Source organism: Actinocatenispora sera (assembly GCF_018324685.1).
Lineage (GTDB): Bacteria > Actinomycetota > Actinomycetes > Mycobacteriales > Micromonosporaceae > Actinocatenispora > Actinocatenispora sera.
Window position 1 is genome coordinate 744,028 of record NZ_AP023354.1, and the last position, 115,343, is coordinate 859,370.

A 115,343-nucleotide genomic window follows, 5' to 3' on the forward strand; every position below is an offset into this window, starting at 1 on the left:
GCCACCGGCGCGCTGGCCCGCGGCGCGTGCCAGGCCAGGTCGACCAGCCGGGCGAGCGCCACCGCGGCACCGGCGGCGCCCAGCAGCGGGACCACCGCGGACGGCCCTTTGTCGAGCCGCGCCAGCATCACCACCGCCGGCACCGCGACCGTGCACGTGACCGCGAACATGGTCGACGCCAGCGAGTCGGTGATCCGGTTCCGGCCGGCGCCGCGGGCCAGCTGGCCGGCGGCCGCGGCGAGCAGCCCGCCGGCCAGCACGTATCCGAACGGCGCGAGCGAGACCGCCGCGCCGTACTGCGCGAACCAGTCGGCGACGAAGCCGGCGCCGAGCGCGACCACCGCCACCACCGCCGGGCCCGGCCGGCGGGTGCCGAACACCCAGGTCGACACCAGGACGACCTGGATCAGGGCACACGCCGCGAGACCGACCGGCGAACCCACCCGGCCGGCCGCGATCAGCGCCCCGAACAGCACGACCGCCAGCACGGCGTTGATCGCCGCGGCCGCCCGGTCCGGCGGTACCGGCTCCAGCGACACCGGCGCGGCGGCGTCGGCACCCGCCGGTCCGGTCGCGGGCGGCGCCGCCGGCCAGCCGTCCGCCGGCGCCTGCGCGTCGTACCGGCCGGCTGGCTCCGGCTGCCCGCGGTACGGGTCGCCCGCCCCGCGGTACGGATCGTCGACCGGAGCCCCGCCGGCCGCCCGCCCGCCGTACGTGTCGTCGGCCGGGTCCTCGGCTGCCGGTGGGCGGCCGTACGGATCGGCAACCTGGTAGGGGTCGGGCCGCGGGTCGTGACGGTCGGGCCGCGGGTCGTGACGCTCGCCGGGCGCGTCGTACCGGTCGGCCGAGTACGGCCCGGCCCCGTACTGGTCGGCGGACTGTGGCCCGGCGCCGTACGACTCCGACGAGCCCGGCTCGTGCGGCCCTGCGTCGTACCGGCCGGCGGACTGTGGCCCGGCGCCGTACGGCTCCGGCGAGCCCGGCTCGTAGGGCGCGGCGTCGTACCGGTCGCGCGGCGCCTGGTACCTGTCCGGCTCGGCGCTCCACCGGTCCGGGCTGTCGGCGTAGCGGTCCGGTCCGGCGGTGTAGCCGTCCGGCGTACCCGCATACCTGTCGGGCCGGCCGGCACCGTGATCCGCACCGTCGGGGTACCGGTCCGGACTGCCGGCGAAGCGGGATGTCGCGGCACCGGCTGGATCCGGCTCGTCGCGGTAGCGGGGCTGAGCCGCGGTGCCCGGATCGGGCTCCTCGCGGTAACGAGGCTGGGACGCGGTGCCTGGGCCGGGCTCGTCGCGGTAGCGGGGTTGGGACGCGGTAGCCGGGCCGTCGCCGGTCGACGGTGGGGCGAACCAGTCGTCGTCGGCCGTCGGCCAGTCCTCCCGGCCGGACGCTGGCGACTCAGGGTTACCGTCACGACCCACAGAGTTAGCGTACTGGCCGGCGCGGCCGGCGCCGGGCGGTTCGGGGGCGTACCGGTCGGGCGCCCGCAGGTCGGCGAACGGGTCCGGCTCCGCACCGCGCGGCGGGTTCGGCCGGTCCGGCGGGGCGGCGCCGAAGTACGGCACGTCCGCCCCCGATGCGCCGCCCAGAAAACGCCCGGCACCGGGCTCGTCCGGCCCGGGTGCGCCGCCCGGGAAACGGCCAGCGCCGGGCTCGTCCGGCCCGGGTGCGCCGCCCGGGAACCGGCCGGCGCGAGGCTCGGCTGGGCCGGGCGCGGCGCCGAACCAGTCGACCGTCGAGGTCCCGTCCGGCATCGACGGTGATGGATCCGCCGGCCGGTACCGCGGATCGTCCTCGACGACCCCGTCGGGCGCGGGATCGGCGGGCGAGCCGAACCAGTCCGGGTCGTACTGGTATCGACCGGTTCCGTCGCCGGCTGGGCGGGGTGGCGGGTTCGCGGACACGCAGCGATGGTGCCAGAGCACCGCAGCCGGAGGCGAACCTGTGACCGATCACAACCTGCGCCGGCCCCGGCCTCCGGTAGCCTTTGTCGACAGAACAGCCCGTCAGCGCCGTCGGGAGACCCGAGCAGCTCGGCCCACGGGCCGCCGTCCCGGCCAGCGCGCCAGGACGGACGAGCGGGAGGTGCCCATCCCGTGGAGATCCTCGTCCTCACCGACTCCGCCGACTCCGCCGACCCGGCCGGCGCGGCACCGGACCGCGGCGACGGCAATCCGGTGCTACCCGCCCTCGACCTGCTGCCGCACCAGGTCCGCGCGGCCGAACTCGGCATCTCCGCGCTGCTGTCCGGCCCGACGCCGGACGCGGTGCTGGTCGACGCCCGGTCCGACCTGGCCGGTGCCCGCGCCACCTGCCGGCTGCTCGCCGCGGCCGGGCAGGGCGTACCGCTGATCGCCGTCGTCACCGGCGCCGGGCTGATCGCCGTCGCCGCCGACTGGGGCATCGACGACGTGGTACTGGCCGGCGCCGAGCCGGCCGAGGTGGAGGCGCGGCTGCGGCTCGCGGCCGGCCGGGCCGCACTCGCCGCGGACGGTGACGCGGAGCTGGTGCGCTCCGGCGACCTGGTGATCGACCCGGCGACGTACTCGGTGCGGCTGCGCGGCACGCCGCTGGACCTCACGTACAAGGAGTTCGAGCTGCTGAAGTTCCTCGCCCAGCATCCGGGCCGGGTGTTCACCCGCGACCAGCTGCTGCGCGAGGTGTGGGGGTACGACTACTTCGGTGGCACCCGCACCGTCGACGTGCACGTACGGCGGCTGCGGGCCAAGCTCGGCAGCGAGTACGAGTCGATGATCGGCACGGTGCGGCAGGTAGGCTACAAGTTCATCGCCGCGCAGCCGCCCCGGCAACTCCCCGACACCGACCCCGCACCCGCTCCGTCGATCAAGACCCCCGCAGTCGATCAAGGCCCCCGGTAGTCGATCAAGGGCCCAGGTAGTTGATCAAGGCCCGCGGTAGTCGATCAAGGGCCCAGGTAGTTGATCAAGGGATCGGTTCACGTACTCCGCGAACGATGTGTCGCAACCCCTTGATCAACGGCACCGCCCCTTGATCAGCGGCGCGCTCTATCGACGGCACGGTCCCTTGATCAACGGGGCGCGCGCTCGATCAACGGGCCGGGGGTGCAGCGATTACGGTGGGGCCATGAGTATCGGGGCCGCTGACATCGCGGTGACCACGGTCGGGCAGGTGTCCGTCGACGCGCGGGACGAGGTGGCGGAGCTGGCCGAGGTCGCCGGGATCGCCGATGGCGTCGCGCCACTCGGCGAGTCGTTCCGGCTGCGCCTGGCGCACGGCGGTACCGACGTGCTGCACCTGCTGGCGCGCGCCGGCACCGTGCTCGTCGGGTACGCGCAGCTCGACGTCGCCGCCGGCGAGGCGGAGCTGGTGGTGCACCCGGCGTACCGGCGGCGCGGGGTGGGACGAACCCTGCTGCGCGCGCTGGTCGAGGCGGCCGGTGCGGACGCGCCGCTGTCCATGTGGGCGCACGGCGACCATCCGTCGGCCACCGCGCTCGGCTGGCCGGCCGGCTTCCGACGGTACCGGGTGCTCTGGCAGCTGCGCCGGGACCTGACCGGGCCGATGCCGGAGGTGGCGGTACCGGAGGGGATCCGGATCCGCGCGTTCGAGCCCGGCGTGGACGAGGACGCCTGGCTGCACGTCAACGGGCGGGCCTTCGCGGACCATCCGGACCAGGGCCGGTGGACCCGGGAGGACCTGCTGCTGCGGGAGGCGGAGCCGTGGTTCGACCCGGCCGGCTTCCTGCTCGCCGAGGACGCCGCCGGCCGGCTGGTCGGCTTCCACTGGACGAAGGTGCACGACGAGGGCGACCATCAGGTCGGCGAGGTGTACGTGCTGGGCATCGACCCGGACGCGCAGGGCGGCGGCCTCGGTGCGGCGCTGACCGCGGCCGGGCTGCGCTACCTGCGGGACGCCCGCGGCCTGGCCACCGTGCTGCTCTACGTCGACGAGGACAACCCGCGCGCGGTGGCGCTGTACCGCAAGGCCGGCTTCACCCAGTGGGTCACCGACGTCGCCCTGCACCGCAACGCCGGCGACTGACTCCACCGCCGCTGCCGCCCGCACCGCCTGCGGCAGCCGCCAGGCCGGACCGGCGCGACCCGGACCGCTCGGCATCGCCCCGGGGCCAGCCCGGACCGGCGCGACCCGGACCGCTCGGCATCGCCCCGGGGCCAGCCCGGACCGGCGCGACCCGGACCGCTCGGCATCGCCCAGGGCCAGCCCGGACCGGCGGGCCTCGGGAGCGTCCGGCGTGCGGTGCCGATCCGGGGCGAAACCGGCCGTACTCCTGGCGGCTCGCCGCGGTGCGCCGGCGCCGCCGCCGGTGCGCCGGCGCCGCCGCTGCCGCGGTACTCGCCGTCGCCCTCCTCGGCACCGGCCGCTCACCGGGACGCGCGAGCACGACCACCCGGCGCCCGGCACGTACGCGTCCGTAGAGCCGTCCGCGCATCGGTCCACCGGCGGCAGCGCGGCGGATTCGCTGCCGCTGGCCGCGACGCAGCTACCGCGCACCATCGACACCGACCCGGCGCACGCCGAACCTCTGTCCACCCGTCCGGTCCGGCACGCGCTCGGGCTGTTCGCGGCATACCCGGCCGGCTGGCCGCAGGTGCCGCCCCGGACCTCGGTCGTGCTGGTACTGGGTGACGACGCCCGGATGCGCCGGATCGCCACGGTGGCCGTGCTCGGCAGCGCCGGGACGGGTACGAGCCGGCGCCGCTCGCGTCCGGCGCGCTGAACGCGGCGGGCACCCGGGCCGCGTTCCCGCAGCCCGACGGCACGGTCCTCACCGTCGACCTGACCGGTACCGGGCACCGCTCGTACCGGATGGGCACCGGCACCGTGCAGGCGATGTGGTGGGTGGGCGACGACGACCTCGTCGTCGGTACCACCGAGCTGACCCGGGTGCTGGACCTGCACTCGGGTACCAACCGGCTGCTGCCCGGCTGACCGGAGACGCCCAGGTGGCGCTGCGGCCCGGCGTCTACTGAGCCGCCGCCGTCGGCTCGATCTCAGCGCCGATGTCGGCCCGGCGGGCGCGGCGGCGATCGGGGCAGGACATTTGTCCTGGCGGAGTGGGGACACGTACGCCTGCCGGCGGGGTCGGCGGATTCGTAGCGTCGTAGCCATGCAGAACACGGATGCGGTGCGGTTTCGCGGAGTGTCCTTCCGCTACGGCCAGGTACGGGCGGTGTCCGACCTGGACCTGACCATCGGTCGTGGCCAGACGGTGGCCCTGCTCGGCCCGAACGGCGCGGGCAAGTCGACCTCGATCGCGATGATGCTCGGCCTGCTCGCCCCGGACACCGGCCGGGTCGAGCTGTTCGGTACCAGCCCGAACGCGGCCAGCACGGCCGGCAAGGTCGGCGCCATGCTGCAGGAGACGGAGCTGCTGCCCCGGGTCACCGTGGCCGAGCTGCTCGGCTTCGTCCGCGGGCTCTACCCGAACCCGATGCCGTTCGACGAGCTGGTCCGGCTGGCCGACCTGGACGGCCTGACCGGCCGGCGGCTGGAGAAGCTGTCCGGCGGCCAGTCGCAGCGGGTGAAGTTCGCCGCCGCCATCGCCGGCCGGCCGGAGCTGCTGGTGCTGGACGAGCCGACCGCGGCGATGGATGTCGAGTCCCGGCACGGTTTCTGGCGCGCGATGCGCCGGTACGCCCGGGCCGGGCACACGGTGCTGTTCTCCACCCACTACGTGGAGGAGGCGGACGAGAGCGCCGACCGGGTCGTGGTGATCGCCGGCGGTCGGCTGATCGCCGACGGCACCCCGGCCGCGATCCGCCGCTCGGTTGCCACCCACAACGTCGGCATCGCCGTACCCGCGAACGGCACCGCCGGGCTGGACCGGCTGCCGGCCGTCACCGCGGTGGAGATCCGCGGCGACCGCGCCTACCTGGCCACCGACGACGCGGACGCCACCGTACTGGCCCTCGCCGAGTCCGGCCTGCTGCGCGAGCTGGAGGTCCGCGGCGCCCGGCTGGAGGACGCCTACCTCGCCCTGACCGCCGAGCACGGCACCGAAGCGATCCTCGAAGGAGCACAGCGATGACCGGCTACCTGAAGCTCGAGATCCGCCGGCTGCTGCGCAGCCCCAGCTACCTGATGTCCAGCCTGGCCATGCCGCTGGTGATGTACCTGGTGATCTCCAACCTGTACGGCGGGTCCGGCGCGGAACGCCAGCAGGTCGCGGTCTATCTGATGGTCAGCATGGCCGGGTTCGGTGCCGTGGGCGCCGCGCTGACCAACGGCATGTCGGTGGTCGCCGACCGTTCGAACGGCTGGCTGCGGCAGCTGCGGATCACCCCGCTGGACGCGCGCCGGGTCGTGGTGGCCCGCGGGCTGACCGGGATGCTCGCCGGGCTGCCCGGCATCCTCGTGGTCTGCGTGGTCGGTGGCGTGCTCAACGGCGTGCACCTGCCGATGATCCAGTGGGTCGGGGTGATCGCGCTGCTCTGGCTGGGGTTGGCCCCGTTCGCGCTGCTCGGCCTCGGCGTCGGCTACCTGGTGTCGGTACCCGCGGCGGGCCCGGTCACGATGCTGCTGAACTTCGCCATGTCGATCCTCGGCGGGCTGTGGATGCCGGCCACGCTGTTCCCGCACGCCCTGCGCATGGTCAGCCAGTTCGTCCCCACCTTCGGATATGCGAACATCTCCCGGCAGATCGCGTTCCACCACGCGCCGCACCTGACCGACATCGCGGTACTGGTCGGCTGGCTGGGGGCGTTCACGGCGCTGGCGCTGGTCGCGTACCGGCGGGCCGGTCGACGCGCCGCCTGAGAGACTGGTGGGGAACTCGTGATCGGCGGCCACGGCACCGGGAGCGGCATGAACTGGCTGGCACGGCTGGCGCGGCGGGTCGACGCGGTCGAGGCGCGCTCGCTGGCCCGCTCGCGGGACAAGCTACGCAACGGCACCGACCGGGGGCCGGACGGCAAGATCGGCCGCGCCGGCATCGTCGTCTGGCTGGCACTGCTGGTGTTCCCGCTGATCGTGGCGGTGCTCGACGGCCAGTGGCTGGCCGCGGTCGGGGTCATCGCGATGGGCGCGACGATGACCGTCGCGATGCGCCTGCCGCCGACCGGCCTGGCCCAGCTCACCCGGTACCTGCTGCTGCTCCCGCTGCTGGCACTGGCGCTGGCGCTCGGGCGGACGATCCCCGGCTCGGGCGGCCTGCTCGTGGTGTTGCCGGCGCAGGCCGCGGCGATGATCCTGCCGATGGTGGTACCGGCGTTCCTCGGCGTGCTGGCGGTCTCGTCGCTGGTGATCGTGGTACTCGGCGGGCATGGCGGACTCGACTACGTCACCATCGCGCTGGCCGCCTGGATGTCCGGCCTGGTCATGTTCATCATGCGGCGGTTCTTCACCACGATCGGGCTGCTGCGGGAGGCGCGTGAGGAGCTGGCGCGCAGCGCCGTCGCCGACGAGCGGGTCCGGTTCGCCCGTGACCTGCACGACCTGCTCGGCCACACCCTCTCGGTGATCGTGGTCAAGGCGCAGGTGGTGCGGCGGCTGGCGTACCGGGACGCCGCGAAGGCCGCCGCGGCGGCCGCCGACATCGAGACGATCGGCCGGCAGGCGCTGGTGGAGGTGCGCGAGGCGGTCACCGGGTACCGGCAGCGCGGCCTCGCCGCGGAGCTCGACGGCGCCCGGGCCGCCCTCGCCGACGCCGGCATCACCGCCACCGTGCGCCGCGCCGCCGGCGACCCGGACGAGGCGGCGGACGCCCTGCTCGGCTGGGCGGTACGGGAGGCGACCACCAACGTGATCCGGCACTCGGCGGCGACGCACTGCACGATCAGCCTGCGCTACGCCGACGACCGGGCGATCCTGCAGGTCGCCGACGACGGTACCGGCGCGGGCTCGCCCGGCCCGGACGGCGCGTCCGGGCCGCCGACGGCTGCCGCCCGGTTCGAGCCGCTCGGCGGGATGGGTGGGGGGAACGGGCTGCGCGGGCTGGCGGAGCGGTTCGGTGCCGCCGGCGGCACGGTACACACCGCCGCCGGCCGGCACGGGTTCACGCTGACCGCGACCGTCCCGGTGACGGTTGGCAGGATGGACGAGTGATCCGGGTACTGCTGGCCGAAGACCAGGGCATGATGCGTGGCGCGCTGGCCACCCTGCTGGAGCTGGAAGACGACATCGACGTGGTCGGGCTGCTCGCCCGCGGCGACGAGGTCGTGGACGCCTGCGTACGGCTGACGCCCGACGTCGCGGTGCTCGACATCGAGATGCCCGGCCGCAGCGGCCTGGACGCGGCGGCCGAGCTGGCCACCGCCGTACCGTCCTGCCGGGTGCTGATCGTCACCACGTTCGGCCGCCCCGGCTACCTGCGCCGGGCGATGGACGCCGGCGCCCGCGGTTTCCTGATCAAGGACAGCCCGGTCGAGCAGCTCGCCGACGCGATCCGCCGGGTGGTCGCCGGCGAGACGGTGGTCGATCCGACGCTCGCGGCGGCGGCCCTGCGGGCCGGCCCGAACCCGCTGTCGGCCCGGGAACGCGACGTGCTCGCCGCCTCCGCCGACGGCGCCACGATCGCCGACATCGCCCGCGCTCTGCACCTGTCCGAGAGCACGGTGCGCAACTACCTGTCCGCCGCCATCGGCAAGACCAGCACCCGCAACCGGATCGAGGCCCTCAACGCCGCCCGCACCAACGGCTGGCTCTGACCCGCCCGTGCCCGCGGCGCCTTCTGCACGGACCACAGCAGGCATCGCCGTGCCCCGGCAGACGGCACCGGTCGGACCGGGTACCGGCGAGGTCAGCGGCCGGGTTCGTGGCGGCGGAGGGCGAGTCGGGTGGCGATCAGCAGCACGATGGTCTGGCCGACCAGCACGCCGGCGGCGATGAGCCACCGGCCGGAGTCGTGGTCCCACAGCGTGTCGTCCGGTGGGTCGGGCATGACCTTCTTGAGGTCGACGGTGGCCGCGGCCGCCGCGTAGGCCCACCGGGCCGGGGCGAGCCAGGACAGCTGGCTGACGACCGCCCGGCCGGCGACCGCGAACAGCCCACCGCTGAGTACCAGCTGCGCCATGACCAGCCCGACCAGGACCGGCATGGTCTGCTCCGTGGTCGACACGTACGCGCTGATCAGCAGGCCGAGCACGGTCGAGGCGAGGGTGACCAGCGCGACCGCGGCGACCAGCTCGACGGTCGGTGAGCCGAGCACCAGCGCCGCGGCCGGCCGCTTCGCGCCCCACAGCGCGACCAGCACGAACACCGTCGCCTGCGCGGCGTTCAGCACCGCGAACACCACCAGCTTGGCACCCAGGTACGCCCCGGGGGACAGGCCGACCGCACGTTCTCGCCGGTAGATGGCGCGCTCGGCGACGAGCTCGCGGATGCCGCCGGCGAGCCCCATGAACACGCCGCCGATCACCAGGATGGTCAGCAGCTGGCCCGCCTCGGCGGAGCGGTGCAGCGCGTTGGCCGGCTTCGCCAGGCCGTCGTCGCCGGGCACCAGGTGGGCCAGCAGCGCCAGCCCGAGCGGCAGGCCGACCAGCAGCGACGCGTACAGCCGGTCGGCGAGGGTGACCGCGATGGTGCGGCGGGCGACGATCGCCAGCTGCCGCCAGAACCCCTGCCGGGAGCTCGCGGCGCCTGGCGCGTCCGGGTCGCCCGCCGGGGGCGGCGGCGCGATCCGGGCGGTCGGCTCGACCGGCGTGCGCGGCGTCGCGTGCTGCTGGAACCGGTCGGCCCATGCCTCCGGCTCGGTGGCGACCCGCTCGAACACCTCCGCGTACTCCTGGGCGCCGAAGAACGCGAGCAGCCCGTCCGGCGGGCCGAAGTAGCAGACCCGACCGCCCCGGCCGAGTACCAGGATCCGGTCGCACAGGTTCAGGTGCAGCACGCTGTGGGTGACCACGCAGACGGTGCGGCCACCGTCGGCGAGGTCGCGCAGCGCCAGCATCACGTCCCGGTCCAGCGCCGGGTCCAGCCCGGACGTCGGCTCGTCCAGGAACAGCAGGGACGGCTCGGTGAGCAGCTCCAGCGCCACCGAGGTGCGCTTGCGCTGACCGCCGGAGAGGGTGCTGATCCGCTGGTCGGCGCGTTCGGTCAGGCCGAGCTTGGCGAGCACCTCGTCGATGCGCTGGTCGCGTTCGCGCGCCGAGACGTCGGCGCCGAACCGCAACGCCGCCGCGTACCGCAGGGCGCGGCGCACGGTGAGCTGCCGGTGCAGGATGTCGTCCTGCGGCACCAGGCCGATCCGGTGCCGCAGGTCGTCGTACTCCGCGTACAGGTCGCGTTCCTGGTAGCGGACGGTGCCGCGGGTCGCGGGCCGGATGCCGGTGAGCGCGCCGAGCAGGGTGGACTTGCCCGCGCCGCTCGGCCCGACCACCGCGAGCAGGCTCGACTCGGGCAGCTCGAACCCGACCTCGGCCAGCAGCGTGTGCGGCCCGGCGGTGACGGTGAGCGACTCGGCGCGCAGCGACACCCGCCCGGTGTCCACGTACTCGTACAGCATGGTGCCGTCGAAGACGAGTTGATGGTGCCCGGCGCCGACCACGTCGCCGGGCCGCAGCAGCGAGAAGGACACCCGCTGGCCGTTGACGAACGTGCCGTTGCGGGTGCCGAGGTCGACCACCTCGTACCCCCGGTCGACCCGGCGGAGTTCGGCGTGCCGCCGGGACACCAGCAGGTCGGTGAGCACGATGTCGTTCGCCGCGTCGCGGCCGATCCGCACCACCTCGCCCGCCCGGTACGACCCGGACGGGGTGCGGCCGACGACCGACGGCGGCACCACCGCCACCTGCGGCGCCGGCCCGGCCGGTGCCGGGGAGGCCGGCGGCGCGTTCGGGGTACGGGCGGCGGGCGGCGGCATGCCGAGCACGGGGCGCGGCACGGTCGCCGGGGCGCCGTCGGGCCGGCCCGGTACGACGGTCTCCGGGACGCCACCGGGCCGGCCCGGTACGACGGTCGGCGACACCACGGAGGCCGGCCGGAGCTGGATCGGCACGCCGGTACTGGCATTGCCGAGCAGCAACGCCACCGACTGCTCCACCGGGACGCGCTGCACGCGGCGACCGTTCAGGAACGTACCGTTGCTGCTGCCCAGGTCGCGGACCCACCAGCGGCCGTCGGCCCACTCCAGCGCCAGGTGCTGCCGGGACACCAGCGGGTCGTCGATCACCACCTGGCAGAGCGGGTCCCGGCCCACGATCGCGGCCGGGCCCCCGGCGTCGAACCGGTGCTCCGCCCCGCCGACGCCGACGAGCAGCTCGGTCACTTCTCCTCCGGCAGGTACTTGGCCATCGCGGTGGCGAGCTGCTCCGCCTGCACCTGGGCTCCCCCGGACTTGGCGGTGAGGGTGAGCTCGAACACCACCTGCCCCGACCGGACCAGCACCAGCGTGGTCGGGCCGTACTCGCCGTCGTCGAGATGGCGCGTGTAGCCGACCGACTGCTGGCCGATCTTGCCGATCTCGAACGTGTTCCAGCCGCACCTTTGCAACGACTGCTTCGCCGCCGTGTAGAACTTGCTCGACGCGGTGCCGTAGAAGCCGACCACCGAGGACGACGCGTACGCGGTCTCGTCGTCGGTGTAGTACGAGAAGCCGTTGCTGGTCTGCGACCCGATCGCGGCACCGTCGACGGTGCCCTCCGCGCACGGCTTGAACTGATCCAGCCCGCCGAGCAGCCGGTCCTTGCTCTCGCTGGCCTCGATCCCGTAGGACTCCGCGCCGGTGGCCTGCTCGATCTGCCCGACCGACACCTGGATCCGCTTGAGCCGGGCGGCGGTCGGCGGCGGGTGCTTGTGGTCGACCGAGGCGCTCGCGTCCGGGTTGTGGCCGCCGCTACCCGAATCGCGCTGGCCCTCGCGGTAGCCGAGGATGCCCAGCCCGACGCAGCTGGCAACCACGACCAGGCCGACCGAACCGGCCACGATCGCGGCGATCTTGCCGCCGGACAGCTTCCGCTTCTTCGCCGGCTGCCACGGCTGCGCCGTGCCCGGGAACGGCGCCACCGGTGGCGGTGGCGCGCCGCGCGGCGGCGCCGGCCGGTACCCGGGGGGTGGCATCCGGGACGCCGCCGGGGCACCGAGCGAGGTGGGTACGCCGGTCACCGACGGTGGCACCGGGCCGGGGACCGACGGCGGTACCGGTGCGGCGGACGGGTTCGGCGGCGCCGACCGTGGCGGCGACGAGGTCGCACCGCCGAACACCGTCTCGGCGGTGATCCGCGGCGGCGCGGGCGTCGGCGGCGGGACGGGCGGCGCCGGGGCACCGAGGGTGGTCTCGGCGACCGGCGTACGCAGCGCGTGCAGCCACTGCTGCGCGGACGCCGGCCGGTGCGTGGGGCTGACCGCCATCATCGACAGGATGCCCTGCACCATCCGGTCCTGGCCGGCGCCGAGCGCGGCGGCGAGCCGCTGCTGCATGGCGTCGGTGTCGCCGGGGACGGGCAGCTCCCGGGTGAGCATGTAGTAAAGGCTCGCGCCCAGCGAGTAGCGGTCGCTGGCCGGGCCGTACTCGCCGCGGTGCAGCGACTCCGGTGCCATGAAGGGCACCGTCCCGGACACCTTCGACATGGTGGCCGCGCCGGCGAACCGGACCAGCCCGAAGTCGACCAGGTAGACCCGGCCGTCGTCGGCGCGCAGGATGTTGGCCGGCTTGATGTCGCGGTGCAGCACCGGCTGGCCGTCGGTGTCGCGCCCGCTGTGCAGGTAGTCGATCGCCTCCGCGACCGGCGCCAGCGGGTCCAGCGCGGCCGGGCCGCGCAGCTCGCCCGCCTCCAGCAGTTCCTGCAGGCTGCGGCCCTCGATCCACTTCATCACCAGGTACAGCCGGGACCCCGCGGCCGCGTCGGGCGCGCCGTGCGGGTGCGGCGGCGCGCCCACGAAGACCTCGCGCACCTTCACCAGGGACGGGTGCTCCAGCTGGGTGAGCAGCGCGGACTGCAGCCGCAGGTTCTCCAGCCAGCGGCCGGAGTCGTCCTGGTGGTCGGCGTGGATGATCTTCACGGCGTACCGGAAGGAGAAGTTGGCGTGCTGCTCGACCGCACTCCAGATCTCCCCCTCGCCGCCGCTGGAGCGCCGTTCGCGCAGCAGGTAGCGATCCGGAGCGTCCGGTGGTCCGCAGAAGTGATCCGAGAGCTGCTCGGGCATGCGGATATCGTGCCAGACGACCGCATCCCGCCAGCCCCGGCGCGTGGCCCGGCCCGCGACGGTACGACTCCGGCCGCGCCGCGCCCGCGAATTCGGCGGCGCCGGCGGTAGCGTGGCGCAGATGAGCGAGGGTGCGATGGCGGAGCCGCCGGCGGCGAAGCGGGTGGCCAGCGAGCGGACGCAGCACGGCGACACGGTGGTGGACGAGTACGCCTGGTTGGCCGAGAAGGACAATCCGGACACGATCGCGTACCTGACCGCGGAGAACGCCTGGACCGAGCGGGCGACCGCGGGCGAGGCGAGCCTGCGGGACGAGATCTTCACCGAGATCAAGAGCCGGGTGCAGGAAACCGACCTGTCGGTGCCGGCCCGGCGGCACGGCTGGTGGTACTACACCCGCACGGTCGAGGGTCAGCAGTACCCGATCCGGTGCCGGGTGGCGGCCGGCGACGATCCGACGCCGCCCGTGATCCAGCCCGGCGTTCCGGTGCCCGGCGAGCAGGTCCTGCTGGACGAGAACGAGCTCGCCGACGGTCACGACTTCTTCGCCCTCGGTACCTTCACCGTCACCGCCGACGGCCGCTACCTGGCCTACGCGGACGACTACGCCGGCGACGAGCGCTTCACGCTGCGGGTCAAGGACCTGCCCAGCGGCGAGCTGCTCGACGACGAGGTGCCGAACACGTCGTACGGCGCGGCCTGGTCGGCCGACTCGACGCACCTGTTCTACCTGACCGTCGACGACGCGTGGCGGCCGGACAAGGTGTGGCGGCACCGGATCGGTACCAAGGCGGCCGAGGACGTGGTGGTCTACCAGGAGCCGGACGAGCGGTTCTGGGTCGGCGTCGGCCTGACCCGCTCGGAGCGGTACCTGCTGATCGAGTCGCACAGCAAGGTCACCAGCGAGGTCCGCTACCTCGCCGCGGACGACCCGACCGGCACGCCGACACTGGTGCGGGCCCGTAAGCAGGACGTCGAGTACGAGGTCGACCACCAGATCATCCACAATGGACAAGACCGGTTCCTGGTGCTGCACAACGACTCCGAGGTGGGCGGCGGGGAGAACTTCGCGCTCGCCGCGGCGCCGGTGGACGCGCCGGGCGACTGGACGCCGATCATCGAGCACGCGGCGGACACCCGGCTGCTGGACTTCGACGTGTTCGCCGACCACCTCGTCGTGCACCGCCGGCACAACGTGCTCACCGGCCTGCGGGTGTACCCGCTCGGCGCCGACGGCGCGCTCGGCACGCCACACGATATCGCCTTCACCGAGCCGATCTACACGGTCGAGCCGGACGCCAACCTGGAGTACGACACCGGCACGTTCCGGCTCACCTACGCCTCGCTCGTGACGCCGCGCTCGGTGTACGACTACGACCTCGCGCAGCGGCACCTGGTGCTGCGCAAGCGCCAGCCGGTGCTCGGCGGCTACGACCCGGACCAGTACGAGCAGTTCCGCGAGTGGGCGACCGCGCCGGACGGCACCAAGGTGCCGATCTCGGTGGTGGCACGCAAGGACCTGGTGCGCGACGGCAGCGCGCCGTGCCTGCTCTACGGCTACGGCTCGTACGAGATCTCCATCGACCCCGGCTTCCAGATCGACCGGCTGTCCCTCTTGGACAGAGGCTTCGTGTACGCCATCGCGCACATCCGCGGCGGCGGCGAGCTGGGCCGCCGGTGGTACGAGGACGGCAAGATGCTGCACAAGAAGAACACCTTCGCCGACTTCGTCGCGTGCGCCCGCCGGATGGTCGAGGCCGGCTGGACCTCGACGCCGCGGCTCGCCGCGCTGGGCGGCTCGGCCGGCGGGCTGCTGATGGGCGCGGTGGTCAACGAGGCGCCCGACGCGTTCGGCGCGATCTACGCGGCGGTGCCGTTCGTCGACGCGCTCAACTCGATCCTCGACCCGTCGCTGCCGTTGACGGTCATCGAGTGGGACGAGTGGGGCGACCCGCTGCACGACGCCGAGGTCTACCGCTACATGAAGTCGTACTCGCCGTACGAGAACGTCGCCGCGGACGCGTCGAACTACCCGCCGATCTACGTCGAGACGAGCCTCAACGACACCCGGGTGCTCTACCACGAGCCGGCCAAGTGGGTGTCGAGGCTGCGCGCGAACGGCGCGTCGAACGTGCTGCTGTGGACGGAGATGGAGGCGGGTCACGGCGGGCGGTCCGGCCGCTACCAGGCCTGGCACGACAGGGCCCGCTGCTACGCCTGGATCATCGACACCGTGGCCCGCTGAACCGGACAGCCTGAACCGCGCCGGCGCGATGGGTGGCCAGCGCGCCGGCGCGCTAGGGTCTGCGTCACGATGAAGTGGCGCGGCAGGCGAGTACGTCGGCCAGCGGGCCGTCGGCGAAGACGGCGTGCAGCGTGGCCACCGCGGCCGGCACGTCGTGCCCGGCCAGCCGCTCGGCCCCCCACTCGAGCAACTCCCGTTGCGCCGCCAGGATTTCGGGCACCAACTTCCGGCCGGACGCGGTCAGGCTCAGCTCGACCCGGCGCCGGTCGGCGGGGGTGCGCCGGTCGACGTGGCCGGCCGCGACGAGCCGGTCGACGAGCCGGCTGGGGTGGCCGGACTCGGCGATGATCAGCGCGCCGAGCTCCCGGAGCGCGAGCGGCTCCCGCGCTCCGATGATCAGGATCGCCTCGGCCTGCGCGTTGGTCACGCCCAGCGGCCGGTAGGCGTCGTTGGCGCGCCGGTCGATCTCCCGGTACGCGGCCTTGACCGCCTGGGCCAGCTCCAGAACTTCCACCATGACCGCGATCCTACTTGTGATCGGTGACTGGTCATGCTTTACTCATGACTAGTCATCAGTTCACATATCATCAATTGGACGAGGCATGAGTGTCGAACCTGCCGGCCACCTGGCCACTCCGTCCGGCCGTGGCCCCTGGCCCGGCGTCGTCGTCATCCACGAGGCGTACGGGCTGAACGACGACATCCGGGCCCATTGCGAGCGGCTGGCCCGCACCGGTTACCTGGCCTTCGCCCCCGACCTGCACCGCGGCCCGCGGCTGCGCTGCCTGGTCCGCTCCTTCCGCGACCTGTCCGCCCAGAGCGGCCAGACCTTCACCGACGTCGAGCAGTCGCGACAGTGGTTGCTCGACCGGCCGGACTGCACCGGCCGGATCGGCATCATCGGCTTCTGCCTGGGCGGTGGGTTCGCGTTGCTGGCCGCCGCCCAGTCGGACTACGCGGTCGCCGCGGTCAACTACGGGCAGGTGCCGAAGGACGCCACCGAGGTGCTCGCCGGCGCGTGCCCGATCGTCGGCTCGTACGGCGGCCTGGACCGCACGCTGCGCGGCGCGGCCGACACGCTGAGCACCACCCTGACCGAGATCGGCGTGGAACACGACGTCCGGGAGTACCCCGAGGCGGGTCACGGCTTCCTCAACCGCACCAAGCCGGTGCTGCCGGCCCGGGTCGTCGCCCGCGCGGGGTTCCGCGGACCGGAGGCCGCCGACGCGTGGCAGCGCATCGAGTCGTTCTTCGCCGCGCACCTCCCGCCGGTCCGGGCCGGCGTCGACTGAACCGGCCGAGCTGCCCGCGCGATCCGGGAACTCCGAGAAACCCCTGGAGCCGCCGTGGGTCGCGTCCGGCGAGCCGGAACCGGGCGCGCTCCACGGCTCCCACCCCTGCCAACAGAGGAGATCGACATGCGCATGGTGACCCAACGGGTGTTCGGCGGCCCGGAGGTGCTGGAGCTCGCCGAGGCCGAGCCGCCCGTACCGTTGCCGACCGAGGTGCTCGTGCAGGTGCGGGCCGCCGGGGTGAACCCGGTCGACGCGAACATCCGGGCCGGGCGCTTCCCGCAGTACGGGCAGCCGCCCTTCACGCTGGGCTGGGACGTGTCCGGCGTGGTCACGGCGAGGGCGCACGGGGTGACCCGGTTCGCCGTCGGCGACGAGGTGTTCGGGTTGCCGCTGTTTCCCCGTCGGGTCGACGCCTACGCCGAGTACGTGGCGGTGCCGGCGCGGCAGCTCGTCCGCAAGCCGGCCGTCCTCGACCACGTTTCGGCCGCCGCCTTGCCGCTGGCGGGACTGACCGCGTGGCAGAGCCTGGTGGACACCGCTCACCTGACCGCCGGCGAGCGGGTACTCGTCCACGCCGGCGGCGGCGGGGTCGGGCACCTGGCGGTACAGATCGCGAAAGCGCGCGGGGGCTACGTGATCGCGACGGCCAGCGGCGCCAAGCGCGACTTCGTCGCCTCGCTCGGCGCGGACGAGGTGATCGACTACCGCGCGGTGGACTTCGACACCGCGGTCAAGGACGTCGACGTGGTGCTGGACACCGTCGGGGGCGCCACCGCGGAGCGGTCGATCGACGTGCTCCGGCCGGGAGGGTTGCTGCTGACCATCGTCGGCCACCACGACGCCGCACTGGCGGAGCGTACCGAGCAAGCCGGCCGGCGGTTCGCCGGAATCGGCGTGGAGCCCGACCCTGCCGGGCTCGACCACCTGGTCGAGCTGGTCGAGGAGGGCCGGCTGCGGGTGTACGGGGAACACGTCTTCCCGTTCGCGCGTGCCGCCGACGCGCACCGGTTGATCGAGACCGGCAGTACGAGGGGAAAGATCGTGCTGACGCCGTGAGTCAGCCGCCGACGACGGCGGCCAGCTGGCCGGGGACGTGAGCTGGACGCCAACCGGCCGCTTGCCGTCAGGGGGCGACCAGGGTGGCCAGTTGGGCCGGGTCGAGGTTGCCGCCGGAGACGACGGCGACGGTGCGGCCGGACGGCAGCTCGTCGGCGTGGTGCAGGTAGGCGGCGAGGGTGGTCGCACCGGACGGTTCGGCGACCAGGTTCGCCTGGCGGGCGAGCACCCCCACCGCGTCCCGGATCTCGTCCTCGGCGACGGTGACGATGCCGTCCAGGTGCGCGGTCAGGTGCGCCAGGGTCAGCTCGGACAGCCCGGTGCGCATCCCGTCCGCGATCGTCGCGTACCGCTGCTCGTCCGGGTAGGGCACCAGTCGGCCGGCGGCGAGCGAGTCCCGGGCGTCCGGCGCGACCGCCGGCTCCACCCCGTACACCGCGGTCTGCGGCGAGAGCGCCTTGATCGCGGTACTCACGCCGGAGGCGAGACCGCCGCCACCGACCTGCACGAGTACCACGTCGGCGTCCGCGGCGTCGGCGAGGATCTCCAGCCCGACGGTGCCCTGGCCGGCGATCACGTCCCGATGGTCGAACGGCGGGATCACCGCCATCCCCCGCTCGGCGGCGATCCGCTCGGTGGCGTCGGCGCGCTCGCTGCCGGGCACCAGGACGACCTCGGCGCCGAGCTCGCGGACCGCCTCGATCTTGATCGGCGGCGCAACGTCCGGGATCACCACGACGGAGGGCACCCCGAACAGCGCCGCGGCGTAGGCGACCGCACGGCCGTGGTTGCCGGACGAGTGGGTGACGACACCGGCCTTGCGCGCCTCGTCGGGCAGCACCGCGATGGCGTGGTACGCGCCGCGCAGCTTGAACGCGCCGACCGGCTGCAGGTTCTCGGGCTTGAGCCAGAGCTGCCGGCCGGGCTGCGACCACGGCTGGGGCAGCAGCGGGGTGCGGACCACGACGCCGGTGAGAACCTCCGCGGCGGCGCGGATGTCGTCGATGGTCACCAGTTTCATGGCGCAGCCCCCTCTTCGTACGTTCCGCCTGTGATCCTGCCGCCTGGATCGTGCGACCGGGCCGGTCCGCGGCAGATCTCACAGCAGCCCCGCCCGCCGCGCCGAGCTGCACCACCCGGTTGATCAAGGGCCCAGGCAGTTGATCAAGGGATCCGGTCACGTCGACCGAGAAGAACGCGTCGCGATCCCTTGATCAACTCACTGGGGCCTTGATCAACGCACTGGGGCCTTGATCAACTCACCGGGGGCCTGGCCGACACCGGGGCGGGGCGCGGTCAGCGGCGGAGGTCGGTGAGGGCGGCCCAGATGCCGTCGGCGAGCAGGCGTACCTCGTCGTCGGACATCACGAAGGCCGGGGACACCTGGATGCCACCGGCGCCGACCGCGCGGGTGGTCACCGCCTGCTTGCGCAGCGCCTTGACCAGCTGCGGCGCCAGCGCCGGCTCGGTGAGCTGGACCGCGGCGACCGCGCCGACACCGGCGCGTACCTCGGCGACGAGGTTGTGCTCGGTGAGCCGGCCGAGCTGCTTGGCCAGGCTGGACTCCAGCCGCTTCGACTCGGCGAGCAGCTGCTCGCGCTCCAGCAGGTCCAGGTTGCGCAGCGCCACCGCGCACGCCGCCGGGTGCCCCGAGTACGTGTAGCCGTGCCGCCACCACACCCCGGCGCCGGGACGGAAGAACGGCTCGGCCACGTGCTCGGCGGCGATCACCGCGCCGAGCGGCAGGTACCCGGAGGTGATGCCCTTGGCGCAGGTGATCAGGTCGGGTTCGAGGTGGAACCGGGTACTGGCGAACCAGTCGCCGCCGATCCGGCCGAACCCGGTGACCACCTCGTCGGCGACGAACAGCACGCCGTACTCCCGGCACACCTGGCGGGCGGCGGTCAGGTAGCCCTCGGCCGGCGGGTACACGCCGCCGGCGCCGATCACCGGCTCGCAGAAGAACGCGGCGACCCGGCCGGGGCCGATCCGTTCGATCGTGGCGCGCAGCTCGTCCACCGAGTCCCGGTCGACCACCGCGGTGTCGGCCATCAGCTCGCCGTAGTCGGCCCGGTTGCCCGGGATCCCGGCGAGGGCGGTGCCGGCCACGTGCATCCCGTGGTACGCGTTGGTCCGGGAGATGAGCACCGTGCGCTCGGGCGCGCCGAGCTCGTGCCAGTACCGGCGGACGAGCTTCGCCGCGCTGTCCACCGAGTCGGAGCCGCCGGAGGTGAAGAAGACCTTCGCGTTCGGCATCGGGGCGAGCGACGCGACCCGTTCGGCCGCGTCGATCGTGGTGCGCACCGCCATGTCACCGAACGAGGAGTAGGCGGCCAGGGTGCGCAGCTGGTCGGCGGCGGCCTCGGCCAGCTCGCGCCGGCCGTGCCCGACGTTCGCGAACCACAGCCCGGCGGTCGCGTCCAGGTAGCGGCGGTCGTTCTCGTCGAACACCCAGACGCCCTCGCCGCGGGAGAGCACGAACTCCCCCGCCGACTCGACGTCGCCCATGTCCGCGAACGGATGCCAGAACGCGCCCATCCTCAACCCCCTCGTACCGCCGTTGCGGCGACCGTACCGCGCGGCCGGCGGCGTGGTCGGAGACGGGGCGGGGCTGGAGTGCCGGCGTCGCGGGCGGCGGCTCAGGACGGCTCGGCGAGCAGATCACCGCGCGACCGGTCCGTCGTGACCCGGTATGTCCCGTCGGCGGCCGCCGACGGTAGCGGCGCCGGTTCGGCCAGGCTCGGCCCCGGCGAGGTCGGCGCGGCGGCGGGCGGTGGGTCGACCGGGACCGGTGGGCGGGTCGGCCCGGTTCCGGCACCGGAGCGTTCGATCGCCTCGGCGATCTCGTCGAGGTCGTCGCCGTCCAGCGGCTCGGTGGCGGCCGGCAGCCAGTCGCGTACCTGGTCGGGCCGGCGGGCGCCGACGATCGCGCCGGTCACCCCGGGCCACGCCAGCGTCCAGGCGACCGCGACGGCGGCGAGGGTACGGCCGCGGCGGTGTGCCACGTCGCCCATCCGCCGGGCCAGGTCGAGGTTGCGGTCCAGCGCGGCGCCGACGAACTCGCCGTCGCCGCGGCGCCAGTCGTCGGCCGGCAGCGCGGCCACCCGGTCCCGGGTGAACGCGCCGGTCAGCAGGCCGCACTGCATCGGGCTGGCGGCGAGCACGCCGACCTCGTTCGCCGCGCACCAGCCGAGCAGCCCCTCGGCCGCCTCCCGGTCGACCGCGGAGAACGGCGGTTGCGCGGCGTCCGGCCGGCCCGGCGTCGCGGCGGCCGCGAACCCGGCGATGTTCTGGCTGCACAGCCCGACCGCCCGAACCTTGCCCTCCTGGCGCAGGTCGAGCAGCGTCTGCCAGGTCTCCGCGCGCGGTACGCCGGCAGCCCGCGGCCAGTGCAGCTGGTACAGGTCGATGCGCTCGACGCCGAGCCGGCGCAGCGAGCCCTCCAGGCCCCGGCGCAGCTGTTTCGGTGCGCCGGCCGCGCGCGGTGGCCGGCTGCGCTCGGTCTCGTCCCAGGTCAGGCCGCACTTGGTGAACAGGTACGGCCGGTCCGGCTCGGCGTACGGGGCGAGCGCCGCGCCCACGATCTCCTCGGAGTGGCCCAGCCCGTACACCGGTGCGGTGTCGATCCAGTTGACCCCGTGCTCCACCGCGTACCGGATCGCCGCCGCCGAGTCGCCGTCGTCCTGCCGTCCCCAGCCGTACGCGTAGCCCGCGCCGCCGATCGCCCAGGCGCCGAAGCCGACCCGGGTGATGTGCAGGTCGGTACGACCCAGGCGGCGGGTCGGCAGATCGCTAGCGGGCATCGACGCCACCCCCTCGCCGGTACGCCGGCGCGTGCCCAGCGCCGCCGTCACCTCTCCACTCTCGTGCACCGGAGCTGGTCGCGTACCGGGATTCTGTGGATCGGCAAACGGTTGGTGGCGCGTCGATCGCGGAGCGCAGCATCGCCCGGAGTGCTGTGGCCATTCCCACATGACGGACCGCGGGGCGCTCCGACTCTGCGGCGATTTACCTGGTGGTGCCGTTCTTCCGGGTACCTTCTCGGCCGGCCACTCGTAACGGCACGATAACGGGTTCGTTACCCCAGGTGTCCGCACACGAGAGCGCGGTGACCGCTGACCAGCCGGCAAAGCCAAACAGATCACGCAGGGTTGAACGGCACTCGGCGGTATCCGTACTCTTGGGCGGTCCGGTCGGGAGTCTGCCATCAAACCGGTGGCGCCGAACGGGCACCGCCGAGTCGTCGCTCGGCGAGCCGGGGATCCAACGGATGCCGTCCGCGGCGTCCATCCGGGGTGAATCCGCCAGCTCTCCCGGAGAGCCGGTGGTAGGGCGAACTCACTTCTTCCCGCCCGAACCCGTCAGCTAACCCGGTAGGCGGTTGCGGGAGAAGGAGTGAGCTACTGGTGTCAGTAGCGGGGACCATTGCGCGCCCAACCCGGCGCGCGCTTGCTTTGCTCGCTGCCGCCGTCTGCGCCACCGTCGGTGTCGGCCTGGTCGGGCCGACCGCCGCGCACGCGGATCCGTCCGCCTCGCAGCTGGAACACGGCATGGACTCGACCTGGTCCAAGATGGAGACCAACGGCGAGAAGCTGAAGCAGAACGAGGACGCGCTCGCGAAGAACGAGCGGAAGTCCAAGCAGCTGGGCAAGCAGATCGCGCCGCTGGAGAAGAAGGTCGACGCGATGTACAAGGAGGTCGGCACGTACGCGGCCGCCGCCTACCGGGGCGGCAACCTGTCCGCCCTCAACTCGATGCTGAAGTACGGCTCGCCGACCACCATGCTCGACCAGATGGCGACACTGGACCGGATGGCCGCCGATCAGCACGCCAAGGTCGCCAAGTACGAGAAGGCGAAGAAGAGGCTCGACGCCTCGAAGGCCAAGTACGACAAGCTCATCGCCAGCAACAAGGCGGAGGCCAAGAAGCTCTCGGCGCAGAAGAAGAAGCTTCAGTCCGACATGGCCACCATGCAGAAGCAGTGGATGAAGACGGCGGCCGCCCGGAAGAACACCGGCACCGCGCTGCCGCAGATGCCCTACATCCCCGGGCCGGGCGGCGTCGCGGTGCGCTACGCGATCGCCCACCTCGGCGACCCGTACGTGTGGGCGACCGCAGGGCCGAACACCTTCGACTGCTCCGGGCTGACCTCGGCCTCCTGGGCCGCCGCCGGCGTGCACATGCGCGCCTACACCTACAGCCAGTACGCGGCGTTCCCGCACGTCACCCGGGCCGACCTGCAGCCGGGTGACCTGGTGTTCTACAACGGCGGCGAGCACGTCGCCATCTACATCGGCAGGTACGACGGCACGAGCTACGTGATCCACGCGCCGCAGCCCGGTGAGTACGTCAAGGTGTCCACGCTCGACTACCCCGGTTCCTGGTACGGGGCGGTTCGACCCTGACACCGCGACACACGACTCGGTAGCCACCGAGGAGGGCCGGCCCCGCCACCACGTGGAGGCCGGCCCTCACCCTGTCCGGGGCGACCGCACGGCCGGGACCACCGGGTCGACGCCTCGGCCGGGCAGCGGGTGCCCGGTGAGCCGGCGCCGTCCTGAACTCGGGCCGTGCCGTCAGTGGTGGTTGTTGCGTTCGGCGATGAGCCGGGCGGTGATCGCGTCCGGTGCGCTGGGCCGGGCGAAGTGCCAGCCCTGGCCGACGTCGCAGCCGAACTCGCGGAGCCGGCTGGCCTGCCCGACCGTCTCCACCCCCTCGGCGATGACGGTCAGGTCGAGCGCGTGCGCCAGCTCCACCAGCGTCTCGACGATGCGCTCGTCCACCGGGTCCGGACCGCCGACACCGTTGTCGGTCGCGTCGGCCATCCCGGACACGAAGGAGCCGGCGATCTTGAGCGCGTGCACCGGCAGCCGGCGCAGGTAGGCGAGGTTCGAGTAGCCGGTGCCGAAGTCGTCGATGGCCAGCCGGACACCCATGTCGGTGAGCGCGTGCAGGGCCCGCAGCGGCTCGGCGGCCGGGCCCATGATCGCGCTCTCGGTCAGCTCCAGCACGAGCCGGTCGGCCGGCAGGCCGGTACTCGACAGCACCTCGGAGACCTCGTCGGTGAGGTGCTTCTCGTGCGCCTGCCGGACGGCCAGGTTGACGCTGACGAAGAAGTCGTCGGCGGCGATGTCCTGCCAGCGTTGGGCCTGCTCGCACGCGGACCGCAGCACCCAGCGGCCGAGCGGGACGATCGCGCCGGTCTCCTCGGCGAGGTTGATGAACCGGTCCGGCGGCAGCCAGCCGAGCTCCGGGTGCCGCCAGCGCACCAGCGCCTCCACCCCGCGCAGCCGGTTGTCCGCGAGCCCGACGAGCGGCTGGTACTCGACCACGAACTCGCCGTGCTCGACGGCGGCGGGCATGGCCGCGGCGAGCGAGTAGCGGGCGACCTCGCGGGCGTGCCGGTCCGGGTCGAACACCGCCAGCCGGCCGGCGCCCTCCGACTTCGCCCAGTACAGCGTGGTGTCGGCGGCCTGCATCAGCTCGGCGGCGGTGAACCGGTCGACCACCCGGTCGACCACACCCACGCACGCCGACACCGACAGCTCGTGCCCGCCGACCCGCAGCGGGTCGCGCAGCGCGGCCAGCGCCCGCTCGCCGCACCGCACCGGCTCGCCGTCCGCGTCGTCGATCAGGATCACGAACTCGTCCCCGCCGGTACGGGCTACCAGGCAGCCGGTGCGCCGCAGCGCCAGATCGAGCCGCTGCGCGACCGCGACGAGCACCCCGTCGCCGGTCTCGTGCCCGTACGAGTCGTTGACCGACTTGAAGCCGTCCAGGTCGAGGTAGCAGAGGCCGATGCCCCCGGCCGAGCCGGCAGCACCGGTACCGCCGGCCGAGCCGTTGCCGTTGTTGCCGCCGGTGCCGTGGGGGCTGCCGTTCGTGCCGGTGAGCGTCTCGTTCAGCCGCCTGAGCAGCAGCTCCCGGTTCGCCAGCCCGGTCAGCGGGTCGTGCCAGGCTTGGTATTCCAGCCGCGCCTCGAGCAGCCGGCGCTCGGTGGAATCCTCGATCATGGCCACCGCGTACTGGTGGCCGGCGGGCGCCTCGATCGTGGTCAGCGTCATCCGGCCCCAGACCAGCGCGCCGTCCCGGCCGGCGAACCGCCGCTCCAGCTGCACCGGGGTCGGCGTGCCGCTGAACAGCCCGGCCACCGCCGACCGGACCGCCCCGGCGTCCTGCGGGTGCGCGTACTCGTCGAGGCCGTGGCCGGCGAGCCCGTCCGGGTGGCGGCCGAGCAGGTCGCCGAGCGCCTGGTTGGCGTCCGCGATGCGCTGCTGGTCGTCGATCAGCGCGATGCCGATCGCCGCCTCGCTGAACACCGCCTGGAACCGGGCCTGGCTGACCGACAGCGCCTGCTCGGCCTGCCGGCGCGCGTCGACCAGGGCGAGCCGGATCGACTCCTGCTCGGCGAGGGTCCGTTCGCGCAGCGCGGCGGCGAACCCGTCGGCGAGCGCGGCGCGGATCTCCCGCCGCCGCTTCGCGGTACCGGCGGTCGCGGTGAGCGGGTCGTCGGTGAGCAGCGTGAGGGTCAGGCCGAGCGCGCCGGAATCGGTGACGTCCGCGGCGACCAGCGCGGCACCGACCTCGCGGGCCTGGTCCGGGTCGAACGTCGCGGCAGTGTGCAGCGCGACGATCCGATCGGACAGGTCGCTGAGGTAGCCGACCAGTTCATCGGACGACATCGGGACAAACGCGCGGTCGGCGATGCCCCGGGCCCAACGCTTGGTGAACCGGGTTCGCCGCGCGTCGACCTCCCTCGTCACGCCGAGCACCCCCCTCGACCCGGCTCGGTGCGGGTCGCGTGTGAATGAGAATACGACCGGAAACGAACCATGGAATGTCACAAGGGTTTACCGATCGATCCGCTGGCCGAGCGGGCGTCACGCGCAGAAGCGGTACGCGCGCACACCGGTACGACGCTCACCGTGCGCGGGTTTTCGGCCCCGGACGGCACGCCCGGTCGGCGAGGGGGCATCGGCCGTACGGTGGGGCGCCCGGGGCCAGCTTGGTAACGCTCCGGATACGAACAGGGGAAATATTCTCCTCGGACGGTGATTCGCTTGAAGGTTCCGTACCTGCGGCGCAGACTTGATGAGACCGGGGATGGCTCCCATCCCACCACTACCGCAATGGAGGAGCTATGTGCCTCCATACGCCGGAATGCCCCTCGGCGCTGGCCCTCGACCGGGAGGCGGCGCACGTCGTCTCGGCTCATCCGGAGCAGGGCTGGAGCCTGCTGTGCAACGGCGTCATCCTGTTCGAGGACGACGGGGAGATCCTCCCCGACGGCCACACCCTCGCACCGCCGGATACACGCTCCGTGATCGCTGGCGCCGGCGCGAAGCACTGACCCACCGTCGGCCGACACCGGCCACGGCAGCATGATCCGCATCGAATGTCCCGGGGCTTTGCCCCGGGATTCGTCGTTTCGGCGAAAAACCGGCCACCGCGCTTTGGGTAGCCTTCAATGCCATGGGTGACCACGCGGTACACGCGACGTTTCTGCCGGGCGACCCGGCGCGACGTGGCACCTTCGCATTCTGGCGGTCGGACGGTCGGATATCCGACACCGATTCGCAGTTCGTTGTCGCTCAATCGGCGTACGGACGGATTCGCCGGCACCGCATGCCCGCCCACATCCTGCCGATCGAGGCCGCCGTACGCCGGTTGCTCGACGGCGACGACGACACCGACTCGGCCCGGGCCTGGCGTGCCGTCGTGCTGTCCGGGCTCGGCCAGCTCGCCGCCGGCCGGCTCGCCCCCGGCCGCAGCGCCACCGGCACCGCCGCCTGGCGGGTACTCCCGGATCCGGCCGCGGCCGACTGGCTGCACCGGTGCGCGGCGGCGATGCCGCCGGAGGCGTACGCGGCGCCGACAGCGGGCACCGGCCGGGCGCTGCTGCGTACCCCGGAATCGCTGATCAGCGCCTGCTGGGACGCCCTCGCGGACACCCTCGCCCGCACCGCCGACGGCGGGGCGCACCTCGGTACCGCGGTGGACTCCGACGCGGCGCGCCTCGATGCCGTCGCCGGGTACGCCGCGGACGAGCCGCTGCCGGCGGAGCCGTACCGGCGGTTGCTGACCGCGATCGACACCGAGCTGGCCGGCTCGGTCCGGCTGGTGCTGCGGCTGTGCCTACCCACGCCGGTCGCGGCGGGCGACCCGGTCGCGGCGACGGTGCCGGCAGCGCCGGTCGCGGCGACGATGCCGGCAGCACCGGTCGCGGCGGGGGAAACCCCGGCAAGCGACGGGTTCTCGGTGGCGCTGGCGATGCGCAGTGCCGGGGATCCGAGCCTGGTGGTCGAGCTGGCCCGGCTGTGGTCGGCGCCGAGCGAGGTGCTGGACCGGTTCGGTGCGGACGCGGAAACCGACGTACTGCTGGCGTTGCGGCGCGCGGCCCGGGTGTGGCCCCCGCTGTCGGCCGCACTGGCCGAACACGCGCCGAGCGCGCTGCCGCTGGCGGACGAGGACGTGGACGGGCTGTTCGAGGCGGCAGCGGCGCTCGGTACGGCCGGCGCCGACGTGTTGTGGCCGGCCGAGCTGATCGACCACTCGCCCCGGCTCGCCGCCACCACGAAGCGGCCCGCGGCGACCGGCCCGGCCGCGTTCGGACTCGACGAGCTGCTCGACTTCCAGTGGCAGGCCACCCTGGACGGCACCGAGCTGACCGAGGACGAGCTGACCGCGCTGGCCGAGGCGAAGCGGCCGCTGATCCGGCTGCGCGGCCGGTGGGTGCGGGTGGACCGGTCGCTGGTCGCCCGGCTCCGGCGGCGCCGGCAGCGGGTCGGCGGTGGCCAGGCCCTGGCTGCCGCGCTCACCGGCACCCTGTCCACGACCGACGGCGAGGTGCCGTTCACGCCGGACCGGCCGCTGGCCGAGCTGGTCGAGCGGCTGGCCGGGGCGGGTGCGGACGTGCCGCCGCCGGACGGGCTGGACGCCACACTGCGGCCGTACCAGCGCCGCGGTCTCGGCTGGCTGGCGGCCATGACCGGCACCGGGTTGGGCGGCTGCCTCGCCGACGACATGGGGCTGGGCAAGACGCTGCAGATCATCGCGCTGCACCTGCATCGCCGTACCCTCCACTGTGGACCTACCCTGGTCTGCTGCCCGGCCTCGCTGCTGGGCAACTGGGAGCGCGAGGTGCACCGGTTCGCGCCGGGCATCGCGGTGCGCCGGTTCCACGGCAGCAACCGGGATCTCGGCGAGCTGGCCGGCGACGAGATCGTGCTGGCGAGCTACGGCGTACTGCGCGCCGACACCGCCACGCTCGCCGGCGCGCGGTGGGGGCTGGTGGTCGCGGACGAGGCGCAGGCGGCGAAGAACCCGCTGTCGCGCACCGCGAAGGCGCTGCGCGCCGTGCCGGCGGTGGCCCGGATCGCGCTGACCGGTACCCCGGTGGAGAACCGGCTCACCGACCTGTGGTCCATAGTGGACTGGACCACGCCGGGGCTGTTGGGCCCGCTGGCGGACTTCCGGCGCCGGATCGCGATCCCGGTCGAGCGGTACGGCGACGCCGACGCCACCCGCCGCCTCGCCACCCTGACCCGGCCGTTCCTGTTGCGGCGGCGCAAGAGCGACCCCGGCATCGCACCGGAGCTGCCACCGAAGACCGAGACCGACGAGCTGGTCCCGCTGACACCCGAACAGACCACGCTGTACGAGGCGGTGGTGCGCGACACGATGGCCGAGATCGAGGCGGCCGAGGGCGTCGCCCGGCGCGGCCTGGTGCTGAAGCTGCTCACCGCGCTGAAGCAGATCTGCAACCATCCCGCGCAGTACCTCGGCGAGCCGGGGCCGCTGGCCGGCCGGTCCGGCAAGCTGGCCGCGCTGGACGAGCTGCTCGACGTGATCCTCGCCGAGGGCGAATCGGTGCTGGTGTTCAGCCAGTACGTGCAGATGTGCCGGCTGCTGGAGCGGCACCTGGCCGACCGCGGTGTGGACACGCTGCTGGTGCACGGCGGGCTCGGGGTGCACCAACGCGAGGAGCGGGTACGCCGGTTCGACGAGGGCGGCGCGCCGGTGTTCCTGCTGTCGCTCAAGGCCGCCGGCGTCGGGCTCAACCTGACCAGGGCCAGCCACGTCATCCACGTCGACCGGTGGTGGAACCCGGCGGTCGAGGACCAGGCGACCGACCGGGCGTACCGGATCGGCCAGGACCGGCCGGTGCAGGTACACCGGCTGGTCACCGAACACACCGTGGAGGACAGGGTGGCGAAGCTGATCGCGGACAAGCGGGCGCTCGCCGACGCGGTCGTCGGTACCGGCGAGACCTGGCTGACCGAGCTGTCCGACACCGAACTCGCCGACCTGGTGGCGCTGGCATGACCGAGCGGGGGCGCCGGGTCGCGACGTCACCGGCCCGACACGGCGCGGCGCCGGACCGGGAGATCGTGATCGGGGACGTGGCGCCGGCGGCGCGGCGCCGGTTCGGCGCGACCTGGTGGTCCCGGGCGTGGCTGGATGCGTTGCAGCAGCAGGCACTGATCGACCCGAACCGGCTGCCGCGGGGCCGCACGTACGCCCGGTCCGGCGCGGTGCGCGATGCGGTGGTGACCGCCGGCGCCGCGGCGGCGCGCGTGCGCGGCAGCCGACCCACGCCGTACGAGGTCGAGGTCCGGGTGGCGACGTTCGACGGTGCCGAGTGGGGCCGGGTCCTGGACGTGATCGGCGGCCGGCTCGCGCACGCCGCCGCGCTGCTCGACGGCGAGCTGCCACCGTCCATCGTGGACGATGTGGCGGCGGCCGGGCTGCCGCTGCTGCCCGGCCCGCGCGAGCTGACCGTCTCCTGCAACTGCCCGGACCGGGCGGTGCCGTGCAAGCACGCCGCGGCGCTGTGCTACGTGCTCGCCGACCTGCTCGACACCGATCCGTTCGCGCTGCTGCTGTTGCGCGGCCGGCCCCGTACCGCGGTGCTCGGTGCCCTGCGCGACCGCCGCGGCAGCACCACACCGGCCCCGGCACCGTCCCTTGTGGACACCGTTGCCGCGGCGGAGGCGTACGCGCGGGTGCCCGCACCGCTGCCCGCGCCACTGCGGCCGCCGGCCGAGCCCGGCACCCCCGTACCGCTGCCGGCGATCGACGGCGTCGACCTGGACGCGCTGGCCGCGCTCGCGGCGCGGGCCGCCCGCCGCGCCCACGACCTGCTGTCCTGACCGGCACCGCCGCCGCACCGCCACCGGCGTCGGCGTGGTCGGCGGCCTGGCGGCGGCCACACCATGCCGGACCGTCACATGCCCGGCATGGTGTGGCCGGCCGGCATCGCGAGTTGCATCGCGACCAACAGGTACGCCATCGTCAGCGCCATCGCGGCGAGCGACACCCGTACGGCCACCGGGTGCGCCGCGCCGCCGGACCCGGTCACCGCGCCGCCCCCGGTCCCGGCTACCGTGCCGTCCCCGGCCGGCAGCTGGCCCGTCGCCCAGCCCAACGCGGTCAACCCGCAGCAGAGCACCAGCACCCAGACGATCAGTTCGAAGCCGGGCCGCGGCAGCGCGAACATGCAGGCCATGCCCGCGTGCCCGACCGCGGCGGCGAACCAGGGCAGGCTCGGCCGGTACCGCCGGAGCCGAGCCGCGCCGAGCACCGCCGAGCCGACCGCGCAGACCCCGAACGCCACCTCGCCGGCGACCGCGGGTACCGCCAGCGCGCCGGACGGCACCAGCATGGCGACCATGCCGATCGCCATGACCAGGTGACCGGTGTGCCAGACCCGCTCCGCGCGGGCGGCACGGCGCACGTGCCGCAGATGCACCACGGTGATCCCGGCAAGCGCCAGGATCGCGACCAGCCGCAGCCACAGCGGCAGCAACGGTTCCGACACGGTGGCCTCCTCCGGTCCGGACGACGGGGTCCTACCGGGGCAGACGACGCGGCAGCACGAATGTCATCGCCGACCCTGTGGGGATGCGCCAACGGCGACGCCGGGTGCCCACGGGTACGCCGGCGTCACGGCGATGCGGGCCAGCGCCACGCGACGCCGCGGGATGGTGTGGTGCGACCCGGGCAGCCGGGCGACGGCGCGGGTCAGCCGGTGTGCGAGTCGGTGGCGGGGTCGTCGGCGCGGGCGGCGAGCAGGTCGGCGCGGGCCCGGGCCACCCGGGACCGGATGGTGCCGACCGGGCAGCCGCACACGGTCGCCGCCTCGGCATAGTCCAGGCCGAGGATCTGCGTCAACACCAGCGACTCCCGCCGGTCCGGGTCGAGCCCGGCGAGCAGTTGCACCGTCTCCACCAGCTCGACGAACCCGGCGCCGCCCTGGTAGGCGCGCAGCTGCCGGTGCTCGGCCGCCCGGATCCAGTCGGCGTCGACCGTGCGTGGCCGCCGGTACCGGGTACGGATGTGGTCGGTGACCACGTGCCGCGCGATCGACAGCAGCCAGGTACGGGCGGTGGACCGGCCGGCGAAGCGGCCCAGGGCGCCGAAGGCACGCAGGTACGTCTCCTGGGCGAGGTCGTCGGCCCGCTGCGGGTCGGTGAGGTGCGCGACGAGCTGCCAGACGTCGCGCTGGGTGGCCCGGATGAACGCCTCCGCGGCGTTCCGGTCACCGGCACCCGCGGCGAGCGCCCACGCGGTGAGCTGCGCATCGTCACGCGCCGGGTGTCCCACGCCGCTCCCTTCGCGACCGGTCCGGGCCGGACCGTCGGCGCCGTCCCGTTTGCCCCGGGACAGCAGTTCGACGAAACGTAGAACAGGGTACGGGCCGCTCCCCGGCCGACCGCAGCCGGGCGCCGGGAACTCGACGGCCACCGCCGACGACTGTCACAGGCATGGAGTGTGAGCAGTGTCGTACGGCGCTGTCGGCGCAGCTGGACGGCGAGACCGAGCCGGTACCGGCCGAGTCGACCGATCAGCACCTGGCCGGGTGTGCGGCGTGCCATTCCTGGCAGCGGCAGGCGACCGCACTGACCCGGCGGTTGCGGGTCCGGCCGGCGGTGGCCGAGCCGGACCTGACCGACCGGGTACTGGCGACGGCCTGGCCGACGCGCGCCGGCGCCGGTCGCCGCTGGCGGATCGCGCTCACCGTGGTCGCCGCGGCGCAGCTGGCGCTCGGGCTGGCGCAACTGCTCGGCTGGCACGCGGGGATGCCGGCGTCCAGCGGGCACGACATGGGCGCGCACCTGTTCGACGAGAGCACGGCGTGGAACGTGGCGCTGGGCGTGGGCATGGCGTGGGTGGCCTGGCGGTCCCGCGCCGCGGCCGGGCTGATTCCGGTGGTCGGCGGCTTCCTGGTGCTGCTGACCGCGTTCTGCATCCGTGATCTGGCCGCCGGCACGGTGACCGCGATGCGGGTCTCCGAGCACGGCTTGCTGTTGATCGGCTTCACCCTGATGCTGATGGTCCGCCGGGCCGCCACCGACGGTACCCGCGGTCCGGTCGCGCGCTCGGACGAGACGGCGGACGGCGTGCCGCACCGGCCGACCACGGGCGACGCGCCGACCCCGCTGGTACCGCCGGAGCACCCGGGCCGCCGGCTCCGCCCGGTCAACCGCCGGCGCGCCGCTTGACCGGCCCGGGAACGACGCCACAAACGGAGCAGACTCCCGCAGTTGCGGACGACTGAGACACTCTGCTGCGTTGTCGTCGCCTCGATTCCCGGAGCCCGCCGCATGGACGATCCGATCCCCGCCGCACGATCGCGCCGGGTCCGGTGGTGGCTCGGCGGGGCGGCCGCCGTCCTGGCCGTCGCGGCGGCCGTCGGCGCGGTCCGGTGGAGCGCCGCCGGGCGGTACGACCCGGTGCGCCGGCCGTGCGACCTGGTCGACGTGTCGCCGCTGCGGACCGCCGACCCGTTCGCGACCGACCGGTCCCGCTCGGTGCCGACGCACGACGACGGGACCGGTGGGGAGACCGGGCTCCGGGTCGACTACTGCACCGGCGGATACGACCTGCACGCGGCTGCCGGCGGCGCCAACAGCCTGGTCCGAGTCGCGTTCGCGGTCTATCCGTCCCGGCACCAGGCCGCCCGGGCGTACGTGCACAGCAGAGGCGGCGACCTCCGTGGCGCCACCGGCGACGTCTCACTGCCGACACCGCAGCGGGTCGTCCCGAGCCCGGGCCCGTTCACCGACGCGACCGGCCTCGGCGTGCCCACCGCGTTCTGTACCGCGAAGGCCACCGGCGCCGATGCGTACGCGGTCGGCGGCGGCTACCTGATCGCCGTGCGCGAGGAGAACCTGCTGCTGGAGGTGTACGTCGAGCTGACCGGTGAGCGGATGACCCAGGACCGGCACCGGTGGGCGGCCGCCGCGATCACCCGCGCCACCGTCGCCAGGCTGCGCTCGCACGCCGGGACCCGCTCGTGAGTACCTCGTCCGACCCCACGCCGACCGGCCCCGAAGCCCACCCCGACCCAGTCGAGCCGGCCGACCCGGTCGAACCCGAACGTTGCCCGGCTGGGCCGACCGAGCCCGATGCACCCGACCCCGACCCAGTCGAGCCGGCCGAACCCGAAGCTGGCGGCCCCGGGCCGGACGTCGATGGGCCGGCCGTCGAGCCCGGGGGTGCGCCGGTGTCCGCGGTCGCCGACGCGCCGGTGGCCGACGCGGCGCGGCCGGGGCGGCGGCGCCGGGCGGCACTGGCCGGGCTGGCCGGTGTCGTGCTGCTGGCGGTCGTGGCGGGGTTGGTGGTCGGCGTGCACCGGTGGAACGATCCGACGATCGCGCCCACCGCGACGCGGCAGGCTCTCGGCTCGCTGCCCGCGCCCGGGCGGATCTGCGAGGTACAGGTGGCCGATCAGGGCTGGTCGGTGGCCCGGGAGGAGGGCAGGATCCGGTACGCCGCGGTGCTCCGCAACCCGTGCCCGGACGGCGCCTACGCGATCTCCGTACGGGTGCGGCTGCGGCCGGCGCCCGGCCGGTCGGCCGGCGTCTTCGGCGACGGCACCGACGTCACGCAGGTTCAGGCGCTCGCGCCGGGCGCCGAGACCGCGATCACCGGCCAGTTCTTCAGCCAGGAACACGCCGACGACGGCTGGCTCGGCTCGGTCACCGGCATCAGCGTGCAGGTCGTCGGCGCCGGGTGGATCCCGGTGGACCGGATCGCCGCCGCGGGCAAGGCGTACGCCGGCCTCGACGCACCGCTGCACCAGAGCGACCATCGGGCACCTGCGTGTCTTCGGCACGACGACTGACACCCGCGGCTACCAGGCGACCGCCCGGATCGGGTTCGAGCTCCATCTCGACCACCGGTCCCGGCAGTACGTGCAGTACGTCGTCGTGGTGCTCCGGGATCGGCACGGCCGCATCCTGGCCGGCGATCTCGACCCTCTGGTCGTGGTGGACGAGCCGATGTGCGACCGGTCCGACGAGGCGTCCACGGCCGCGTTGTCCGCCGGCAGGTGCCAGGAGAGCGACACGGTGCGGCTGCCCGCCGGCACCGACCTGTCCCGGCTGGAGCTGTACTGGCAGCCCCGGATGGACCGGGCCGCCGGCTGACGCGTACCCGGTTGCCCGCGGCGGGTTCGACGCGGGGCCGTCGCCCCGGCGGGCCCGGTCTCGGCGGCCAGCTCGACCACCGGCGTGGCGAGGACCGGGTCTGGACGGTCGCCTCGGGGTCAGGCGAGCAGGTGCGGGTTGTCGGTGGTGACGGCGGCGACGCCGAACGCGCGGGCCCGGTCCAGGGTCTCCGGATCCGGTACCGGCCAGGCGTCGATCGCGATGCCGGCGTCGTGCACCGAGGCGACCAGGTCGGCGGTGAGGTTGCGGATGCCCAGCGCGAGCCAGGACGCGTCGACGGCCCGGGCCTGCTCGACCGCGTCCGCCGGCGAGGACGGCAGGATCAGCGCTCGCGCCACCTCCGGTACCGCCTCGCGCACCGCGGCGAGGATCTCGGCGTGGTGCGACGCGGCGTACACCCGGTCGGCGAGGCCCCGATCGCGCACCAGCGCGGCGAACCCCGGTACCGCCTCGATCGCCTTGATCTCGGTCTGTACCGGGATGTCGATGGCGTCGAGCACCTCCGCGTAGGTGGGGATGTGCTCGCCGCCGCCGGCGTCCAGCGCCTGCAGCTGGGCCAGGGTGAGCTCGGCGACGGCACCGGTGCCGTCGGTGGTGCGGTCCACCGTGGCGTCGTGCACGACGACGAGGTGGCCGTCCGCCGAGCGGCGGATGTCGAGCTCGACCTCGTCGGCGCCGACCGCCTGAGCCCGGCGGAACGAGCGGAGCGTGTTCTCCGGCTCCAGTCCGACCGCGCCGCGGTGCCCGATGATGCGGATTCGGTCAGACATGTTTCTCCACGGCCTTCCGTACCTTGTCCGCGCCCTTGCGCAGCTGGCTGGCGACGTCGGCGAAGACCGTACCGGCGGGCTGGTTGTCCGTCCAGATCTTCTGCAGCCCGGTGTAGATCATGACATCGGCGTTCGGCACCCACAGCGTGACGTCGTCGGCCTTGCGCGCGATCGCGAGTTGCTTGGTGGCGGTGGAGAAGCTCGGGTCGGCGGCGAGCCGCTTCGCCAGGTCCGGCTCCTTCGTCGCGGCGGGAACCACGGGCAGGTAGCCGGTCTGCAGCGCCCAGTATGCGGCGCTGGCCGGTTTGGCGCAGTACTCGATGAACGCCCACGCGGCCTGCTTGCGTTCCTTGCCCGCGTAGGCCATGATGCCGAACCCACCGCCGCCGGTCGGCACGGCCTGCTTGTCCTTCTTGGGTACGAACGCGGTGCCGAGTTCCCAGCCGGCCTTCTGCGCCGCCTCGGTCGTCCCCTGCAGGCCGCCGGTCGAGGTGACCAGCGTGGCGATCAGCTGGTTCTGCAGGTCGACCGGCGGGCTGTCGGACATGTAGGCCACCTTGTCGTCGAAGATGAGCTTGCGCTGCCACTCGCCGGCCGCGACCGCGGGGTCCTGGTCGATCCGGATGTCCAGCCCGTCGGAGTACGCGCCGCCCCACTGCCATACCGAGCCCTGGAACTGCCAGTGCCCGTCGATCTTCTGGTACGCCTCCATCTTGACCTGCTTGCCCTTGACCTTCAGGCCCTTGAGCTGCTTGGCCCACCCGCGCCACTCGTCCCAGGTGGCCGGGCCGCGGTCGGGCAGCCCCGCCTTGGCGAAGAGCGTCTTGTTGTAGTAGAAGATCGGCGTCGACCGGGCGAACGGCACCCACCAGACCTTGTCCTTCAGCACACCCTCGGACAGCAGCTCCGGGTGGTAGGCGGTGCGCTGGAGTCCGGCGCCGAAGTAGCCGTCCAGCGGCTCCAGCAGGTCGTTGAGGTAGAACGTGTGCCAGGCCGGCGCGGACAGGGTGACCAGATCGGGGATCTTCCGGGCCTGAACCGCGGCGGTGACCTTCTGCGTCACGTCGTCGTAGCTGCCCTGGAACTGGGTCTCGACGTACACGTCGGACTGGGACTCGTTGAACCGCTTGGCCAACTCGTTCAGCGCGGCCCCGGGTTTCGCCGCGTACGCGTGCCAGACCACCACCCGGGTGCGCTTGGCGTACCGCTGCGGGACCTTGTTGCCGGTCGCCTGCGCAAAACCGTTGTCTCCGGCGGCTTTCCCGCCGCCGCATCCGGTCAGTGCGAGTGCCGCGCCGCCGGATGCCACGAGCAGCGACCGGCGGGAGAGTCGAGCGGGGATCGTCATGGTCGGTGCTCCGTTCTGGCGGGGCCGGAGGTGGCGCGGCGGTCGGGGGGTGGACCGCCGCGCCACCTCCACGGTGGAGCGTCAGACGTGCTTCTCGATGTTCTTGCGCACCTTGTCGGTGGCCTTCTTCAGCTGCCCGGCCACGTCGGTGAACACCTGCTTGGCCGGCGTGTTGTTGGCCCAGATCTTCTGCAGCCCGGTGTAGATGAGGATGTTGGCGTTCGGCACCATCAGCCGCACCTCATCCTCCTTGCGGACGATGTCGAGCTGCTTGACCGCGGTGGAGAAGTTCGGGTCGTTGGCGAGCCGCTTCTTCAGGTCGGGCTCGTCCACCGCCGCGTTGATCACCGGCAGGTAGCCGGTGGTCAGGGTCCAGTAGGCGGAGTTCTCCGCCTTGCCGCAGAACTCGATGAACTTCCACGCGGCCTGCTTGCGGTCCTTCGGCGAGTACGCCAGCATACCGAAGCCGCCGCCGCCGGTCGGTACGACCTGCTGCTCCTTCTTCGGCACGAACGCCGTGCCGACCTCCCACTTGCCCTTCTCGGCGGCCTCCGTCATCCCCTGCAGCCCGCCGGTGGAGGTGACCAGGGTGGCGATCAGCTGGTTCTGGAAGTCGACGCTGGGGCTGTCGGCCATGTAGGACATCTTGTCCTTGAAGATGAGCTCGCGCTGCCACTCGCCGGCGGCCACCGCCGGCTCCTGGTCGATCGCGACGTTCAGACCGTTGGAGTACGCGCCGCCCCACTGCCAGACGGAGCCCTGGAACTGCCAGTCGCCGTCGATCTTCTGGTACGCCTCCATCTTGACCTGCTTGCCCTTGACCTTCAGGCCCTTGAGCTGCTTGGCCCACCCGCGCCACTCGTCCCAGGTGGCCGGGCCGCGGTCGGGCAGCCCCGCCTTGTGGAACAGCGTCTTGTTGTAGTAGAAGATCGGCGTCGAACGGGCCAGCGGCAGCCACCAGAGCTTGTCCTTGAGCACGCCCTCGGACAGCAGCTTCTGGTTGTAGGCCGAACGCTTCAACCCCGAGCCGAAGTAGCCGTCCAGCGGCTCCAGCAGGTCGTTGAGGTAGAAGTTGTGCCAGTTGACCTCGGAGAAGGTGACCAGATCCGGGATCTTCTTGGCCTGCACCGCGGCCGTGACCTTCTGCGCCGTCTCGTCGTAGCTGCCCTGGAACTGGGCCTCCACGTACACGTCGGTCTGCGACTCGTTGAACCGCTTCGCCAGCTCGGTGATCGCCACGCCGGGATTCCCGAGTACGCGTGCCAGACCACGACGCGGGTGCGCTTGGCGTACTTGTCCGGGACCTTGTCGCCGGACGCCTGGGCGAAGCCGTTGCCGCCGCCGCTACCACCGCCGCACCCGGCGGCGGTGAGGGCGAGTGCCGCACCGCCGGACGCGGCCAGCAGCGAGCGTCGGCTCAGCCGGGCAGGAGCAACCATGCTGTTCTCCGTTTCCGTTCCCGCGTCGAGTACGCGGTGGTGTCCAATGTGGAGGATGGGGCGGGCTCAGGGCTCAGCCCTTGGTGGCGCCTTGAGTGAGGCCGGCGACGATCTGTCGTTGGGCGAAGAAGAAGACGATCAGCACGGGCACGATGACCAGCACGGTAGCGGCCATGATCGCTCCCCAGTTGTTGTAGCCCTCCTGGGTCTTGAGGAACAGCAACCCGATGGGAACGGTGCGCATGTTGGTCGAGTTGGTGACGATCAGCGGCCAGATGAAGTCGTTCCACTTGGCCACCAGGGTGATCACGCCGGCGGTGATCAGCATCGGCCGGGACAGCGGCAGTACCACCTGGATCATGGTGCGAAGGTGGCCGGCGCCGTCCACCTTCGCCGCGTCCAGCACCTCGCCCGGCAGCGTCAGCATGTGCTGCCGCAGCAGGAAGGTGGCGAACACCGATCCGAGGCCCGGGAAGATCAGCCCCTGGTACGTGTTGATCCAGCCGAGGTCGGAGATGGTGAGGTAGTTTGGCAGCAGCGTGACGTGACCGGGCACCATCATCGCGCCCAGCAGCACCCCGAACAGCACCTTCTTGAACGGGAACCGCAGGAACGCGAAGGCGTACGCGCAGAGCGTGGCGCACAGCATCTCGCCCACGGTGCCGATCGCGGTGACGATCAGCGAGTTGAGGAAGAACCGGCCGAACGGTGCGGCATGCCAGGCGTCCGCGAAGTTCGCCCACCGCAGGTGCAGCGGGTTCGGCAGCCAGGTCGGCGGGTAGGTGTAGATGTCCGCGGTCGGCTTGAGCGCCGAGGTGACGAGCCAGTAGATCGGGCCCAGCACCACGCACGCCACCACCACGAGCAGCACGTACCGCAGCACTCGGCCGCCGCGGCTGGACCGCCGGGCCGGACTGTCCACAGTGGAGGTCGTCACCGGTAGTGCACCTTCCGCTCGAGGAACCGGGCCTGCAGCGCCGTGATGATGACCAGGACGACGAACATCAGCATCGCGGCGGCGGCCGCGTGGCCGGCGTCGAACGCCTTGAACGCCTGCCGGTAGATGAACCAGCTGAGGATCGTGGTCGAGTTGCCCGGTCCGCCACCGGTCATCAGCGCGATGATGTCGAACGCCTGGAAGGTCCCGATCGTCGTCGTGATCACGAGGAAGAACGTGACCGGCGACAGCATCGGGAAGGTGATCTTCCGGAACGTGTGCCACGGCCCGGATCCGTCGATCGCCGCCGCCTCGTACAGGTCGCGCGGCACGTTCTGCAGGCCGGCGAGGTAGACGGTGGCGATGAACCCCATGTTCTTCCACAGGTAGACGATGATCAGCCCGGGCAGCGCCCACTTCGAGCTGGTCATCCAGTTCGGCGAGGCGAGCCCGACGGCGCCGAAGATCGGCCGCAGCAGGCCGTAGTTCGGGTCGAAGATGAACAGCCAGATGGTGCCGATCGCGGCGCCGGACAGGATGTGCGGCGCGAACGCCATCGTCCGGACGAACCCGCGGCCGATCAGCTTCTCGTTCAGCAGTACCGCGATCGCCAGGCCCAGCACCATGCTGCCGAGCACGATGCCGAGCACGAAGATCACGGTGATCCGCAGCGTGTCCAGGAAGTCGCTGTCGGTCAGCAGGTCGGTGTAGTTGGCCAGGCCGACGAACTCCTTCACCGGCGCCAGCATGTTCCAGCTGGTCAGGCTCAGGTACGCGTTGTAGATGACCGGCCAGTACGCGAACACGATGACGAAGAAGAAGTTCGGCACGATGAACGCGAGGAACAGCAGGTACTCGCGCAGGTGCCGGGGCCGCCGCCGGCGTGGTGGCGGACGGTCACCGGTACCTACCGTGTCGGCCGAACGGGCACCGGCCCGGGCGTCGACCGCTGACATGCGAGCCCTCCGTCGTTTCAGGTCCGGCCGCCAGAGCCGAGACGACCGGCCGCGGGGTCCGGCAGTGGACCTGCCGAAGCCCCGGTGACCAGCGTGCTTGAGACTTCTAACACGAGAATCCGTTTGGATCACGCAAAGTTAACATCGCCGAATCCCCCGAGCAAGACCCCTTCGAGCGGCACTTCGATGAACCCTTCCCGGCCCCGGATGGACCGGCCCCGGCGAGAGCATCAGGAAAGACAACAGCGCCGTACCTGCTTCGATCCGAAGCGGGCACGGCGCTGGTGGCGGCAACACGCCGCCCGGCTCAGCCGACGATGAGTTCCAACGGCGGCGAGACCGGCTCGACACTGCCCCGCAGCCGGGCCCGCTCCGCCGCGAACACGGTCAGATGGCTGGTCAGTGAGTCGCGCGGCCCGGAGAAGATCCGGGACGCATCGCCCGTCTCCAGCGCCGACACGAACCCGTCCATCAGTCCGGCGTCGCCGCCGCCGTGCCCGCCGGCTGCGCTGGCGTCACCGACGGTGGTGGTGTCGATGATGTGGTGCGTGTCGGTCAGGAAGTCGAACACGTCGAGCTTCTCGCCGTCGCCGGTCAGCTCGCCCCGGGTCCCGAACAGCTTCGTCTCCCGGTGCCCCTGCCGGCTGAACCCGGTCATGGTGAACACCGCGGTCGTACCCGACGGGTACTCCATGTTCACCACCTGGTGGTCCACCACGTCGTTGTCGCTGTCGTACACGCACCGCCCGTACGGGCCGTGCCGCAGCGCGTCGCCCAGCGCCTCGGCCGTGAACTCGTCGACGAGGACGTCGAGCGGCCAGCCGCGGTCGCCCTGGACCAGCCGGTCGAAGTAGAACCGCTTCGCCGAGAACGGGCAGTCCGGCTCCACCGAGCAATCCAGGCACCGGTCGGCGGCGCCGGCCGGCTTGTGCGCGCGGGTGAAGTGCGACAGCCGGCCGAAACTGGACACCCGCGTCGGGGCCTCACCCAGCACGTACTGCAGCCAGTCGATGTCATGGCACGACTTCGCCAGCAGCATGAACGTCGACTCGTCGGCGCGCCGCCAGTTGCCCCGGACGTACGAGTGGGCCTGGTGCCAGTAGCCGACCGGCTCCAGGTGCTGCACGCTCATGATGTCGCCCAGCAGCCCGTCGTCGACGACCTGCTTGACCGCCTGGGTGTACGGCGTGTAGCGCATCACGTGACCGACGGCGAACAGCACGCCGGCGGCCTCGGCGGCGCCCACCATCTGCCGGCACTCGGTCTCGGTCGGCGCCAGCGGCTTCTCCACCAGCACGTGCAGGCGGTGCTTCAGGAACTCGAGTACCGGCTCGGTGTGCATCCGGTCCTGGGTGCAGACGAGCACGGCGTCGACCAGCGGCGGGCCGGCGGCGAGCCGCTGGGCGAGGGACTGCCAGTCGGGGTACGCATGCTCGGCCGGGATCTGATGCTGCGCGGCGAACCGCTCCCGGCGCACGTCGCGGGGCTCGGCCACGGCGACGACGCGAGCCCGGTCAGGGTGCTCCAGCGCCCAGCGGGCGTACGCGTTGCCGCGGCTTCCGGCGCCGACGACGGCGAGGGTGACAGGTGAGGACACCCGGCCGACGCTACTGGCGGCCCGCCCGGCCAGGGAAGGGCCCCGCGCCACGTTCACGCTCCGTGCCCCGGTGATCTCCACGACTGCCGTCTCGGGGGCACCCGAGCGGGCCGGGCCGTCGGTACCCCGACGTAGGCTCGGCGGGTGATCCGAGAGACGAAGGCCGCCGCGACCGCGGAGGCGGAGAGCCCGCTGTCGCTCAAGCGGCGAGCCCGGCGAATGGGACGCATCCTCGCCGAGACGCACCCGGATGCGCACTGCGAGCTCGACTTCACCAACCCGCTGCAGCTCGCCGTGGCCACCATCCTGTCCGCACAGTCGACCGACAAGAAGATCAACGAGGTCACGCCGAAGCTGTTCGCGCGGTACCCGACCGCGGCCGCGTACGCCGGCGCCGACCGGGCCGAGCTGGAGGAGCTGATCCGGCCGACCGGCTTCTACCGGAACAAGGCGACCTCGCTGATCAAGCTCGGCGCCGCGCTGGTGGAGAGGCACGACGGCGAGGTGCCGGGCCGGATGACCGACCTGGTGGCGCTGCCCGGGATGGGTCGCAAGACGGCGAACGTGATCCTCGGCAACGCCTTCGACGTCCCGGGCATCACCGTCGACACGCACTTCGGCCGCCTGGTCGGCCGCTGGCGGTGGACCGCGGAGACCGACCCGGTCAAGATCGAGTTCGCGGTCGGCGACCTGTTCGAGAAGCGCGACTGGACGATGCTGTCGCACCGGGTGATCTTCCACGGCCGGCGGGTCTGCCACGCCCGCAAGCCCGCCTGCGGCGCCTGCACCCTCGCCAAGCTCTGCCCGTCGTACGGCACCGGCCCGACCGACCCGGTGGCGGCCGGGAAACTGTTGAAGGGCCCGCGGGTCGCCGAGCTCGCGGCCGCCGCGGGCGTCCCGGCCCCATGACCCCTGCCCGACCCGCCGGCCGCCGCCGGCGGACGCATCGGCCGGCCGGCCCGGCAGGTGGCGGTCTCGCGCGCCGGCTGCTGCTGCCGGGGGTGATGTTCGTACTGCTCGCGGTGGCGGCGGGCTGCGGCGACGGCGGCGGATCGGCCCGGCATGGCGACGGCGGATCGGCCCGGCACCCGGCGACACCGTCCGCCGGTGCGAGCGGTGCGGCGGCTGCCTGGTTCGCCGCCTGCCCGGCCCCGCGTGGTCCGGCCACCGGCACGCCGAAGCCGCCGGCGGTCACGCTGAGCTGCGCGCACGACGGTCGCTCGGTGCCGATCGCCCGGGCGTACGGGAAGCCTACGGTGATCAACCTGTGGGCGTCCTGGTGCGGCCCGTGCCGCCAGGAACTGCCGCAGATCCAGGCGTACGCGAGGACGCACCCGGACGTCGTCGTGCTCACGGTGGACACCCGCGACACCGAGGCCGCCGGGCTGTCGTTCGCGCGGGCTGCGGGCGTGCGGCTGCCCACGCTGTACGACCCGAAGCAGCAACTGCTCGCCGGCGTGCACCGCGCCGCGCTACCCACCACGCTGCTGCTGCGGGCCGACGGCAGCCTCGCCTACACGTACAACTCGACCGCGCTGACCGCCGACTCGCTGGCGGCGCTGGTGCAGAAGGAGCTGGGATGACCTGCCCGGACCGCCGGTCCGACCCGACCGGCCGGGGGCGGCGGTGAGCGCGATCGCGGGTGATCCCGCCACTGAGCTGCCCGCCTGGTGGCAGCCGCTGCTGACCCGGGTCGGCGCGCTGCGGCCGGAGACGTTCGGCTCGCCGACACCCTCCGCCCGGCGCAGCGCGGTGCTGATCCTGCTCGCCGACGGGCCGACCGGGCCGGACGTGGTGATCCTGCAGCGGGCCAGCACCCTGCGCGACCATCCGGGCCAGTGCGCGTTCCCGGGCGGCGGGGTCGAACCCACCGACGGCGGCCCCGCCGGTACCGCGCTGCGCGAGGCCGGCGAGGAGGTCGGCATCCGGGCCGACACCGTGCAGGTCGTCGGCACCCTGCCGGAGCTGTACCTGAACGTCTCGGACTTCCGGGTCACCCCGGTCCTGGCCTGGTGGCGGTCTCCGCACCCGTTCGGCGACCTGGATCCGGGCGAGGTGGCGCAGGTGGCGCGGCTGCCGCTCGCCGACCTGGCCGACCCGGCCAACCGGCTGCGGGTGCGCCATCCGAGCGGGTACGTGGGTGCCGCGTTCCGGCTGGACGGGATGCTGGTGTGGGGGTTCACCGGCGGCATCCTGTCCCGGCTGCTCGACCTCGGCGGCTGGTCCCGGACCTGGGACACCACCCGGGTCGAGCCGCTCCCGCCCGGCTTCTGACCCGCGCCGGCCCGTCGCCGCCCGGCGTCCGACCCGCGGCGGGGCGCCGCTGCCCGGCTTCTAGGCTGAGGTCATGCGAAAGATGGCACGGTTGGCCGCTCCGGCCCCGGCTGCCGCACAGCGCCGGGCCGGTCAGCGGACGCGGTCGGCAGGGTTGACGGCTCGGACCCTGGCGCCAGCACAGCACCGAGGCGGCCGGCGGGCACGGATCGTCATCCCGACGGCACTGCTCGGCGTGGCGCTCACCGCCGGCGGATGCGGCTTCGCGGGCGCGCACGGCAGCGGCGTCCACGGCGGCTCGTCGGCCGGCAACCGGGTCGGTACGGCGACCACCGGTGCGAACGGCGTCCAGCACATCACGGTCAAGGGTGACGAGAACATGCGGTTCACCCCGAACGTGATCAAGGCGCATCCCGGGAAGTTGGAGATCACGCTGGTCACGACCGGTGCGACCCCGCACGACCTGCAGGTCACGAAACTGCACGCGAACACCGGAATGGTAAAAAAGGGCAAGCCGGGCGAGGTCGAGGTGGATCTTTCGTCGGCCGGACGGTATGACTTCGTGTGCACCTATCACGTGAGACAGCACATGACCGGGGTCATCGAGGTCTCCTAGCGAACCTCGCCCGGCCGGCACCTGGTCGGCCTGGCACCCCACGACCGGGACGCCGAGGCGAGGGGGACGCAGGGTGTACGGCAGCGTCGTCGACATCGTGGTCGTGGTGTTGGCGATCCTGTTCGCCATCAACGGCTACCGGCAGGGCTTCGTGGTGGGCATCCTGTCGTTCGTCGGCTTCATCGGCGGGGCGCTGATCGGCCTGCAGCTGACGCCGATCACCGCCAACCACTTCCACACCCCGGCGACGCGGGTGATCGTCTCGCTCGCCACCGTGCTGATCCTGGCCGTGCTGCTGCAGGCACTCGCCGCGATGCTCGGCACCCGGATCCGCCGCTCCATCCTCAGCCGCGGGGTACAGGTGGTCGACGACCTCGGCGGCGCCGCGGTGTCGATCGTCGCGGTCCTGGTCGTCTCCTGGATGATCGCGGTACCGCTCGGCTCGTCGTCGGTGCCGTGGCTGGCGAAGAGCGTGCGTACCTCGGCGGTGCTGCACGGCGTCGACTCGGCGATGCCGTCCGGCGCCCGGGTGCTGTACAACCGGCTCCGGGACGCGGTCAACACCAGCGACTTCCCTGACGTCTTCAGCGGCCTGACGCCGACCCAGGTGCGCTCGGTGCCGCCGCCGGACTCCTCGCTCGCGTCGTCCGCGGTGGTGCGGCGGCTGCACAAGTCCGTGGTGAAGGTGATCGGCGACGCGCCGAGCTGTTCGCGCCGGATCGAAGGCTCCGGCTTCGTCTACTCGTCCCGGCACGTGCTGACCAACGCGCACGTGGTGGCCGGTACCAAGACTCTGGTGGTGGAGAACGAGAACGGTGACCGCCTCGGCGCCACGGTCGTCGCGTACGACTCGCAGCGCGACCTCGCCGTGCTGTACGTGCCGGACCTGACCGCGCCGCCGCTGTCGTTCGCGGGCTCCCCGGCCAACGAGGGCAAGGACGCGATCGTGCTCGGCTACCCGCTGGACGGGCCGTACACCGCGGAGCCGGCCCGGGTGCGCGACCGCCGCGACATCCGCGGCCCCAACATCTACGACTCCGGCACGGTGGTACGCGAGGTGTACACGATCCGGTCCGAGGTGCGCAGCGGCAACTCCGGCGGGCCGCTCGTCACCCCCGCCGGCACCGTGTACGGGGTGATCTTCGCGGCGGCCGCCGACGACCCGCAGACCGGGTTCGCGCTCACCGCGGCCGAGGCCGCGCCGGTGGCCAGCGAGGGCCGTACCGCCACCGGCAGCGTCGACACCGGCTCCTGTACCTGACCGCATCAGCTGGGGAGGTTCCAGCGTTGGTTGTCGGCGCCGGTGCAGTCCCAGATCTGCAGCCGGGTGCCGTCGGCGGCGCTGGGGCCGGTGGCGTCCAGGCAGCGGCCCGACTTGGTGTTCACGAGCTGGCCGCCGGCGCCGACCTGCCACTGCTGCGCCGGCGTGCCGTTGCAGCCGTACAGCTGGATCGGGGTGCCGTTGCCGGTCGCCCCGCCGGTGACGTCCATGCACTTGCCGAACGCCCGCACCGTGCCGTCGGTACCGACGGTCCACTGCTGCGCCTGGGTGCCGTTGCAGCTGTGCAGCTGGATCGCGGTCCCGTCGTCGGTGGCACCGCCGGCCACGTCCACGCAGGCCCCGCCGTACCCGTCGATCTCGCCGGTGACCGCGACGGGCGCGGTTGGGCTCGGGCTGCTCGTCGGGCTTTCCCGCTCGCTCGGCGCCGGCGAGGCGGGCGTCGGGCGGTGGCTGTGCGCCGCACCTGGCGGCGGCGTCGACCGGTCCGGCCGGAACCACGAGGTCGCGAACCCGACCCCGACGACGAGCGCGACGAGCAGCACCGCCGCGGCCGCCACGAGCACGACGGTACGGGTGCGCCCGGAGCCACGCTCCGGCCGCGGTGCCGGGAGCACCGGCCGGCGGTCGATCCGGGTCGGCGCCGGCGGGATCGGCGCCGATCCGCGCCTGGGCTGCGTCCCGGCGAGCTCCGGCACCGCCACGGTCGCGCCCGCGCCAGCGGGTCCCGCCCCACTGGCCGGCCCGGCGCCGCCTCCCGACCACGCACCACTGTTCGGGCCCGCGCCACTGGTCGGACCCGCGCCGCTGACCGGACCCGCGTCGCTGGTGGGACCGGCGGCGCTGGTGGCGCCGGCACCGCTGACCAGCCCGGCGCCGCTGACCGGACCGGCGCCGCCGGTCGGGGGTGGGGCCGGGGAGCCGGGCGGGACGAAGGCGGCCTGGCTGGCGAGGTGGGACAGCTCAGCCTGCTCCGCGTCGATTAGCCGGTGCACCTCGGTCGGCCAGGGCCGCGCGGTGTGCGGCTGCGCGCCGATCGCGGTCAGCAGTTGCTGCGCGGTGGGCCGCGCGGCCGGGTCCTTGGCCAGGCAGTGCGCGGCGATCGACCGGACCGGCTCGGGCAGCGGACCGAGGTCGGGCTCCGCGTACACGACGTTGTACAGGGTCTGTGGCGCCGACGGGCCGTCGAAGGGGGTACCGCCGGTGGCGGCGGCGACGAGCACGACGCCGAGGCTGAACACGTCGCTCGCCGCGGTGACCGGCTGGCCCAGCGCCTGTTCCGGGGACATGAACCCGGGCGAGCCGACCAGCCAGCCGGCCCGGGTGAGTTCGGCGCCGGCGGGGTGGTCCACGGCGCGGGCCACACCGAAGTCGATCACCCGTGGCCCGTCCGCGGCGAGCAGCACGTTGGACGGCTTCAGGTCGCGATGCACCAGCCCGGCCTGGTGGATCTCCACCAGCGCGGCGGCGAGCCCGGACGCCAGCCGTACCGTCGAGTCGACCGGCAGCGGGCCGCCGTCGGCGAGCACGTCGGAAAGCGGCGGCCCGCAGACGAACACCGAGGCGAGCCACGGTGTCGGCGCGTCCGGGTCGGCGTCCACGACCGCGGCGGTCCGCACCCCGGGCACCCGGCGGGACGCGTCGACCTCGCGCCGGAAACGGTCCCGGAAACCGTCGTCGGCCGCCAGGTCCGGGCGGATCAGCTTGACCGCGACCAGCCGCCCGTCCGGCGCGCTGCCCAGCAGGACCTGCCCCATGCCGCCGCGACCCAGCTCGGCGAACAGCGGGTACGGGCCGAGCCGGCGCGGGTCGGTCGGCGTCAGCGGCCGCATGCCGGGCCCGGTACCGAGCGCCGGGCGTCACTCTCGGCAGCCGCGCCGACACCAAACCGGGACGAAGTGCTCATGCGGTCAGTCTAGAAGTGACGCGCCCGACTGCTCACGGCGCGGCGAGGCACCACCCACGAGTCGCGAGTCGCAGCAGCCCCGGAACCGCAAGAGGTCCGCATCCACACCTGGGCCGACCGCACGACTCGTCACGCACCGAGCAGAGCGAGGGGCACAACGGCAACGCCATCCGGTCGCCGGTAAGCACGGCTGCCCGTCGTGATGGCGATGAGGTCGACCGTCTCAGCCGGAAGTTGGGATCGCAACCAGTGCAGGTGACGAACGTCGGAATCGGTGACGCATGGCACGAACGCTACTTCTAGCAGTGCCTGAACGCTACCTTCAGCAGGCCCGGCGCGCAGTCGGGTGGAATCGGCCGCCGGTCGGCCGATGTCAGGTGTTGTCGCGGCGGGTTCGGGCCAGGGCGAGGGCGAGGAAGCCGGCCACCGCCACCATCAGCACCGCGCCGATGCCCACCAGTACCGCGGTCTGCGTGTTGCCGGCGGGTTCGGCCCGCGGGGATCGGGACACGCTCGGCGACGCGGTCGGGGCCCCGCCGGCACCGCCGGCCGACGACGCGCTCGGCGCCTCGGTGTCCAGCGGGTTGACGGCGACCTCGCCCACCGAGGCGGTCAGCGCGGCCTCCGGGTCGACCATGCCGTACCCGTACCGGTCGTCCCGGCCGCGCGGGCCCTTGTCGTCGGCGGTGGCGATCAGCCGGTTCACCACGTTCGCCGCGGACATGGTGGGCCACCTCGACCGGATCAGCGCCGCGGTCGCGGACACCAGCGGCGCGGCGAAGCTGGTGCCCTGCACGTGCCAGTACCCGCCGGGCCGGGCGCCGATCAGCCCGTCGGCCGGCGCGGAAAGCGCCACCTGCGGGCCGGCGACCGAACCGGACCAGAACGTCTCGTCCGGGTTCAGCCCGGACACCGCGACCACGCCGGACGCCCGCGCCGGGTACCAGACGCCCTTGCCGGCCTTGTCCGCCGTGTTGCCGGCGCAGGCTACGACCACCACGTCGTGATCCAGCGCGTACCGGAGGGCCGCGTGCAGCGCGTCCGACGACGCGGCGCCACCCAGCGACATGTTGATCACCCGGGCGCCGTGGTCGACCGCCCACCGCACGCCGGACGCGACGGTCGCGGCGTCGCCGTACCGGTTCTGCGCGTCGAGCACCCGCACCGGAAGGATCTTCGCGTCGTACGCGAGGCCGACCACGCCGGGACCGTCCCGGCGGCCGGCGATCAGGTCGGCCACCGACGTGCCGTGGCCGACGAAGTCCTTGCGCCCGTCGGTACTGCCGTCGACCAGGTCGATGCCGCGCTCGACCCGGCCGGCCAGGTCCGGATGGTCCGCGTCGATGCCGGAGTCGAGGACCGCGACGGTCACGCCGGAGCCGGTGGACAGCTGCCAGGCGTCGGCGGCGTGCAGTTGCGGCAGTTGCCACTCGTCCGCCCGGACGTCCGGGTCGGCATGCGCCGCGGCACCGGGCGCCGCGCCGACCAGCGCCGCGAGCAGCACCACCGCCAGTACGACCAGCGCCCGGCGAGCACCGCCGGACAGCGCCGCCAAGCGGGCACCGCCGGGCGGCGGCACGACGCCGGCAGCGCCGGGCGGCGGCACGACGCCGGCAGCGTCAGACAACGGCGTGGCGTGGGGAGCGCCGGGCGGCGGTGTGTGGCCGTCCTGGCCGGACCGCGCGCGGCGCGCGGAACCGGCCGGCCGGCGTCGGGTGGCCGGATGCCGGCGGGTGCTGCAACGGCGGGCGGATGGCACGTCAGCGCTCCGGGGCGGGATCCGGGAGGTCCAGCTCGACCAGTACCGGTACATGGTCCGACGGCCAGCTCTCGCCGTCGTGGAAATCGCCGATCCGCGCGCCGCGGACGCCGAGGCCGCGGGTGAGAATCCAGTCGATCCGGTCGGAATCCGGACCCGGCGCGCGCCAACCCCCGTACGTGCCTTGCGGCGGCGCGCCGACCGCCTCCCAGGCGTCGACCAGCCCGGCGTCGGTCAGGATCCGGTGCGGCTTCTCGTCCGAGGTGCAGTTGAAGTCGCCGGAGACCACCAGCGGGACGGCCGGGTCGAGCGCGCCGAGCCGCTCAGCGATCAGCGCCGCGCCGCGCTCCCGGGCGATCGCCGACTTGTGGTCGAGGTGGGTGTCCAGCCAGTACAGCTCGCCGCCGTCGGACCGGCGGAAGCGCACCAGACCGGCCATCCGGATCACCGTGTTTCCCCAGCTCGGAGTGCGGGAACCGATCCGCTCCGGGGTGTCGGACAACCAGAAGTGCTGCGCGTCGACGGGCGTCAGGACCGCCGGGTCGTACAGCACCCCGGCCCACTCGCCGCGGCCGCCGCCTTCCCGGCCGGCGCCGATCAGCTCGTACCGGCCGGAGTCGGCGGCGATCTCCCGCAGTTGCTGGTGATGGCCCTCCTGCGTCCCGATGACGTCGGCGCCGGCGCGCCGCAGTTGCTCGGCCAGCAGCGGCCGACGCGCCGGCCAGGCCCGCGCGTCGGTGTCCACCGGGTTCTTCAGGTTGTAGGTCATGCCCGTCAGGCGCATGAGCCGGAGGCTACCGCGTCCACTCCGTATCGTTTGGCGAGCATTCGCGCGGTCTCGGCGAACCGGTCCCGCAGCGCGGCCGGCGCGAGCACCTCCACCTCGGCGCCCAGCCGCAGCAGGTCGCGGTGCGCGATGTCCACGCTCTCGATCGGCAGCCGGGCGGTGAGCGTGCCGTCGGGGTCGGATTCGGCGGTGGCCAGCGCCTCGGCGGCGGCCAGCGCGCCGACCGCGTGCCGCAGCCCGCGGGCGCCCGCCGGGGTCAGCCGGATCACCGCGGTCTCGGCGAGCATCTGCCGCTCGAACTCGGCGGACCGCTGCGCCCAGCTGGCGGCCAGGTCGAACTCCGGGTCGCGGACGAACCCCGCACCGGTCTCGGCCACCTCCTCGAACCGGTCGACCCGGTAGATCCGCAGCGCGCCGTCGACCCGGGCCGCCAGGTACCACACGGACTGCTTGAGCACCAAGCCGTACGGCTCCAGCACCCGGCGCACCGTCTTGTCCCGGCGCCGGTAGCGCACCGCGAGCAGCCGGTCGGCCCACACCGCGTCGGCCACCGCCGACAGTTCCGGCGTCGCGCGCACCGGCTGGAACCAGCCCGGCGCGTCCACGAAGAACCGGGCGCCGACCCGGCTCGACACGTCGGACAGCTCGGCCGGCAGCGCCGCCAGCACCTTCAGCCGGGCCGCGGACAGCGCGTCGGACAGCCCGAGCGCCTGGGCCGGGGCCGGCGCGCCGGACAGGAACAGCGCCTCGGCCTCCTCCCGGGTCAGTCCGGTCAGCCGGGTGCGGTAGCCGTCGACCAGCGAATAGCCACCGCGGCCGCCCTGCTCCGCGTAGATCGGCACGCCCGACTCCGACAGCGCCCGCACGTCGCGGTAGACGGTGCGCTCGGAGACGCCCAGCTCGGCCGCGAGTCGCGGTGCCGTCATCCGGCCGCGGGACTGCACCAGCAGCAACAACGAGATCAGCCTGGCCGCACGCACCGCAACACGGTAGCCACTCGGACCGACACTTTCCCGCCGTCGCTCGCCCCGGCCCGACCGCCGCCCGCGTCGAGCGGGGGGCCGGCACCCGTCGTACCTGGCAGCCCGGGACGGATCCCGACGATCGTCGGGGCGGCTGCGCGGGCGGGATGCCGGTGGGGCCGGTGCGGCATGCTTGGTTGCCAAGATCCCCGTCTCCGGGAGGTACGCGTGCTCATCGCCCATCTGTCCGACCCGCACATCACCACCGGCCCGCTGGCCGCCGAACCCGCGACCGGGCTGTACCGGGCACTCGGCCGGGTGCTCACCCTGGAACCGGCGCCCGACTGCGTGGTGATCACCGGCGACCTGACCGACCACGGCCGGCCGGAGGAGTACGCGGCGCTGCGCGAGGTGCTCGGCCGGTTCCGGCTGCCGGTACACCTGGTGGCCGGCAACCACGACCTGACCGCGAACCTGGTCGCCGAGTTCGGGCCGGACGCGGCTGCGGCGTCGGACGGTCGCGGTGGGCGGGTCGGCGGCGGGCCGGACCGGGCGAGCTACTCCGTCGACTACCCCGAGGCGACCATCGTGGTGCTCGACTCGCAGGTGGACGGCACCGCCGCCGGTACCCTGGGCGCGGCCCAGCTGTCCTTTTTGGACAGTGAGTTGGCCCGGCGGCCGGAGTTGCCGGCGTTCGTCTGCCTGCACCACCCGCCGATCGAGGTCGGCATCCCGTTCATGGACGGCATCCGGCTCACCGACGGGCCCGACTTCGCCGAGGTGATCGCCCGGCACCGCAACGTGGTCCGGGTCCTCGCCGGCCACCTGCACCGTACGGTGAGCGCCAACTTCGCCGGTTCCACCCTCTCGGTGGCCCCCAGCACGTACCGGCAGATCGACCTGTGCACCCGCTCCGAGGCCCCGTTCGGATACGTGCACGAGCCCACCGGGTTCCTGCTGCACGACCTGACCGGGGACACCTGCGTCACCCACCTGGTCCAGGTCAGCCACGCCGCCGCACCGGTACAGGGCTACTGAGATGGGATCCCGGCGGTTCGTACTCCGGGTGCCGGACGCGGAGCTCGACGAGCTGCGCCGACGGGTTCGCGGTACCCGGTGGGCGACGCCGGTGCCCGGTGCCGGCTGGACGGCGGGTACCGATCCGGCCGAGCTGCGGCGCCTCGCCGATCGCTGGGCCGACGGGTACGACTGGCGGGCGCGGGAGGCGGCGATCAACGAGCTGCCCGGATTCGTCACCGACATCGCCGGCGCCGACGTGCACTACCTGCGCTTCGACGCCGAACGCCCGGACGCGTTGCCGCTGATGCTGACGCACGGCTGGCCGAGCACCGTGCTGGAGCTGGTCGAGCTGGCCCGCCGGCTGTCGGCGCCGAGCGAGCACGGTGGCAGCGCGGCGGACGCGTACACGGTGATCGTGCCGGCGCTGCCCGGCTTCCCGTTCTCGGCGCCGCGCCCGACGTTCCCGTCCGACCTGCCGACGCACGAGCTGTGGCACCGGCTGATGCACGACGAGCTCGGCTTCGGCCGGTACGGCGCGCACGGTGGCGACCTCGGCGCCGGGGTCACGTCCCGGCTCGGCGAGGCGTACCCGGAGTCGGTTGTCGGGATCCACCTGCTCGCGGTGTCGCCGCCGACCGGGGTGGCCGACGACGACCTCGATCCAGACGAGCGCGAGTACCTGGCGTCGGTCGCGCGGTGGACCGCGACGGAAGGCGGCTACCAGCACGAACAGCAGACCCGGCCGATGTCGCTCGCACCCGCGCTGGCCGACTCGCCGGTCGGGCTGCTCGCCTGGATCGTGGAGAAGTACCGGGCCTGGAGCGACAGCCACGGCGAACTCGCCAGCCGGTTCGACGACGACTTCGTGCTCACCCAGGCCTCGCTCTACTGGTACGGCAACGCGATCTCGTCGTCGTTCCGGCCGTACCACGAGTTCGGCCGCGGCCTGGTCCCGCCGGTCCGCCGGGTCGAGGTGCCGACCGCGGTGGCGGTGTTCCCCGCCGATCTGAGCCGCCCGCCGCGCCGCTGGGCCGAGCGCGTCTACCGGGTCGAGCGGTACACCGAGATGCCGCGCGGCGGCCACTTCGCCGCGTACGAGGAGCCGGCGCTGCTCGCCGCCGACCTGGCCGCCTTCTTCCGCGGCCGCCGCTGACGGCTCCGCAGGTCCCGGCCGCCCGGCCGCCCGGCGCTCGGTGCGGTGCCGGTCACCACCAGCCCTGGCCGGGATGGGGGTAGCCGGTGAGCACCGGCACCGGGACGACCGGGCGCTGCGGCGGGGGGAGCTGGCGGACCGTGCCGTCGGGGAACCGGATGTGGTAGTTCACCCCGTCCCAGAACGCCGGCGGTACGGTCCGGTCCCGGCCGGTGAAGACCTGGCGCAGCCCGATCGCCTTGGTCAGCAGCTCGCGTTCCCGCTCGGCGAACGTGTCGGCGCCGAAGCCGGCCAGCGCCGAGTCCCGGGCGAGCGCCAGCGTGGACAGCGCGAACTGGTACTCCTCCATCGCCCGGGCGCCCTGCGGCCCGGCGACCCGCTTCGCCCAGCGCCGGGCCGCCATCCGCCGGGTCATCGTGGCCAGCGCCGCCAGCTCCGGCGGCGACAGCCACCCGGCCGGTACGTACGGGCGGAGCATCCGGGCCATCTGCCGCCCCTGCCGGCCGCGCGCCCACAGCGCGACACCCACCGCGGCGAAGAAGATCGGCGCCATCACCACGGCGTACCCGGTGAGCAGCGCCTGCGGCCCGAGCGTGGAGATGAGGTTCCAGGTGGAGTGCAGGCTCATCGCGGCGAACCAGCCGGCCAGCGGCGCGAGGTAGCGCACCCGCCTGTCCCGGGCCCGGGCGGCGAGACCGAAGCCGATGCCGGTCATCGAGGTGAACAGCGGGTGCGCGAAGCCGGAGATGCCGATCCGCACCACGAACAGCATCACCACCATCAGCGCGCCGGTGACCGCGCCGCCCTCCTTCGAACCGGTCACGTAGATGCCGCCGAGGTAGAGGATGTTCTCCGCCATCGCGAACCCGGTCGCGGACAGGCCGAAGTAGATGATCCCGTCGACCACATTGATCGGCTGCCGCTTCTTGCGATGGAAGAAGTACAGCAGCAGTACCGGGCCGAGCGCCTTCATCGTCTCCTCGATGAACGGCGCGACGAGCACGGCGTCGGCGTTGCCGGACATCCCGGCCTGCTCGAACAGGTACGACCCGAGCGTGTTCACGCCGAGCGCCGCCGAGGTGGCGACGCAGGCGCCCCAGCCGAACACGAACGCGAGGTACTTCCACGGCTCCGGTTCGTACCGGTCCAGCCACAGGAAGCAGCCGACCAGGAACGGAACCGGGATGACGGCCACGGCCAGCCCGATCGCGAACGCCTTCGGCCCGATGTTGGTACCCACGGCGAGGATCAGCACCAGCGCGCCGACCACGATCGGCGCGATCACGCCGGTCATCTTCCAGAGCCGTACCCAGTCGAACCGGCCACGCTTCGGGGCGTCCAGCACCGCCACCACCGGCGGCCCGAACGGGTGCCCGCCGGTCCCCACGATCGGCTGCCCGCCCGGCCCGGCGCTCGGCGGCCCGCCCGGCGGGACCGCCGCCCGCCCGGCGGGTCCCACGCTCGGGTTCCCGCCCGGCCCCACGGTCGGCTGCCCGCCCGGTCCGGCGCTCGGGTGTCCGCCAGGTCCGGCGCTCGGGTGTCCGCCCGGCGCGACCGCCGGGCCGCCGCGCGCGGCGTCCGGTGCCCCCGAGGTCGGTGCGCCGGAGGTTGGTGGGGTCGAAGGTGGCCGCCACCCGGGTGTGTCGACCGGCTCCGTGGTGCGGTCCGCCCCGGGCTGGCCGGCCGGACCCGGTGCACCGTCCCGACCGGCGTCGGCCGGCGTCGAGTGTTCGGCGGGACGGGCCCACGGTGAGCCGTCGCCGGGTCGCGGCGCGCCGTCGGACGGCTGCCGCGCCGGGTCCGGTGTGCCGGGCGTCCCAGAGGGCGGGAGGTCTGCCATGGCGCCAGCCTAGTGTGGCTATGCTGCTCCGCAGGTCACGAGTGCCAGCGTCAAGCCCCGGCTTGCTGGCCGGCAACCCTCGCTTCCGCGGTGGGGTGCCCCGGGTGAAGACCGGGCCCGCGCGCCGCACGGCGACGGGCAAGCGCGGACCGCACGTCACCGGTGGGGTCCCTGGCCTCCCGGAGGTGTGTTGTGTCCCTGCCTGTCGACATCGTCCCGCCCGCGCCCGCATCGCGCCGGCCACGCCTGGTACCGGTACCCCGGCAGCCCGAACCGCTCGCACTGGCCGACGCGAACCTGCAGGTACCGCTGGTGACCGGCGGCACCGTCGGCTACGCGAACTTCGACTACGCGGCGAGCGCGCCGGCGGCCCGGGTGGCGGTCGAGGCGATCACCGACCTGCTCCCCCGGTACGCGAGCGTGCACCGCGGCGCGGGCCTGCCGTCACAGCTGTGCACCACCCGGTACGAGCGGGCGCGCGAGCAGGTGGCGCGGTTCCTCGGCTGCCGGGACGACGACGCGGTGATCTTCACCCGCAACACCACCGACGCGACGAACCTGCTGGCGCACGCGCTGCCGGCGGAGGCGACGGTGCTGGTGTTCGACTCCGAGCACCACGCGACGCTGCTGCCGTGGCGCCGCGCGGTGCGGCTGCCGATCCCGGACAGCCCGGCCGACGCGGTACGGGCGGTGCACGCGGCACTGCGCGAGCTGCGGCGCGGCGAGGACGCGCCGGGGCCGGTACTGCTCGCGGTGACCGGCGCGTCGAACGTCACCGGGGAGATCTGGCCGATCGCCGAGCTGGCCGCGGCGGCACACCGGTACGGGGCGCGGATCTTCGTGGACGCCGCGCAGCTGGCGCCGCACCGTCCGGTCGACGTCGCCGCCGCCGACGCCGACTACCTCGCGCTGTCCGGCCACAAGCTGTACGCGCCGTTCGGCGCCGGGGTGCTCGCCGGCCGGACGGACTGGCTCGACGCGGCCCCGCCGTACCTGGCCGGTGGCGGGGCGACCGCGCTGGTCGGCGACGCGACGAACGACGTGCGCTGGTCGACCGGCCCGGCCCGGCACGAGGCCGGCAGCCCGAACGTGCTCGGCGCGGTCGCGCTCGGCGCGGTGTGCGAGGCGCTGCGGACCGGGGACCGGGACGCGGCGATCGACCGCGAGCGGCGGCTGACCGAACGGCTGCACGCCGGCCTGTCCGGCATCGACGGCGTCGCGGTGCTCACCCTGTTCGACGCCGGCACCCCGCGGGTCGGCATCGCCGCCTTCGCGGTACGCGGCCTGGACTCCGACGTGCTCGCCGCGGCGCTGTCGGCCGAATACGGGATCGGGGTACGGGACGGGATGTTCTGCGCGCACCCGCTGACCCGGCGGCTGCTCCGGCACGCCGGCGGCGAGCTGCCGGGCACGGCGGTACGGGCGAGCATCGGCCTGGGTACCACCACCGAGCACGTCGACCGGCTGGTCGCCGCCGTCCGCCGGCTGGCCGGTGACGGTCCACAGTGGACGTACGAGCGCCTGGACGGCCGCCCGGCCCCCACCCCCGACCCTCGCCCCACGACCTGACCCCGGCCGCCGCCCGTCCCGGCCGAGTTGATCAAGGGATCTGTACACAACGTGCCTGGACGCGCTGTCCCGATCCCTTGATCAACCACTCGGGTCCGGCGGCGGCGGGTCAGCGGCCCAGGGCGTCGAGTTCCGCGGCGTGCGCGGCGTCGGCGTACTCCGCGCCGGCCGGCCGGACGTGCCGCGCCGCGATCTCGCCCAGTACGTGCAGGATGTCCGCCCGGTCCGCGCCGGCGTCGAGCAGCCGGCGGGCGGCCTGCCAGGCCTGCGGCGGTTCGTCGCGCCAGAGCTGCTCGGCGACGATCTCGTGCAGGGTGACGTGCGGGTCGCTGTCGTCCGGGTCGCTGCCGTGCTCGGCAACGATCAGCAGCCGCCGGTCGTCCGGATCGGACGGGTCCAGGTCCAGCTCCTCGCCGTCGAGCTCGACGACGGTCGCCGGCACCGCGAACAGCCGGCGCTCCAAAACCGCCGCCGCCTCCGCCGGGTCGAGGTCGGCGCCGTCCAGCTCCGGTACGTACCGGTCGAGCAGTTCGGCCAGCTCGTCGTCGGACAGCTCCTCGTGCTCCTCGCCGACGTGCTCGCCGCACTCGGTGGCGATCGCGGTCACGTCCTCGACGGCGGCAGGCGGCAGCTCGGCGAGCCGCGCGGTGTACCGGGTCCAGGCGACGACGACCGCCGGGAACGCGACGAGCGCCGGATCGTCGAGGTCGTCGGCGTCGACGCCGCCGTGCAGCAGCCGGCCGAGCCGGCCCGGCCCGATCCGCAGCGGGCGCTCGTCCTCGTCCGCGCCGAACTCGGCGATCACCCGCGCCGCGGCGGCCACCGCGGCCGGCGCATGCCCGGTGAGCGCCGTGGCCTCGGCCGAAGCCAGGAACCCCTCCACTGCCGGGCCGACCACGTCCTCCTCCAGCAACCCGTCGAGCGCGTTGACCGGGTCCGCACCGGGTGCCTCCGTGCCGGGGGCGCCGTCCGCGGCACCGGGGCGGCGCCGCCGGAGGAGCTGCCCGCCGGTGTTTCCCGATCGCCCGTACCCGTCAATTCTCCGGCGCCGATCTCGGCATCGCCGGGCATGTCGCGCAGGCGGGCCAGTGCGAGGGCGCGGTACTGCGGCAGATCCTCGCTGTCGGTCGGCTCGGCCCACTCGTCGAGGCGGGCGAACCCGGCACGAAGCAGGCGCGCCGCCCGGCCGGGATCCGTACTGGCCATCGCCGCCACCCCGTCCGACTCGGCCACCCGCGCGGCCGTCTGCGCGAACAGCTCGTCCGGACCGGCGGAGAACCACGCGTCGACGACGGCGCCGTCCGCCTCGTCGTGGTCCAGCAGCGCGGACAGCGCGTGCCGCGCCTCGCCCCGCCGGTACTCGCAGAGCACCGTGGTCTGCTCCCCGTAGGCGTCGGTGACCAGGGCGCACCGCAGCACCGCGACCGGGCCGACCTGGTCGGCCCAGCCGGGCGCGGGCACCCCGGCATCGGTGAGCCGGGTCGCCGCGGCACGGGCGGCATCCCGCAGCGCTGCGCTGGTACCGAGGTGGGCCAGCGCGAGCAGCGCGGCGAGCGCCTCCTCGGTCCGCCGGTGCGCCGCGTACCGCACCAGGGCGCGCGGCACGGCCTCGGGATTGGTACCGGCGGCGACGGCACCCTGCCACCAGCCGCCGAGCAGTTCGGCGGTGAACAGCTCCGCCGCGAAGCCGTCCACCGCCAGGGTCTCCCGGTACGCGGTGACCGCCTCGGCGGCGATCGCGTCGAGGCCGGGGGCGGACCGCCGGCGGGCGGGCTTCTTGCGTTTCCGGCTGACCGGGCTCATCCGCCGATCGTGTCAGAGCGGCGGACGAGCCCGGTCAGCGCACCCCTCGCTGCAGCGGCGTCGCAACGCCGCGGCGGCGCCGGGCCGGGCCGCCGCGGTCGCGCGTCAGCCGGGCCGGGCCGCCGCGGTCGCGCGTCAGGCAGCCTCGGCGCCGGCCATCGACTCGCGCAGGCTGGCGAGCGACCGGGACAGCAGCCGGGACACGTGCATCTGCGAGATACCGACCCGCTCGGCGATCTGCGACTGGGTGAGGTTGCCGAAGAAGCGCAGCACCACGATGGTGCGCTCCCGCTCGGGCAGCGCGGCGAGCAGCGGCCGCAGCGCGGCCCGGTCCTCGACCGTCGCGAGACCCGGGTCGTCCGCACCGAGCAGGTCCTGTACCTCGGTCGCGGCGGCGTCGCCGGCCCCGACCGGGGTGGACAGCGAGACCGCGTTGTACGCGTTGCCCGAGTCGAGGCCCTCGATCACCTCGTCCTCCGAGATACCGAGGTGCTCGGCCAGGTCGGCGACCGTGGGCGAGCGGCCCAGCCGTTGCGCCAGCGGGCCGGTGGCGTTGGCGAGGGACAGCTTCAGTTCCTGCAGCCGGCGCGGCACCCGGACCGTCCAGCCCTTGTCACGGAAGTGGCGCTTCAGCTCACCGCTGATCGTCGGTACCGCATAGCTGGTGAACTCGACGCCGCGGTCCGGGTCGTACCCGTCGACCGACTTGATCAGTCCGATGGTCGCGACCTGGACGAGGTCGTCGTGCGACTCGCCGCGGCCGGAGAACTTGCTGGCGAGGTGCCGGGCGAGCGGCAGGTACCACTCGATGACACGATCGCGGATCCGGTCCCGGTCGGGGTGCCGGGCGGGCAGATCGTACAGCCGGGTCAGCAGCATCCGGCCGGTCTCGTCGTTCCCGCGATGGGCGGTGCGCTGTCGCGGCACGCTGTCCACGTTCGAGGGGTGGGTGAGGGTGGTCGGGATGGACATACTGGGCTCCTTCGACACCATGGTCGAGACCACCCGGGCAGGCATGGCGAGCCGGGCGGCACAGCGGCCGAATGGGGATTACGAAGCGCCCGTTGCTTGAGCACTTTGCGAGATGTGCGCCGCAATCGCGGCGGCACCGAAATGACCGGCGTCGCGCGGCACTCTGCCGTCGTCACACCGCACCCGACAGGCACGGCACGACACCGCGACGCGGCCTGAAGAGTCACCGACATCTTGCTATGTAGTGACCTGGGCCACAGCCGGAGGCCTGCGGCAGGGTTCTCTACCGAAGCCTCAACGGCTGACCGCACCCAGCGTACACGGCCTCCGGTCAGCGTCAAGACCAAGATCGTTTGCCCACCGTCCAACCTGGACTTTCCCCCTCGGACAGCGCTTTCCGGCACGCGCGACCACCGGATCGGGGCGGGCGCGGCACCTCGGGGACATCCCCCATTCGGGTACGCCCATGGGCCGACGCACAACGCGCGTTCCGCGGCGCCGGTGCGACCCGAGCGGGACGCCAAGTGCCGTCCCCGGACGGACGACACACACCGGAACCGGAACCTAGCGTTCCGGTGGCACGGTCGGCCGACGAGCGCCGACCGGCCGGCGCCGGCCCGTCGCGGGCGCGCCACCCACCCACCGGAGTGCACATGACGGCGCAACCACTGACGGCAACCCAACCCGCGGTGCAGACGACGAACCTGACCAAGACGTACGGGGCCGGGCCCACCGCCGTGTCCGCCCTGGCCGACGTGAGCGTCGCGTTCGGTGCCGGCGAGTTCACCGCGATCATGGGCCGTCCGGGTCCGGCAAGTCGACCCTGCTGCACTGCCTGGCCGGCCTCGACACCGTCACGCACGGTTCGGTACGGATCGCCGGTGTCGAGCTGACCACGCTGTCCGACCGGGCGCTGACCCGGCTGCGACGCGACCGCGTCGGGTTCGTGTTCCAGTCGTTCAACCTGCTGCCCACGCTCACCGCCGAGCAGAACATCCTGCTGCCGCTGGAACTCGCCGGCCGCAAGCCGGACGCCGGCTGGCTCGATCACCTCGTCCGGGTGACCGGGCTGACCGACCGGCTGCGGCACCGACCGACCGAACTGTCCGGCGGCCAGCAGCAGCGGGTCGCCTGCGCGCGGGCGCTGGTGTCCCGGCCGGCAGTGGTGTTCGCCGACGAACCCACCGGCAACCTCGACTCGCGCTCCGGCGCCGAGGTGCTCGGACTGCTGTCCGCGAGCGTGCGGGAGCTGGGCCAGACCATCGTGATGGTCACGCACGATCCGGTCGCCGCCGCGTACGCGAACCGGGTCGTGCTGCTGGCCGACGGCCGGCTGGTGGACGAGATCCTCCGGCCGACGGCCGACACCGTGCTCGCGGCGATGCAGCGGCTCGGTGCGGCATGCTGAGGGCGACGCTTGCGGGGCTTCGGGCACACAAGCTGCGGCTGGTGCTGACCGCGGCGGCCATCGTGCTCGGGGTCGGCTTCGTCACGGGCACGCTCACCTACGCCGACACCGCGAAAGCGGCGCTGTACCAGCGGTTCGCCGGGTCGGCCGCCGGCGTCGACGTCGACGTACGCGGCACCGGCAGCGACCACCGGCTGCCCGGATCCGCGCTGTCCGCGATCGAGTCCGTGCCCGGGGTGCAGGCCGCGGCCGGCCGGGCCAGCGAGAGCGTGCCGGTCCTCGCTCCGAACGGCCGCCCGATCACGAACTTCGGCGTCGCCGGCAAGGGCGTCAACGCCATCCGGGATCGCGGGTTGCGACCCTACGAAGTCCACAGTGGACGGCTGCCGAGCGGCGACGGCGAGGTCGCGATCGACCGCGACACCGCCACCCGGTACCGCTTCCGGGTCGGTGGTCCGATCACCGTCGTGGACCCACACCAGCACCGGCATCGGTTGGTACTGACCGGGATCGTCGAGATGGACACCGGCACCGGGAGCAGCGACGGGTCGACCGTGGTGCTCACCGACCGGGCCCTCGACCGGTACTCCGGCCACACCGGGTACCGGCAGATCGTCGCGCACGCCGCACCCGGAGTGTCCGAGCAGCAGCTCACGGCCCGGGTGAACGCGGCGATCCGACTGCCGCACACCGAGGTGATCTCGGGCAGCACGCTGCGCACCGAACTGGCCAACGACGCCATCTCGTCGGTGGCCGTGTTCAGCACCGCGCTGCTGGTGTTCGCGCTGGTGGCGCTCGTCGTCGCCGCCTTCGTCATCCACAACACGTTCACCATCCTGCTCGCCCAGCGGCGTCGCGAACTCGCCCTGCTGCGCTGCGTCGGCGCGTCCCGCCGCCAGGTCTTCGGCTCGGTACTGGGTGAGTCCGCGCTGGTCGGCCTCGCCAGCTCGGCGCTCGGCGTGCTGTTCGGCTTCGCCCTCGCGTACGCGATGGCCGCCGCGCTGAGCGCGCTCGGCCTGGCGCTGCCGGCCACCGGATCGCTCGTGGTGGCACCCCGCACGGTGCTGGTCGGGATCGGCACGGGACTGCTGGTGACCCTCGCCGCGGCGCTGCTGCCGGCCATCTCCGCCACGCGCATCGCGCCGATCGCCGCCCTGCGGGCACCGGCCGAGAACCCCAGCCGCAACCGCACCGTGGTACGCATCGTCGCCGCGGCGCTGCTCGCCGCGGTCGGGGGCGCGCTCACCGTGCTCGGCGTGACCGCCACACCGGCCGGTACCGACGAGAACACCACCGGCATGCTGCTGGTCGTCGGCGGCGGGCTCATCGTGTTCCTCGGGCTGATCGTGCTGGCGCCGCTCTACCTCGCCCCGGTCATCGCGGTCGTCGGGTACCTGCCCGGCCGGCTGCTCGGCCCGGCGACCCGGCTGGCCGGCCGCAACGCCCGGCGCAACCCCGGCCGGGTGGCCGCGACCAGCACCCCGCTGATGATCGGCGTCGCGCTGATGACGATCTTCAGCGTCGCGCTCGCCACCGTTCGCGCCTCGGCCGACGCCGAGATGAGCCGCAGCTTTCCGGCCGACTACCTGCTCAGCGGCGTGCAGGCCGAACCGGGCAGCGGCGTACCGGCCGCCGCCGTCGCCGCGCTGCGCGGCCGCCCGGAACTCGCCGGGATCACCGCGCTGCACAGCACCCGCAGCACGGTCGCCGGCAGCCGCACCACCGTTGCCGCCCTCGAACCGGGCGCCGACCTGCGCCCCGAGACGACCGCCGGGTCGCTGGCCAGACTGCACGCCGGCACGGTCGCGCTGCACCAGGCCGCCGCCCGGAGGCTCGGCCGGCACGTCGGCGACACCGTGACCGTCGGCGCCCACCGGTACCGGATCGTCGCGCTCTACACCGGCAGCATGATCGGCAGCGCGTTGCTGTCGTGGCCGGACTTCCGCACCGCGTACGGCACGCACCCGGCGCAGGCCGTGTATGTCCGGGCCCGCTCCGGCGTCTCGGCGGCCGACTCCCGGGCCGCCGTCGACGCCGCACTCCGGCGGTACCCGCTCGTGGACGTCTCGTCGATGGCCGAAACCCGGCAACGGCTCAGCTCGTCGATCGACCAGCTGCTCGGCGTGTTCGCCGCGCTGCTCGGCATCTCCGTACTGATCGCCCTGTTCGGCATCGCCAACACGCTGTCGCTGTCGGTGTTCGAACGGTCCCGGGAGTCGGCGCTGCTGCGCGCCCTCGGCCTCACCCGTGGCCAGCTGCGCGGGATGCTGCTCGCCGAGGCGATACTGATCGCGGTGGTCGGCGCCCTGGTCGGCATCGCCTTCGGCATCGGGTACGGCATCGCCGCCGCCCGCGCCGCGATGACCGGGTTCGCCGGCGGCGTGCAGATCCCCGTCGGGCAGGTACTCCTGTACCTGGCACTCGCCGCGCTGGCCGGGCTCGTCGCCGCGGTCCTCCCCGCGCGGCGCGCCGCCCGTACGTCGCTGACCGCGGCCATGGCCGAAGACTGAAGTACCTCTATGCGCTGAGGTACACCCGTAGCGCCGGTGCCCGGCTCGCGTGCGCGCGATGTAAAGCCCACCCCCGTCGGCGCTGGCGCGCTGGTGCTGGCGGTGTAAAGCCCACCTCTGTTCCTTCTTTCACCCCTCGTGGGGAACCGTGGGGAGCGGGCTTCGCCCCTCCCCACACCCCTCCCCGTCAAGGGGGCAGTCGCCCCCTTGACAATCCCCCACCAGGAAACCAGAGACGAGATCCTGACCCCGCCTGGCCCGTTTCGGAACGACGGGGTGTCGGTGCGGCCTACCCATCAACGCCAAGCCCGCCACGACAAACCAAACCCCCCACCCGTCTGTGGGCCGCCGGGACACGAAGCGACGCGACGCGTTGCGAGGCGGGCGTTGCCGTGATGGACATGCCGGGCCGGGCCCCGGTCTTCTTCGACAGGCACTCGGCGTCGAGGGGCATCGTTACCGGGATGGGTAAGGGGATGGCCAAGGGGAATCCCCTTGGCGGGGAAGGAGCGCGAGGAGGGGGCGAAGCCCTCTCCTCGCATTCCCCCACGCGGGGTTCAAGCGTGAACAGAGGTGGCCTTTACACCGCCAGCCACATGCGGCCCCGGCCAGAGACGCGTTCACACCGCCGGCTGCAACCGGCGCCGGACAGGGGTGGGCTTTACACCGCCAGCGCCGGGCGCACGCCGGCCGCGCAGCGGCGCCTCGGGTCCACCTCGGCGCAAAGAGGTGAAATCCTTGTCACGGCGGGTGGCTGGCGTTCGTCATGGTGGTGACGAACGTACGAGGGGGCGGCGATGGACGAACGGGACATGTTGGCGCGGCGGTTCGAGGAGCAGCGGCCACGGCTGACGGCGGTTGCCTACCGGATGCTGGGTTCGGCCGTGGAGGCCGAGGACGCGGTGCAGGAGGCGTGGCTGCGGCTGGCCCGCAGCGACGCCGACGTGGTGGAGAACCTGGCCGGCTGGCTGACCACCGTGGTCGGCCGGGTTTGCCTGGACATGCTCCGGTCGCGTACCTCCCGGCGGGAGGCGTCGCTGGACGAGCAGCCGGCCGAACCGGCGCGGACCGCGCCGGCGGAGACACCCGAGTCGCAGGCGCTGCTGACCGATTCGATCGGGCTGGCGCTGCTGGTGGTGCTGCAGACCCTGGATCCGGCCGAACGGCTGGCCTTCGTGCTGCACGACATGTTCGCGGTGCCGTTCGAGGAGATCGCGCCGATCGTGGAGCGCACCCCGGCCGCCGCCCGGCAGCTGGCCAGCCGGGCGCGCCGGCGGGTGCAGGGCGGCACGCCGCAGCACCCGGACGTGGTACGGCAGCGGCGGATCGTGGACGCGTTCCTCAGCGCCGCCCGGCAAGGCGACTTCGACGCGCTGGTGTCGATCCTCGACCCGGACGTGATCATTCGCTCCGACGGCCGGTTCGTCCGGCAGGGGGCGGCGACGGTGGCCCGGGGTGCCACGGTGTTCGGGCCGATGGCGGCCGTGGGGATCCCCATCCTGGTCGACGGCCGGGTCGGCGTGGTCGCGTCGATGCACGGCCGGGAGTACCGGATCCTGCTGTTCCGGTTCGCCGGCGACCGGGTCGCGGAGTTCGAGGTGGTCAGCGACCAGAACCGGATCAACGCGATGGAACTGTCCACACTGGACTGAGATGCCGGACCGGAAGGCGCCGGGCGCCTTCCGGTCCGTACCGTCCACACCGGACGGTGGCCCGTGGCCACCTGGTGGCTCACCACTCGGTACCGGCGGGCTCCTGGATCGTCGTGTTGATGCGGTTGAAGAAGTTCAGCATCGAGATCGTCAGGATCAGCGCCGCGCGCTGCTTCTCGTCGAAGTGCTTCGACACCTCGTCCCACAGCTCGTCCGAGACCGGCTCGTCGGACCGGTCGGCCAGCCGGGTCACCGCCTCGGTGAGCTTGAGCGCCGCGACCTCCGCGTCGCTGAAGTACGGCGCGTGCCGCCACACCGCGACGGCCGCGATCTTGTCCTCGTCCACGCCGGCCTTCCGCAGGTTCCGGGCGTGCGCGAACACGCAGGGGCTGCAGCCGTTGATCTGGCTGGCCCGCAGGCCGACGATCTCCAGGAGGTCGTTGCCCACACCACCCGAGGCCATCGCCTTCGTCAGGCTGCCGATGCCCTTCATCGCCTCGGGCAGCACCATGGCCGGGTTCGTCATCCGTGCGCTCACTGTTGCGTTCCTCCGTCATCTTCGCGGACCGGCTCCGGCCCGCTTCGTCGTCGTGGCTCTATGACGGATGGCCGTGCGCGGATGTGACCGGTCGCGGGAAAAGATTCAGGATCCGGTGCCGGCCAGGAATTCCTGGATGAGGTCGTTGGTCTCGGCCGGTCGTTCCAGGTTCGGGAAGTGACCGGCCCAGGACAGCTCGCGGTGCTGGGCGTCGGGGATCAGCCGCGCCGCCTCGGCCGCACCGGTGCGGAACCCGGCCAGGTCGTGCCCGCCGGACACCGCCAGGGTGCGGGCGGTGATCCGGGTCAGGTCGATGTCCGGCGTGGTCGGGTTGACCATCTCGTCGCCGGCCGCCAGCTGCACGTCGAACGAGCGGCGCTGCATCGTCGCCACCCGCTGCCGGGTCGCCTCGTCGGCGTCCGGGCCGAGCCAGGTGTCCACGTTGAGCACCACCGCGCCGGCCACGTCGCCGGCCTCGATCAGCTCGTCCTCCCGGGCGCCGAACGCGCGCTGGGTCGGGTCCGGCTCGATCCCCGGTACCGCCGGGCACAGCAGCAACAGCGAGTCGACCCGCTGCGGCCAGGTCGCTGCGAACTCCAGCGCCACCCCGCCGCCGTACGACGAGCCCACGACCGAGAGCCGGTCGAGCCCGAGGGCGTCGAGCAGGTCCCGGACGTCGTCGATGTTGCGGTACGGCTCGCGCGAGACCGGGGTGTCCCCGAACGCGCGCAGATCGCAGCGGATCGTGCGGAAGCCTGCGGCGACCAGCGCCGGTACCTGGTCGTCCCACATCCGGCGGTCGCACACGGACGAGTGCAGCAGGAGGACCGGCGCACCAGTGCCGGCCTCGTCATATACAAGAGTCATCGCGGGCAGGTTAGCTGCACGGGCGCCGCCGCGCACCGGGATTCGCCGCGGCGGTACCGGTCAGCCCGGCTCCGGCTCGCCCTGCTGCGGCGACGGCAGCGCGGCCTCCGCCTCCTCCGTCGGCGGGTCGGCCCGATGTCGTTGCCTGGCCACCAGATGCCGGATCGCGGTGTTCATCACCGCGATGAACGGCACGGCGATCAGGCCGCCGAAGATGCCACCGATCGCGATGCCGCCGGTGATGCCGAGGATGACGCCGAGCGGGTGCACGGCCACCGCCCGGCCCATGATCAGCGGCTGCAGGATGTGCCCCTCCAGCTGCTGCACGCCGAGCACCACGGCGAGCACGATGATCGCCGCGATCAACCCGTTGGTCACCAACGTGACCAGCACGGCGACCACGCCGGACACGGTCGCACCGACGATCGGGATGAACGCCCCCAGGAAGATCAGCGCGGCCAGCGGGATCGCCAGGCTGTACGGCACGCCGACGGCGACGATGCCGATGCCGATGCAGAACGCGTCGATGAACGCCACCAGCACCGTCGCCCGCACGTACGCCACCAGCGAGCGCCACGACGCGCTCCCGGCGTCGTCGACCGCCGCCCGGGCCGACCGGGGCAGGCCGAGCTGCAGGATGAAGTTCCAGATCGGCCGGCCGTCCCGGACCAGGAAGAACGTGGTGAACAGGATCAGGAACAGGTCGACCAGGACCTCACCGACCGTGGTGGCGGTGGACAGCGCACCGCTCGTCACCGCGCCCCGGTTCCTGCTCAACCACTTCTGCGCCTCCTTCAGCGCGCCGTTGATCTGCTTGTCCGAGATGTGCAGCGGGCTGCTGTGCAGCCACTGCTGGATCTTCTGGATGCCCTGCGCGACGTTGTCGGACAGGTCGGAGAAGCCATTGATGAACGACGTCACGACGCCGGTGAGCACCCCGGCGACGACCACGATGCCCAGCACCACCATGATCAGCGAGGCCAGGGAACGCGGCACGCCGTGCCGGCGCAGCCAGGTCGCACCCGGCTGCAGCAGGGCGGTCAGCAGCAGCGCGATGATCGCCGGAATCATCACGTTGCTGACGTAGGTGAGCAGGGTGAACGCGCCGATCACGGCGGCGACGATCACGATCATGCGCCAGGACCAGGCGGCCGCGACCCGCACCCCGCGCGGTACCGACAGCTCGGCCGGACGCGGCTCCGGCGCGGACGCGGCAGCCGCCGGCGCCGCCGGCGCGTCCGGTGGCGGGGTGGGCGGTGTGGTCGCGGTCGCGGTCTGCAACAGGGCCTGGTCGCTGCGCTCCCGGCCCTCCTCCAACCGACCGCGGGCAGCCTGCCACGCCCCGCGTGCCCGGTCCTTCATGGTCTCGAAGCGAGTCAGCGTCGTCCCCCTACGTCAAGAGGCCTCGGGGGAGGGCGAACGCCCTCCGGTCGAGACCTCTGGGTGCACCACACAGCGGCACACCCCAGCCGCTTGGGGTATACGGTACCGGCGCGAGTCGATACCCGGACACGCACGAAGCCGCGGCTCGCGGTAGCGTTCCGCCTCGTGAGCACGAGGGACAGCCCGACGACCGACGATCTCTACCAGGGCCTGCCGATCCGGCTGCTGCACGACCGGGTGCTGGTCCGCCAGGAGGGCAACGAGGGGGAGCGGCGATCCGCCGCCGGCATCGTCATCCCGGCCACCGCATCGGTCGGGCACCGGCTCTCCTGGGCGGTCGCGGTCGCGGTCGGCCCGAACGTGCGGGCCATCAAGACCGGCGACCGGGTGCTGTTCGACCCGGACGACCGGTCCGAGGTCGAACTGCACGGCCGGCAGTACATCCTGATGCGGGAGCGCGACGTGCACGCCGTGGCCGCCGCCCGGGTCGACAACGACGGCACCGGCCTCTATCTCTGACCGCGGCGCGGGGCCGGCTCAGCCCTTCTGCCAGACCGACACGTGGCTGGTGCTGTCCGCGGTGAACGGGGCGCGGTCCCAGCCGGACCAGCGGTACTTCAGGGTCAGCCCGGCGATCCGGGCCATCAGGTCCAGTTCCGCCGGCCACGCGTACCGGAACGGGATCCGGTGGAACCTGCCGGTACCGTCCGGCGACACCGTCACGTGGTTCGAGGTGAACAGCTGCGTCGCCACGTCGTACTGGTCGAAACCGACGTAGCCGCCGCGGTCGCCGGGCGCCACCGTGAACGGCACGGTGTCCTGTCCCGGTGGCAGCCGGCGCAGTTCCGGCACCCCGACCTCGATCAGGAACAGCCCGCCCGGCCGCAGCTGGGCCGCCGCGTTGCGGAACACGTCGACCTGGCCGTCCTGGCTGGTGACGTTGCTGATCGTGTTGAACACCAGGTACGCGAGCGTGAAGTCGGTGCCGACCCGGGTGGAGGTCATGTCGCCGATCGTCACGTCGACCCGCTCGCCGCCGGGCTTGCCGGCGATCCGGGCCGCCATCGCCCGGCTCAGCTCGATCCCGCTCACCGCGATCCCGCGGGACGCGAGCGGTGCGGCGATCCGGCCGGTACCGACCGCGAACTCCAGCACCGGTCCGCCCGCGGCCAACTCGGCCAGTACCTCCACCGCGGGGCGGACCGTCTCGGGCGAGTTCGCCCCGTCGCCCGGGTCGTCGTAGTCGGCGGCGATGCTCTCGCCGAACCAGCCGTCCGCCGGGTCGTCACCTGTCGCCGCAGCCTCATCCGTCACGACCGGGACGCTACGTGCCGGGACCTCGGGCTTCATCCCATTTTCGCAGCGGCACGCCACGGCGCAGCGTGGCAGGGAGCCGGCTACTGGGCGGCGCGGATGGTGAACGAGTGGCGCAGGCCGGTGACCTCCAGCAGCCGGTCGAGAAACGGACCGACGTTGGTGAGCACCAGCGAGCTGCGGGCCCGCGTCGCGGTGCGGCTGAGCACCACCAGCGTGCCGAGCCCCTGCGAGTCGCAGAAGGTCACCTTGCCCATGTCGAGCAACAGCCGGGACGAGCCGTGTTCCAGGCTTTCCTCGACGGTGGCCACCAGACGGGACACGGTGTGGATGTCGATCTCGCCGGCAAGCGCCACCACGGTCTCCTCCGGCTCGTGGCGCACCGCGATGTCCAGGTCCGGTCGCACGCCTCGCAGCCTAACGCGGCGGCACCCGGCTTGCCGGATGAGGCGGCCCGGTGGAAGCAGTTCGTGACCTTTCTCGCAGGCCACGCGGTAGCCGCCGAACCGCCGCAAACCGGCCTGCGGGCCGGGGCGGCACGCGCCACCCCGGCCCGGCCGGGTCCTCCCAGGTCACTGCTGTGGCGGCTGACCGTACGTCGGGTCGGTCGGCGCGGTGCCGCCCCCGGGCGCGGTGGCGCTGTGCTGCGGACCGGACGTCTCGGCCGGCGCGCCGCCACGCTGCAGATCGTGCTGCGCGGACCGGCTGCGGACCTGCATCGTGCTGGCCTCGCTCTCGGCCCGGGTCAGCATCCGCTCCCAGCGGGTACGCATCGGGGCGATCAGGCCGCCGCCGACGCCGACGATCGCCACGCCCACGATGATCGCCAGGAACGCGATGAACACCGGCGTGATGACGCTGCTCGCCACCTGGATCTGGTTCAGCGCCGCGATGACGCCCATGCCGATGATGATCGCCTGGACGACGCGGCCCACCGCGTTGCCCCAGGACATCGAGCTCAGCGCGTTGCTGACGATGTCCTTGACGACCCGGGCGATGGCGGTCGCCACGATCACGATCACGATCGCCACGAAGGCCTTCGGCAGGAAGTTGACCACGCCGCTGATCAGGTTGCTGACCGGGTTCGGCCCGAACGCGGCGAGCGCCAACTGCAGCGAGAACAGCAGGATCGCGCAGTACACCAGCAGGGCGACGAACGTGCTCGCGGTGTACTTGCCGAGGAACCGGTTGATGCCAGCACGTTCGCCGACCCGGTCGAACCCGACCTTCACGAGGATCCGGCCCAACACGTTGCGCAGGACCTTCGCGACGATCCAGCCGATCACCATGATGACGACGAACAGCACGAGCTTGGGTACGAAGTTCGCGACCGTGGTCAGCGCGCTCGTGATGGAGCTACCGACATCGACCGCCAGGACTGGTGTCATGGCCTCCCCCATTCGGCCCGGGCCTGGACCGCGCCGTACCCCACACGGCCCGGCCGGCACAGACAGTCACCTTCGAGGTCAAGCTAACCCCGGGAGAGGAGAAAGATCTGGAATACCAGGAAGGTGCCCCGATCAGGCGGTCTTACGCTTCGTACTGGAAGTTGCAGATTTCTTCGCGGCCCGCTTGCGCGGCGCCGCCTTCTTAGCCGCCTTCTTGGCCGCGGCCTTCTTCGCCGGTGCCTTCGCCGGCGCCTCGCCGCGCTTGGTCTTGGCCCGGTCGACGGACGCCCGCAGCGCCGCCATCAGGTCGATCGTGTTCGACGGCGCCTCCTCCTCGGCCGGCTGCTGGGTGACCTGCCGGCCGGCGATCTTGGCGTCGATGACCTCCTGCAGCGCCTCGCGGTAGTCGTCGGTGTACTCGTCCGGTTCGAAGTCGGCGGTCATCGAGTCGATCAGCGAGGTGGCCATGGACAGTTCCTGGGGGCGCACCGAAACGTCCTCGTCGAGGAAGTCGAACCCGGCCTTGCGCACCTCGTCCGGCCACAGCATCGTGTGCATCACCAGCACCCCGTCGCGTACCCGCAGGGTCGCGAGCTGCTCGCGCTGGCGCAGCGCGATCTTGACGATCGCCACCCGCTCCGAGTCTTCCAGCGCGTCGCGCAGCAGTACGTAGGGCTTGGTCGCGGCGCCGTCCGGCTCCAGGTAGTACGACTTGCCGTACAGGATCGGGTCGACCTGCTCGGACGGGACGAACTCCAGCACGTCGATCGCGTGCGAGGTGGGCAGCGGCAGGTCGGCGAAGTCGTCGTCGGTGAGCACGACCTCCTCGCCGCCGCCGATGTCGTACCCCTTGGCGATCTGGTCGTAGCCGACCTCCTCGCCGTCGATGGAGCAGACCCGCTTGTACCGGATCCGGCCGCCGTCGGTGGCATGGACCTGGTGGAACCGGATCGTCTTCTCTTCGGTTGCGGCATACAGCTTGATGGCGATGGAAACCAGGCCGAACGACACGGCACCCTTCCAGATCGCTCGCATGCCCGCCTCCCTCGCGGTGGGTTCGGCGTTCCCCTCCATCCTGCCTGCCAGCAGCGCGGTTGTCTGCCCAGCGGGCGCCCCGGCCCTTCCATCGGGTTCGGCGCCGGCCACGCTGCGGGTTGGTGCGGGACGGCCTGACGGGCGCTACCGGCCCGTTAGGGTGAGCCGATGGCGGGTGGGTACCGGCCGATGCTCGCGGTCGCGGGAGAGCTGCCAACCGGACCCGGCTGGTCGTACGAGTTCAAATGGGACGGGATTCGCGCGATCGCCGAGATCTCCGGGGGTCGGCTGCGGCTGTTCGCCCGCAGCGGCGCGGACGTCACGGTGGCGTACCCGGAACTCGCCGGCCTGGCCGCGCTGCCCGGCGAGATGGTCGTCGACGGCGAGGTGGCGGTACTCGGGCCGGCCGGGCCGTCGTTCGCGGCGCTGGCCGAGCGGATGCACGTCCGCGACGCGCACCGGGCCGCGGCGCTCGCCGCCCGGCTGCCCGTCACGTACCTGATCTTCGACCTGCTCCGGGCCGACGGCGCCGACCTGACCGCCGAGCCGTACCGGGTGCGCCGGGCCGCGCTGCGCAAGCGGGTCGCCGACGGGCCGCACTGGCTGGTCCCCCCGGTGTTCGACGACGGTGCGGCCACCTGGGCCGCGGCCGAGGAGAACGGCCTGGAGGGCGTGGTCGCGAAGCGGCGCGACAGCGAGTACCGGCCCGGCCGGCGCTCGGCCGACTGGGTCAAGGTGAAGCGGGTGCACAACGACGACCTGGTCGTCGGCGGGTACCGGCCGGGCGCGCGGACGATCGGCGCACTGCTGGTGGGCGAGTACGACGGGGGCGGGCTGCGCTACCGGGGCCGGGTCGGTGGCGGCATCTCCGCGGCGAAGGAGCGGCAGTTGCTGGATCTGCTGGCGCCGCTGGCGGCGGACGCGTCGCCGTTCGCCGATCCGGTACCGGCCGAGGACGCGCGCGGCGCGCACTGGGTGACGCCGGCGATCGTGGTAGAGGTGACGTACGGGAACCGGACCACCGACGGGCGGCTCCGCTTCCCCCGGCTGAACCGCATCCGCACCGACCGGGAGGTTCCGTGGCAACCGAACGCGTGAGGGTACGGGTGGGCGAGCGGGAACTGTCGCTGTCCAATCTGGACAAACCGATGTTCCCGGACCTGACCAAGGGCGAGATGATCGACTACTACACGCGGATCGCGCCGGTGCTCCTGCCGCATCTCGCCGGCCGGCCGCTGACCCGCAAGCGGTACCCGAACGGCGCGGCGGCCGGGTCGTTCTTCGAGAAGAACGCGCCGTCGCACACCCCGGACTGGGTGCGGACCGTGACGCTTCCGGTCCCGGGCTCCACGATGGACCGGGAGACCGTCGACTTCGTGGTGGTGGACGAGCTCGCCACCCTGGTGTGGCTGGCGAACCTGGCCGCGCTGGAGCTGCACGTTCCCCAGTGGCGGGTCGACGGCGACGATGCCGCGCAGCCGCCGGACCTGATCGTGTTCGACCTCGACCCGGGGCCGCCGGCCGGGTTGACCGAATGCTTCGCGGTCGCCCTGGCGCTGCGCGAGGAACTCGCCGCCGACGGCATCACCGCGTACCCGAAGACCAGCGGGCGCAAGGGGATGCAGCTGCTGTGCCCGATCGCGTCGACGCAGCCGGCGCCGGTGGTGTCCGGGTACGCGAAGCGGCTGGCACACCGGCTCGCGCAGCACGACCCGGACCGGGTGGTGGACCGGATGACCCGGTCGCTGCGACCGGGCAAGGTGTTCATCGACTGGAGCCAGAACAACGCGGCCAAGACCACGGTCGCGCCGTACTCGCTGCGCGCCGGCGCGGCACCGATGGTGTCGCTGCCGCTGCACTGGGCCGAGGTCGAGGCCGGCCGGCCGGTCACCGGGGGCCCGGCGGCGGCCCTGTCCCGAATGGACAGCGACGGCGACCTGCTGGCCGGGCTCACCGAACCCGGCCCCCGGGTACCGGAGGAGTGATCGGGTTTCGCGAGCGGCCACATCGGGCACCATCGATACATGCTGACATTCCTGTTGTGGATTCTGGCCGTCATTCTGGTCGTCGCCGGGGTGGTCTCGTTGCTGAAGCGGCGGATCCTCTGGGGCATCGTGCTGATCATCGTCGGGCTGCTCGTCGGCCCCGGTGGCGTCTCCATCTTCACCTGAGGCACCACGGCGCCGCTCCCACCGGGAACGGCGCCGGGTTCCGCGCTCAGTACAGGAATCTGGCGCGCAGGGCGGTGATGGTCGCGTCGGACAGGTCGAGTCCGTCGTGCAGGTAGTCGTCGAAGCTGGGATACAGCCCATCGACCTCGTCGAACGCGACCGCCCCCAGGCTGGTACGCCATCGAAGTGCTCGCATCGATTCTCCGTCGCGGGTCAGACCGGATTCGCGGGGCACGCCGTATCGGCGGTGCTCGCTGGATCGCGGGTCATGCCGGATCGGCGGTGCTCGCTGGATCGCCGGTCATGCCGGATCGGCGGTGCAGGGCCGGCCGCCGCAGACGTCGACCACGGTGCCGGTGTCGAAGAACGTCGCCTTCTGCTCGCGGGCCGCCGCCGAGTTGCGCGGATCCTCGTGCGGGTCGTGCCCGTAGGCGGCGCCGGTCGGCGCGGTGTCGGTGGTGGGCGGCGACGGCGTACCGGAGTCCCACACCACCATGGTGGATCCGTGATAGGGCAACGAAACGGGCCGGATCCCCCAGTACGGGACCCGATCCGGGCTGCGGCCCGGGGTCACGGTGGGCGCGGCGACGCGGGCGCCGAGGGTACGCGCCTCCACGTCGGCGGCGACGTTCGCCACCTGGTGGTCGCCGTACGCGACATGCATCAGCACCTCGCGCCCCGAGCGTGCGAGCGTCTGCGCGTACCCCTGCGTTTCGGCTCTGTCCCAGACCATCTGGAGCAGGCCGAGGACGACCTGTTGGCGCAGCTTGTCCGGGTACGACGCGTCCAGGATCGGCTGGAACTGGGTGAAGTCGGCGCTGCGGTTGAGCAGCAGGCTGTAGTTCATCCCGGTCACGCCGAGCACGCCGCGGTGGATGTCCGGCGAGCTGGCGATGACCGCGCCGCCGACGATGCCGCCCTGACTGTTCCCGTCGTACACCAGCTGCTTGCCCGCGTCGAGCAGCGGCCTGCCGTCCTCGGTACGGAACGCCGTGTCGGCCCGGAAACCCTTGTCGTGCACCAGATCCCGGCCCAGGAACAGCGCGTCGAGGATGCCCTGCTGCAGCCGGTCCGGGATGGACGGGAACTGGCCGATCGTGGTGAGCGACGCGATCACGTTGAGCACGTCGTCGGACGCCATCCCGACCCAGTCGGTGGCGCAGAACGTCACGTCGTGCTCGGCCGCCATCGCCTTGACGTTGCCGGCGCCGACCTCGTTGCGGCTGCCGAGCAGCCCGTGCCCGTACAGCGCCGGTCGGGACGGGTGCTCGAACGCGGCTCTCGGTATCTCGCACCGGAACCGCGCGAGCTGCGTGTTGCCCGGCAGGTGCACCGGGCGGCCGCGCGCGTCGCGGGCGAACCGGGACCCGGCCGGGCCGCCGGGCAGCGACAGGTAGCTCGGCACGTACACCGTGCCGATCACCTCGCGGGCGATCCGGGCGTCCTGCTCGGCGGTGAAGTTTGTGACCGCGTCGACGTGGTAGCTCGGCGCCCGACCGCGCAGCCGGCGGAACGCGTCGTCCCGAATCCGGTCCAGCTCACCGGTCAGGTTCCGTCCACTTGCGACGGTGAAGTCCCACACCAGGTACGCCCGTACGGTGTCGACGCCGGCCCGGCGCAGCGCGGCGAGCGAGGGCGCGAGTTCGCGCTGCCGGGCCCACAGCGGGTCGTGCCGGGGCAGCCGGTGCCCGGCGATGCTCGCGTACGCCACCGGTGCGGCCAGTGTCGCACCGGACGCGTCGCGCAGGTTTCGCAGCGCGACCGCGTAGTGGTGCCCCTCGGTGAAGTCCCGGGCTGGACGGATCAGCAGCGCCTGCCGGTCCGCGCTGGTGGCGTTCGCATCCAGCTCCGCCCAGTACGGCCAGCGGCGGCCGGTGTCGGTGTCCAGCAGCACGATCGGTGCGTCCGGCGCGAGCGACGCGCCGATGTCGGTGATCGGCGCGGCACCGGATGCCGGCAGGTTCACGTTCGGCACCTGAACCAGCAGCGCCTGCCCCGGGGAGAACCCGTCGCTGCGGTTCCAGGCGGTCGGGTCGACCGGCACGCCGAGCGCGTTGGCCGGCAGTACGGCCGAGGTGAACGCCACCCGCCGCCCGGTCGCGCTGTGCCGATCGGGCCGGGTGAACCAGTCGTTCGGGAACGGCAGCAGGCACTCGCTGCCGACCAACGGATCGCAGCCGCCGGGCCGCGCCGGCGCCGGATGCGCCGCGGCCGGCGCGCTCAGCACGCCGACCGCGGCGACCACCGCGACCGTCCCGGCCAGCAGTCGCCGGAGCCCGGAACCGCTGCGCAGCAACCGATGTGGCGAGCGCCCCGTGGTCGACGCGCGACGCGACCCGAGGCCGCCGCGCAGCATTCGGCGCATCGTACTTCCGGGCGTCGCGTCACGGCGCGACCCGGAACCGGTGCGCAGCGGGCGGCGCCGGTCCGGGTGCCCGGCGCCCGTCGCGCTTGGCTCACGCATCGGACGCGTCTTCCAGCTGGTCGCCGATGATGCCCGCGTAGGCAGCCTCGCCGCGCGCGTTGGGGTGCAGCGGCGCGGCCAGGTTCGTCGGCACGTAGCCCTCCAGCCAGCGCTGGGACGGCGACTGGCAGGCATCGTGGCCGACCCCCGGCGTCTCCACGTCGACGTACTCCGCGGCGTGCGCGGCGGCCTGCGCGGCGATCGTCTGGTTCAGCAGGTGGACCTCGCCCTGCAGCCAGTCGGCGTCCACGTTCAGGATCGGCTGCACCGGCCAGCAGCCACCGTGCTTGATGTACAGCCCGTACCCGGTGACGACGACGCGTGCCTGCGGCGAGCGCTGGTGGATGGTGTCCAGTGCGGTCGCGAGCTTCGGCGCGAACGCGGCGATCCGCTGCGCGATCTGGTCCACCCCACCCGCGGTGTACGAGTCCTTGCACGGATCGGCGGTCGGGTCGAGCTGCATGCAGTTCTGCGCGACGCCGACCAGGCCGGTGTCGTTGCCGCCGACGGTGAGCGTGACCAGGGTGGTGTCCGAGCGCAGCGCGTCGAACTGGGCCGGCGTGGTACCCATGTCGATCCCGGCCAGCGACAGCTTCTGTGGCGAGGTCAGGTCGCCGGTGTCGGCGCCGGAGCAGGTGACGTCGGTGAACGACGCCGCCCCGAGCCGGCTGGCGAGCAGGTGCGCGTAGTTCCTGGTGGACCGGCCGCAGGCGACCGGCCCGGTGATGTCGGGAATCAGCGGCCCGGAGGCCATCGAGTCGCCCAGGGCCACGTAGTGCGGTGCGGGCGCGGCGGCGGCCGGCGCGGCGCCGACCAGTACCGCCGCGGCGGCGGCAACGCATCCCGCCACGGCGGCGACGATCCTTGGCTGGGCTGACTGCAGCTGCATGGGGACACACCTCGCGCTCGATCGGCGACGGCGCCGGACCCGCGGGTGGGGAGGGGAATGCCGGGGACGCTGCGGGGCGGCGGCGAACTGGGGTCAAACGACATAATGCAGAGCCGACGTCGCCCAGGTAAGTGGATCGAAGCGCAGATTTCGATGGGGGATTCTGTGACGGATCACAACCTCGGCGCGACGCAGCCCCCGCTGAGGATCGGCGGCCGGTGCGTCGCGGCCCTGCTGCGCGAGCAGATCCCGGTGCTGACCCGGCAGGTACTGGCCCGCCTGGTCATCGAACTCCCGGTGTACGCGCAGCTGCCGACCGAGGAGGTCGGCGGCGACATCGCCGACATCGTCGGGCACAACCTGCGCACCTTCGCCGACGTGCTGCAGCGCCGGCAGCCGGTCACCGACGAGCAGCTGGCCGCGCAGCGCGACTCGGCGGCGCAGCGCGCGGAGGAGGGCGTACCGCTGGACGCGATCCTGTCCGCCTACCAGATCGGCGTGGCGATGGCGTGGTCCGAACTCACCGCCGGCGCCGGGCCGGCCGACCTGCCGGACGTGCTCGCCACCGCCGGCCAGGTGCTGGCGTTCGAGCGTCGGGTGCTGTCCGCGGTCAGCGCCGCCTACCTGGAGGTACGGCAGATCCTGGGCAGCGAGGAGCACGGCGGCCGGCACGCGCTGCTGACCGCGCTGGTGGCCGGCGAGGCGCTGGACAAGTTCGCGCACCACAACGGGCCGCGCCCGGCACCCCGGTACGTGGTGCTGCACCTGACGCTCGCGCCGCACCCGGACGAGGTCGGCGGCGGCGCGGTCGCCGGCGTCGCCGCTCGCCGCAAGGTCCGCCGGGTACGGGCGGTGCTGGACCGGTTCGCCGGTGAGCCGACGCTGACCGCCCTGGACTCGTCCGGCGGCACCGCCCTGGTACCGGCCGGGGTACCGCCGCCGTGGCCCACGCTGACCGACCTGGTCGGCCGGGCAGCGGACGCCGCCGGCTGCGCGATCACCGCAGCGGCCGCCGTGGTACCGCCGCCACAGGTACCGGCGGCGGTCGCGCAGACCGCGGAGATCGTCGCGCTGGTGCGCCGCACCGGCCGCCGCCCCGGCCTGTACCGGCTGGCCGACGTGTTGCTGGACTACCAGTTGAGCCGGCCGTCGGACGCGCTGCCGGGCCTCGCCGAGCTGCTCGCGCCGCTGGACCACAAGCCGGACCTGCTGCACACGCTGGACACGTTCCTGCGGCACGAGCTGAACCGGCGGGCCACGGCGGCCGCGCTGCACGTGCACCCGAACACGGTCGACTACCGGCTGCGCCGGATCACCCAGCTGACCGGCCTGTCGCCGACCCGGCCAACCGATCTGCCGCAGCTCAACGCGGCGCTGGTGGCGCGCGGCGGTGGCCCGAAGCCTCCACCGGAGCACCCGCCCTCCGGCTGCGACGAGCAGGCCACCGACCCGCGTCCGCACCGGCTTCCGGACTGAGCCGGCCCCGGGCGCGCGGTCAGCCGACGGTGACCGCGGGGAGGCGCGCCATCGCGTGTTCGACCAGCGTGACGAGGGCCGACCGGCACGACGCGGCGTCGCGGGCGTCGAACTCGATCAGCGGTACCGAGGAGTCCTCGAGCTGCAACGCCTCCCGCACCTCGGCCAGGGTGTGCCGGCGCCGCCCGTGGAACAGGTTGACCGCCACCACGAACGGCAGGTCCCGCGCCTCGAAGTAGTCGATGGCCGGGAAGCTCGTGTCCAGCCGCCGCGGGTCGACCAGGATCATCGCGCCGGTGGCACCGCGGGACAGCTCGTCCCACATGAACCAGAACCGGTCCTGCCCCGGGGTACCGAACAGGTAGAGCACGAGGTCGTCGGCGATGGTGCGGCGACCGAAGTCCAGCGCCACCGTGGTGGTGGTCTTCGACTCGATCCCGGCCGTGTCGTCGACACCCTCGCCGATCTGCGTCAGTACCTCCTCGGTGGTCAGCGGCGAGATCTCGGACACCGCGCCGACCAACGTCGTCTTCCCGGTACCGAAGCCACCAGCCACGATCACCTTGACCGACTGCGGACCCACGCCCCGTCCCTTCACATCGCTCGGAGGTGATTGATGACCTTCTGCAGGTCTTCCCGGCTCGGCCGGGTGCGGCGGTTGGCCGGCGCGCCGATCGCCACCAGCCGCTCCTCCAGCAGGTCGCTCAGGTGCACCCGGATCACGTTCATCGTGGTGTGCAGGTGCGCGGCGATCTCGGCGACCGACAGCCAGCGGTTCGCCAGCAGCTCGAGGATCTGCGCATGCTCGACCTGCAGCGCGGTCCGGTCGAACGTGCCGGCCGCGCGTACCTGGGTGTCGAGGCTCAGGGTGTGCCGGGCCCGGGCCCGACCACCGATCCGCGAGTAGTTGTCGAACAGCGGTGCGGCGGACTCGTCCACCCACTGCTCGTCGGCGTTTTCCATCACGACCTGCCTTCGGTCACGAGCTCGGTGCGTAGCCGGTCACGACCCGCTGCTCGGCGCTCAGGTGCCGACCGACCTGGGCCACGATCCGGGTCATGGAGAACGCCACGTTGCCGAGGTTGACGTCCTCGGCCGGGGTGAGCAGCACCAGGCAGGCGTTCTGCCCGGCGGAGATGATGAACAGGATCCGGTCCTGCATCTCGATCATCGTCTGCTGCACCGGCCCGCCGTCGACGTACTCGGACTGGGTGATCGCGCGGGACAGGCTGGCCAGCCCGGAGCACTGCGCGGCGAGCTGGTCGCCGGCGTTCTTGGACAGGCCGCTGGACCGCTGGATGATCAGGCCGTCGGTCGACACCACCGCGGCGCAGACCCCCTCGACGTCCTCGACGAGCCGATCCAGCAGGTGCACCAGGTGCGGATTCATGACGTCAGCCATCGCTGTTCCCGTTCTCTGAGACCGTGTCTGCGGACTTCTGGTTGGCCTCGCGTCCCGCCCTCATGCCCTGCTGGAACGCGGCGAACCGGAGCCTGGCCTGGTCCGCGGTGTGTGTCGGTGCGGCCTGGGCCGGTTCGGCCGACTCGGCCCGGGGCCGGCGCAGCCCCGGCGCGAGGCTGGCCTGGCGGACCCGGACGGGCAGGCCCGCGGTGGTCGACTGGCCGCTCGGTGCGGCTGCCGGCGCGGCCTCGTTGAGCACCGGTACCTCCGGCTCGTCGTGCCGCTCGCGGGGCGGCGCGCTCGGGTACGGGCGGGGCCGTGGCGGCGCGCTCTCCTCGACGCCGCTCGGCCCGTACGCACCGCGGTCGGCACCGGCTCGACTCGGGACGGTCGAGACCCGTCGTGGCAGCCTCGTCTCGGCGTCGTCCGCGCCGGAGCCACCCGGGTCCGGGCGCTCGGGCTCTACGGCGCCCGGCCCCGGGCGCCGCGTCGGCGTCGGCGTCGGCGTCGGCGTCGGCGTCGGCGTCGGCGTCGGCGTCGGGCCGAACGTACGGCCCGTGTCGTCGCCGGCGAGCGGGTCGATCGCCGGGAACTGGATCGTGTTGTCGGACAGCTCGGCCCGCTCCGTCCGCGGCGCCGGCCCGTGCCGCGGCGGCAGATCGGACCCGGCCGGGTCGGCGCGCAGCGCGGGCTCCGGCTGCGGGACCGGCGCCGGGCGCGGCGCGGGTTCGGGTCGGGGCGACGGTGGCGTGGGTCGGGCGACCGGCTGCGGTCCGGCGGGAGCCCCGCCCCACGCCGGTTCGCGCCGCGAACCGTCCTCGGCCCAGGGCATCGGCCCCGCCCCGGCGCGCGACGGCATCGGACCCGGCTCGGCGCGTACCGGGATCGGCGTCGGCTCGGCGCGCGACGGCATCGGCCCGGCCGGCGGTTCGGGCCGGCGCCGGCGGCCGGCGCCGAGCTCACCGGTGTGCTCCGAGCCGGCGCGGTCCAGCAGGTCGTTGCGGATCAGCACGATCGCCTTGATGCCGCCGTAGGCGGAGTCCTTCAGCTCGACCCGGATGTTGAACCGCTGCGCGACGGCGGCGACCACCAGGAGGCCGAGCTTCTGGACGTTCTCCGCGGAGACGAGTTCCGGTGCCTCGCGGATCAGCGCGTTCGCGCGTTCGCGTTCCTCGGTGGACATCCCGATACCGCGGTCCTCGATCTCCACGACGAGCCCGGACGCCACCGTCGAGGAGGTCATCAGTACCTGCGTCGGCGGGTGTGAGAAGGAGACCGCGTTGTTCAGCAACTGGGCGAGCAGGTGGCTGATCGGCAGCACCGCGCTGGCGCTGACCTTCACCTTCGGGCCCGCCTCGATCCGCACCCGCTGGAACTGCTCGCACTGCGCCTTGGCCGCGCCGAGCACGTCGTCGATCCACTCCGCGGTACGCCGGGACCGGCCGAGGTCGCCGCCGCCGAGGATGATCAGGTTGTCGTTGTCGCCGCGCAGCGTGGTGATCTTGTGCTGCAGCGCGTAGACCTTCTCCAGCTTGTCCGGGTCGTCCTGCTCGGCGTTCTCCAGCTCGCGCAGCCCGACCGCGAGGGTGGCCAACCAGCGTTGCGACCGGCGGGCCGCGAGTACCAGGTTCTGCCGGCTGTTCTTGCGGGCGAGGGCCTCGCCGGTGGCCGCCTCGATCGCGGTGCGGCTGGTCTCGCGTACCGCCTGCTGGATCGCGCCGAGTTCGACCGCACCGACCGCGTGGTCATCGGCCGTCCCTCCGGCGTCCGCGGGCAACAGCGAGGTCATGTCGGCCTGCTCGCCGCGTCCGATCCGGTTCAACGCCTCGGGCAGCGTGGCCGCGATCGCCTTCGACTCCGCCGCGATCGCGTCCAGGCCGGCCTTCATCGCACCGTCGACCAGCCGCCGGGACCGGCGGATCGCGAGCCACACGGCGATGACGACCAGCAGGGCGAGCAGGCTGCCGACGATGGCGAACAGCAGCTTGTTGTTGCCGACGGTGAGGTACTCGGCGGACACCTGCGTGGCCTGCGTGGTGGTCATCGACAGCAGCGCGTCGGAGATCTTGGTCGAGGACCGCTGCCACTGGCCGGCGTCGATGCCCAGCCCGTTCGGTACGGTGCCGGACCAGGTGCCGTGCCGCACCAGCTGCTGCTCGGCGGCGGTGACGTCGGCCCAGGCCGACCCGTGCACCAGGTCGTCGAACTGCTGCCGTACGGCCGGGCGCAGCGGTGTGGCGTCCTGCAGCTCGTCGTGGTAGGCGCCGACCAGGGTGTGGAACCGCTGCAGGTCGTCGGCGGTGAGCCGGTGCGCGGCGAACGCGCCGGTGACGATCGATCCGGCGCGCGACTGCAGGTCGGCGACGTGGAACAGCTCGGTCGCGGCGATGGCGCCCTGGATGGTGTCGGTCTCGGTGACGATCCGCGCCTGCGCGTTGAACAGCGCGTTGGCGGCGTCGAGCATCGTGTTGTACGAGCTGAACGCCTCCTTGGCGGTCACCGTCCGGTCGTCGATCCGGCGGCGGATGCCCGACAGCTTGTCCAGGTCGCTGTTCAGCGCGGCCAGCTTCGACTTGATGCTGGCCGGCGCGAGGCCCATCACCTCGGCCGCCGTCTTCTGCATCTTCTCGACGTTGGCGTCGGTCTGCTGCCGCTGGGCCCGCAACGCCTGGGTGCTGCCCGGCTCGGCCAGCTGCGCCATGCTCAGCGAGCGTTCCTTCTGCAGCGAGGACAGGCCGGCCAGGGCGGGGACCGAGACCTCCTGCACGCTCTTGGCGACCTGCCGGGTGTAGACACCGGTGAAGACGAAGTAGCCAGCCACGATCGCCCACGTGATCACCAGCGCGATGCTGGGAATGAGTCCGACCCGGGTGAAGCGAGACTTGATGGATACGGGCTGCTTCGGATCCTTGATACGCGGCGTCGTTCCCGTATCTTGAGATTGCTTCTTCACGATGCTCCACAACACGGCCGGTAACGGACATCATGCTGATTCCGTGGTGAGGTGCGCACGGCCCCGTTCAATTCGGACGAAGCCCGCACCCTACTCACGGACAGGTTGTTCGCGCCACACCCTGTCAGCCCTTCGACGGCCAGGATCGGACCGCCTGTGCGACGCGCCCACTCGCCGGGCATGGCCAGGGGTCGGGAAGCGAACGCGGGACGCGCCCTCCCCTCGGGCCGCAGCCGGCCGCCGAGCGTCCGCTCCGCCAGGACTCGAACGCGCCCGATTCCGACCTCTCTCTCGGATATCGCCAGTATCGTACATAAGTTGATCTTGCTAGGCCTCGCTACGCGCCGGTATCCTCGGCCTTCGCGTCGGTTGGCCCTCGTGGCCGCCCCCGCAGCCACCCTCCCGACGAACGGGAAGATTACGGGCCGAACGGCTCAGGATCAACGTGACCCCCGAACGACCCGTGGCGTAGCGCACAGCTGCGCCACCGCCCCTGGCCCCGCCGCGGCGCCCGGAGCAGGGTGACCACGAGATGACCAGACCCGTGACGCTGTGGCGCATCGCGCCCGCGGTGTTCCTGCCCACACTGCTGTTCGAGACCGGGCAGGGCGCGATCACCCCCATCGTGGCGCTCAACGCCCGCGAGCTCGGCGGCTCGTTCGGCGTCGCCGCCCTGGTACTGGCACTGCTCGGGCTCGGCCAGATCGCCGGCGACGTACCGGCCGGGATCCTCGCCGCCCGGCTCGGCGACCGGAAGGCGATGCTGGTCGCGTCGGGGGTCGCGGTCGTCACGCTGACCGGCTGCCTGCTCGCCCGCGACGTGCTCGTCCTGATCCCCTGCGTCGCCGCAACCGGCATGACCAACTCGGTGTTCAACCTGGCCCGGCAGTCGTACCTGACCGAGGCGATCCCGGCCCGGCTGCGCGCCCGGGCGCTGTCCACCCTCGGCGGTACGGCCCGGATCGGTGCGTTCTTCGGCCCGTTCGTCGGCGCCGCGGTGCTGCACGGCGGCGCGCCGGCGCGGGACGCGTACTGGGTCGGGTTGGTGGCGACGGTGGCCGCCGGGCTGGTGGTGCTGCTGGTGCGCGATGTGTCCGGCGCGACACCCGAGCGGAGGGCTGCGCCGACCACGACCCGAGCAGTACTGGCCTCGCACCGTCAGGTGTTCGCCACGCTGGGCATGGCGGTACTGATGGTCAGTGCGGTACGGGCGACCCGGCAGACGGTGCTTCCGCTGTGGGCCGACCACATCGGGCTCGACGCCTCGACCACCAGCCTGGTGTTCGGCATCGCCGGCGCGGTCGACATGCTGCTGTTCTATCCGTCCGGCCGGGTGATGGACCGGTTCGGCCGGCTGCCGGTCGCGGTGCCGTCGATGCTGATCCTGGGGTTGAGCGAGGCCGCGCTGCCGCTGACGCACGGCGTGCTGGCGTTGACCCTGGTGGCGATGGCGATGGGGTTCGGCAACGGGATCGGCAGCGGCATCCTGATGACGCTCGGTGCCGACGTGGCGCCGCCGGGGGCGCGCTCCCAGTTCCTCGGGATCTGGCGGTTGTGCGCGGACTCCGGCAACGCGGGCGGGCCGCTGGTGGTGTCCGCGGTCGCCGCGCTGGGCAGCCTCGCCGGCGGCATCGTGACGATGGGCGCGGTCGGGCTGGCCGCCGCGGCGGCGTTGATCCACTGGGTACCCCGCTACTCGCCGTGGGCCCATCCCGGCACCATGGCCCGGTACGCGGCGAGCCGGACGGCCGAGACGGAGCCCGCCGGTCCCGACGGCTCCCGCTGCTCGCCCCGCTGAGCGAGCCCCGAGGCTTGGCGGCGGCGCCGGGTCAGGCGCGGACGCCGTGGATCATCGCGGCCGCGTACGCGCCGGCCGCGTCCCGGGTGACCCGGTCCGGCGGCACGGACAACAGCGCGAGCAGCGCCCCGCCGTACAGCGCCTGCAGGGTGGGGACCGCGGCCGGCGGGATCGGCAGCTCGTACTCCCGGTGGTAGGCAGCCGTGTCCCGGGCGGCCCGGGCCACCAGCGCGCCGAGCGTGTCGGCGAGTTCGGGCCGGCGGCGCAGCTCGCCCTGCAGTTCGAAGAGCGCGAGGTAGCGGTCGCGTTCGGCGGTGGCCGCGTGGAACAGCGAGCCGGCGATCAGGTCGACCGCCTCGGCGAGCGTGCCGCGCCGCCGCCGGCCGGCGCGGGACTGCTCGGTCTGGCTGTGCATGTCCTCATGGTGGCGCTCGACCAGTTGCTCGGCGACGGCGACGAGCAGCGCGTCCCGGCTGGGGAAGTAGTTGGAGGTGGTACCGGTTGGCACGCCGGCCTGCCGGTCGACCGAGCGGTGGGTGAGTCCGTGCAACCCCTGCGCGACGACGAGTTCGGTCGCCGCGGTCGCCAGCACGCGGCGGCGGGCGGCGTTGGGTGGTGGCACCCGCCCAGCGTATGGCACCATCGATATACAACGATCGTAGTGAATGGAATCGATCATGGACATCTGCGTGGTGGGCGCCGGCATCGGCGGCCTCGCCCTGGCACACGGGCTGCTCGCCGACGGCCACCGGGTCCGGGTGCTGGAACGCGCCGCCGGCCCCACCCGCAGCGGGGCCGCGGTGACGATCTTCAGCAACGGCGCCGCCGCCCTCGCCGGCCTCGGCGTCGACCTCGGCACCGCGGTACGCGGCACGTCGACACCGGGCCGCACCGCCGCCCGCGGCACGTCGACACCGGGCCGCACCGCCGCGCCCGGCACATCGACGTCGAGTGCTACTGAGCCCGGCCCTTCGGCGCCGGCCGGGGGCGCTGCCCCGAGCGGACCGGCCACGGTCGGCGGTGCGCCGCTCGGGGCACCGATCGAGACGCTGGCGTCGGTCGACGCCGGCGGTCGGCGGATCATGCGGGCCGACCTCACCGTGCTCTGGCGGCGTACCGGCCAGCAGGTGCGGACGATGCCGCGGGCCGAGCTGATCGACCGCCTCACCGCCGGCCTGCCCGCCGGCACCATCCGGTACGACGCGCCGGTCGGGTCGGTGCGCACCGACCCGGACGGCGCCGAGGTGGTCTCCGCCGCCGGCACCGACCGGTACGACGTGGTGGTGGGCGCCGACGGGCACCGGTCCGCGGTGCGGTGCAGCGTGTTGTCGCCGGAGCCGGCCGCCGAGGTCGGCTGGGACACCTGGCAGGGGCTCACCGAGGTACTGTCGTCCATCGCCGGCGGTCGCACCGGCCTGCTGGCCGTCGGTACCGCCGGGCTGGTCGGGATGATGCCGGCCGGGCAGGGCCGTACCCAGTGGTGGTTCGACGTTCGCCGGGGCGCGGGGCCGGAGCCGGCCGGTACCGGCACCGTCGGCTGGCTGCGGCGGCTCTTCGCCGGGTACGCCGAGCCGGTGCCGGAGCTGCTCGCCGGCATCACCGATGCCGACATCGGGCGCTACCCGCACGTGCTGCACCGGGTACCGGACCGCTGGGGTTCCGGGCCGACGACGCTGGTCGGGGACGCGGCGCACGCGTTCCCGCCGTCCCAGGCGCAGGGCGCGAACCAGGCGCTCGAGGACGCCTGGCTGCTGCGCCGGGCGCTGCACGGGGACCGGGGCGATGCCGCGAGCGCGCTGCGCCGGTACGAGCGGCTGCGGGTGCCGCACGTGCGGCTGGTGTCCCGGATGGCGGCCTCCGAGCGGACCAACCTGCCGGTGCCGCCGCCGCTGGCGCTGCTCGCCCGGCTCGCCCCGCCGCGCGCCGGCGGGTACGCCTACCTGCGGCTGCTCCGCCGGTTCAGCAGCGTCCTGGCGAACGAGCGCCCCTGACCCGCACGTTGCCCGGCGCCGTACCGATGAGTGCGGCGGGTCCGGGCCGTCTGACCTGACATGCAGACACGCGAGCCGGACTTTCCGGCGATCTGGCGGCTACTGGACGAGCAGGTCACGGCGGGGCGGCTGCCCGGCTACGTGGCGGCGGTACGGCTCCGGGGGAGGTCGAGGTGCATGCCGGCGGCCGGACCGCGGTCGAACCGGACAGCGCGCCGATGGCCGAGGACACCCAGTTCCGCATCGCGTCGGTCACCAAACCGATCGGGGCCGCGCTCACCCTCGGGCTGGTACACGAGGGGCTGCTCGGGCTGGACGACCCGGTCACCGAGTGGCTGCCCGAGCTCGCCGGCCACCGGGTACTGACCGCGCCGGACGCGCCGCTGACCAGCACCGTCCCGGCGGTACGGGAGATCACCGTGCGGGACCTGCTCACCATGCGCAGTGGTTGGGGCGTGATCTTCGAGCCGACCCCGCTGCAGCGCGAGATGGCGCGCCAGCAGGTGTCTCCGGGCCCGCTGACGCCGCCGATGACCGGGGACGAGTTCGTGGCCCGGATCGGCGCGCTGCCGGCGGCGTGCCAGCCCGGCGCCGGCTGGCTGTACGACACCAGCATGGATCTGCTCGGCGTGGCGCTGGAGCGGGCCACCGGTACGTCCCTGGCCCGGCTGGTCGCCGACCGGATCACCGGACCGCTCGGGCTGGCCTCGACCGGGTTCCGGGCGACCGACCCGGCGCGGCTCGCCACCGCGTACCTGCCGGGGCCGGACGGGCTCACCGTCCTCGACCCGCCGGACGGCATGTTCGCGGCCGAGCCGACGTTCCGTGAGCTGAGCTCGGGACTGGTGTCGACCGCGCCGGACCTGCTGCGCTGCTTCACCGCGCTGGCCGACGGCGGCGCGCCGATCCTGCCCGCGGCATCGGTCGAGGCGATGACCACCGAGGCGATCACCCCGGCGCAACGCGACCAGGGCGTACCGATCCTCGGCCCCGGCCTGTCCTGGGGCCTGGGTACCGGCGTGGAGATCGCCGCCGCGGAGCCCTGGCAGGCGCCGGGCGCCTGGGGTTGGACCGGCGGTACCGGCACGACGGTCCGGGTCGACCCCAGCCGCGAGCTCGTCGGCGTGCTGCTCACCCAGCGCGGCATGGCCGGCCCGCAGGACGGCTTCGACTCGTTCTGGTCCGCGGTCGCCACCGCGTGAGCGCGCGGGCCGCGGCCCTCAGCCGGTTGCCGGCGCGGTCGACCTGCCCGACGAGATCGGCGACCCTCGCCGGGGTGAGCGGCCCTCAGCCGGTTGGGCGCGGTCGACCTGCGCGACGAGGTCGGCGATCCTCGCCGGGGTGAGGCCGACCGGGAACGTCGCGAGCTTGACCAGCGGCAGCGAGCGGGCCAGCGCGACCAGCGCCGGGTCGAGCGGCTGGCCGTCGAGAGCCGGGGCGAGCGCGGCAGCGAGCAGCGGGCCGCCGACCGGGTGCGCCAGCCACTCGGTCACGGTGGACATCGGCCCGACCGGCGGGACGTACCCGTCGCCGGGCGTGGTCAGCTCGGCGCGCAGCCGGATGTCCCGGGACGAGGCGCCGATCTCGACGGTGAACCGGCCCGCGGTGACCTGCCAGTCGCCCCGCGGTACCGACCATTCGGCGAGGTCACGCGGACCGATCTCGAACCGGACCGGGGCCGACTCGCCCGGTGCGAGGCCCACCTTGGCGAAGCCGCGCAGTTCGTGCCGCGGCCGGTCACCGGGGAACGCGAGGTAGAGCTGGGCGACCTCGTGGCCGAACCGGTCGCCGGTGTTGGTCACCGTCACCTCGATCTGCCAGCAGTTCTCGCCGGTGGCCCGCACGACCAGGTCGCGGTGGTCGAACGTGGTGTAGCTCAGGCCGTGCCCGAACGGGTACGCCACCTCGCGCTCGACCGTGTCGAAGAAGCGGTAGCCGACGTAGCGGCCCTCGCCGTACCGGACGTGCCCGTCCCGGCCCGGGAAGTGCAGGTACGAGGGGGTGTCGGCGAGCCGCAGCGGGATCGTCTCGGTGAGCCGGCCGGCCGGCGCGTGCACCCCGAACAGCAGCTCGGCCAGCGCGGTGCCGCCGGCCTGGCCGGGCAGGAAACCCGCCAGGATCGCCGAGGTGTCCCACCACCCGTCCGGCGACAGCACGCCGCCGCTGGCGAGCACCAGGACGACCCGGGTACCCGTGGCGGTGACCCGGCGCAGCAGGTCGAGCTGATCGGCCGGTAGGTCGATGCTCGTCCGGTCGACGCCCTCCGACTCGGCGGCCTCCGGCAGGCCGAGGAACACCACGGCGACGTCGGCCGCGGCCGCGGTGGTGACGGCGGCGCCGGCCAGCTCGGCATCCGCCGTACCGTCGAGGCGGTAGCCGGCGGCGAAGGTCAGCTCGGTGCGTTCCTCGGCGAGTCGCCGCAGTGCCGGCCAGGCGGCGTCCAGCGTCGTCGGCGTCACGTGCGAGCTGCCGCCGCCCTGGTAGCGGGGCGTCCGGGCAAGCTCGCCGAGCACCGCGATCCGTTGCGCCGCTGCCGGATCCAACGGCAGTACCGCGTCGTCGTTCTTCAGCAGCACCGCGCCGGCGCGGGCCACCTCGGCGGCCAGCGCGTGGTGCGCGTCGACGTCCCACCCGGCCGCCCCGGCACGCGCCGCGTCCACCGGCGTCCCGGCCGGCGCGGCGTCGGTCGCGTAGCGGTGGGCGAGGGCGGCGACCCGGCCGGCCGCGGTGGCCACCGCCTCCGCGCTCAACTGTCCATTGTGGACAGCTTCGATGATCTGGTCGTCGGTGCCGGTCGGCGGCATCTCCAGGTCGAGGCCGGCGGCCAGCGCCGCAACCCGGTCGTTCACCGCGCCCCAGTCGGACACCACCACGCCGTCGAAGCCCCACTCGTCGCGCAGCAGTTCGGTCAGCAGCCACCGGTGCTGGCTCGCGTACGTGCCGTTGAGCTTGTTGTACGCACACATCACCGCCGCCGGCCGGGCCTCCCGCACGATCCGTTCGAACGCCGGGAGGTAGATCTCGCGCAGCGTCTGCTCGTCCACGTCGGCGTCGACCCGCAGCCGGTCGGTCTCCTGGTTGTTCGCCGCGAAGTGCTTGACGCAGGCGCCCACCCCGCCGGACTGGATGCCGGTGACCAGCGCGGCGCCGAGCACACCCGCGTGGTACGGGTCCTCGGCGAAGTACTCGAAGTTGCGGCCGCACAGCGGGGAACGCTTGATGTTCACGCCGGGTCCGAGGACCACGCCGGCGCCGAGGGCGCGCGCCTCGACCGCGAGCGCCGCGCCGACCCGGCGGGCCAGCTCCGGATCCCAGGAGCAGCCGAGCGTCACCGCCGGCGGGAAGCAGGTGGCGGGGATGCTCTCGCTGATCCCGAGCGCGTCGGCAGAGTCCGGGTCCGGGCGGCGGATGCCGTGCGGGCCGTCCGATACGGTCAGCGCCGGTACCGCGCCGGGGACCGCGACGGTCTCCCACATCCCCGCGCCGGAGGTCAGCGACGCCTGTTCGGCCAGGCTGAGTTCGCGCACCATCGACCGCCCCTTCCGTGGTACCGCCGCGACACGCAGGCGGTACCCGCAGCATGGCCGGCCGGCAGCCGGCCCGCAACGGCCCCGGTGCGACCGGTACCCGGGCTGCTCCGTGGGCCGTCCGCGGGCGCCGACCGGCGGCGAGCTGTGCGCAACGGACGATGCGCGGCCAGCGGCAGCGGCGCCGCTGCGCCGCGGAGGCGCGACGGCGGGCGGCGCGCGGCGGCGCGGCGGTCAGTGGGCGGCGGCGCGGCGTGGTGGCGCCAGGTTTTGGCGGGCCGCGCCGGCCAGATCGCGGGCGCGTTCCAGCAGCGTGTAGTCGTGCCGGGCGACGCCGGCCGCGACCGCGGCGTCCAGGTCGTGGTCGTACCGCTGGAGCAGGGTGTCGAAGTCCCGGCGCACCGGCTCGTACGCCTCGTAGCCGAAGGACCGGTGCAGCCGGGGGAACAGCGGCTTGTACAGCCGGGCCCGCTCGTGCAGCCCGGACGAGTAGGACAGCGGGTTCTTCGGCCGGCGCAGCACGTACTCGGGCAGCACGTCGGCGAACGCCCGCCGGACGATCCACTTCTCCCGGCCGTCCCGCCGCTTCAGCTCGACCGGCAGCCGCATCGCGAGCCGCACGAGCGCGAGGTCCAGGAACGGGATGCGGGTCTCGACGCCCTGGCCCATGCTGGCCCGGTCCACCCGTTGCAGCTCGGTCCGGCACAGGTTGCGGATCTTGTGCAGGAACAGCCGGCGGGCCGCCGCCGGGCCGACCCGGTGGTACATGTCGTAGCCGCCGAACAGCTCGTCCGAGCCGTCGCCGGTGAGCACCACCTTGACCCCGGCATCCCGGATCCGGCGGAACAGCGGCACCGACACGACCGCGTTGATGATGTCGCCGTACTCGGTCAGTTCGCCGATCCGGATCGCCTCCCGGATCTCGGCCAGTCGTACCTGCCGCGGGTCGAGCTCGATCACCTCGTGCGGCACGCCGAGGTCGGCGGTGACCCGGCGGGCGTAGTCGAGGTCCTCGCTGCCGGGTGCGCCGATGGTGAACGCGACGCAGTCCGGATGCCACCGCTTGACGTGCAGCAGGGTGAGCGTGCTGTCCAGCCCGCCGGAGAGCACCACGCCGACGGTGAGGTCGGTGTCCAGCCGTACCCGGATGCTGTCGCGCAACGTCTCCCGCACGGCGGCGGCCGCCTCGTCCGCATCGGTGATCGGCGCCTCGTCCGCGCCGAGGGCGAGCAGGTCCACGTACGGCGCGAGCTTCGGCGGCTCGCCCGGGGCGGCCCAACCGTGCTCGCCGGGGCCGACCTCGGTGATCCGGCCACCGGCCGGCACCAGCGCCTTCACCTCGGAGCCGACGTGCAGCCGGCCGCCCTCGGCCGACCAGTACAGCGGCTTGACGCCGAGCGGGTCGCGGGCCAGGTAGGTGCGCCGGGTGGGCAGCTCGACGATCGCGAACGCGAACTCGCCGCGCAGCCGGTGCACCGCGGTCTCGCCCCAGGCGAGAAACGCCTCCAGCACGACCTCGGTGTCGGACTCGGTGCGCAGCGTCCGGCCGAGCCGCGCCAGCTCGGCGTGCAGCTCGCGGTGGTTGAAGATCTCGCCGTTGTAGCAGAGCAGGTACCGGCCGTCGGCCGACACCCACGGCTGCACGGCGCGTTCCCGGTCGACGATGTGCAGCCGCTGGGTGCCGGCCAGTACGTCGTCGTGCCGGAGCAGTTCGGTGGTCTCGCCGCGCGGCTCGATCGCGCCGATCATCCGGCGAAACGTCGTCTCGTCGGCGCCGGCGCCGACCGTCACCACGATGCCGCACACGTCAGCCGCCCAGCGCCGCGTCGAAGTCCCGGCGCAGCGCGGGTAGCGCCGCCGGGCTGAGGCACACGTGCCAGACCTGGCCCTCGTCGATCACGTTGACCTGGCCGGCGTCCTGCCGGGCCAGCAGCTCGGCGGCGAGCACGTGCCGGGCGCCGTAGCGCGCGTACCAGGCGAGTTCGACGTCGACCGCGTAGCCGGAGCAGTGCGCGGACGCCGGCATGGTCGGGTACCCGAGCCGGGTCAGCCGGTCCTGGTGCCGGGTGCTGCGGGCCAGGCTGGTCACCCACAGCGGCGGGGTACCGGCCGGGGCCCGCTCGGCGAACCGGCGGGCGACCTGGTTGAGCAGCGCCACCGCCTCCGGCCGGGTTCGCGGGTACCGGAGGCCGGCGGTACGCGGCGAGCGCTCCGGCCACAGGCCGCGCTGGACGGCGCGCCGGTGCGCGGACCGGATCGCCCGGCCGACCAGGTGCGTGGGCTGCCGGCGGTACCGGAAGCCGAGCCGGCCGGCGCGCCGCAGCGGCTCCAGGTCGACGAGGTCGGCCGCGGCGCACAGCTCGGCGCCGGACGGGTACGCCGGCGAGCGGCCCCACCACAGCGCGTCGATCTGGGCCAGCAGCTGCACCCGGACCAGCGGTACCGGCTCGCCGCCGGGCCGCCGCAGCACCGCCCGGACCGCGCGCAGCAGGTCGCCGAGTACCGCGGTGCGGCCGCGCGGCGTGGCCGCGAGCAGGCCGGCGTACACCGGTTCGGCCAGCCGCCGGGTGAGGATCGCGGGTGTCCGCGCGGGGTCTCGCGTCAGCTCGGCGAGCAGGTCGGCGACCGCCGACCGGTAGGCCGGGACGTCCGGTCCGGGTACCGGTGGCGCCGCCCGGCGTCGTCGGCGGGCCGGCCGCAGCCCGGGTGCCGGTCGCAGATCCTGCTTGGGTGATCCCATGCCTTGCTCCCCGTGGACGATCCCGCTGTGGACGATCCGGCCGTGGGCCGGGCCCCGATGGACGGTGCCTCCGTGGTCGAGACGAGCACGCCTACGAAGGTAACAATACGTATCCAAATAATCTCAATTTGTAGTCACCTGGCGTGTCGGTCGGCGAGTCGAGCACGCACCAGACCGGACATCGCCCGTACCTCCGGGACGTGCACGACCCGGCCGGCGAGCCAGCCCCCGACGAGCCCGGCGGCGGTGCCGGCGAGCAGGGCGGCCAGCGATCCCGGTACCCCGCGACCGGCCACCGCGGTCACCGCCGCCACCGCCGCCCAGCCCGTCCCCGCACCGGCGCCGGACACCAGGACCAGCCGGCCGACGGTGCGCCCCACCCGGCCGAACCCGAGCGGCCCGAACCGGTGCCGCAGCCACAGCTGCCCCAGCACCAGCCCGACCAGCTGCACCCCGCCGTACGCCACCGCGAGGCCGGCGACCACCCGGCCCGGCGCCAGCAGCCGCGGCACCAGCAGGCACGCCGGGACCAGAACGGCCGCCATCGCCGCGTTGATCCCGGCCGGCGTGCGGGCGTCCCTGAGCGCGTAGCAGACCTGCCGCTGCAGCGTCCCGATCGCCATCGGGACCAGCCCGAACGCCGACACCGCGAGGACCGTACCGACGGTGCGGGCGGACGCCGGCGACACCGCGCCGCGGGCGAAGACCACCGTGGACAGCGCCGGCCCGAGCACGATCAGCGCGGCGGTGACCGGTACCAGCGCGACGGCGGTGAGCCGGCTGCCCAGCGACAGGTCGGCGAGCAGCCCGGCCGTGTCGCCGGCGGCCGCGGCCCGGCTCATCCGCGGCAGCAGCGCGGTCAGCAGCGCCACGCCGATGATCCCGTACGGCATCTGCAGCAGCAGGTGGGCGTTGGTGTACACGGTGGAGCCGACGCCGGACGCGCGCCCGGCGGTGTTCGCCGCCGACGTGATGACCAGGTAGCCGGCCTGGCTGATCGCCGCGTCGACGAGTACCCAGGCACCGAGCCGGCCGGCCTCGGCCAGCCCCGCACCGCGCCAGTCGAACCGCCACCGCCAGCGCAGCCCGACCCGCCGCAGCGCCGGCAGCAGCACCACCGCCTGCGCCGCGATGCCCACCGTGGTACCGATGCCGAGCAGCCACGCGCCGCCGGCCGGCATGCCCGCCGGGGTCAGCTCGCCGGCCCCGCTCAGCAGTACGAACGCCACGCAGGTACCGATCACGACGAGGTTGTTGAGCACCGGCGACCAGGCCGGCGGGCCGAACACGCCGCGGCTGTTGAGCACCGCACCGAGCGCGCCGTACAGCGCGTAGAACACGATCTCCAGCAGCATGATCCGGGTCAGCAGGGTGGTCAGGGCGACCTGCGCCGGATCGTCGCGGATGCCGTACAGCCAGGTCAGCGCCGGCGCGGCGAGGACCGCGAGCGCCGTCACCGCGGTCACCCCGACCACGATCAGGGTGAGCAGCCGCTGGGTGTACGCGTCGCCGCCGTCGGCGTCCCGGCGCCGCGCGTGTACCAGCAGCGGCACCACCACGCTGCTGAGCAGGCCGCCGAGCAGCAGCTCGTAGATCAGCGTGGGCAGCAGGTTGGCGGTGTTGTACGCGTCGCCGACCAGGCCGAAGCCGATCGCAGCGGCCAGCGCGGCGGTACGCAGGAAGCCGGTCGCCCGGGACACCGCGCTGCCGAGCGCCAGCACCCCGGTCGCCCGGCCGAGTCCGGCGGTGCCGGCCCGCGTCACGATGGCCACGAGCACCGATCGTAGTTAGGCAATTACCTTTTGTCGGGCGAAGGCGGGTCGCCAGGCGGTGATCCCGCGGGTGCGAAATGTGACTTTCGGCGGGGAAACCGCACAGCAGGCAGCCCCGGCTCGGCACCACCGGAACGACGATGTTCACTGTTTCGCGTGTCTCACCTGACCCCTTACGTGGAACTGAGCCGCGCGCAATGGCGCACGCTGCGCAGGTCCACCCCGATGCGGCTGACCGCCGACGAGCTGTCCCGGCTGCAGGGCCTCGGCGACGTGGTCTCGCTGGACGAGGTCGCCGACGTGTACCTGCCGCTGTCCCGGCTGCTGAACCTGCAGGTCGCCGCGCGCCAGCGGCTCAACGAAGCGACCCGGGTGTTCCTCGGCGAGACGCCCGCGCCGGTGCCGTTCGTGATCGGCATCGCCGGCAGCGTCGCGGTCGGCAAGTCGACCATCGCCCGGCTGCTGCGCACCCTGCTCGCCCAGTGGCCCGACCATCCGCGCGTCGACCTGATCACCACCGACGGCTTCCTGCTGCCGAACGCCGAGCTCAAGCGGCGCGGCCTGATGGAACGCAAGGGGTTCCCGGAAAGCTACGACCGGCGGGCGCTGGTCCGGTTCGTCACCGACGTCAAGTCGGGCCAGGCCGAGGTGGCCGCACCGGTGTACTCGCACCTGACGTACGACATCGTGCCGGGCGAGCGGAACGTGATCCGGCAGCCGGACATCCTGCTCGTCGAGGGGCTGAACGTGCTCCAGCCGGCGCCCCGGCTGGCCGTCTCCGACCTGTTCGACTTCTCCCTGTACGTGGACGCGCACGCCGGCGACATCCGCCGCTGGTACGTGGAGCGGTTCCTGAAGCTGCGGCAGACCGCGTTCGCCGACCCCGCCTCGTACTTCCACCGGTTCGCGGCGCTGTCCGACGAGCAGGCGGTACAGACCGCGACCGGCATCTGGTCGGCGATCAACGAGCCGAACCTGGTCGACAACATCCGCCCCACCCGGCCGCGCGCCACCCTGGTCCTGCAGAAGGGCCCCGACCACTCCGTCGAGCGGGTCCGGCTGCGCAAGCTGTGAGCCCTCCACCGGGTGACACGACATCGAACAGGTGTTCGATAGAGTGGCTGGCGTGACGGTGGTACGGGGCTGGTGGAACGGGCAGGACGATCCCGGACGGCGGCAGCAGGTGGTGATCCACGAACGGTCCGGCCGCTGGCGGGTCGACCACCTCGGCCCGCGCGAGTCGTACGAGTACGTGTCCTGTGTCGACCCGCGCCAGGCCGACGCCGAGGCGGCCCGGTTCCTCGCCCGCGGCACCAACTGGCGGCCACTCCCGCGCTGACCCGGCGGCCAGCTGGGTGGCCACCGGGACGGTCGCGGCGGCTGGCATGCTGGCGGGATGGCACTGCCGCGCTGCGCGATCCTCGACGACTATCAGAACGTCGCACTGACCTCGACAGACTGGTCACCGCTGGCCGGCCGGCTCGAGCTCGACCGGTTCGACCGGGCGCTGGCGGCGGACGAGCTGGTCGACGCGCTGCGCGGGCACCAGGTGGTGGTGGCGATGCGGGAACGCACGCCGTTCCCGGCGGCCGTGTTCGACGCGCTGCCCGAACTGCGCCTGCTGGTCACCACCGGGATGCGCAACGCGTCGATCGACCTGGCCGCCGCGGCCGCGCACGGGGTCACGGTCTGCGGCACCCGGGGCAGCAGTACCGCGACCGCGGAACTGACCTGGGCGCTGATCTTCGGCCTGGCCCGCAACCTGGTCGACGAGGCGAACGGGATGCGCGCCGGCGACTGGCAGCGCGGCATCGGCCTGGAACTGCGCGGCCGTACCCTCGGACTGCTCGGCCTCGGCCGGCTGGGCAGCGCGGTCGCCGCGGCCGGCCAGGCGTTCGGCATGGACGTGCTCGCCTGGAGCCCGCATCTCACGCCGGAGCGGGCCGCGGCCGGCGGCGCCCGGCTCGCTGCCGACGCCACCGAGCTGTTCGCGGGCAGCGATGTGGTGTCGATCCATCTGGTGCTCTCCGACGCGACTCGTGGCCTCGTCGACGAGCGGTTGCTGCGCGCGATGCGGCCCACCGGCTACCTGGTGAACACGTCCCGCGGGCCGATCGTGGACCGCACCGCGCTGGTACGGGCAATGCGCGAGGGCTGGTTCGCCGGCGCCGGCCTCGACGTGTACGACGTCGAGCCGCTGACCGCCGACGACGAGCTGCGCCGGCTGCCGAACGTCCTCGCCACCCCGCACATCGGGTACGTGACCCGGGAGGCCTACGCGACGTTCTACGGCGACGCGGTGGCCGACGTGCTCGGCTGGCTGGACGGTGAGCCGGTTCGCGTCCTCGGCTGAGCCGGTTCGGTCCGCGGCGCCGCCGCAGACCGGTCCGGAGGTGCGGCACCGGATCACGCCGTCGCCGCCCGCTCGGTCCCGGCTCTTGCCGGGGCGGCCGGCTCGGCACCGCTGCTCGCTGCTCGCCGGTGCGGCTCGGCATCGCTGCTTGCCGGTGCGGCTCGGTACCGGCGTTTGCCGGTCGGTGCGGCCGGCCGCCACGTAGCGTGGTACGGGGGTGTGCCGCATGCGGATCGAGGACTACGCGCTGATCGGTGACCTGCAGACGGCAGCGCTGGTGGGGCGCAACGGATCGGTGGACTGGCTGTGCCTGCCGCGGTTCGACTCGGCGGCCTGCTTCACCGCGCTGCTCGGCGAGCCGACGCACGGCCGGTGGCTGATCGGCCCGGTCGACCCGGTCACCCGGATCTCCCGGCGGTACCGGGACGGCACGCTGATCCTGGAGACCGACCTGGAGACGGCGGACGGCGCGGTGCGGCTGATCGACTTCATGCCGCCGCGCGAGCCCGGCGCCCGGCCCCAGCTGACCCGGATCGTGCAGGGCCTGCGTGGCCGGGTACGGCTGCAGGTCGAGCTGGTGGTGCGGTTCGAGTACGGGTCGGTCGTGCCGTGGGTGCAGCGGGTACCGGACGGGGTGGTCGCGCAGGCCGGGCCGGACGCGCTGCACCTCGCCACCTCGGTACCGCTGCACGGGCACGAGCTGACCACGGTCGGCGAGTTCGAGCTCGCGGCGGGCGGCACGGAGCGGTTCATGCTGACCTGGTTCCCGCCGTACGAGCCGCCCGGGCTGGTGGAGGACGCGTACTCGGCGCTGGCCCGGACCGAACGGTGGTGGCTGGACTGGTCCGGCCGGTGCGGCTACACCGGTGCGTACGCCGACGAGGTGTTGCGGTCCCTGATCGTGCTGAAGGCGTTGACCGACCGGCAGACCGGTGCCGTCGTGGCGGCGCCGACCACCTCGCTGCCGGAGGACCTCGGCGGCGAGCGCAACTGGGACTACCGCTACACCTGGCTGCGCGACTCCGTGCTGGCGCTCAACGCGCTCCTCGCCGGCGGGTACACCGGCGAGGCGCGGGCCTTCGCCGACTGCGTCTTCCGCGCCACCGCGGGGCATCCGGAGCAGATGCAGATCATGTACGGGATCGCCGGCGAGCGGCGGCTCGCCGAGTACGAGCTGGACCACCTGCCGGGATACGAGGGCTCCCGGCCGGTACGGGTCGGCAACGCGGCGGCCGGCCAGTTCCAGCTGGACGTGTACGGCGAGGTGCTCGGCGTCGCCGCCGTGGTCGCCGGCCACGTGGGCCGGTACCCGGACCGGCAGTGGCGGCAGCAGCGCAAGCTGCTGGACTACCTCGACGGCGTGTGGCAACAGCCGGACGACGGGATGTGGGAGTCGCGCGGCCCGCGCCGGCACTACACCCAGTCGAAGCTGATGGCCTGGGTCGCGTTCGACCGGGCGGTCGCGATGGCGAACCGGTTCGGGCTGGACGGCCCGGTCGAGAAGTGGGCGGCGACCCGGGACGCGATCCGGGCCGAGATCCTGGACCGTGCCTGGGATCCGCGCCGCGAGACGTTCACCCAGTACTACGGGTCCACCGCGTTGGACGCCGGGGCGCTGATGATCCCGCTGGTCGGGCTGCTGCCCGGCGGCGACCCGCGGGTGACGTCGACGATCGACGTGGTCCGCGCCGAGTTGGGGCGCGACGGGTTGCTGTCGCGCTACTCCACCGATGACACCGACGACGGCCTGCCCGGTACCGAGGGGCAGTTCCTGGCCTGCTCGTTCTGGCTGGTGGATGCGTTGGCGTGGAACGGAAGGCGGGACGAGGCGCGGGAGCTGTTCGAGCGGCTGCTGGGGCTGGCCAACGACGTCGGCCTCTTCGCCGAGGAGTACGACGTGCGGCACGGCCGGCAGGTCGGCAACTTCCCGCAGGCGTTCACCCACCTCGCGCTGATCAACGCCGCCCGGGTGCTCAGCCCCGACCAGCCGCACCCGTTCGAGCAGGCACCGCCCGCGCCACGGTCCAGCTAGGACCGTCCACATCGGACGGTCAAGCACGGCCGAACGCGAAGGCCCGGCACCGGCCCGCGTGGGCGGGCCGATGCCGGGCCCGGGCGACAGATCCGGTTCACGCCTCCCGCGTCGAGGAGCGCAGGCCGGCCTCGATGGTGGCGATGATCCGCGGTCGAAGCTCCGCCGTGCGGATCACCGCGTCGACCGAGCCGACCTCGACCGCGCGCTGGATGCTGTGGATCCGGTCGAACTCGGCGGCCACCTCGCCGATCTTCTCCGCCCGTACCGTGGTGCGCAGCTCGTCCAGCTCGGCGGTCAGCACCGCCCGCTCGGCGCCGGACGCCGCGGTCGCCCGCGCCTCCAGCTCCCGCACCCGCGGATCGGCGGCGACCCGCGACTTGACGTCGGCCGCGAACACCACGGCCGCGGCCGGCGCGCCGCCCAGCACCGAGGCGTACGAGCCCTCCAGCGCGAGCACCGTCATGTTCGGGTTGAGCGCCTTGGAGAACACCACGAACGCACCGCCGTGGTAGCGGGAGATCACGCAGAACACGATCGGGCCGTCGAAGTTGACGATCGCCCGGCCGATCTCCGCGCCGTACTCCAGCTGCAGCTTGCGCATCGACTCCGGGGAGCCGTCGAAGCCGGACAGGTTCGCCAGCACCACCAGCGGCCGGTTGCCGCTGGCCGCGTTGATCGCCCGGGCCGCCTTCTTCGACGAGCGCGGGAACAGCGTACCGGCGGTGTAGGCGTCCGGCCCGTCGGTGGGCGGGAAGCCGCGCCGCGGCACCGATCGCGACTCGATGCCGAGCAGACAGACCGGGTAGCCGCCGAGGTGCGCGTCCTGCACCACCACGGTCTCCGCGTCCGCCATGCTGGCCCACCGCTCCAGCGTCGGGTGGTCCTGGTCGGACAGCGCCCGCATCACGGTACGGATGTCGAACGGCTTCTTGCGGTCCGGGTTCGCCGCCGAGAAGATCTCGCCGACGGTCCGGAAGTCGCTGCCCGCAACGGAATGCGGGAAGTCGCTGACGTCCCGGTCGGCCGGGTCGGTCGTCTCCGCCCGCCGCGGCGCCGCCTCGCCGGGCACCACGTACGTGTGGTCGTAGTGCGCGAGCAGCACGTCGTGCGCCGCGGCGAGGTTCGGCGCCCAGTACTGGGCCTGGCCGTTCGGGCCCATCACCCGGTCGTAGCCGCCGATGCCGAAGTTGTCGTCGGCCGACACGCCGCCGGAGAAGTCCAGCGCCTGCTTGCCGGTCAGCACCATCGCCGAGTCCGGCGTCATCACCAGGATTCCCTTGGTGTGCATGAGCATCGTCGCCTCGGCGTTCCAGTACGGCTGGGCGCCGACGTTGATGCCCGCGACGACGACGTTGATCTCGCCGCCGGCCTGGGTGAACTCGACGATGCGCTTGAGCGCCGCCGCCACCCAGTCCATGTTCTCGGTACCGGACCGCATCGCGATCCGGGCGCCGGACGACAGCGTGTACCACTCCAGCGGTACCCGCATCCGCTCGGCCAGGTCGAGCGCGGCGATCACCCGGCGGCACTCCGGCTCGGACAGCGCGCCGAGCGACTTGGTCGGGTCGCCCAGCAGTACCACCCGGGTGACGCCCTCGGGATGCCGCCGCGTGACGGTGGTCGCGACGCCGGCGACGATGCCCGCGGTGTTGCGGCCCTTCGGCCGGTGCACCGGCACCAGCGCGTGCGCGTCGTCCAGATCGTGCTCGACGAACTCGCCGAGCAGCTCGGTCACCTCGTACGGGTAGACCGAGTTGCGGCTGCGCGCCCGCAACGCCTTCAGCCGGTAGTCGTCCAGCGGCTCGAGCGGCTCGTCCGACGGCTCGCCGAACACGACCTGCACGCCACCGTTGGCGTCGAAGCAGATCCGCATCGCGATCTTGTTCAGCGCACCGGTCTGTGGGTCCCGCCGCCGCCCGATGAACAGGATCTCCTCCAGCCCGGCGCCCGCGGTCGCCGGCAGCACCCGCTTCGCGATGATGTCGAGCTCGTCGTCGGTCAGCTCGCTTGGCGGCCACACGTACAGCACGATCCGGTTGGTGTTGAAGCGGTTCCGCGGTGACCGCCGGGACTGGGCCCGCCGGATGGAGTCGACGCAGGTGGCGACGACGTCCTCGGCGGTCGGCAACGCCACCAGCCGGCCGTCCTGCTCCCGCAGCGGGCTCAGATCCCGTACCTGGGCGAACGCGACGAGCCGGTCGTCCGACGGGTTGTCCGCCGCGACGCACTGGAAGAGGTAGACCTCCTCGTCCGAGGACGGCAGCCGGGTCAGGTCGTACCGGTTCAGCCGCTCCAGCTGCATCCGCTGCGCGATGTACGGGTGCAGGCCGCGGATCAGCCGGTCCTCGGTCATCCCGGTGGGCGAGGCGCGGAAGGTGAAGTGGTGGTGCATCGCGCCGGCGCGGCCGCCCGCCAGGGTCACCGTGAGCCGGCGCACCTGGTACGGCAGCGGGTTGGCGCGAACCACCTCGGACAGCGCGGCGGCCATCTCGTCCGCGTCGCCGGGCAGGTTGTCCCACGACAGGTACACGTCGGCGTCGATGGTGGTGTCGCCGGTCGCCAGCTGTTCCAGCCCGCGCAGCGCGTCACCCAGCCGTTCGAACCGCACCGCGGCCGACACCAGGTAGGACCCGGCGCGCTCGGCGACCACGAACGTACCGAGCGGGACCCGGCTGGCCCGGACGTTGGTCAGCCCCTTGTTCCCGTAGTACCGCCGGGTCAGCACCTCCAGCATCACGGTGTTGTCCTTCTCGGCCCGCGGCAGCCGCTGACCGAGCAGCCGCACCAGCGGCTCGGTGGTACGGACCATCTCGGCGATCCGGTCGGCCCGGTCCGGCGCGTCCGGATGCGCGTCCAGGTAGCGCAGGTGCGCCCGCACCTTCGCGTACACCTTGGCCCGGGTGCGGCGCAGCAGCGGCTGGCCGAACCAGCCGAACACCACGCCGCGGGCGAGATCGGAGACCACCGGGAAGCGGAGCTGGGTGGCCGACACCAGCCGCTCCAGCGCCAGCCCGGTCGGCTCGCGCAGCGTCCCGTCCGGCGGCGGCTCCTGCAGCCAGGCGCGCAGCAGCGCGGTGACCACGCCCGCATCGGTGGCCGACCGCTGCTGGGCCAGGAAGATCCGGAACACCGCCGCTTCCAGCTCCGGGCTGCGGGTCAGCTCGGTCACGCCGTAGTGCGCCAGCGCCCGTTGCAGCTTGGCCTGGAACGAGTCGGGCAGCCCGGCCCGCTCGACGTCCAGGCTCTGCAGGTAGGCGTGCAGGTACTCGCGGGGGCTGTGCACGTGGGTGTCGGTGCCGTCCTCGTCGGTCGGCCGGTTGCGGCTCAGCTCGGCGAGATCGGCGAAAACCTCCACCAGCGCCAGCTCACCGGACAGCGGCCGGTGCCCGGACGCGACGAGTTCGCGGCGCGCGGCCAGGTAGTCGTCGAGCACCCGGCGCTCGTCGTGCGGGTCGACGTCGAAACCCAGCAGCAGGCTGCGCAGATCCTCCTGACCGCGGCGGACCCGGTCGGCCGCCGGCACCGTCGTCGGCCCGTTCGGCAGGTCCAGCTCGACCGGAGCGGCCGGCTGCTCGACGGCGGCCTCGGCGTCGTCGTCGGCGAGCGGCTCCAGCCGCAGCAGCGGCGCGCCGGTTTCCACCTGGCTGCCCACCGACACCGTGCATTCCTTCAGCCGGGCCCGGAACGGCGCCTGCAGCACCGTCTCCATCTTCATCGACTCCAGCACCAGCACCGGGGCACCGGCCTCGACCTCGTCCCCGACCGCCAGCGGCGTCGCCACGACCAGCGCCGGTACCGGCGAGCGGACCACGCCGCCCTCGTCCCGGCTGACCCGGTGCGTCACCCCGTCCACCTCGACCAGGTGCACCGGCCCGTGCGTGTCGGTCAGCAGCTGGTACCGGGCGCCGTTGACCACGATCTGGCCGGAGTACCGGTCGAACCGGTCCAGCTCGACGTCTGCGGTACGCAGCTCGCCGCCCGCCTCGATGCCGACCCGGAACCGGTGCGCGCCCACCCGCGCGACCCGTACCCGGTAGCCGACGTTGCGCAGCTTGAGATCCAGCGGCCGGCCGCTGTCGTGCTGCACCTGCGGGCGGCCGCCGAACGCGGTCGACAGCAGCCGCTGCTGCTCGACGCGTTCCTCGTCCTCGTACACCTCGATGCCGGCAGCGGCGAGCGCCACCGCCGAGTGCCGGTGCGACACCAGCCGGCCCTCACCGCGGACCCGGTCGATCCAGCCGGTGTCCGCGCTGCCGTCGATCACCTCGGGCGCGTCGAGCAGGTCGAGCACGAAGCTCTTGTTGGTCGCGCCGCCCTCGATGACCACGGTGGTCTGCCGCATCGCCCGGCGCAGCCGGCCGAGCGCCTCGTCCCGGTCCCGCCCGTACGCGATGATCTTGGCGATCATCGAGTCGAAGTCGGCGGGGATGACGTCGCCCTCGCTGACGCCCGTGTCCACCCGGATGCCCGGGCCGGCCGGCAGGTCCAGCCGGGCGATCCGGCCCGGCGCCGGCGCGAAGTCGCGGTCCGGGTCCTCGGCGTTGAGCCGCGCCTCGATCGCGTGCCCGCGCTCCACCGGCGGGTTCCCGACCAGCCGGCCGCCCGACGCGACGTGCAGTTGCGCCTTCACCAGGTCGAAGCCGGTGGTCGACTCGGTGATCGGGTGCTCCACCTGCAGCCGCGTGTTCACCTCGAGGAAGGCGAGCACCTCGGTACCGGGGTGGTACAGGAACTCGACCGTCGCCGCGCCCCGGTAGCCGACCGCCACCGCCAGTCGCTCCGCCGACGCCTTCAGCTCGGTGACCTTGTCGGCCGGCAGTACCGGCGAGGCCGACTCCTCGATGATCTTCTGGTTGCGGCGCTGGATCGAACAGTCGCGGACGCCCAGCGCCCACGCCGTACCCTCGCCGTCCGCGATCACCTGCACCTCGACGTGCCGGGCGCCGGTGACCAGCCGCTCCAGGAACACCACGCCGCTGCCGAACGCGCGGGCCGCCTCCTGGCTGGTCCGCTCGTACGCGTCGGTCAGCTCGGCCCCGCTCGTCACCACCCGGATGCCCCGGCCGCCGCCGCCCGCGGTCGCCTTCAGCATCAACGGGTAGCCGATCTCGGCCGCCGCGGTCAGCGCCGCGTCCAGCGTCTCGACCGCGCCGCGGCTCCACGGCGCGACCGGTACACCGACCTCCTCGGCCAGCAGCTTCGCGCCGATCTTGTCGCCGAGGGTACGCATCGCCTCGGCGCTCGGGCCGACGAACGTGACGCCGACCTGCTCGCACAGCTCCGCGAACGCCGGGTCCTCGGCGACGAAACCCCAGCCCACCCACGCCGCGTCTGCGCGGGTCTCGCGCAGCGCGCGCTCCAGTACCTTCAGATCCAGGTACGGCCGGGCCGACGCCGGGCCGAGGTCGTAGGCGTGGTCGGCCTCACGGACGAACGTCGAGGCCCGGTCGACGTCGGTGTAGAGGGCGATGGTCTCGATCCGGTGCCCGGTCTGCGCGGAAAGCTCCCGCGCGGCGTGGATGAGCCGCCTCGCGGACTCCCCACGGTTGACGATGGCGACACGACTGAACACCCGACCCAGCCCTTCCGTAGACGACGAAGTGCGCGCCGCGCCGCGGCCGCCCCGGTCCACCCTGACGCCTGCCGACTCGTCCCGCCATGGAGCAACTAACGCACGTTCAGGACGCATCGTTGTAGGAACCCACCAAAAGCTCTCGGCCAGCTCCACCAATCCGATCCGACGAACCGATGCTATGGCCACCCGACGGCGGCCCACCATGGTGGTTCACCCAGCGTTGCGACCGCGACAGTGGCGCGGCGGGATCGACCGGCATGTCCGACTCGCCCGCGCTCATCCGGCCGGGGCCGCGCCGGGCAGCGCGCCGGTGTCGACGGTGACCAGTACCGGCCGATGGTCGGTGTCGGTACCGACCCGTCCGGGATCGGCCACCGCGTAGCCGGCGATCGCCGCCGCCGGAACCCGGTGGGTGGCGTACCAGCGGTCGATGCGCCGCGGCGGCTGCGGGTCGATCGGGTGGTAACCGGTGGTGGGCTGCCACGGCGCGCCGAAAAGCACCGCGCAGTCGCGCATCCCGCCGGCGTTCTCGAGCACCTCCGCCGCACCGCGGTCCACCTGCCCGTCGCCGCCGAGCTGGTAGCCGTGCGCCGGATGCCAGACCGGCGCCGGATAAGGGGACCGGTCGTAGTGGTGCCACCCGTCGCCGGTCTCGATCCGGCTGGCGCCGATGCTGTTCCAGTCGCCCCCGACGAACCCGGGCAGCGTGTCGGGGTGCATCGCGGTCAGCACCTGGTACGCGTCGGCGGCCCGCCACGGCGGCGAGTGCGGCGACAGGTGCACCGACCCGACCCGCAGCGGCGTGCCGTCGATGGTCAGGACGCAGGTGACCATGCCGTGCCACAGGCCGTGCGAGGCGCGGCCCAGCCGGACCAGGCTTCCCGGCCGTACCGACGCCCGATCCGCGCGCCACAGCAGACCCGCGTGGTACCGGCCGCCACCGGCCGCCGCCGCGGCCCGGCCGTCGACCTCGCAGTACAGCCCGGTCCGCTCGGCCAGTCGCCGCAGCGCCGCGTCCGCGCCGGCCTGCCGGGCCGGTTCGTCGGCGCCGTCGGCGATCAGCTCCTGCACCGCGACCACGTCGGCGTTCAGGCCGGCGACCAGCTCCTCGACCCGCCGCCACCGCTCCGGCTGGGCGGCCTGCTCGTCGTAGAGCTGCCAGGCGTTCACCGTGGCCAGCGTGATGATCATCCCCCGACCGTACCGATGATCGGCGAGATCGGGCGACGCGGCGACTCAGTCGTGGTCCGGCGCCCCGGTGAGGTGATGCTGGGCGGCGGCGAGGACCTCGTCGACCAGCCGCCGGACGTGGCCGCCGCGGGCGCGGTAGAGCGCGCGGCGGCCGTCCCGGCGGGTACGCACCAGCCCGGCCAGACGCAGCTTCGCCAGGTGTTGCGACACCGCCGGACGGGCCGAGCCGGTGGCGGCGGCAAGGCTGCCGACGTCGAGTTCCGCGTCGCGCAGCAGGCACAGCAGCCGCAGCCGGGTCGGATCGGCGAGCAACCGGAGGGCGGTGGCAGCGGTCTCGATCAGCTCGTCGTCCGGTAGCTGTTGCCGCATCTCGGTCGGCCGCCGGATCGGCTCCGCCGCCCTGGTCGCCGACGGCCTGCACGCCCGCACCGACGGCTTCACCTCCCTCACCGTACTGCTGGGCGCCGGCGGGGTGGCCATCGGCTGGAGCTGGGCCGATCCCATCGTCGGCCTGGCAATCACGGTGGCGATCGCGTTCGTACTCAAGGACGCCGCCCGGGAGATCTACCGCCGGCTGATGGACGCGGTCGACCCCGACCTGGTCGACGCCGCCGAGACCGCACTCGCCGCCACCCCCGGCGTCCGCGTCGTGGGCGCGCTGCGGCTGCGGTGGATCGGCCACCGGCTACACGCCGAGACCGACCTGACCGTCGATGCCAGCCTGTCCGTCCTCGACGCGCACGCCATCGCCGTCGACGCCGAACACGCGCTGCTGCACGCCGTACCGCGACTGTCCGAGGTCACCGTCCACACCGACCCCGCCACCGACAACGCCCACGAACCGCTCGCCCACCACCGCTAGGCCGGGTCCGCGAAGCCACACGAACCCGCGGCCCTCTGACACTCATCGTGTTGCCGAAATCACCCGATGTATGAGTGTCTGGTGATGCGGCGATGGAACTCGCCATGAGCTATTCCGCAACAACCCGCTGCTCCCTATATTGATCCTCATGACGTTTGTGGCTCACATGGTCGTTGTATCGCCTATCGAGTTCAGAGGCTGAAATGGGCAGTAACCCACCGTTATCTTTGAGCCGTCCGGGGACCGTTTCATTGCTTCGTATCGGAACAGGCTGTGACCGTCGATGAGCCTGTCGCCATTCACACAGAGGCCCATCCTGGGCCGCGCGATGGGCGAGTACCTCATCGATATCTGGACTACGGCGTGTGAAACGCTGGGTCTCGCCGCCGAGCAATGGCAGCCTCCCACGCAGGAGTTGCAGCGGTTGTTGCCCGACTGGGCCGACGACCAGATCCAGGCGGCGCCCCGCGAGACGTCCTACGTTGCCGATGACGGCTTCCCGGCGGAACTGTCGGCCAACTGGTCGGGGGCGCATCCGGAACTGCGGATGCTCTTCGACTGCCTGTCCGATGTCCCGCACCGCGCCGGGGTCACCGACCCCCGATCGAGCCTGTGGTCCGGCTCGTCGCTGTTCACCTCGATCAGCCGGCTCTTCCGGCAGCCGGTCGCCGCACCGCTGTGGCATTCGATGGCCTGGCGGGCGCCGAATCCGCCGGCGCACAAGGTCTACTTCGGACTGTACGGATGGCCTCTCGCGCGACGCGGTGCGGTCGTCGACCGGGCCATGCAGCTGGTGGGTCTGGGTCGGGCCTGGGAGCACGCGCGGCACCGGATCGAGAACGGCGCCCGCTACGGTTCGCGCGAGATCGAGTTCGTCGGACTCGACATCGGCGACAGCGCGGTGGCACGGGTGAAGATCTACTACCGCCATCAGGGCGTGGACGTCGCCGAGATGAACCGCGTCGCCTCCGTGGCGTTGCACCACGACGAGGGCCGCGCGCTCGCCGCCTACCGGATGCTGACCGGCGGCCGAGACGACGCCGGTGACGCACCGTTGACCTGCCTGGCGTTTCGTTCCGGCTATCAGCAGGCCGTCGAGGCAACGACGTATCTCCGAATGCCGAGCCTGACAACGTGTGAACAGGAGTCGGTCGAGCGCACATCCGCGCTGATGGAGTCGGAAGGCGTACCGGCGCAACGGTTCGTGGCGCTGACGGAGGCGTTCTCGCCACGCCGGTCCGACGGCGGCCGCGGTGTGCTGGAGTTGGTCAGCCATCGCGCCCGCCGCAGCGGCGACGTGACCACCTACTTTCGGTTCCCCACGTTCTCGCAGCCAGCCGCGTTGCCGGTGGCGTCCGCCCAACGAGCATGACCCGTAGAAAGGAGTCCACCATGAGCCAGCCCGACCGCTCGAACGTGGATCGCGTTGCCGAGTACAACAACCAGCGGCAGGAGCAGTACCGTGCGTCGCGCCTGTGCCAGCTGCTCCTCGACGACACGGTGGCCGAGGAAACGAAGAAGGCGACATTGCCTCTCCTGCAGCCGTGGTCCAATGCGTTCCAGCGCATGATCACCGCGCGGGTCCAGGCGGAGGCGTCCCGGATTCAGACCGACCAGGACCCGGAGCTGCTCGCCCTGGCGATCGAGCACTGGCAGGAAGAGGTCGGCCACAACGACATCCTGAAGCGCAGCCGGGGCGGTACGGACCAGGTCATCTGGGATCCGGTCATCGAGGCGGGTGCGGCGTGGTTCATCGAACAGTTCCGCACCCTGCCCGGCATGCAGCGCGCGATGCTGGCCCACCTCGTACTGGAAGCGGGCAGCCTGGTGTTCAGTCAGGCCGGCGTCCGCGCCTTCCCGCACGACGAGTACTTCGCCAAACACGACGAGGATGACGTCGAGCATCTGGAGATGGGTTATCGGCTGCTGCGAAGCCGATCGGACTGGTCTGTCGACGAGATGGTGACGATCATGGATCGGGGCTGGCAGATCATCACCCTGGTGTCCGACCGGATCGCCGAGTGCGCCGTGCGCGACACCGCCGCAGCATGATCGATACAGCACAGGATCGGGCCCGGGGGGTGGCGCTCGGTGCCGCCCGCGTCTGGCAGGCCGCGTTCGGCGAGCGGCTGACCGCGGCGTACCTGCTGGGCAGCCTCGCCCACGGCGGGTACTCGCCGTCGGCGAGCGACATCGATCTCGGCATCGTCCTTTCCGAGGTGCGGCCCGGCGACCGGCAACTCGCCGACGACTGCGCAACCTCGGTGCGGGAGCAGGCCGGACTCTACGGGAAGGTGTCGGCCTTCTGGGCGTCGCTGCCCGCGCTGCGCGACGGCCGGGAGGATGGACGGTTTCCGGCACTCGACCGGCTCGATCTGGCAGATCACGGGCAACTGCTGCTCGGCATCGCCGTGCGCGAGGCGGTCGCCCGTCCCGACCGGACCGAGTTGCTGTTGAGCAGCAGCCGGTTCGCGTTGGAGATCCTCGCGGTACCGGAGGTCGTGGCGGAGTTCCACCAGCCACAGCGGCTGCTGACCGACGTCGTCCTGTTCACCAAGGCCGTGCTGTTCCCGGTGCGGTTCCTGCACGCGACAGCGGAAGACGGCGGTGCGGTGGGCAACGACGTCGCGCTCGACTGGTACCTCGCGCAGCCCGATCCCGTCTCGGCGCCGCTCGTGCGGCTCGCGGCGTCGATCCGCGCGGGTGCGGCGCTAGACCCCGACAAGGCGTTGCCGCTCTTGGCCGGCCTCCGCCCGCTGTACCGGTGCTACATCGACGATCGGGTCGAACGGCTGCGCCTGGCCGGTGCGCCGGACGACCTGATCAGCGGGTTCGCCACCTGGCGAGACCGGTTGCGGGACTGACAGCGGCGATCACCTGGCTGCCGGTTCCCCGACCACCGGCAGCCGCGCCAAGGCATGTTCGGTCAGGCGGATCAGGGCACGCCGGACCGACTCGCGATCGCGGGCGTCAAGCCGCACGAACGGCACCTCCGTACCGAGCTTCAACGCGCTGCGGATCTCGTGGTCCTCGTAGGCGCAGACACCGTGAAACATGTTGACGCCCACCACGTACGGGATGCGACGCGCCTCGAAGTAGTCGATGGCGGCGAAGCTGCTGTTCAGTCGCGCCGGCCGAGGGTCGACGAGCACCAAGGCGCCCAGCGCACCGAGCGCCAGCTCGTCCCACATGAACCAGAACCGGTCCTGCCCAGGGGTCCCGAACAGGTACAGGACGACTTCTTCGTTGATCGTCCGCCGGCCGAAGTCCAGGGCAACGGTCGTGTTCGTCTTGCTCTCGACACCGGCGAGGTCGTCCACCGGCTTACTCGCTTCAGTCAACAGCTCCTCGGTGGTCAGTGGCGGGATCTCGCTCACCGAACCAACGAGCGTGGTCTTGCCGGTGCCGAATCCACCGGCGACCACAATCTTGACCGACTGCGGCTCCAAGATCGTTCCTTCCTCACATCACATGGCGCGCAGGCCGTCAAGGACCTGGACGAGTCTGTCCCGCGTGGGCGCAGCGGAGCTCGTGGTTCCGGAGCTGAGTGCCAGCACGCCGCGGTCGATCAGATCAGCCAACTGCCTTTTCGTGATCGTCAACGGCACCTTGCCGATCGCAGAGATCTCCGCGACGGTGAGCCATCGTTGACACAGCCGGAGGATCTGGACCTGATGCGGCTCGAAATAGGTGGGGTCGAGATCCGCCGTCGTCGCTCTCACCATGCTGCCCAGATTCAAGTCACTGGAAATGTCGGCGGTTGCGCGGCGGCCGGCAACCGCGTAGAGCGGGACCAGCCCGCCGGCGTCATCGTCGACCCATTCGTCATTCTGCCCGGCCATAAGGCTATCCTTCCAAACCGCCATTCAGGGCGGCTGTCGTGTCGCGAGGCTGCGATCCGAGGTGCACCCCGACACGCTTCACCAGACGGTTCATCTCGTAACCGACCTGGCCGAGATCCGCGTTGACATCGGCGAGTACCGCGAGGCACGCATTCGGTCCGGCAGCCGTGATGACCAGGTACGCGTCCTTCATTTCCACGATGGTCTGCTGCATCGGTCCGCTACCGAACTGCCGGGAAATCCCGCGGGCGATGCTCGCCAGCGAGGAGGCGCGGGCGGCCAGCGAGTCAGCACTGTCCTTGCTGATTCGCCGCGATCGCTGGATGAGCATGCCGTCGGTCGACACGGCCACGGCACACAGGGCATTGAGACCATCGACCAGATCGTCCAGCGCCCAGTCGACGTTCATCGGTGTGGTGGGAGTCTCACTCATGATGCTTTGCCGTTTCCTGTCAAGGGGTGTGTTCAGTTGTCCTCAGCGCGGCCAGCGTTGCTGCCCTGTTGGAACCGTGCCAACCGGTTGCGGATGAGTTCCGGATCTCCCATGTCGATCGCCTGCTCCGGCGTGCCGGGATGCTCCAGATCCTCACGCAGCTGCGGCGCGATGTGCTGCTGCGGTTGCCGCTCCGGCAGCGGCGGCCGGCCCGGCCGCGCATCGCGCTCGGGGACCTGTGGCTGCTGCCTGATCGCCGTGACCCGCGCCGGCGGCTCCACACCGATGTCCCGAGCACCCAACGAAGCGTGCCCCGTACCGGGCTGGATGCGCGGGGCCGGGCTGACCGGCCGAGCGGTCGGCGCAGGGCGGTGCGCCGAGCCGCTGTCGAGCCGGTGCGCGGCACCGTTCGTCGACAGGCCGGGGCGTCGCGGCGCGGGCGGGGCACCGACGAACGCGGGCATCTGCATCGTCTGCTCGACATCGCGCGGCACATCCACACTCTCGGCCATGCGGGAGATGTCGCCACTGCGGTCGGCTGCGTTGTCCAGCTGTGCCTTGGGAATCAAGACGACCGCCAGCACGCCGCCGTAGGGCGAGGTGGTCAGCGTCACCGTGATCCCGAGCTGCTTGGCGAGTTGCGCGACGACCCAGAACCCCAACTGCGACCCGTCGCCCAACGCGTTGACGTTGAACTCCGGCGCCTGCTTGAGCATCGCGTTGGCCTGGTCGAGATCCTCGGGCGCCATGCCGATCCCTCGGTCCTCGACCTCGATGGCAATACCCCGGTCCACGTACACACCACGCACCCGCACGTCCGACTCGGTGCTGGAGAAGCCGATGGCGTTGTTGAGAAGCTGCGTGAGCAGATGGATGGTCCCGTTCACGGCGTCGCCCCGCACCCGAACCTCGGGCGCGGTCTCCAGCTTGACCCGGTCGTAGTCCTCGGCCTGCGCCTTGGCAGCCTGCATCACCTGCAGCAGCGGAATGGGCGTCTGGAACTTCCGCCCCGGCTTACCGCCACCGAGGATGATCAGGCTCTCGTTGACGCCCCGCACCTGGTTGACCCGGTGATGGACCCGGAACCACTTCTCCAGACGGGCGGGGTCTTCCTCCGCCCGCTCTTCGGCATCGAGTGCACGGCTCGCCTGCTGCAGCGGACGCTGGTTGCGGTATGCGATGCCGAGGAACACACGCAGTACCCCGGCGCGCGCCTGGCCCTCACTCACCACGGCGTCGGCAGCAAGCACGACGGCGTCGTTGAGCGTCTTCCGCACGTTGTCGATCTCGTCCTGTCCCTGTTCGGCTTCCTCGTCAGCAGCCGAGTTGATCTGGCCCAACTCCTCACGCACGTTGACCCGCTCACCCGCCGCCAGTCGTTCCCGGATCGCCGGGAAGCGCGTCCGCACGATGAGGTTGGCGTCCTCACCGAGCTGGCGGATACGAGGGATCAGCGTCCGGCCGACCAGAACACTGGACCGGCGCAGGGCCCACAGAATCGCCAGGGCCACCACCGCAGCCGCGGCAACACTGCCGCCGATCGCCCAGCCGAGGTTCTGGTTTCCGCTGGCCAGCCCCTGCGCGGAGACCTCGTCGGCCTGCGACTTGGCCAGCTCGATCAGGTCGTTGGAGACCTGGTCCGTCAGCTTGCCCCACGCCGCCGAATCCACCGGAAGCCCGGTGGGGACGCCGCCTTGCCAGGCACCGTCGGCCAGGATCGCGTCCTCCGCGGCGGACAGGCGGGACCATTCGTCGCTGCGCATCATGCGACGGACTCCGGCACGAACGTCCGGAAGCAGATCCGCCTCGACGTTGCTCAGCTGCGAACGGTAGGCGCCGACCAGTTGGACGTACGTCAGGTAGTCGTTCGTGCTGAACTTCTTCGCGGCGAAGGCACCGGCGGCCTGAGATCCCGCACGCGACATCAGGTCGGACACCCGGAACAGGTCCGTGGCGGCGAAGCCACCCTGCGACGCGGTTGCGTCGGGGATGATCCGCGCCTGGGTGTTGAACAGTTGAATGGAAGCGTCGAGGATCTTGTTGTAGAACGCGTAGACGTTCTGCGGGCTGATGGTTCTCGCGTCGATCTGCGCACGGACCTTCGGCAGCTCGTGGAGGTAGCCCGTGACGGTCGCCATCTGGTCCTTGATCGACGCGGGGGCGCTGCCCAGTGCTGCCTTCGCGGCGTTCTGCATCGAGGCCAGGCCCTCGTCGCTGGTCGCGCGTTGCGCGTTCAGCGACCGTGTTCCCGCCGGCGTCCCCGCCGAGTTGGCCAGCTCGGCCATGCTCAGCTGACGTTCCTTCTGCAAGGAGGCGAGGCCGTTCACTGCAGGGATCGACACCTGCCGCACGCTCGAAGCCACCTGGCGCGCATAGACTCCGGTGTAGCCCAGGTACGAGGCGCCAACCAGCCACAACGCGATCAACGCGACGCTGGGAACCAGCGCGACGCGGACAACACCTTGCCGGATCGATCGTTGGCGCCGCGGCCGGCGGTCGCGACCCGCCTGGCGCTGATGGGTCTGCTGACTAGTCATTGCGCTCCATCAACAACGGTTGACATATTGCAAGCGCGTGCCCCCGCACCGGCGCCGTTCCCGCCCACACACTGTGCCGCCACGTCGTACGAGCCCACCGACCCGCGTTCACGATCGCCGTCGAGGCCTCAGCCACCCTCAACGAGGCAAGGCAGCCCCAATGACGGTGTTGACGGAACTGTGGCGAGTTGTGCCATGCACGGCCCCGCACTCTACCCTGTCCGAAATCGCGCCAGACACCTCCCGCGCGCGCCTCGGCGGCCCCAGCAGCCGCCACCGCCGCGTGCCGAGCCTGGCATTACAACACCGATACGGGCCGTGCGTAGCCCGGCAACCTGCCTTGATCGGACCCGGCCGGGACGCCGTCGAGAGTCACGGCTGGCCACGCTGGTCAACCCGCACGACGGCGGCGCGCGAGCCCACCGCCGACCACAGTCACGTGTTCAACCTCACCCCCAACGAGGGGCTCAGGCGCTCGCAAACACGCCAGCACGCCCTGCCGACGCGATTCAGATGACGAACATCTCGAGCCCAGTATTTGAGACGACGCGGCTGCCCGGCCAGCGACCAGCGCAGTCAGGCCGGGATTCTTGGCGTCGTCGTCGCGGACATCCCCCAGCAACCGAACGGGGACCCGATTCTCAACTGTTCGTAAAGCTTCCTTCGCTAATATCTCGTCCCGAGAAATGAGGCGGGCGCCGCCGCTGCTGAAGATGCGAATCCACCGACGGCGGCACCGGCAATCCTGGGCATGCTCCCGGTGACTGGCACACGGCGGGTCCAGCCGGTGGATGCCTCACCTGCGGCGCGGGAACGGGCGCGCGCTGGGCGCCTTCACGAGGCAGCCAGTGGTGGCGGGCGGAGCAGTGGCTGTCGTACGGCGGCCCGATCCACGCCGACCCCAGGACCGTCCATGCCACCCCGACCACGACCCAGGTGGCACCCGCTGAACGGCACGCGGCGAGCCGCACCGCATCTCCGTGCCACGACAGCGGCACCAGCCGCTGCTCGCACCGCCCCGCCGGGGGTGTCGCACCGCCCAGGCAACGCCGTGACCAGCACAGATACGCACCCTCAGGCGTGTGGACCGCGTACCCGGCCACCTCGAGCTTTGAGGTAGCCTGTCCCATGCCGGGTCGCTAGCTCAATTGGCAGAGCTGCGGACTTTTAATCCGTAGGTTGTGGGTTCGAGTCCCACGCGACCCACCCTCTGACCTGAGAAAACACCCTCATGGGCCAGTTTCCGTGGTGCTCGGGGTCGGCCCGAGGTCCCTGGTTATGCCAGTTTTCGACCGGTTTCACGTTGAGTCATAACATGGCTTTGACCTGCGGGAACGCTGTAATCGCCGGCGCGATTATCCGTCTGATGCTACACGCCGCCCTTCGCCCTGACATCTCGTTGACTGGGCGAGGCTCGCCATTTCTTTGCCGCTAGTGCCGTTGACGCGGCCCGATTTGGGAATTCTCTTACGTCGCCGTGACCTTCCTGCGCTTCAGGCCCAGCAACGCGCAATGCCGAAAAAGAGCATTCACGATTCGCGCGACGTAATCGCCGCGATATTGGCGAATGGCCAAAGGGCGAACCGTTGAGGTCCCCAATCGAGCTCCAGCGGCCCGGCAAACTCCTACTGGACCGGCCAGAGCGATCCTGCTGCGCTGCGCGATCAGCATGCGGGGCCCGACAGTCCGAGGCGAGCCCGTGAGATCAGCCGAAGGCCACGGAGTGATTCGACCGGTATGGGAGGTCTGATCCACACCTTTGTGCGACACCCTGTCGTATTAAAGGGGGTCGCTGGCAATAGGTAGTGGGTGCACGGGCAGCGCCAGCGCTGGCATGCCTCATCCGAAGACCGCTCCAACAAAGCCGTAGAACACCTGGCACGAGCGGATGTCGTCGACGGACCTGCAGCGTGATGCACACCAGAGGAACCTCACCAATGAGTGCGATGCGACCTGCGCGCCGAGTGCGGCGCTTGGACGACGTCCGCCGGCTGGGCGTGACGACCAGCCTGGCCACCGCCGCGCAGATCCTGGGAGGCTGCTACCCTACGGCCCGGCGTCTCGCGGTGGCCGGGACGTTCCCCATCCCGGCAATCCGTCTCGGACGACGTTGGAGC

94 protein-coding genes, 1 tRNA gene, 2 pseudogenes and 2 riboswitches (1 of these 99 running past the window's edge) are annotated in these 115,343 nt (G+C 72.9%); of the genes and pseudogenes, 47 read left to right on the plus strand and 50 right to left on the minus strand.

Translation table 11 applies throughout. From position 1 onward, the window contains the following. On the minus strand, positions 1-1,904 hold the 5' portion of the coding sequence (locus Asera_RS03425; protein ID WP_084132760.1) for a hypothetical protein. It extends 298 nt beyond the left edge of the window; the window shows 1,904 of its 2,202 coding nt (coding positions 1-1,904); it begins with the start codon at positions 1,902-1,904; the stop codon falls past the left edge of the window. Between the two features lie 198 nt (positions 1,905-2,102). On the opposite strand from Asera_RS03425, the gene Asera_RS03430 reads away from it, so the two are divergent. From Asera_RS03430 to Asera_RS03460, 8 genes are all read left to right on the plus strand, one after another. After that, entirely contained in the window at positions 2,103-2,879 is a 777-nt protein-coding gene (locus tag Asera_RS03430) for a winged helix-turn-helix transcriptional regulator (protein ID WP_051803011.1), read from the plus strand. A 226-nt stretch (positions 2,880-3,105) separates the two neighbouring features. Then, on the plus strand, positions 3,106-4,023 hold the full coding sequence (mshD, locus tag Asera_RS03435; RefSeq protein ID WP_030449464.1) for a mycothiol synthase: 918 nt from the start codon (positions 3,106-3,108) through the stop codon (positions 4,021-4,023). 211 nt (positions 4,024-4,234) lie between these two features. Then, on the plus strand, positions 4,235-4,720 hold the full coding sequence (locus Asera_RS03440) for a hypothetical protein (protein WP_030449463.1): 486 nt from the start codon (positions 4,235-4,237) through the stop codon (positions 4,718-4,720). Between the two features lie 89 nt (positions 4,721-4,809). Beyond that, positions 4,810-4,932, plus strand: coding sequence for a hypothetical protein (locus Asera_RS33500; protein ID WP_280529697.1), 123 nt, complete (start codon positions 4,810-4,812; stop codon positions 4,930-4,932). Positions 4,933-5,110: 178 nt separating this feature from the next. Beyond that, positions 5,111-6,031 carry an ABC transporter ATP-binding protein gene (locus Asera_RS03445; protein WP_051802997.1) on the plus strand — a complete coding sequence of 307 codons (921 nt, stop codon included), beginning with the start codon at positions 5,111-5,113 and terminating at the stop codon, positions 6,029-6,031. Next, positions 6,028-6,759 (plus strand): ABC transporter permease, encoded by a 732-nt coding sequence (locus tag Asera_RS03450; RefSeq protein ID WP_030449461.1) that lies wholly within the window; start codon positions 6,028-6,030, stop codon positions 6,757-6,759. The genes Asera_RS03445 and Asera_RS03450 overlap by 4 nt, the downstream gene beginning before the upstream one ends. Before the next feature lie 48 nt (positions 6,760-6,807). After that, positions 6,808-8,046, plus strand: a complete 1,239-nt coding sequence (locus tag Asera_RS03455; RefSeq protein ID WP_157035169.1) for a sensor histidine kinase — start codon at positions 6,808-6,810, stop codon at positions 8,044-8,046. Then, complete coding sequence (locus Asera_RS03460; RefSeq protein ID WP_030449459.1) at positions 8,043-8,648, plus strand: response regulator transcription factor; 606 nt, start codon at positions 8,043-8,045, stop codon at positions 8,646-8,648. The genes Asera_RS03455 and Asera_RS03460 overlap by 4 nt, the downstream gene beginning before the upstream one ends. Positions 8,649-8,740: 92 nt before the next feature. Here the strand turns inward: Asera_RS03460 and Asera_RS03465 are convergent, their stop codons facing one another. After that, positions 8,741-11,206, minus strand: coding sequence for an FHA domain-containing protein (locus Asera_RS03465; protein WP_169745918.1), 2,466 nt, complete (start codon positions 11,204-11,206; stop codon positions 8,741-8,743). Continuing rightward, positions 11,203-13,083, minus strand: coding sequence for a serine/threonine protein kinase (locus tag Asera_RS03470; protein ID WP_157035168.1), 1,881 nt, complete (start codon positions 13,081-13,083; stop codon positions 11,203-11,205). Before Asera_RS03470 ends, Asera_RS03465 begins: the two co-directional genes overlap by 4 nt. A 121-nt stretch (positions 13,084-13,204) precedes the next feature. Between Asera_RS03470 and Asera_RS03475 the strand changes: the two genes are divergently transcribed. Next, positions 13,205-15,328 (plus strand): S9 family peptidase, encoded by a 2,124-nt coding sequence (locus Asera_RS03475; protein WP_425305936.1) that lies wholly within the window; start codon positions 13,205-13,207, stop codon positions 15,326-15,328. A gap of 64 nt (positions 15,329-15,392) precedes the next feature. On the opposite strand, the gene Asera_RS03480 is transcribed toward Asera_RS03475, so the two are convergent. After that, entirely contained in the window at positions 15,393-15,845 is a 453-nt protein-coding gene (locus Asera_RS03480) for a MarR family winged helix-turn-helix transcriptional regulator (RefSeq protein WP_051802995.1), read from the minus strand. A gap of 85 nt (positions 15,846-15,930) precedes the next feature. Between Asera_RS03480 and Asera_RS03485 the strand changes: the two genes are divergently transcribed. Further along, positions 15,931-16,620: a dienelactone hydrolase family protein gene (locus tag Asera_RS03485; RefSeq protein WP_051802994.1), complete on the plus strand. Its 690-nt coding sequence runs from the start codon at positions 15,931-15,933 to the stop codon at positions 16,618-16,620. A 126-nt stretch (positions 16,621-16,746) separates the two neighbouring features. After that, positions 16,747-17,679 carry an NADP-dependent oxidoreductase gene (locus tag Asera_RS03490; RefSeq protein WP_030449453.1) on the plus strand — a complete coding sequence of 311 codons (933 nt, stop codon included), beginning with the start codon at positions 16,747-16,749 and terminating at the stop codon, positions 17,677-17,679. Positions 17,680-17,746: 67 nt separating this feature from the next. Here the strand turns inward: Asera_RS03490 and Asera_RS03495 are convergent, their stop codons facing one another. The 3 genes from Asera_RS03495 to Asera_RS03505 form a co-directional block, all read right to left on the minus strand. Continuing rightward, positions 17,747-18,700, minus strand: coding sequence for a threonine ammonia-lyase (locus Asera_RS03495; protein ID WP_030449452.1), 954 nt, complete (start codon positions 18,698-18,700; stop codon positions 17,747-17,749). 275 nt (positions 18,701-18,975) lie between these two features. Next, positions 18,976-20,217: an aminotransferase family protein gene (locus Asera_RS03500; protein ID WP_030449451.1), complete on the minus strand. Its 1,242-nt coding sequence runs from the start codon at positions 20,215-20,217 to the stop codon at positions 18,976-18,978. A gap of 101 nt (positions 20,218-20,318) precedes the next feature. Next, positions 20,319-21,482 (minus strand): aldo/keto reductase, encoded by a 1,164-nt coding sequence (locus Asera_RS03505; RefSeq protein WP_084132784.1) that lies wholly within the window; start codon positions 21,480-21,482, stop codon positions 20,319-20,321. 420 nt (positions 21,483-21,902) lie between these two features. Next, positions 21,903-22,074, plus strand: a riboswitch (cyclic di-AMP (ydaO/yuaA leader). Positions 22,075-22,085: 11 nt separating this feature from the next. On the opposite strand from Asera_RS03505, the gene Asera_RS03510 reads away from it, so the two are divergent. Further along, positions 22,086-23,084, plus strand: a complete 999-nt coding sequence (locus tag Asera_RS03510; RefSeq protein WP_157035167.1) for a C40 family peptidase — start codon at positions 22,086-22,088, stop codon at positions 23,082-23,084. A 171-nt stretch (positions 23,085-23,255) separates the two neighbouring features. Here the strand turns inward: Asera_RS03510 and Asera_RS03515 are convergent, their stop codons facing one another. Continuing rightward, positions 23,256-25,442 (minus strand): putative bifunctional diguanylate cyclase/phosphodiesterase, encoded by a 2,187-nt coding sequence (locus Asera_RS03515; protein ID WP_030449448.1) that lies wholly within the window; start codon positions 25,440-25,442, stop codon positions 23,256-23,258. Between the two features lie 377 nt (positions 25,443-25,819). Between Asera_RS03515 and Asera_RS03520 the strand changes: the two genes are divergently transcribed. The 3 genes from Asera_RS03520 to Asera_RS03530 all read left to right on the plus strand — a co-directional run bounded on the left by Asera_RS03520 (position 25,820) and on the right by Asera_RS03530 (position 29,831). Beyond that, positions 25,820-26,029 (plus strand): DUF5999 family protein, encoded by a 210-nt coding sequence (locus tag Asera_RS03520; protein ID WP_030449447.1) that lies wholly within the window; start codon positions 25,820-25,822, stop codon positions 26,027-26,029. A gap of 275 nt (positions 26,030-26,304) precedes the next feature. Further along, positions 26,305-29,004: a DEAD/DEAH box helicase gene (locus Asera_RS03525; RefSeq protein WP_280529698.1), complete on the plus strand. Its 2,700-nt coding sequence runs from the start codon at positions 26,305-26,307 to the stop codon at positions 29,002-29,004. Beyond that, positions 29,001-29,831 (plus strand): SWIM zinc finger family protein, encoded by an 831-nt coding sequence (locus Asera_RS03530; protein WP_051802992.1) that lies wholly within the window; start codon positions 29,001-29,003, stop codon positions 29,829-29,831. Before Asera_RS03525 ends, Asera_RS03530 begins: the two co-directional genes overlap by 4 nt. Positions 29,832-29,905: 74 nt before the next feature. Here Asera_RS03530 and Asera_RS03535 read toward each other — a convergent pair whose 3' ends face one another. Both Asera_RS03535 and Asera_RS03540 read right to left on the minus strand, forming a co-directional pair. After that, complete coding sequence (locus Asera_RS03535; protein WP_030449444.1) at positions 29,906-30,499, minus strand: DUF5134 domain-containing protein; 594 nt, start codon at positions 30,497-30,499, stop codon at positions 29,906-29,908. Positions 30,500-30,702: 203 nt separating this feature from the next. Further along, positions 30,703-31,284, minus strand: a complete 582-nt coding sequence (locus Asera_RS03540; RefSeq protein WP_030449443.1) for a sigma-70 family RNA polymerase sigma factor — start codon at positions 31,282-31,284, stop codon at positions 30,703-30,705. A gap of 161 nt (positions 31,285-31,445) precedes the next feature. Between Asera_RS03540 and Asera_RS03545 the strand changes: the two genes are divergently transcribed. The 4 genes from Asera_RS03545 (at position 31,446) to Asera_RS03560 (ending at position 34,112) form a co-directional block, all read left to right on the plus strand. After that, positions 31,446-32,183, plus strand: coding sequence for a zf-HC2 domain-containing protein (locus Asera_RS03545; protein ID WP_030449442.1), 738 nt, complete (start codon positions 31,446-31,448; stop codon positions 32,181-32,183). A gap of 102 nt (positions 32,184-32,285) precedes the next feature. Further along, positions 32,286-32,981, plus strand: a complete 696-nt coding sequence (locus Asera_RS03550) for a hypothetical protein (protein WP_030449441.1) — start codon at positions 32,286-32,288, stop codon at positions 32,979-32,981. Between the two features lie 206 nt (positions 32,982-33,187). Further along, complete coding sequence (locus Asera_RS03555; protein WP_157035166.1) at positions 33,188-33,808, plus strand: hypothetical protein; 621 nt, start codon at positions 33,188-33,190, stop codon at positions 33,806-33,808. 70 nt (positions 33,809-33,878) lie between these two features. Then, positions 33,879-34,112, plus strand: coding sequence for a hypothetical protein (locus tag Asera_RS03560; protein ID WP_030449439.1), 234 nt, complete (start codon positions 33,879-33,881; stop codon positions 34,110-34,112). Positions 34,113-34,231: 119 nt separating this feature from the next. Here the strand turns inward: Asera_RS03560 and Asera_RS03565 are convergent, their stop codons facing one another. The 6 genes from Asera_RS03565 to Asera_RS03590 form a co-directional block, all read right to left on the minus strand. Continuing rightward, complete coding sequence (locus tag Asera_RS03565; RefSeq protein WP_030449438.1) at positions 34,232-34,903, minus strand: glycerophosphodiester phosphodiesterase; 672 nt, start codon at positions 34,901-34,903, stop codon at positions 34,232-34,234. Continuing rightward, positions 34,896-36,251, minus strand: a complete 1,356-nt coding sequence (locus Asera_RS03570; RefSeq protein WP_212804495.1) for an ABC transporter substrate-binding protein — start codon at positions 36,249-36,251, stop codon at positions 34,896-34,898. Before Asera_RS03570 ends, Asera_RS03565 begins: the two co-directional genes overlap by 8 nt. A gap of 81 nt (positions 36,252-36,332) precedes the next feature. Further along, entirely contained in the window at positions 36,333-37,490 is a 1,158-nt protein-coding gene (locus tag Asera_RS03575; protein WP_212804497.1) for an ABC transporter substrate-binding protein, read from the minus strand. Positions 37,491-37,763: 273 nt separating this feature from the next. Beyond that, complete coding sequence (locus Asera_RS03580; RefSeq protein ID WP_030449435.1) at positions 37,764-38,627, minus strand: carbohydrate ABC transporter permease; 864 nt, start codon at positions 38,625-38,627, stop codon at positions 37,764-37,766. Beyond that, the gene (locus tag Asera_RS03585; RefSeq protein ID WP_030449434.1) at positions 38,624-39,583 is read right to left on the minus strand and encodes a carbohydrate ABC transporter permease; all 960 of its coding nucleotides are present in this window, start codon (positions 39,581-39,583) and stop codon (positions 38,624-38,626) included. The genes Asera_RS03580 and Asera_RS03585 overlap by 4 nt, the downstream gene beginning before the upstream one ends. A gap of 307 nt (positions 39,584-39,890) precedes the next feature. Then, the gene (locus tag Asera_RS03590; RefSeq protein WP_035298607.1) at positions 39,891-41,180 is read right to left on the minus strand and encodes a Gfo/Idh/MocA family protein; all 1,290 of its coding nucleotides are present in this window, start codon (positions 41,178-41,180) and stop codon (positions 39,891-39,893) included. Between the two features lie 219 nt (positions 41,181-41,399). Here Asera_RS03590 and nth point away from each other — a divergent pair, with 219 nt between their 5' ends. The 5 genes from nth to Asera_RS03615 all read left to right on the plus strand — a co-directional run bounded on the left by nth (position 41,400) and on the right by Asera_RS03615 (position 45,331). Continuing rightward, the gene (gene nth / locus Asera_RS03595; RefSeq protein ID WP_084132783.1) at positions 41,400-42,089 is read left to right on the plus strand and encodes an endonuclease III; all 690 of its coding nucleotides are present in this window, start codon (positions 41,400-41,402) and stop codon (positions 42,087-42,089) included. A gap of 95 nt (positions 42,090-42,184) precedes the next feature. Continuing rightward, positions 42,185-42,763, plus strand: coding sequence for a TlpA family protein disulfide reductase (locus Asera_RS03600; protein WP_244844140.1), 579 nt, complete (start codon positions 42,185-42,187; stop codon positions 42,761-42,763). Positions 42,764-42,806: 43 nt separating this feature from the next. Next, positions 42,807-43,454, plus strand: a complete 648-nt coding sequence (locus tag Asera_RS03605; RefSeq protein WP_244843721.1) for an NUDIX hydrolase — start codon at positions 42,807-42,809, stop codon at positions 43,452-43,454. Positions 43,455-43,689: 235 nt separating this feature from the next. Next, positions 43,690-44,070 carry a cupredoxin domain-containing protein gene (locus Asera_RS03610; RefSeq protein WP_030449429.1) on the plus strand — a complete coding sequence of 127 codons (381 nt, stop codon included), beginning with the start codon at positions 43,690-43,692 and terminating at the stop codon, positions 44,068-44,070. Positions 44,071-44,143: 73 nt separating this feature from the next. Then, on the plus strand, positions 44,144-45,331 hold the full coding sequence (locus tag Asera_RS03615; RefSeq protein ID WP_030449428.1) for a MarP family serine protease: 1,188 nt from the start codon (positions 44,144-44,146) through the stop codon (positions 45,329-45,331). Between the two features lie 5 nt (positions 45,332-45,336). Here the strand turns inward: Asera_RS03615 and Asera_RS33505 are convergent, their stop codons facing one another. The 4 genes from Asera_RS33505 to Asera_RS03635 form a co-directional block, all read right to left on the minus strand. Then, the gene (locus Asera_RS33505; protein WP_051802989.1) at positions 45,337-47,181 is read right to left on the minus strand and encodes a serine/threonine-protein kinase; all 1,845 of its coding nucleotides are present in this window, start codon (positions 47,179-47,181) and stop codon (positions 45,337-45,339) included. Positions 47,182-47,628: 447 nt separating this feature from the next. Continuing rightward, on the minus strand, positions 47,629-48,882 hold the full coding sequence (gene mycP / locus Asera_RS03625; RefSeq protein ID WP_425305937.1) for a type VII secretion-associated serine protease mycosin: 1,254 nt from the start codon (positions 48,880-48,882) through the stop codon (positions 47,629-47,631). A 133-nt stretch (positions 48,883-49,015) separates the two neighbouring features. Then, positions 49,016-49,798, minus strand: a complete 783-nt coding sequence (locus Asera_RS03630; protein ID WP_051802987.1) for an endonuclease/exonuclease/phosphatase family protein — start codon at positions 49,796-49,798, stop codon at positions 49,016-49,018. Next, positions 49,789-50,781, minus strand: a complete 993-nt coding sequence (locus tag Asera_RS03635; protein WP_030449425.1) for a helix-turn-helix transcriptional regulator — start codon at positions 50,779-50,781, stop codon at positions 49,789-49,791. The genes Asera_RS03630 and Asera_RS03635 overlap by 10 nt, the downstream gene beginning before the upstream one ends. A 210-nt stretch (positions 50,782-50,991) precedes the next feature. Here Asera_RS03635 and Asera_RS03640 point away from each other — a divergent pair, with 210 nt between their 5' ends. Together Asera_RS03640 and Asera_RS03645 are read left to right on the plus strand one after the other, a co-directional pair. Beyond that, a complete protein-coding gene (locus Asera_RS03640) occupies positions 50,992-51,801 on the plus strand; it encodes a phosphodiesterase (RefSeq protein WP_030449424.1) in 810 nt (269 codons plus the stop codon). A gap of 1 nt (position 51,802) precedes the next feature. Further along, entirely contained in the window at positions 51,803-52,936 is a 1,134-nt protein-coding gene (locus Asera_RS03645) for an epoxide hydrolase family protein (RefSeq protein ID WP_030449423.1), read from the plus strand. A 52-nt stretch (positions 52,937-52,988) separates the two neighbouring features. On the opposite strand, the gene Asera_RS03650 is transcribed toward Asera_RS03645, so the two are convergent. After that, positions 52,989-54,323: a PrsW family intramembrane metalloprotease gene (locus Asera_RS03650; protein WP_169745916.1), complete on the minus strand. Its 1,335-nt coding sequence runs from the start codon at positions 54,321-54,323 to the stop codon at positions 52,989-52,991. Between the two features lie 486 nt (positions 54,324-54,809). Further along, positions 54,810-54,927: riboswitch (SAM riboswitch) on the plus strand. Between the two features lie 131 nt (positions 54,928-55,058). Here Asera_RS03650 and Asera_RS03655 point away from each other — a divergent pair. After that, a pseudogene (locus tag Asera_RS03655) lies at positions 55,059-56,264 on the plus strand (aminotransferase class V-fold PLP-dependent enzyme); the annotation flags it as partial. A gap of 190 nt (positions 56,265-56,454) precedes the next feature. Here Asera_RS03655 and Asera_RS03660 read toward each other — a convergent pair. The 3 genes from Asera_RS03660 to Asera_RS03670 form a co-directional block, all read right to left on the minus strand. Then, positions 56,455-57,243, minus strand: a complete 789-nt coding sequence (locus tag Asera_RS03660; protein ID WP_212804500.1) for a hypothetical protein — start codon at positions 57,241-57,243, stop codon at positions 56,455-56,457. Beyond that, positions 57,147-58,148: a hypothetical protein gene (locus tag Asera_RS03665; protein WP_212804503.1), complete on the minus strand. Its 1,002-nt coding sequence runs from the start codon at positions 58,146-58,148 to the stop codon at positions 57,147-57,149. The genes Asera_RS03660 and Asera_RS03665 overlap by 97 nt, the downstream gene beginning before the upstream one ends. A 135-nt stretch (positions 58,149-58,283) precedes the next feature. After that, complete coding sequence (locus tag Asera_RS03670; protein WP_084132745.1) at positions 58,284-59,120, minus strand: RNA polymerase sigma factor SigF; 837 nt, start codon at positions 59,118-59,120, stop codon at positions 58,284-58,286. A gap of 653 nt (positions 59,121-59,773) precedes the next feature. On the opposite strand from Asera_RS03670, the pseudogene Asera_RS03675 reads away from it, so the two are divergent. The 3 genes and pseudogenes from Asera_RS03675 to Asera_RS03685 all read left to right on the plus strand — a co-directional run bounded on the left by Asera_RS03675 (position 59,774) and on the right by Asera_RS03685 (position 64,690). After that, a pseudogene (locus Asera_RS03675) lies at positions 59,774-60,528 on the plus strand (ABC transporter ATP-binding protein). Further along, a complete protein-coding gene (locus tag Asera_RS03680) occupies positions 60,522-63,038 on the plus strand; it encodes an ABC transporter permease (RefSeq protein ID WP_030449418.1) in 2,517 nt (838 codons plus the stop codon). The pseudogene Asera_RS03675 and the gene Asera_RS03680 overlap by 7 nt, the downstream one beginning before the upstream one ends. Positions 63,039-63,835: 797 nt before the next feature. Next, positions 63,836-64,690, plus strand: a complete 855-nt coding sequence (locus tag Asera_RS03685; protein ID WP_030449702.1) for a sigma-70 family RNA polymerase sigma factor — start codon at positions 63,836-63,838, stop codon at positions 64,688-64,690. A gap of 79 nt (positions 64,691-64,769) precedes the next feature. On the opposite strand, the gene Asera_RS03690 is transcribed toward Asera_RS03685, so the two are convergent. The 3 genes from Asera_RS03690 to Asera_RS03700 all read right to left on the minus strand — a co-directional run bounded on the left by Asera_RS03690 (position 64,770) and on the right by Asera_RS03700 (position 67,457). Next, complete coding sequence (locus Asera_RS03690) at positions 64,770-65,228, minus strand: carboxymuconolactone decarboxylase family protein (protein WP_035298742.1); 459 nt, start codon at positions 65,226-65,228, stop codon at positions 64,770-64,772. 105 nt (positions 65,229-65,333) lie between these two features. Then, the gene (locus Asera_RS03695) at positions 65,334-66,095 is read right to left on the minus strand and encodes an alpha/beta fold hydrolase (RefSeq protein ID WP_030449700.1); all 762 of its coding nucleotides are present in this window, start codon (positions 66,093-66,095) and stop codon (positions 65,334-65,336) included. A gap of 60 nt (positions 66,096-66,155) precedes the next feature. Beyond that, entirely contained in the window at positions 66,156-67,457 is a 1,302-nt protein-coding gene (locus tag Asera_RS03700) for an AI-2E family transporter (protein ID WP_084132850.1), read from the minus strand. 186 nt (positions 67,458-67,643) lie between these two features. On the opposite strand from Asera_RS03700, the gene Asera_RS03705 reads away from it, so the two are divergent. Continuing rightward, positions 67,644-67,997 carry a GroES family chaperonin gene (locus Asera_RS03705; RefSeq protein WP_030449698.1) on the plus strand — a complete coding sequence of 118 codons (354 nt, stop codon included), beginning with the start codon at positions 67,644-67,646 and terminating at the stop codon, positions 67,995-67,997. An 18-nt stretch (positions 67,998-68,015) separates the two neighbouring features. Here the strand turns inward: Asera_RS03705 and Asera_RS03710 are convergent, their stop codons facing one another. The 4 genes from Asera_RS03710 to ku all read right to left on the minus strand — a co-directional run bounded on the left by Asera_RS03710 (position 68,016) and on the right by ku (position 71,215). Next, entirely contained in the window at positions 68,016-68,792 is a 777-nt protein-coding gene (locus Asera_RS03710; protein WP_030449697.1) for a methyltransferase domain-containing protein, read from the minus strand. 83 nt (positions 68,793-68,875) lie between these two features. Continuing rightward, positions 68,876-69,199 (minus strand): STAS domain-containing protein, encoded by a 324-nt coding sequence (locus tag Asera_RS03715; protein WP_030449696.1) that lies wholly within the window; start codon positions 69,197-69,199, stop codon positions 68,876-68,878. A gap of 165 nt (positions 69,200-69,364) precedes the next feature. Beyond that, on the minus strand, positions 69,365-70,180 hold the full coding sequence (locus tag Asera_RS03720) for a mechanosensitive ion channel family protein (protein ID WP_051803057.1): 816 nt from the start codon (positions 70,178-70,180) through the stop codon (positions 69,365-69,367). A 132-nt stretch (positions 70,181-70,312) separates the two neighbouring features. Beyond that, the gene (gene ku / locus Asera_RS03725) at positions 70,313-71,215 is read right to left on the minus strand and encodes a non-homologous end joining protein Ku (RefSeq protein WP_030449694.1); all 903 of its coding nucleotides are present in this window, start codon (positions 71,213-71,215) and stop codon (positions 70,313-70,315) included. A 168-nt stretch (positions 71,216-71,383) separates the two neighbouring features. Between ku and ligD (Asera_RS03730) the strand changes: the two genes are divergently transcribed. The 3 genes from ligD (Asera_RS03730) to Asera_RS03740 are packed head-to-tail and all read left to right on the plus strand — an operon-like array spanning position 71,384 to position 73,386. Continuing rightward, positions 71,384-72,313, plus strand: a complete 930-nt coding sequence (ligD, locus tag Asera_RS03730; RefSeq protein WP_030449693.1) for a non-homologous end-joining DNA ligase — start codon at positions 71,384-71,386, stop codon at positions 72,311-72,313. Further along, positions 72,295-73,200, plus strand: coding sequence for a non-homologous end-joining DNA ligase (gene ligD / locus Asera_RS03735; RefSeq protein ID WP_030449692.1), 906 nt, complete (start codon positions 72,295-72,297; stop codon positions 73,198-73,200). The genes ligD (Asera_RS03730) and ligD (Asera_RS03735) overlap by 19 nt, the downstream gene beginning before the upstream one ends. Positions 73,201-73,242: 42 nt before the next feature. After that, complete coding sequence (locus Asera_RS03740; protein ID WP_244844148.1) at positions 73,243-73,386, plus strand: GPGG-motif small membrane protein; 144 nt, start codon at positions 73,243-73,245, stop codon at positions 73,384-73,386. A 46-nt stretch (positions 73,387-73,432) separates the two neighbouring features. Here Asera_RS03740 and Asera_RS03745 read toward each other — a convergent pair whose 3' ends face one another. From Asera_RS03745 to Asera_RS03755, 3 genes are all read right to left on the minus strand, one after another. Next, complete coding sequence (locus Asera_RS03745; protein ID WP_157035195.1) at positions 73,433-73,582, minus strand: tyrosine-protein phosphatase; 150 nt, start codon at positions 73,580-73,582, stop codon at positions 73,433-73,435. 105 nt (positions 73,583-73,687) lie between these two features. Beyond that, complete coding sequence (locus tag Asera_RS03750) at positions 73,688-75,742, minus strand: hypothetical protein (protein ID WP_244843723.1); 2,055 nt, start codon at positions 75,740-75,742, stop codon at positions 73,688-73,690. 100 nt (positions 75,743-75,842) lie between these two features. Further along, positions 75,843-76,739, minus strand: coding sequence for an SGNH/GDSL hydrolase family protein (locus Asera_RS03755; protein ID WP_051803056.1), 897 nt, complete (start codon positions 76,737-76,739; stop codon positions 75,843-75,845). Between the two features lie 165 nt (positions 76,740-76,904). Between Asera_RS03755 and Asera_RS03760 the strand changes: the two genes are divergently transcribed. Beyond that, positions 76,905-78,215 carry a PucR family transcriptional regulator gene (locus Asera_RS03760; protein WP_211255809.1) on the plus strand — a complete coding sequence of 437 codons (1,311 nt, stop codon included), beginning with the start codon at positions 76,905-76,907 and terminating at the stop codon, positions 78,213-78,215. A gap of 19 nt (positions 78,216-78,234) precedes the next feature. On the opposite strand, the gene Asera_RS03765 is transcribed toward Asera_RS03760, so the two are convergent. From Asera_RS03765 to Asera_RS03780, 4 genes are read right to left on the minus strand one after another with little or no spacing between them, the layout of a single operon-like run. After that, the gene (locus Asera_RS03765; RefSeq protein ID WP_035298740.1) at positions 78,235-78,798 is read right to left on the minus strand and encodes a GTP-binding protein; all 564 of its coding nucleotides are present in this window, start codon (positions 78,796-78,798) and stop codon (positions 78,235-78,237) included. Between the two features lie 11 nt (positions 78,799-78,809). After that, positions 78,810-79,178: a DUF742 domain-containing protein gene (locus Asera_RS03770; protein WP_030449687.1), complete on the minus strand. Its 369-nt coding sequence runs from the start codon at positions 79,176-79,178 to the stop codon at positions 78,810-78,812. 16 nt (positions 79,179-79,194) lie between these two features. Then, positions 79,195-79,617 (minus strand): roadblock/LC7 domain-containing protein, encoded by a 423-nt coding sequence (locus Asera_RS03775; protein WP_030449686.1) that lies wholly within the window; start codon positions 79,615-79,617, stop codon positions 79,195-79,197. After that, positions 79,610-82,456: a sensor histidine kinase gene (locus Asera_RS03780; RefSeq protein WP_030449685.1), complete on the minus strand. Its 2,847-nt coding sequence runs from the start codon at positions 82,454-82,456 to the stop codon at positions 79,610-79,612. The genes Asera_RS03775 and Asera_RS03780 overlap by 8 nt, the downstream gene beginning before the upstream one ends. A gap of 646 nt (positions 82,457-83,102) precedes the next feature. On the opposite strand from Asera_RS03780, the gene Asera_RS03785 reads away from it, so the two are divergent. Then, complete coding sequence (locus tag Asera_RS03785) at positions 83,103-84,368, plus strand: MFS transporter (RefSeq protein ID WP_084132848.1); 1,266 nt, start codon at positions 83,103-83,105, stop codon at positions 84,366-84,368. 31 nt (positions 84,369-84,399) lie between these two features. On the opposite strand, the gene Asera_RS03790 is transcribed toward Asera_RS03785, so the two are convergent. Further along, positions 84,400-84,990 (minus strand): TetR/AcrR family transcriptional regulator, encoded by a 591-nt coding sequence (locus Asera_RS03790; RefSeq protein ID WP_030449683.1) that lies wholly within the window; start codon positions 84,988-84,990, stop codon positions 84,400-84,402. A 43-nt stretch (positions 84,991-85,033) separates the two neighbouring features. Here Asera_RS03790 and Asera_RS03795 point away from each other — a divergent pair, with 43 nt between their 5' ends. After that, positions 85,034-86,359 carry an FAD-dependent oxidoreductase gene (locus Asera_RS03795; protein WP_051803053.1) on the plus strand — a complete coding sequence of 442 codons (1,326 nt, stop codon included), beginning with the start codon at positions 85,034-85,036 and terminating at the stop codon, positions 86,357-86,359. A gap of 92 nt (positions 86,360-86,451) precedes the next feature. After that, positions 86,452-87,561 carry a serine hydrolase domain-containing protein gene (locus Asera_RS03800; protein WP_342344438.1) on the plus strand — a complete coding sequence of 370 codons (1,110 nt, stop codon included), beginning with the start codon at positions 86,452-86,454 and terminating at the stop codon, positions 87,559-87,561. 18 nt (positions 87,562-87,579) lie between these two features. Here the strand turns inward: Asera_RS03800 and Asera_RS03805 are convergent, their stop codons facing one another. The 4 genes from Asera_RS03805 to murJ all read right to left on the minus strand — a co-directional run bounded on the left by Asera_RS03805 (position 87,580) and on the right by murJ (position 94,398). Further along, on the minus strand, positions 87,580-89,889 hold the full coding sequence (locus Asera_RS03805) for a glycoside hydrolase family 3 C-terminal domain-containing protein (RefSeq protein ID WP_051803052.1): 2,310 nt from the start codon (positions 89,887-89,889) through the stop codon (positions 87,580-87,582). A gap of 231 nt (positions 89,890-90,120) precedes the next feature. Further along, a complete protein-coding gene (locus Asera_RS03810; RefSeq protein ID WP_030449679.1) occupies positions 90,121-91,692 on the minus strand; it encodes an asparagine synthetase B family protein in 1,572 nt (523 codons plus the stop codon). 1 nt (position 91,693) lies between these two features. Continuing rightward, entirely contained in the window at positions 91,694-92,626 is a 933-nt protein-coding gene (locus Asera_RS03815) for a DUF5715 family protein (RefSeq protein WP_030449678.1), read from the minus strand. Between the two features lie 134 nt (positions 92,627-92,760). Continuing rightward, a complete protein-coding gene (gene murJ, locus Asera_RS03820; RefSeq protein ID WP_051803051.1) occupies positions 92,761-94,398 on the minus strand; it encodes a murein biosynthesis integral membrane protein MurJ in 1,638 nt (545 codons plus the stop codon). A 156-nt stretch (positions 94,399-94,554) separates the two neighbouring features. Here murJ and coaA point away from each other — a divergent pair, with 156 nt between their 5' ends. From coaA to Asera_RS03840, 4 genes are all read left to right on the plus strand, one after another. Next, positions 94,555-95,472, plus strand: coding sequence for a type I pantothenate kinase (coaA, locus tag Asera_RS03825; protein ID WP_211255808.1), 918 nt, complete (start codon positions 94,555-94,557; stop codon positions 95,470-95,472). A gap of 52 nt (positions 95,473-95,524) precedes the next feature. Further along, complete coding sequence (locus Asera_RS03830; protein ID WP_030449675.1) at positions 95,525-95,737, plus strand: hypothetical protein; 213 nt, start codon at positions 95,525-95,527, stop codon at positions 95,735-95,737. A 57-nt stretch (positions 95,738-95,794) separates the two neighbouring features. Further along, positions 95,795-96,751 (plus strand): D-2-hydroxyacid dehydrogenase family protein, encoded by a 957-nt coding sequence (locus Asera_RS03835; RefSeq protein WP_030449674.1) that lies wholly within the window; start codon positions 95,795-95,797, stop codon positions 96,749-96,751. A gap of 226 nt (positions 96,752-96,977) precedes the next feature. After that, on the plus strand, positions 96,978-98,783 hold the full coding sequence (locus tag Asera_RS03840) for a glycoside hydrolase family 15 protein (protein ID WP_051803050.1): 1,806 nt from the start codon (positions 96,978-96,980) through the stop codon (positions 98,781-98,783). A gap of 97 nt (positions 98,784-98,880) precedes the next feature. On the opposite strand, the gene Asera_RS03845 is transcribed toward Asera_RS03840, so the two are convergent. The 3 genes from Asera_RS03845 to Asera_RS03855 form a co-directional block, all read right to left on the minus strand. Then, positions 98,881-104,358 (minus strand): ATP-binding protein, encoded by a 5,478-nt coding sequence (locus tag Asera_RS03845; RefSeq protein ID WP_030449671.1) that lies wholly within the window; start codon positions 104,356-104,358, stop codon positions 98,881-98,883. Between the two features lie 279 nt (positions 104,359-104,637). After that, the gene (locus Asera_RS03850) at positions 104,638-105,552 is read right to left on the minus strand and encodes an endonuclease/exonuclease/phosphatase family protein (RefSeq protein ID WP_030449670.1); all 915 of its coding nucleotides are present in this window, start codon (positions 105,550-105,552) and stop codon (positions 104,638-104,640) included. A 45-nt stretch (positions 105,553-105,597) separates the two neighbouring features. Beyond that, on the minus strand, positions 105,598-105,864 hold the full coding sequence (locus Asera_RS03855) for an ArsR/SmtB family transcription factor (protein ID WP_244843725.1): 267 nt from the start codon (positions 105,862-105,864) through the stop codon (positions 105,598-105,600). A gap of 10 nt (positions 105,865-105,874) precedes the next feature. On the opposite strand from Asera_RS03855, the gene Asera_RS03860 reads away from it, so the two are divergent. The 4 genes from Asera_RS03860 to Asera_RS03875 all read left to right on the plus strand — a co-directional run bounded on the left by Asera_RS03860 (position 105,875) and on the right by Asera_RS03875 (position 109,278). Further along, positions 105,875-106,414 carry a cation diffusion facilitator family transporter gene (locus tag Asera_RS03860; protein ID WP_084132844.1) on the plus strand — a complete coding sequence of 180 codons (540 nt, stop codon included), beginning with the start codon at positions 105,875-105,877 and terminating at the stop codon, positions 106,412-106,414. Positions 106,415-106,697: 283 nt separating this feature from the next. After that, complete coding sequence (locus Asera_RS03865) at positions 106,698-107,786, plus strand: hypothetical protein (RefSeq protein WP_212804507.1); 1,089 nt, start codon at positions 106,698-106,700, stop codon at positions 107,784-107,786. Positions 107,787-107,806: 20 nt separating this feature from the next. Then, a complete protein-coding gene (locus Asera_RS03870) occupies positions 107,807-108,466 on the plus strand; it encodes a hypothetical protein (RefSeq protein ID WP_030449667.1) in 660 nt (219 codons plus the stop codon). Beyond that, the gene (locus tag Asera_RS03875; RefSeq protein WP_030449666.1) at positions 108,463-109,278 is read left to right on the plus strand and encodes a nucleotidyltransferase domain-containing protein; all 816 of its coding nucleotides are present in this window, start codon (positions 108,463-108,465) and stop codon (positions 109,276-109,278) included. Before Asera_RS03870 ends, Asera_RS03875 begins: the two co-directional genes overlap by 4 nt. Before the next feature lie 9 nt (positions 109,279-109,287). On the opposite strand, the gene Asera_RS03880 is transcribed toward Asera_RS03875, so the two are convergent. From Asera_RS03880 to Asera_RS03895, 4 genes are read right to left on the minus strand one after another with little or no spacing between them, the layout of a single operon-like run. Then, on the minus strand, positions 109,288-109,863 hold the full coding sequence (locus Asera_RS03880; RefSeq protein WP_030449665.1) for a GTP-binding protein: 576 nt from the start codon (positions 109,861-109,863) through the stop codon (positions 109,288-109,290). 18 nt (positions 109,864-109,881) lie between these two features. Further along, positions 109,882-110,256 (minus strand): DUF742 domain-containing protein, encoded by a 375-nt coding sequence (locus tag Asera_RS03885; RefSeq protein ID WP_030449664.1) that lies wholly within the window; start codon positions 110,254-110,256, stop codon positions 109,882-109,884. Positions 110,257-110,260: 4 nt separating this feature from the next. Beyond that, positions 110,261-110,665 (minus strand): roadblock/LC7 domain-containing protein, encoded by a 405-nt coding sequence (locus Asera_RS03890; RefSeq protein ID WP_211255806.1) that lies wholly within the window; start codon positions 110,663-110,665, stop codon positions 110,261-110,263. Between the two features lie 56 nt (positions 110,666-110,721). Further along, positions 110,722-113,226 (minus strand): sensor histidine kinase, encoded by a 2,505-nt coding sequence (locus Asera_RS03895; protein ID WP_084132840.1) that lies wholly within the window; start codon positions 113,224-113,226, stop codon positions 110,722-110,724. 1,133 nt (positions 113,227-114,359) lie between these two features. On the opposite strand from Asera_RS03895, the gene Asera_RS03900 reads away from it, so the two are divergent. Beyond that, positions 114,360-114,432, plus strand: a tRNA-Lys gene (locus Asera_RS03900). Positions 114,433-115,343 lie beyond the last annotated feature (911 nt).

Coding starts and splice junctions, on each gene's coding strand:
- Asera_RS03545 (WP_030449442.1), top strand. CDS start 31,446: ATGGAGTGTGAGCAGTGTCGTACGGCGCTGTCGGCGCAGCTGGACGGC.
- Asera_RS03455 (WP_157035169.1), top strand. CDS start 6,808: ATGAACTGGCTGGCACGGCTGGCGCGGCGGGTCGACGCGGTCGAGGCG.
- Asera_RS03890 (WP_211255806.1), bottom strand. CDS start 110,665: ATGAACGTCGACTGGGCGCTGGACGATCTGGTCGATGGTCTCAATGCC.
- Asera_RS03840 (WP_051803050.1), top strand. CDS start 96,978: ATGCGGATCGAGGACTACGCGCTGATCGGTGACCTGCAGACGGCAGCG.
- Asera_RS03770 (WP_030449687.1), bottom strand. CDS start 79,178: ATGGAAAACGCCGACGAGCAGTGGGTGGACGAGTCCGCCGCACCGCTG.
- Asera_RS03865 (WP_212804507.1), top strand. CDS start 106,698: ATGAGCCTGTCGCCATTCACACAGAGGCCCATCCTGGGCCGCGCGATG.
- Asera_RS03520 (WP_030449447.1), top strand. CDS start 25,820: ATGTGCCTCCATACGCCGGAATGCCCCTCGGCGCTGGCCCTCGACCGG.
- nth (WP_084132783.1), top strand. CDS start 41,400: ATGGGACGCATCCTCGCCGAGACGCACCCGGATGCGCACTGCGAGCTC.
- ku (WP_030449694.1), bottom strand. CDS start 71,215: ATGCGAGCGATCTGGAAGGGTGCCGTGTCGTTCGGCCTGGTTTCCATC.
- Asera_RS03550 (WP_030449441.1), top strand. CDS start 32,286: ATGGACGATCCGATCCCCGCCGCACGATCGCGCCGGGTCCGGTGGTGG.
- Asera_RS03475 (WP_425305936.1), top strand. CDS start 13,205: ATGAGCGAGGGTGCGATGGCGGAGCCGCCGGCGGCGAAGCGGGTGGCC.
- Asera_RS03680 (WP_030449418.1), top strand. CDS start 60,522: ATGCTGAGGGCGACGCTTGCGGGGCTTCGGGCACACAAGCTGCGGCTG.
- Asera_RS03495 (WP_030449452.1), bottom strand. CDS start 18,700: ATGAAACTGGTGACCATCGACGACATCCGCGCCGCCGCGGAGGTTCTC.
- Asera_RS03775 (WP_030449686.1), bottom strand. CDS start 79,617: ATGGCTGACGTCATGAATCCGCACCTGGTGCACCTGCTGGATCGGCTC.
- Asera_RS03815 (WP_030449678.1), bottom strand. CDS start 92,626: ATGGGATCACCCAAGCAGGATCTGCGACCGGCACCCGGGCTGCGGCCG.
- Asera_RS03530 (WP_051802992.1), top strand. CDS start 29,001: ATGACCGAGCGGGGGCGCCGGGTCGCGACGTCACCGGCCCGACACGGC.
- Asera_RS03755 (WP_051803056.1), bottom strand. CDS start 76,739: ATGCAGCTGCAGTCAGCCCAGCCAAGGATCGTCGCCGCCGTGGCGGGA.
- Asera_RS03480 (WP_051802995.1), bottom strand. CDS start 15,845: ATGGTGGAAGTTCTGGAGCTGGCCCAGGCGGTCAAGGCCGCGTACCGG.
- Asera_RS03585 (WP_030449434.1), bottom strand. CDS start 39,583: ATGTCAGCGGTCGACGCCCGGGCCGGTGCCCGTTCGGCCGACACGGTA.
- Asera_RS03720 (WP_051803057.1), bottom strand. CDS start 70,180: ATGACACCAGTCCTGGCGGTCGATGTCGGTAGCTCCATCACGAGCGCG.
- Asera_RS03885 (WP_030449664.1), bottom strand. CDS start 110,256: ATGGCCGGGCAGAATGACGAATGGGTCGACGATGACGCCGGCGGGCTG.
- Asera_RS03785 (WP_084132848.1), top strand. CDS start 83,103: ATGACCAGACCCGTGACGCTGTGGCGCATCGCGCCCGCGGTGTTCCTG.
- ligD (WP_030449693.1), top strand. CDS start 71,384: ATGGCGGGTGGGTACCGGCCGATGCTCGCGGTCGCGGGAGAGCTGCCA.
- Asera_RS03630 (WP_051802987.1), bottom strand. CDS start 49,798: ATGCGCCTGACGGGCATGACCTACAACCTGAAGAACCCGGTGGACACC.
- Asera_RS03525 (WP_280529698.1), top strand. CDS start 26,305: ATGCCCGCCCACATCCTGCCGATCGAGGCCGCCGTACGCCGGTTGCTC.
- Asera_RS03445 (WP_051802997.1), top strand. CDS start 5,111: ATGCAGAACACGGATGCGGTGCGGTTTCGCGGAGTGTCCTTCCGCTAC.
- Asera_RS03795 (WP_051803053.1), top strand. CDS start 85,034: ATGGAATCGATCATGGACATCTGCGTGGTGGGCGCCGGCATCGGCGGC.
- Asera_RS03565 (WP_030449438.1), bottom strand. CDS start 34,903: ATGTCTGACCGAATCCGCATCATCGGGCACCGCGGCGCGGTCGGACTG.
- Asera_RS03805 (WP_051803052.1), bottom strand. CDS start 89,889: ATGGTGCGCGAACTCAGCCTGGCCGAACAGGCGTCGCTGACCTCCGGC.
- Asera_RS03500 (WP_030449451.1), bottom strand. CDS start 20,217: ATGGGCGCGTTCTGGCATCCGTTCGCGGACATGGGCGACGTCGAGTCG.
- Asera_RS03670 (WP_084132745.1), bottom strand. CDS start 59,120: ATGTCCATCCCGACCACCCTCACCCACCCCTCGAACGTGGACAGCGTG.
- Asera_RS03750 (WP_244843723.1), bottom strand. CDS start 75,742: ATGCTGCGCGGCGGCCTCGGGTCGCGTCGCGCGTCGACCACGGGGCGC.
- Asera_RS03685 (WP_030449702.1), top strand. CDS start 63,836: ATGGACGAACGGGACATGTTGGCGCGGCGGTTCGAGGAGCAGCGGCCA.
- Asera_RS03485 (WP_051802994.1), top strand. CDS start 15,931: ATGAGTGTCGAACCTGCCGGCCACCTGGCCACTCCGTCCGGCCGTGGC.
- Asera_RS03850 (WP_030449670.1), bottom strand. CDS start 105,552: ATGATCATCACGCTGGCCACGGTGAACGCCTGGCAGCTCTACGACGAG.
- Asera_RS03490 (WP_030449453.1), top strand. CDS start 16,747: ATGCGCATGGTGACCCAACGGGTGTTCGGCGGCCCGGAGGTGCTGGAG.
- Asera_RS03450 (WP_030449461.1), top strand. CDS start 6,028: ATGACCGGCTACCTGAAGCTCGAGATCCGCCGGCTGCTGCGCAGCCCC.
- Asera_RS03875 (WP_030449666.1), top strand. CDS start 108,463: ATGATCGATACAGCACAGGATCGGGCCCGGGGGGTGGCGCTCGGTGCC.
- mshD (WP_030449464.1), top strand. CDS start 3,106: ATGAGTATCGGGGCCGCTGACATCGCGGTGACCACGGTCGGGCAGGTG.
- Asera_RS03745 (WP_157035195.1), bottom strand. CDS start 73,582: ATGCGAGCACTTCGATGGCGTACCAGCCTGGGGGCGGTCGCGTTCGAC.
- Asera_RS03645 (WP_030449423.1), top strand. CDS start 51,803: ATGGGATCCCGGCGGTTCGTACTCCGGGTGCCGGACGCGGAGCTCGAC.
- Asera_RS33505 (WP_051802989.1), bottom strand. CDS start 47,181: ATGCGGCCGCTGACGCCGACCGACCCGCGCCGGCTCGGCCCGTACCCG.
- Asera_RS33500 (WP_280529697.1), top strand. CDS start 4,810: ATGGGCACCGGCACCGTGCAGGCGATGTGGTGGGTGGGCGACGACGAC.
- Asera_RS03470 (WP_157035168.1), bottom strand. CDS start 13,083: ATGCCCGAGCAGCTCTCGGATCACTTCTGCGGACCACCGGACGCTCCG.
- Asera_RS03505 (WP_084132784.1), bottom strand. CDS start 21,482: ATGCCCGCTAGCGATCTGCCGACCCGCCGCCTGGGTCGTACCGACCTG.
- Asera_RS03570 (WP_212804495.1), bottom strand. CDS start 36,251: ATGACGATCCCCGCTCGACTCTCCCGCCGGTCGCTGCTCGTGGCATCC.
- Asera_RS03665 (WP_212804503.1), bottom strand. CDS start 58,148: ATGAGCCCGGTCAGCCGGAAACGCAAGAAGCCCGCCCGCCGGCGGTCC.
- Asera_RS03870 (WP_030449667.1), top strand. CDS start 107,807: ATGAGCCAGCCCGACCGCTCGAACGTGGATCGCGTTGCCGAGTACAAC.
- Asera_RS03600 (WP_244844140.1), top strand. CDS start 42,185: ATGTTCGTACTGCTCGCGGTGGCGGCGGGCTGCGGCGACGGCGGCGGA.
- Asera_RS03895 (WP_084132840.1), bottom strand. CDS start 113,226: ATGACTAGTCAGCAGACCCATCAGCGCCAGGCGGGTCGCGACCGCCGG.
- Asera_RS03700 (WP_084132850.1), bottom strand. CDS start 67,457: ATGAAGGACCGGGCACGCGGGGCGTGGCAGGCTGCCCGCGGTCGGTTG.
- Asera_RS03695 (WP_030449700.1), bottom strand. CDS start 66,095: ATGACTCTTGTATATGACGAGGCCGGCACTGGTGCGCCGGTCCTCCTG.
- Asera_RS03835 (WP_030449674.1), top strand. CDS start 95,795: ATGGCACTGCCGCGCTGCGCGATCCTCGACGACTATCAGAACGTCGCA.